This is a genomic window from Duganella aquatilis (assembly GCF_009674565.1).
Taxonomy (GTDB): domain Bacteria; phylum Pseudomonadota; class Gammaproteobacteria; order Burkholderiales; family Burkholderiaceae_D; genus Rugamonas; species Rugamonas aquatilis.
In genome coordinates this window covers 109,247-201,201 of sequence record NZ_WKJL01000010.1, presented here as the reverse complement: position 1 = coordinate 201,201, position 91,955 = coordinate 109,247, and the positions used below count along the sequence as shown (strand labels likewise).

Here is a 91,955-nt window from a genome sequence, read left to right as displayed (position 1 = left end):
CGGGGTCAGTTCTGCCAATCGCACACGGCCTCTACCGTAGCAGCCGCTACGGTAGAGGCCGTGTGCGATTGGCAGAACTGACCCCGGATTTATTTGGCGGTGCGCTTGCCGGCGCGTTCGCCCAGCCAGTTCACCACCTTGGTGTCAAAGCTGGCGGGACTCTTGCGGTTGACCTTCTGTGCCAGGTCTTGCAGGGTTTCCTGCGCCAGCGCTTCTTCCATGCGCCGCTGCGCGCCTTGCATCACGGCGTGAACGGCGCAGGTGCCGGAGGTCGCCCAGTTGGGCGGCGTGTCGTCGAACAAGGCGCAGCGGGCGCGGATTTCGCGGCAGTCGAACAAGGCCTTGTCGCCGTCGATCGCCGTCACCACATCCAGCACGCTGATGTCGCCGGCCGCGCGGGCCAGCGTAAATCCGCCCTTCACGCCTTCAGTGGCCGCCACCAGGCCCGCTTTCGATAGCTTGGTGAAAATCTTGGCAAGAAAATCCAACGGAACGCCCTGCAGCTCCGCCAGGTCGCGCACGCTGGCGTCACGACTGCCACCGTCTTCGCCGACCAGGAACAGCAGGCAATGTATCCCGTATTCGACTCCGGAACTGATGTGCGACATATAAACTCCGACTAAATGAGTCGCTCATTTTAGCACGCGATGCAAAAACTCCTTGCGTTTACAAACTGCGACAACTATAGTCGTAGTTATTGAACTTTACCAAGGAACCAAAATGACCAAGCAAATCCTGATCGTCGGCACCGGCTTCTCCGGTATGTGGAGTGCACTGGCGGCCGCGCGCCTGCGCCATCTGCAAAACCAGCAAGAGGCGGTGGAGATTTCCATCATCTCGCCGCAGCCCAACCTGCACATCCGCCCGCGCCTGTACGAGGCCGACCTGGCCGGCATGGCGCCGTCGCTGGTGGACCTGTTTGCTGCGGCCGGCGTGCGCCACATCGTCGGCACCGTGGAGCAGATCCACCCGCAAGACCATGCGGTGAGCTATCTGGACGTCGACGGCAAGCCGCAATCCTTCAGCTACGACAAGCTGGTGCTGGCCAGCGGCAGCACGCTGTTCCGCCCTGCCATTCCGGGCCTGAAGGAGCATGCGTTCAGCGTCGATCAGCTGAACGAGGCCGAGGAACTGCAGCGCCATCTGCAGGCACTGCCGCAACGCGTGGCCAGCAAGGCGCGCAATACGGTGGTGGTGTGCGGCGGCGGTTTTACCGGCATTGAAACGGCGGCGGAAATGCCGGCGCGGCTGCGCGCAATCTTCGGCAGCGATGCGGAATTCGACGTGATCGTGGTGGAGAAGGCGCAGGACATCGGCCCGGACCTCGGCGCCGGCCCGCGTCCCGTCATCGAGCAGTCGCTGCGCAACAAGGGCGTGAGCCTGCGCCTGGGCCACGCGGTCGAAGCCATCGACGCTGGCGGCGTCACCATCGCCGGCGGCGAGCGCATTGAGGCCGCCACCGTCATCTGGACGGCGGGCGCCCGCGCCAGCGCCCTGGCGGCGCAGGTTCCCGGCGAGCGCGATGCTTTCGGCCGCCTGCAAGTGACGCCGGCGCTGCGCGTCGGCAGCTCCGATATCTACGCCACCGGCGACGTGGCGCGCGCTGCTTCCGACGACCAGGGAAACCACGCCTTGATGTCGTGCCAGCACGCGATGAACCTGGGCCGCTCGGCCGGCCACAACGCCATGGCCGACGTACTGGGACTACCGGCCATTCCGTATGACCAGCAGAACTACGTGACCTGCCTGGCGCTGGGCGCGGACGATGCGGTGTACACCGAAGGGTGGGATCGCCAGGTGAAGATGTCCGGCGCACCGGCGGCGGAATTGAAGGGCATGATCAACACGCAGTGGATCTATCCGCCCAAGGCGGACATGGCGCAGATCATCGCCCTCGCCGATCCGGACAGCCGCCCAGTGCAGTACCTGCCTTAACGGCGCGCCAAGCGGATGCCGGTGAACTGCCAGCGTGCGCCGGCCGGGAAGAAGTTGCGGTAGCTGGCGCGCGCGTGGCCTTCCGGCGTCGCCGACGACGAGCCGCGCAGCACGTACTGGTTCAGCATGAACTTGCCGTTGTATTCGCCCAACGCGCCCTCCGCCGCCGCGAAGCCGGGATACGGCGCGTAGCTGCTGCTGGTCCATTGCCAGCAGTGGCCGTACATCTGGCGCAAGCCGTCGCCGGTCGCGCCGGCCGGATGCAGCAGGCCGGTTTCAAACGCCGCCTGCGCGGCCGCATATTCCCATTCGAATTCGGTCGGCAGACGCGCGCCGGCCCAATGGGCGTAGGCGTCCGCTTCAAACAGCGAGATGTGCGTCACCGGCCGGTTCAGGTCCAGCGGCTGCGGGCCGTGCAGCGTGAATTCCTGCCATGCCCCCTTCTCGTCCTGGAACCAGTAGATCGGCGCCTTCAGGTTTTGCGTGCGCGCCCAGTCCCAGCCTTCGGCCAGCCACAGCGCGGCGTTGAAGTAGCCGCCGGCGTTGATGAAGTCCAGGTACTCGCCGTTGGTCACCAGCCGCGAGGCCAGCGCGAACGGCGCCACATACTGCTTGTGGCGCGGCAGTTCGTTGTCGAAGCTGAAGCCGTCGTCGTTGTGGCCGATGTCGGTCAAGCCGCCGTCGAAGTCCAGCCACGTCAAGGGCGCGACGGCGGCGGCGGCAGGCAATGGGATGTCCATGTAGGCGGGACGCAGCAGGCTTTGCGCCAGCAGGTGCTTGACGTCGGTGAGCATCAATTCCTGGTGCTGCTGCTCGTGCTGCGTGCCGAGCATGATCAGCATCGTCAGGTCGGCGCGCTGCGCGTCGCTCAAGTCGCTGGCCAGCAGCCGGGCGATGCGCGCATCGACGTCGGCGCGGTAGGCGCGCACCTGCGACATGGCGGGCCGCGTCAGCAGGCCGCGCTGCGCGCGCGGATGCTTCTCGCCGATGCCGTTGTAATAGGAGTTGAACAGGATGCGGAACGCCGGATGGAACGGCGCGAAGTCGCGCTCCATGCGTTCCAGGATAAACGTCTCGAAGAACCAGGTAGTGTGCGCCAGGTGCCATTTGATCGGGCTGGCGTCCGGCATCGACTGCGCACCGCAGTCCTCGTCGGTCAGCGGCTCGGCCAGCGCCAGCGTGTGCTTGCGTACCGCCGCATAGCGGGCTTGTAGTTGTTCCATAAGCTTAGTCGGGAATGGCCCGGGCGTGAATGACGGCGAACCAGTTGTTCTTGTCGGTCCACATGCGCGAGGTGGCAAAGCCGGCCTTCTCCAGCAGCGTGACGAAGGACTGACGCGTATACTTGTAGCTGTCTTCCGTGTGGATACGCTCGCCGCGCGAGAAATCGCGTTCGCCGCCGCGCCAGGTGACGGTCAGCGGACAGCGCGCTTCCAGATGCATCTCGATGCGGCTCTTTTCCGGATTGAAGAAGGCCACGTGCTGCCACTGGTCGACGTCGAAATCGGCGCCGATCAGGTGGTTCAGGTGACGCAGCATGTTCAGGTTGAAGGCGCCGGTGACGCCCAGCGCATCGTCGTAGGCCGCATCCAGCACCGCGCGGTCCTTGATCAGGTCCACGCCGATCAGCAGGCCGCCGTCGGCGCCGGCGTTGGCGCGCAGGCCGCGCAGGAAGGTCACCGCCTGCTCCGGCGAGAAATTGCCGATCGAGGAACCGGGATAGAAGAACACGCGGCGCTCGCCGCGCACACTGTCCGGCAGTTCAAAGCCGCTGGAAAAATCCAGTCCCAGCGCGGTCATCTCGATCTGCGGGAAGCGCTGCTGCAGCTGGGCGACGGCGCCCAGCAAAAAATCGCGCGAGATATCGACCGGCACATACTGCGCCGGCTTCAGTAGCGGGAACAGCGACGCCGCCTTGGCGCAATTGCCGGCGCCAAGATCGATCAACGACGCGCCCTCGCCGATCGCATGCGCCATGTCGGCGCCATACGCGGCAAAGATGCTGGCCTCGGTGCGGGTTGGATAATATTCGGGAAGTTCGCAGATGGCCTCAAACAATTTGGAACCCAGGCTGTCGTACAAGAACTTGGGCGAGGTGTAGGCGTCGGACGCCAGCAGGCCTGCACTGATCTCGTTGATGACGGCCTCACTGCCGTGGGCTGGCCGCTGCTGGGCGATGGTGTTGCTGGCGAGGGGCGACACAACACGGATCGCCGGGGCGCGGGACACTTGCATGGAATGCTCTGCCTTTATTCTGGGTGGTCATCCCGGGGGATGATTTTTGTTATGATAGCCGAATATCCATTTTGTAGCGTTGGATCAAAAGTTCAGTGCGACTTCTCACATAAAAGGGCAACCACAATGAAAATCTCCCTCAAATCCGTCCTCGCCGCCGGCATGATGCTGGCCGCGTCCTGGTCGCACGCCCAATCCGCCGATCACGTGTTCCGCGTGTCGGCCATCCCGGACGAAGCGCCAACCGAGCTGCAACGCAAGTTCAAGCCGCTGGGCGAGTACCTGGAGAAGAAGATCGGCATGAAAGTGGAGTTCACCCCGGTGACCGACTACGCCGCTTCGGTCGAGGCCCTGATCAACAAGAAAATCGACATGGTCTGGTTCGGCGGCTTCACCTTCGTGCAGGCCAATGACCGCAGCAAGGGCGCCATCACGCCGCTGGTGCAGCGCGCCGAAGATGAAAAGTTCCGTTCGGTGTTCGTCACCACCAACAAAAGCATCAACAGCCTGAACGACCTGAAAGGCAAGACCCTGAGCTTCGGTTCCGAGTCCTCGACCTCGGGCCACCTGATGCCGCGCTTCTACCTGCTGCAGGCCAAGATCAATCCGGACACCGATCTGAAACGCATCGCCTTCTCCGGCGCGCATGACGCCACCGTGGCGGCGGTTGCCGGCGGCAAGGTCGATGCCGGCGCGCTGAATATCTCGGTCTGGGAAAAACTGATCGAAGCCAAGAAGGTCGATCCGGCCGTGGTACGCGTGTTCTACACCACGCCAGGCTACTACGATTACAACTGGTCGGTGCGCACCGACATGAACGCCGATCTGAAGAAAAAGCTGACCGACGCCTTCCTGGCGCTGGACATCAACAAGCCTGAAGACAAAGCGATCATGGACCTGCAGCGCACCGTCAAGTTCATTCCGACCAAGGCCGAAAACTACAAAAACATCGAAGCCGCCGCCAAAAACGCCGGTCTGCTGAAGTAAAAAGTACCCTGCAATGCCGACTTACCAACTGCAAAACCTGACGGTGCGCCATCTGCGCGCGCCGTCGGCTCCCGCGCTGCAAGCGATTAACCTGACCATCGAACAGGGCGAGCAACTGGCCCTGATCGGCCCTTCCGGCGCCGGCAAGACCACCCTGCTGGCGACGCTGTCCCTGTCCCACAAGCCGGCCGAAGGCAGCTTCCACGCCTTTGGCGCCGACCCGTGGGCGCTGGGCGAAGCGGCGCGTCATCGCTTGCGCGCGCAGTTGTTCCTGGCGCCGCAAACGCCGCCGCTGCCGCCGCGCCAGCGCGTGGTGACGGCGGTGCTGGCCGCGCGCCTGCCGCAATGGAGCGTGTGGCGCGCGCTGGCCTCGCTGTTCAAGCCCGCCGACCCGCAAGCCGCGTGGCAGGCGCTGTCGCGCTTCAACCTGGGCGACAAACTGTATTCCCGCGTCGACCGCCTGTCCGGCGGCGAACGCCAGCGCTGCGGCCTGGCGCGCCTGCTGCTGTCGCCGGCCAAGGCGCTGCTGGTGGACGAACCGCTGTCCGCGCTCGATCCCGCACTATCCGAACTCACGCTGACCACGCTGCGCGAAGAAGCCGCCGCGCGCGACGCCACGCTGATCTGCAGCCTGCACCAGGTGGAACTGGCGCTGGCCCACTTCCCGCGCATCGTCGCGCTGCGCAACGGCAGCGTCGAATTCGACCTGCCGCGCGAGCAGGTCACGCCGCAGATGATCGCCGCGCTGTATCAAGGCGAATCTCAGGGCGAACCGCCCGCCGCAGGCAGCGGCACGCCGCACGAAGACGATGCGCTGGCGGTCAAGCTCGGCGTAGGCGCCTGCCTGTAATGGCCGCGCTGCTCCACGCCCGCGAGGGCCACCGCGATCCCGCGCTGCGCGGCCGCATCATCGCCTGCGTGGTCGGGCTGCTGGTGCTGTGGCCCACGCTGGTGATCTCCGAATTCAAGCCATGGATACTGTTCGACGAACAAAGCCTGAGCGCCACCGGCCGCTTCCTGGCCGACTTCCTGGTGCCAGCGCATGACGCCGAATTCCTGCAGATGCTGGCGCGCGAAACCTGGAACACCATCGCCATCGCCAGCGCCGGCCTGGCGCTGGCCTTGCTCGGCGCGATTCCGGCCACGCTGGTGATCAACGAACAGCTGTCGATTTCCGCGCTGGGCACGGGACGCATACGCCCCGTCGCCGTGGCCGTGCGCCAGGCCGTGCGCTGGCTGATGGTGATCCTGCGCTCGGTGCCGGAACTGGTGTGGGCGCTGCTGTTCGTGCGCATCATCGGCCTGGGACCGACCGCCGGCGTGCTGGCCATCGCCCTCACCTACTGCGGCATGCTGGCCAAGGTCTATGCCGAGATACTCGAATCGGCCGACGCCCACGCCAGCGACACGCTGCTGGCCAACGGCGCCGGGCGCCTGAACGCGCTGCTGTACGGCGCGCTGCCGGAAGCCGCGTCGGAACTGATGTCCTACACCGTCTACCGCTGGGAATGCGCGATACGCGGCTCGGTGGTGATGGGCTTTGTCGGCGCCGGCGGCCTGGGCCAGCGCATGGACGAATCGCTGAAGGCGCTGAACGGCGCGGAAGTGTCGTCGATGCTGCTGATCTTCGTGGCGCTGGTGGCGCTGGCCGACCAGTTCTCCAAAGTGTTGAGGAGGCGCCTGGGATGAATCCGCATATGCCCAAACCGCCGCCGCGCGACTGGACCGTGCGCATCCTGATGCTGCTGGTCGTGGCGCTGGTGATCGCCAGCTTTGTCACGCTGCCGCTGAAGTGGCGCGAATTCTTCACCGTGGAAGCGGTCAACAGCACCATGGAGCTGCTGGCCGGCTTCACGCCGCCGGAAACGTCGAGCGGCTTCCTCACCAAGACTTTCTGGGCCACGCTGGAAACGCTGGCCATGTCCGGCCTCGGCACGCTGCTGGCGGCGATCCTCGGCCTGGCGTTTTCGCTGCCGGCGTCAGGCCGCTTCGGCGCCGTGCCGCGCGCCGCCATGCGCGCGGTGCTCAACGTGCTGCGCTCGATACCGGAACTGGTGTGGGCCTCCATCATGCTGATCGCCGCCGGCCTCGGGCCGCTGGGCGGCACGCTGGCGCTGGCCGCGCACACCGCCGGCGTGCTGGGTCGCCTGTTCGGCGACTCGCTGGAAAACGCCGCGCCGCTGCCGGAGCAAAGCCTGCGCACCAACGGCGCCGGCGCCACCAGCGCCTTCTTCTACGCCACGCTGCCGCAAACGCTGCCGCAGATGATGTCGTACACGCTGTACCGCTGGGAGAACAACATCCGCGCCGCCGCCATCCTCGGCGTAGTGGGCGCCGGCGGCCTGGGGCAGATGCTCAAGTACCACCTGTCGCTGTTCCAGATGCCGCTGGCCGCCACCGTCATCCTCGCCATGCTGCTGCTGGTGGCGCTGGTCGATGGCGTCAGCTTCGCCATGCGGCGCGCACTCACAAGGTAACCATGCTCGAACTTCGCCAGCTGTCCAAGTCCTACAACGGCCGCCCGGTGCTGGCCAACCTGTCGTGGCATTTCAAGGCCGGCGAATTCGTCTCCATCATGGGCGATTCCGGCGTCGGCAAATCGACGCTGCTCAATCTGATCGCCGGCCTCGATACGCCGGACGCCAACGGCGAAGCGCCTATCGTCATCGACGGCATTCCGATGTCCGGCCTCGATGACGATGCCGCCACCCGCTTGCGGCGCGCGCGCATGGGTTTCATCTTTCAAGCCTTCCACGTGCTGCCGCATCTGACCTTGCTGCAGAACGTCGCCTTGCCGCTGCTGCTGAACGGCCTGCCGACCGCGCGCGCGGCGGAGATGCTGGACGCGGTGGGCCTGGCCGGCCGCGAACACGATTTCCCGCATCAAATCTCCGGCGGCCAGATGCAGCGCGTGGCGATCGCCCGCGCGCTGGTGCACCGCCCTGCCCTGGTGCTGGCCGACGAGCCGACCGGCAATCTCGATCCCGACACCGCTGACGCCATCCTTACGCTGTTGCAGCGCGAAATTAAAGCCACGGGCGCTTGTGCGATCATGGTGACACATTCGCAACTTGCTGCCAAAAAGACAGACAAAATCCTACTTTTATCTCAAACCGGGCTTCAAGAAACAACAATCGTCAACCCGTTTGCGCAATAACCAACATAATTTAATTGTTAAAGCCTGCACTTTTTTTTCAGCCGTAGTATTATTCGAAATAACTTGCATGGTTATCAAGAATGTTGAGTCGCGTACCACATTCCGACCAGAAAGAGTGTGGGCGCTAGCCTTGCCAGGAAACGTACTTCTTTAACGTTTTGAGCAAAGGAGGAGCAAACCATGAACGTACGTCAAAAGAAGTTGGAATTGATCGAGGCCATGAATCGCGCTCGGGCACTGGAACCTTCCAGTTTTGTTCCGAACAAGCTTCTGGATACTTTGATCGAAAAGATGAACTTGAAAAACGATGCTGAGTTGTGCAGGGTGCTGGAAGTTCAGCCTCCCATCATCAGCAAGATCCGGCACCGGAAGTTAGCGGTTGGCGCCACGATCCTGCTGCGTATGCACGAAAAATCGGATATCAGCATTCGCGAGCTGAAAGATCTGTCTACCGCGTCAATGCATTGAACACTAGTTCTTGCCATGCCTGGCGCCGGCATGCGGTAACCGGCGCCCCAAGCGCTTTTGCGATCAGCCCAAACCCCGCTGAACGCCGCTTTACCTGATTAGCATTTCTCGTATTTCCAATTCCTCGCCTTACCCTCTGCAATCCATTCGACTGCCTGTTCACGCCTGCGCGCGCGCGTTGTGTCGGTTTTCGCTTCGGTCAGCCATTCTGCGTAGTCGCGCTGCTTGCTGGGACTGAAGCTGTCGAAGTGCGCCCGCGCCGCCGGCGCCGCGTCCAGCGCGGCCTGCAAGTCGTCCGGAATCTCCAGCGCACGCGGCGTCGCCGGCTTGGCGCGCGCCGGTGCGGACACGCCGTCGTCGTTGAGCTTCATGGCCTGCCTGATATACGACGCCAGTACCTTTTTGGACGGCAGATCCTTGACCGAAGTGATGCGGCCGAAGTGGCCCATGGCCTCGCGCTTGACGTCATCGGCCATCAGCAGCTCGGCTTTCCACAGATTGAAGGCGCAATGCGCCTTGAACGAAGCCATGCTGCACATCATGCCCTTGTACATGAAGTGCGGGAAGCTCCACTTGATGGTCTCTTCGACTTCCGGACAGGTGTCATGCACCACCGCGCGCAGATGTTCCAGGATGGGCTGCGCAAAGTCGGCGGACTTGGCGATGTAGGCGTCTACGCGCGGATCGGTGGTGGGCATGATGGTCTCGTCAGAAAAATTCCGGATGCTGCGCCAGCAGCGATGCCTCGAACTTGTTGACCGGCTCAAAGTTCGGCAGCGTCGGTGCAAGGCGGCGTCCCGCGTCCCAGCTGCGCCAGGCGCGTGCGCTATCGTACTGCATCAGCAGCATATCGCCCAGATCCTTGTAGGCTCCAGCCAACACCGGATTGGCCTGCAACACTTCCACCAGCAGCGCGGCGCTTTCCTTGCCCTGCTTCCGATCCATGCGCACACGGTTGTTGGCTTCGAACAGCTTGAGCATGTAAGCCTTGCGCGGCGCCTTAGGACGCAATGCAGCCAGTGTTTTCACCGAGCCTTCCATCTCATTGGCCTTGGCGGGATTGATGGCGGCGAACATCAGCGCCAGCGTCGGCGATGCCGCCATCGCCTGCTTTTGCTCGTCCGTCAGCGACAGCGGCGCGCCGGTGGACAGCGTGCATTCCATCTTGCCCAGCATGGTGTCGAGGATGGCCGGTTCGCTGAAATCGGCGGAGGCGTCGCAGGGATGCTCGGCGCGCAAATCCGCCAGCTGCTGCGGCGTCAGCGCGGCGATGCGGTCGAACAGGGCGTCGATGCCGCCCTTGCTGATTTCTCGATGATAGGGTTTCAGGTCATAGGCCGGCGGCTGTGCACTGCGCACCTGGGTCATGGTCAGGTTCATATCGCGTCCGCCGCTGACGAAGAAGGTCAGGTGGTCGGGAATCATGCCGGCCTTGGCCAGCTTGTCCAGCACCTGCGGGTGGCCGGCTTGCGCGTAGCGCAGGAAGCGCGCGAACTGCGCGGCGTCCGCTGCCGCCACCTTGGCGCCGCTGGCGCTCCACGCGGCCAGCTTGACGCCGTCGATATACAACACGCGCTGGCCGCCTTCTTCTTTTTCCTCCATCGCCCCCGGTGCGCCGCTCAGTACCGACAGCTGGTTTTCATCGTCGGCCTTGCCCAACACCGGCGTATTGAGCTTGGCCGCGTCCAGCACGCTGCGCAACTGGTCGCGGTTGGACATTTCCACCACGCGGAAGCCCACCGTGTCGAACAGCGAATACTCCACATACTCTTTGGCCGGCGTGTTGACCGCGTAGCGGCGGCGCGCCTGGAAGTCGTACAGCATGCGGCCCTGCTCCGTATCGATCGCCAGGTAGCTGTCCGCCAGCGTGACATCCATCTGTAGGGCGCGATCCTGCACCGCCGAACTGACATGCAAAGTGGCCGCAGCCTGTGCCAGCGGCGAGACGGCCAGCGCCAGCAGCGCGGAAAGAATAAGACGCATATGCCTGCCCATAGAGAGTGAAACAGGCATGATAAATTAAAAACAAGTCCGCATCTTGTAACATTTCGTTGCAGCTTACACATACGTCACGTGGCACAAGCGGAAAAATGGCATATGCTTCAGCCTATGCATATTCCGACCATCACGAGACCGCTCGCCGTCCTGCTGCTGTTGGCAGGCTGCACGACCACCGCCACCGCCCCGCAGGCGCCCGTCGATCCTGTGGCCCTGAGCCGCGCGCTCAACCGCGTCACCTGGGGTGTCAACGACAGCACCTACCAGCACGCGGCCAAGGTAGGCTACAGCGCCTGGCTCGATCAGCAGCTGCATCCGGGACCGGCCGTGCTGCCGCCCGCCGTGCAGGCGCAGATCGACGCCATGACGATTTCGCGAAAGCCGCTGCCGCAGCTGGTGCAGGAACTGGAACAGCAGCGCCGCGACTATGACAAGGCCATGGTCGATGACGAGGCCAAGAAAGCCGCGCAACTGGCCTACCAGCAGGAACTGAGCCGGCTGGCCAAGGAAGCCGCCGCGGGCTCGCTGCTGCGCGACCTGTACTCGCCCAACCAGCTGCAGGAGCAGATGACGTGGTTCTGGATGAACCACTTCAACGTCCACCAGGGCAAGGCCAACCTGCGCGTGCTGGTCAGCGATTACGAGGAACAGGCGATACGCCCGCACGCGCTGGGCAAGTTCCGCGACCTGCTGTCGGCCACGCTGCACCATCCAGCCATGATCCGCTACCTCGACAACGAACAGAACGCCGCCAACCGCATCAACGAAAACTACGCACGCGAAATCATGGAGCTGCACACGCTGGGCGTGGACGGCGGCTACAGCCAGGCCGACGTGCAGCAGCTGGCGCGCATCCTCACCGGCGTCGGCGTCAACATGACCGAGAAAACGCCCGACGTGCGCCGCGACAAGCAAAGCCAGTACGTGCGCAAAGGCCTGTTTGAATTCAATCCCAACCGCCACGACTACGGCGACAAGACCTTCCTCGGGCAGACCGTCAAGGGCCGCGGCCTGGCGGAAGTGGATGAAGCGCTGGACCGCTTGAGCCGCAGCCCGGCCACCGCGCGCTACGTCAGCCGCAAGCTGGCGGTCTACTTCGTCGCCGACGAACCGCCGCCGCAACTGGTGGAGCGCATGGCCGCGCGCTTCCAGGCCAGTGACGGCGACATCGCCGCCGTGCTGCGGGTGATGTTCGATTCGCCGGAATTCACGCAGTCGCTGGGGACCAAGTTCAAGGACCCGGTGCATTACGTGGTGGCCGCCGTGCGCCTGACCTACGACGACAAGGTGATCCTGAACACCGGCCCGATGATGAACTGGCTGTACCGCATGGCCGAACCGCTGTACGGCCGCGTGACGCCGGACGGCTACCCGCTGACGCAGTCCGGCTGGGCCAGTCCGGGCCAGATGACCACCCGCTTTGAAATCGCCAAGGCCATCGGCAGCGGCAACGCCGGCCTGTTCAAGAGTGAAGGCGCGCAGCCGCTGGAGAAGCCGGCCTTCCCGCAGCTGGCCAACGCGCTGTATTACCAATCGCTGCAAAAATCGCTGGCGCCCGCCACGCAGCAGGCGCTGGAGCAAGCCGCCTCGCCGCAGGAGTGGAACACGCTCCTGCTCTCATCGCCGGAACTGATGCACCGCTAGGAGAAGCCCGATGAAACGCCGCACCCTGCTCAAAACACTGGCCGCCCTGCCGGCGACCTCGATGGCCGGCCAGCTGTGGGCCGCGCCGGCCAGCAAGACCCGCCTGCTGTTCGTCTTCATGCGCGGCGGCTACGACGCCACCAGCCTGCTGGTGCCGATCTCCAGCCAGTACTACTACCAGGTGCGGCCCAACATCGCCATCCCCAAGGCCGCCGCGCTGCCGGTCAATGCCGACTGGGGCCTGCACCCGATCCTCGGCGAGACCATCCACCCGCTGTTCACCGCCGGCCAGGTGGCCTTCGTGCCGTTCGCCGGCACCGAAGACCTGTCGCGCAGCCACTTTGAAACGCAGGACAGCATCGAGCTGGGACAGGCGCTGGACCGCTCGCGCGACTACCGCTCCGGCTTCCTGAATCGCCTGGCGTCGACGCTGAACGGCGACCGCGCCAGCGCCATTTCCTTCACCGACCAGCTGCCGCTGATCATGCAGGGCGGGCTGCAGGTGCCCAACACCGCGCTGCGCAACGTCTCCAAACCGGCGGTCGATCCGCGCCAGGCCAAGATGATCGCCGCCATGTACGACCACACCGCGCTGTCGCAGCAGGTGCGCGACGGCTTCGTGGTGCGCGAGGACGTGATGAAGGAAGTCACCGGCGAGATGGTGGCGGCCAACCGCAACGCCGTCAGCGCCAAGGGCTTCGAGCTGGAGGCGCGCCGCATCGCCAAGCTGATGAAGGACAAGTACAACATCGGCTTTGTCGACATCGGCGGCTGGGACACCCACGTCGGCCAGGGCGGCGCCACCGGCTACCTGGCCAACCGGCTGGAGGAGCTGGGCCGCGGCCTGTCCGGCTTCGCCCAGGAGATGGGGCCGGAGTGGAAGGACACGGTGGTGATCGTGGTCAGTGAATTCGGCCGCACCTTCCGCGAGAACGGCAACCGCGGCACCGACCATGGCCACGGCAGCGTGTACTGGGTGATGGGCGGCTCGATTCAGGGCGGCAAGGTGCACGGCGAGCAGGTACGGCTGGAGCAGCCGACGCTGTTCCAGAACCGCGACTATCCGGTGCTCAACGAGTACCGCGCCATGTTCGGCGGCCTGCTGTCGCGCATGTACGGCCTGAATACGGGACAGGTGGAAAAAATCTTCGGCACGCCGGGGCGCGACATCGGCCTGGTGTAAGTCTACGGCGCCAGGTGCTCCCGCAGCCAGCAGGTGGCGTCATCGGCCGACAACGGCTTCGAGTACAAAAACCCTTGGAAGGCGGCGCAGCCGGCGTTGTTGAGGAAGGCCGCCTGGTCCTGGCTCTCGACGCCTTCGGCGATGACGTTCAGGCGCAAGTCCTGGGCCAGTTGCACCACCGTGCGCACCACGGCGTTGGCGTCGGCGTTGCCGGGCACGCCGTGCAGAAAACTCTTGTCCAGCTTGATGGTGGTGACGCGCAGCGTGCGCAGGTAACTCAAGGAGGAATAGCCGGTGCCGAAATCGTCCAGCGCCACCCGGTAGCCGAGCTGGCGCAACTGGTCGATGACATTGCTGCCGCTGCGCTCCAGCTCGATCGCATCGCGTTCGGTCAGTTCGATCTCCATCATGTCCGGCGTCAGGTCGTGGTCGGCCAGCGCCGCCTGCAATTGCGCCAGGAAGCCGGGATCCTGCAGCTCGTGCGCGCCGGCGTTGACGCACACCCGCACCCCGCCCAGGCCGACGTCCAGCCAGCGCCGCATCTGCGCGCACACCTGGCGCACAATCCATTTGCCCAGTTCCGGCAGTTGCCCGGCCTCGCGCGCCAGGCCGATGGTGTACTCGATCGGCTGCCGTCCCAGTTCGCCGGGCAGGCGCAGCAAGGCCTCCATCGCCACCGCGTTGCCGTCGAGATTGACGATGGGCTGATAGGCCAGCATGAAACTGCTTTGCCGCATCAGCCGCTTCAACTCGGCGTGGTGGGCGTTCTTGCGGTGGGCGATCATGTCCAGCGCTTCGGTGTAAAAGTGGTAGCAGTTGCGGCCTGCGTTCTTGGCGTGGTACAGCGCCAGGTCGGCCTTGTTGAGCAGGCTGTCGGGCGAATCGGCGTCCACCGGGCACACCGCGATGCCGATGCTGGCGCTGATGCGAACCTCGCGCTCGTCCAGCAGGAAAGGCCGCGCCAGCTCGGCCAGCAGTTTTTCGGCCAGCATGCCGCCGTCGGCCGGCGATGGCGCGTCCAGCTGCAACAGCGCGAACTCGTCGCCGCCCAGGCGCGCGATGAAGTCGCTCTCGCGGCTGGCGGCGCGGATGCGCTGCGCGGTCAGCCGCAGCAGCAGGTCGCCGGCCTGGTGGCCCAGCATGTCGTTGACTTCCTTGAACTGGTCGAGGTCGATCATCAGCAACAGCAACAGCTGGCCGGTGCGCTCGGCCAGCGACACCATCTCCGAGCGGCGCGTGTCGAAGGCGGCGCGGTTGGCCAGGCCGGTCAGCACGTCGATGGTGGCCAGGCGACGGATCTCGTCCTGCGCCAGCTTGCGCTCGGTGATGTCGCGCAGGATTTTCAGGTAGCCGATCGACTGCCCGCGGTCGTCGCGGATCGGGGTCAGCACGCCGTCCGCCCAGAACAGCGAACCATCCTTGCGGATATGCCAGCGGTAGTCGCCGGCGCGGTCCCAGCGGTCGGCGGTCTGCATTTCCAGCAGGTGCTCGGCGTCGACCTGATCGTCGCCGGTGAACAGGCGCTCCATGCTCTGGCCGATGATCTCCTCCGGCGGATAACCGAAGATCAGCTCGGCCCCGAGGTTCCAGCTGGTGACCAGGCTATGCGTGTCGATCGTAAAAATGGCGAAATCCCGTACGTTCAGATAAATCTGCCGCAGCAGGATCTCGGGGGCTAAAGCAGGGGCAATCACGGTTCTCAGTGGCGGAGTCATGGCGCGCAGTCGAAATTACTTGGACTGCGCGCGCGCCGGCAAGTTCAGTGCCGCGTCTCCTTGAGGCGCTGCTGCATGCGCGCCAGCGCGCGCATGAACAGCTCCGGCTCGTTGGCCGCGCGCGCCAGCACCAGCGCGCCCTGGATGCCGCCCACCACGTCTTCGGACAGGGCCAGCGCGCTGGCGCTGTCGCGGCCGCCGCGTTCCAGTGCGGCAGCCAGCGCCTGCACCCATTCGGCAAAATAGGCCTGCACCTTGACGGCAAAACGATCGCGTTCGTGGCCGAGCGCGAACACCCCCACCAGGCACACCTTGCGGCCGGACAGGAAGTAGCGGCCGACCGCGGTGAACATGCGCTCGACGCCCTGCTCCGCCTCGTCGGCGCCCAGCGCGCGCAGCGGCTGGAACACCTGGTCGCGGAACCAGCCGTCAATCTCGCCGAGTACCGCTTCCGCCATCTCCTCCTTGCCGCCGGGGAAGAAGTTATAGATGCTGCCCTTGCCCAGCCGGGTGCCCTCGCTAATGCGCGCCAGGCTGGCGCCCTCGAAGCCGTAGGTGCGGAACACCTCGGCCAGCAGCGGCACCACCTCGCTGCGCTCTCCCATCACTCTTGCCATGTCTGCCTTTTAAAAACCGAAATCGCTCAGGCCCGGATGATCGGCCGGGCGCGGCGCGTTGATATCCCAGTGGAACTTGCGGTCGGCGGCGGCAATCGGATGCTCGTTGATGCTGGCCAGGCGGCGCTTCATCAGGCCGTCTTCCGCGAATTCCCAGTTCTCGTTGCCATAGGCGCGATACCACTGGCCGGAATCGTCATGGTATTCGTAGGCGAAGCGGACTGCAATGCGGTTGCCGTCATGCGCCCACAATTCCTTGATCAGGCGGTACTCCAGCTCGCGCGTCCATTTGCGCTTGAGCAGGCCGATGATCTCGGCGCGGCCGGTGACGAATTCGCCACGGTTGCGCCAGAAGCAGTCTTCGGTATAGGCCAGCGCGACCTTTTCGGCGTTGCGCGTGTTCCAGCCGTCTTCGGCGGCGCGGACTTTCTGGGCGGCGGTTTCCAGGGTGAACGGAGGGAGTGGCGGACGAGTCATGTTGAGCACCTTCAAGTTAAGTTGTACCAAACGGTACAATCACTTTAAACCCGTGTCCGGCAAGATGCAAGGAAAATTTTTAACCGAAGATTTCCGCCGCCATCTGGCGCCCGCCGGCGGTGAACTGCACGGTGCCGGTGACGCCGCCCTCGTCCAGCGCCAGCGCCACCTGGCCGGCCTCCTCCAGCATGGTCAGCTGGCGGCGCAGGGCGCTCATCGGCCGCTGCGACTGCTTGCTCAGCTTGGCAAGCGTGCACGGCTTGTCCGGCCACTCGGTATTGATGCGCCACAGCGCTTCCAGCACGCCGGCCAGAACAGTCATCATTTCGTCATCCATCGTGTTACGCTCTTTGGCTAAAATACAATATACTCGTATCAAATATTACCGGACTGCAACATGAATAAAAAGCCCGAAGGCCACATTGCACCTTACACCCATCCCGCCGCCGGCTGGGGGGCGTTGAAGCAGGTGGCGATCAACCTGGTGCGCGAACGCGTCGCCGGCAGCAACTACAAGACCCTGCTCAAGCAGAACCAGCCGGACGGGTTCGACTGCCCCGGCTGCGCCTGGCCGGACCGAGAACACGCGTCCACCTTCGAGTTCTGCGAGAACGGCGTCAAGGCGGTGGCGGCCGAGGCCACCAGCAAGCGCGTGCGGCCGGAATTCTTCGCCGCCCACAGCGTCACCGAACTGCTCAAGCAATCCGATTATGAACTGGAACAGCACGGCCGCCTGACCGACCCGATGGTCTACGACCCGGCCAGCGACAAGTACCAGATCATCGCATGGGACGACGCCTTCGCGCTGATGGCGCGCCACCTGAATGCCCTGCCCGATCCCAACCAGGCCACCTTCTACACCTCCGGCCGCACCGGCAACGAAGCGGCCTTCCTGTTCCAGCTGTTCGTGCGCATGTATGGCACCAACAACTTCCCCGACTGCTCCAATATGTGCCACGAGCCGACCAGCCGCGGCCTGCCGGGCACCGTCGGCGTCGGCAAGGGCACGGTGACGCTGGAGGATTTCGAGCACGCCGACACGCTGCTGATCTTCGGCCAGAATCCGGCCACCAACCACCCGCGCATGATGAACGAACTGCGCGACTGCGCGCGGCGCGGCGCCGCCATCGTCTCCATCAATCCGCTGCGCGAACGCGGGCTGGAACGCTTCACCAGCCCGGCGCATCCGCTGGAACTGCTGACCGGCTCGACCACTACCATCAGCACCATGTTCGTGCAGCCCAGGCTGTCCGGCGACTTCGCGCTGATCAAGGCGGTCGCCAAGCGCCTGGTGGAGCGCGACGACGAGGCGCGGGCCACCGGCGCGCCGGGTGTGCTGGACCGCGAATTCATCGCCCGCCACACCACCGGCTTCGAAGCCTTCGAACAGGATCTGCGCGCCGAAAGCTGGGAGCTGCTGCTGGCCGAATCGGGCGTGCCGCGCATCCAGATCGACCAGCTGACCGGCATCTACATCCGCGGCAAGAACGTCATCAGCACCTGGGGCATGGGCCTGACGCAGCACAAGAACGCGTTGAAGACCATCCAGATGCTGTCCAACCTGATGATGATGCGCGGGCAGATCGGCCGCCTCGGCGCCGGCCTGTGCCCGGTGCGCGGCCACTCCAACGTGCAGGGCGACCGCACCATGGGCATCGAGGAAAAGCCGACCAAGGCCTTCCTCGACCGCATGCAGAAGGTGTTCAACTTCGCGCCGCCGCGCGAACATGGCCTCGACACCGTCGACAGCATCCAGGCCATGCTGGACGGCCGTGTCAAGGTGTTCTTCGGCATGGGCGGCAATTTTGCCATGGCCACGCCGGACACGCCCCTCACCTTCGAGGCGTTGCGCAAGTGCGACCTCACCGTGCACGTGGCCACCAAGCTGAATCGCAGCCACCTGGTGACGGGCAAGCAGGCGCTGATCCTGCCGACGCTGGGCCGCACCGAGGTCGACCTGCAGAACGGCGTGGCGCAGGGCGTGACGGTGGAGGATTCGATGAGCATGGTGCACATCTCCTACGGCATCAACAAGCCGGCCTCGGACAACCTGCTGTCGGAAACCGCGATCGTCGCGCGGCTGGCGCACGCCACGCTGGGCAGCGCCAAGGTCGACTGGCTGGGCCTGTGCGCCGACTACGCCGCCATCCGCGAGCTGATAGAAAAAGTGTTCGACGACTTCCACGACTTCAACGCGCGCGTGGCGCACCAGGGCGGCTTCCACTTGCGCGTGGCCTCGCGCGAGCGCGAATGGCGCACGGCTAGCGGCCGCGCGCAGTTCGTGCCGCACGCGGTCGATACCGACACGCCAATCCACCGCGCCCGCGCCAGGCACGGCGAGCGGCTGATGGTGCTGATGACGGCGCGCTCGCACGACCAGTACAACACCACCATCTACGGCCTGGATGACCGCTATCGCGGCGTGTTCGGCCTGCGCCGCGTGGTGTTCATCAACAAGGAAGACCTGGCCATGCTGGGCCTGAAGAACGGCGAGCACGTGGACATGGTCAGCGTGTGGGACGACAATGTCACGCGCCGCGCCGAGCGCTTCCTGCTGGTGGAATACGACATCCCGCGCGGCTGCCTGGGCGCCTACTTCCCCGAGACCAATGGTCTGGTGCCGCTGCACAGCACCGCCGACGGCGCCGGCACGCCGACCTCCAAATCGATTCCCGTGCTGCTGGAACGCTCGGCAGCGCTCTGAACATCGGACGCGCGACCGATTGGCCGCACGGCATGCACGGGTCGGCGCATAGGGCTGGACCGCCGCCCGGCCATCCCCTAAGATCAACGCTTCCTTACATTTTTGGAAAGCCTGCGTGAAAGTCGAAACGCCCTTGCTGGTTCCCGTGCTGGCCGCACTGCCGGTTTGCGTCTGCATGGCCATCCTCGGCCTGCCCGCCTACAGCAATAGCTATATTGTGGCCTTTCGTACGCTGTTCTTCGTCGCCTGCCTGGTGTGGCTGGTTCCGCTGACGCTGATGCAACGGGCCATGTGGCGCCGCGAATGGTCCTGGCTGCGCATGGGACCGATATTGCTGGTGACGACCTATGGCATGGCGATTACGAACGCCTTGCTGGGACAGAGCTTCGGCATCGCGATCGGACGGGAGACGGGCTATCACTGGGCATCGCTGGCGCGGGGCCTGGATAGCTGCTGGCTGGCGTTGGTCGCGTTCTGCGCGGTGCATGCGGTGGCGGCCTATTACCTGTCGCTGCAGCAGGTCCGCCTGCATCTGGCCCAGGCGCAAAGCGCGGCGCGCGACGCCGAGCTGCGCGCGCTGCGGCTGCAGGTCAATCCGCACTTCCTGTTCAATTCCCTGAACGCGATTTCCGCGCTGGTGTCGGCCCAGTCCAACCGCGAAGCCAACCGCATGCTCGCGTCCCTGTCCGACTTCCTGCGTTCCACCCTCGCACACGACGGCCGCCATGAGCATGCGCTGGCCGATGAACTGGCCCTGCTCGACGCCTACCTCGCCATCGAAAAGGCGCGGCTCGGCGAGCGCCTGCGCCTGACCATGAAGGCCGGCCCCGACCTGCTGGACAGCGTCGTGCCCTACCTCATGCTGCAGCCGCTGGTCGAGAATGCGATCCGCCACGGCATCGCGCCTCTGGCCGCGCCGGGACGGCTCGACATCCTGGTCGAACGTGACGGCCAGCGCCTGCTGATCGACGTGCAGAACGACGGCCAGCAGCGGCCGCACGCGGGCAGCGGCATCGGCCTGGCCAACGTCCGCGAACGCCTGCGCCACCTGTACGGCGAGGATCAGGAGGTGGACGCCGGCTGGAGCACCGATAGCCGCTTCCGCGTGCGCATCGCCATGCCGCTGCGCGGCCTGCAGGCGGCGGCATGACTATCCGGGTCGTGATCATCGACGACGAGCCGCTGGCCAGGCTGGCAGTCAAGGTCAGGCTGGCGCGGCGCGCCGGTTTCGAGCTGGTGGGCGAGTTCGGCGACGGCGCCAGCGCCCATGAAGGGATTGTGGCGCTGCAGCCCGACCTGGCGTTCGTCGACGTCGAGATGCCGGGCAAGTCCGGCCTCGACGTGCTGGCCGCGCTGCCGCCGGCGCAGCGGCCGATGGCGATCCTGCTTACCGCCTACGACGGCTTTGCCGTGCAGGCCTTCGAACTGGCCGCCCTCGATTACCTGCTCAAGCCGGTCGATGACGAACGCTTCGACGAAGCCCTGGACCGCGCGCAGCAGGCGTTTCCCTACCACGGCCAAAGCCGTGCTACGGCGGTACCGCCTTCGACACCGACGGCGCCACCGAAAGCGCGCACTTTCAGCGTGCGGGTCGGATCGCGCACGGTGCTGGTGCCGGTGGCGGATGTCGAGCGCATCGAGGCCGACGGCGACTACGCCACCCTGCATGCCCAGGGCAAGACCTGGCTGGTGCGCGAGCGCCTGCACAACCTGGCCATGCAGCTCGATCCGGCGCAGTTCCACCGCGTGCACCGCTCGTCCATCGTGCGGCTGGACATGATCGCCGAGCTGCGTTCGCTGACCAACCGCGACGCGCTGCTGCGCCTGCGCGACGGCAGCGTGCTGCGCGCCAGTCGCACCTATATGCCCGCCCTGGCGGAAGCGCTGCAACACCGATCAATCGATGAGTAGTTCAACTGGAGGCAAGTATGTCAGGTAAGAAAAAGTTGGTCGCAAGCGTGGTGTTCAGCATGCTGTTGTCGGTTTCCGCCCTGGCGGTGGAAGACCTCCCCTTGAACGCGTCCGACCGTGCAGCGATCGTGCAGACGCTGGCGGAGAAAATCAACGCGAACTATATCGATCCGGCATTGGGAGAAAAGGTAGGCCGCGCGATCGCAGACAAGAATGCCAAGGGCGGCTATGCATCCGCCGCCAGTGCGAAAGCGTTCAGCGAGGCCTTGAACGCGGACTTGCGCAAATTCAGCAGCGACGGGCATTTTTCCGCCGGATTTTACGAAGGTTTTCGTGAGCGCAACGGTGCCGCCGAGGTGCCCAGCCGCGCCAAGATGGAAGAATGGCGCGAGCAAGCCGCGCGGCGCGGCTACGACATCGACAAGATCGAACGCCTGCCCGGCAACGTCGGTTACATCGAGCTGCGCGGCTTCGGCGGTCCGGAATTTTCCGGCCCGGCATACGGGGCGGCGATGTCGCTGATGGCGGGCACGGACGCGCTGATTCTCGACCTGCGTCGCAACGGTGGCGGCAGCCCGGCCGGCGTGGCTTACCTGATGAGCCACTTCTTCCCGCTCGGCGACCACCGGCACCTGATCGACATCTACAACCGCCCGGACGATACGACGCGGCAGTTCTGGACCGTGCCGTCGGTGGCCCAGCGTTACGACAAGCCCGTGTACGTGCTGACCTCGGCCCGCACGTTTTCCGCCGGGGAGGACTGCGCCTATGACTTCCAGGTGCAGAAGCGCGGGACGCTGGTCGGAGAAACCACCGGCGGCGCTTCCAATCCGGTCGGCTGGTTCAGCGTGGGACACGAGATTGTGGTCTCGATCCCGACTTCGCGCACCACCAATTTCGTCACCAAGACCAACTGGGAGCACGTCGGCGTGAAACCGGACATCGCCGTGCCGGCGGCGCAGGCGCTGCAGGCGGCGCACACGGCCATCCTGCGCAACCTGGTGGCGTCGGCCAAGGATGACAGCGAGCGCAAGGAACTGCAGCGCCAGCTCGCGATGGTGGAGAAAGGCGAAACCGACAAGCCGGTCTATACGCCCCGTTGAGAGCGTTGATCACGTCCGATGCGCACATACAATCTGATCTATGCCAAACTGGGGCCGGCCTCTCGGGTAGCTGCCCGGCCCTACCGCTTTGCGTTGCTGGTCGGCGCTTGTACGGGTATTGCGAGCACGGTCCTGGCATTGTGCGCCATCGGCTTGATGCTGGCCTTCCTGCCGCACGAATCACTGGGAGAGTCGGCAGCGGCCGGGCTGTCCCATCTCGGGCCCGTCATGACCTTGCTAACGGGTGTGGTGCTGGTGCCGCTATGGGAGACCTTGATCGCGCAACTGCTCCCGCTGGAGCTGGCACGGAGGCTGGGCTTCAATGACTGCGTCTGCATCGCATTGGGTGCGGTGGTTTTCGCGTCGGGGCACTATCTGAATGGCGGTTTGGGGCATGGCATAGGCTCGCTGGTCGCTGGTGCGCTATTTTCCACAGGCTACATGGCGATGCGTCCGTGGGGCTACTTCCCGGCATTCTGGGCGTCCTATATCGCGCATGCCTTGAACAACTGTCTTTTCCTGTACCTGGTTCCACTGGCTTTTCCCGACTAACGGATATGGCGCGCCGGCGAAGCGGAAACGCGCCCGAAACGAGGTATAAGTCAATGATTCCTGACGAAGTACAAGCTGATATCCGCCAGCGTATCCGCGATGCTGAAGCGGAGCATGGCGTGCGTGTTTTGCTGGCCGTCGAATCCGGCAGCCGCGCGTGGGGCTTCGCGTCGCCCAACAGCGACTATGATGCGCGCTTCATCTATGTCCATCCCAAGGACTGGTTCGCCGACGAGGCGCGCAAGCTGCTGCCCACGGTGTATTCATGCGAACGCGGTATTTATCACTATCGCAGCATGGCCAAGACCAACTATCGCGGCTGGTTGGAGATGATCACACCGGAACATGCCCTGCAGAGTGAAGTTTTGCCAAAGCTGAACGACCTTTTTCACCGCACGCTCGCACAAGCGTGGGCGTAACAACGCTTAGGTGTACTCGACGCAGCTGTCGTGGCGGCAGAAGCTTACCAGCTTGATGCCCGCTTCGGCGGCGATGTCGATCGCCAGCGTGCTGGGAGCGGAGATGGTGGCCAGCATCGGGATGTTCATGCGCGCCGCCTTGCGCACCAGTTCATAACTGGCGCGGCTGGACATGAAGACGAAGCCCAGCCGCATGTCCACGCCTTCCAGCGCCAGATGGCCGATCAGCTTATCCAGCGCGTTATGGCGCCCCACGTCTTCGCACACGCGCAGCACATTGCCCTGCGCGTCGCACCACGCCGCCGCATGCACGCCGCCGGTGGCGCGCATCAGCGCCTGGTGCTCGCCCAGCTGCGACGCCGCGTTGGCGATCGCCGGTTGCAGCGCGCCCTCCGCATGCAGCGACGCCGCGTCGATGCGCTCCGGCTGCAGGTCCAGCAGCTCCAGGCTTTCGATGCCGCACACGCCGCAGCCGCTGCGGCCCGCCATCGAGCGGCGCTGCTGCTTGAGCTGGACGAATTCCTGGCTGGCTATGGTGATGTCGATTTCGAAGCTGCGCGCGTGCTCGTGCACTTCGATGTCAAAAATATCAGAGGCTTGGGCAACCAGGCCTTCGGTCAGGGCAAAGCCCATGGCGAACGGTTGCAGGTCACGCGGGGTGACCATCATGACGGCATGCGAGATGCCATTGAATACCAGCGCCACCGGCACTTCCTCGATGACGCGGTCGGTGGTGCGCGCATCGCTCGCGCCCTTGTGGCGCGTGACAGGGCGCTCCTGATAACCCGTCTTGTCCGACTCCAGATCCAACTTCATGACTGCCCCGCAAAATAAGCACAACGGCTTATTTTACACGGGGCTGCGCAGGCGCGTCAGGCGGCCAGCTGTTCGCCGTTGACGCCATAGTGGCGGGCGTAGCGGGCGTCCAGGTTCGCCAGCGGCATCAGCAGGAACAGGTCGGCGCTTTCGAAATCAGGATCCCAGGCCGGTTCGCCGCAGATCCAGGCGCCGGAGCGCATATAGCCTTTCAGCAGTGCCGGCACTTGCGGCTTTTGCGCGGCTTCCAGCTTGGAGAACGGGAACGGCAGATGCGGCGTGACGCGGTATTCGACCGGGGCGATGTGCTTGGCCGCCAGTTGCTGGTAGACGGCGACGGCATTGTGGCCGCCATCGGCCAGCGAGATGCTGGCGCAGCCGACCAGGAATTCGGCGTTTTCGCGGCGCATGTACTCGGCCAGGCCGGACCACAACAGCATGATGACGCTGCCGCCACGGTAATCAGGGTGAATGCAGGCGCGGCCTGCTTCGACCACGCGGCCGCGGATGTTGTTCAGGCGGCCCAGGTCAAACTCGCCTTCGGAATACAGGCGGCCCAGCTTGCGGGCGCGCGAGGCGCTCAGCAGGCGGTAGGTACCGACCACCATCAGGCTGTCGGCGTCGCGCACGATCAGGTGATCGCAATGTTCGTCGAATTCGTCGCTATCCAGGCCATCGGCGCTTTGCAGGGCGCTCAGGCCCATGCTCTCAATGAACACCTTGTAGCGCAGGCGCTGGACTTCACGCAGTTCTTCCGGCGTGCTTGCCATACTGAGTACCAGCTTGCCGGACGTTGCTCGGACATCCGCTTGTATGATCGAGGTTTGCATGCTTCATCCCTTTTGTGTGGAAGACAAAGCAAGCGTAACCAGCGAATACTTCAGGAAAATGACAAGGAAATGTCATTTTCGTGACGTGTTGTTTTTTAATCAGGCCTTCTTCGGACGGCCGGTTTTCAGCTGCGGCAGGCCGGCCAGCACGTTTTTCAGCGTCGCCAGGTCAATCTGCGAGATCAGCGCCACGCCAATGCGCAGCAGTTCGCTCTTTTTCACTTCGAAACCGGCTTTCAGGGCGGCTTTCTTCACCTGGCCCAGCACCGCGTATTCGGCTTCCGGCATGGTGAAGCTGTCGCGCACCAGTTTTTCCTTGTGGACCTTGACCTTGGCCTCAGGCGCGGCGGCCGGCTTGGCGGCCTTCGGTGCGGCTGCTTTAGGTGCGGCTGCTTTAGGTGCGGCTGCTTTAGGCGCTGCCTTTGGAGCGGCTTTCGGTGCGGCGGCCTTCGGCGCAGCTGCTTTCGGCGCGGCTTTAGGCGCTGCCTTCTTCGCTACGGCCTTGGCAGGTGCGGCGGCTTTCGCTGGCGCCGGCTTGGCGACGGCTTTGCGCGCGACCGGTTTGACGGCGGCCTTCGGTGCTGCTTTCGGTGCTGGTTTTGCCACGGCCGGTTTGGCGGCAGCGGTTTTGGTTACGGTGGTTTTGGTGGCAGGTTTGGTCGCCATATTCACTCCAGGTTATTCAACAATATAAACAGTATATATCATTTCAGATGCGCCGCCACACGCGCGAATAGCAAATCGGGATTCACCGGCTTGCGCAGGAAGTCTACCGCACCGGCGCTGCGCCCTATCGTTTCGTCTTCCTGCAGACTCTTGGCGGTCAGGAACAATACTGGAATCGATGCACTCGCAGCGTCGGCCTTGAGCCGCTTGCATGTTTCAATGCCGTCCATGTCGGGCATCATGATGTCCAGCAGGATCAGGTCCACCCTGGAGGAAGCCACAATCTGCAAGGCGGTCGCCCCGCTGGTGGCGACCTTGGTGTGGTACTTGTCCTTCAACAGGTTGGACAGCAAGGTGAGGTTGTCCGGCGTATCGTCGACAATCAGCACCGTCGCCCGATGAATGGAATTCATAGTCCCTCCTGATGTCCAAGCGCCTCCGCCAGCAGCTTGCCGGCGGCCTTGAATTCATACTGCTCCATGTGGTGATCCAGCCGCGCCATCAGCTGCGGCGTCAACAATGTCGCCAAAGCGCCACGCGCACGCTCGAAATAGTCCGTGCTTTCGCCGCTGAAGTCCGCCAGCAGCGCCGCCAGTTCGGCCAATGCCTTGCGCGCGTCGGCCGCGCCTTCCACCGCGTCCGGCAGCGGCGCCACCGGCGGAATCACCTTCATCGATATGCCGAGCCAGCGCGACAGCGCGCTGTACAGGCGTTGCGGATCGATTGGCTTGGTGATGTAGTCCTGCATGCCCTCCTCCAGGCAGCGCGCCTGCACGCCGGCCACCGCGTGCGAGGTGACGGCGATGATGGGCAGTTCGTTGAAGCGGGCGTCGGCGCGCAGCAGCAGCGTGGCCTCGTGGCCGTCCATCAGCGGCATGCCGAGGTCCATCAGCACCAGGTCGTAGGCGTGCGGGCCGGCCGCCATCAGGCGCTCCACCGCTTCGCGGCCGTTGGCCACCACTTCCACGTCCAGCCCCTGCAGCTCCAGCAGCGCGCGCGTCACTTCCTGGTTATCGGCGCTGTCCTCGGCCAGCAGCACGCGCGCCGTGCGGCGCGACGCCGCGTCCGGCGCCGCATCGGCCGCCGGCCCATGCTGCACGGCCGACTGCAGCGACAGCGCCGCCGCGTCGGACAAGGCCAACGCCAGCTCGAAATGGAAGGACGAGCCGTGATCGACCTCGCTCTGCACGTCGATATTCCCGCCCATCAGGCGCACCAGCTGCTGCGAAATCGACAGCCCCAGGCCGGTGCCGCCGTACTGCCGCGTGGTCGAGCCGTTGGCCTGGCTGAAGGCGCGGAACAGCCGCGATTTCTGCTGCGGCGACATGCCGATGCCGGTGTCGCGCACGGTGAAGCGCAGCACCACCTTGCCGTCGGCGGCGGTGCCTTGCAGCTCGCAGCGCAGTTCCAGGCTGCCCTCCAGCGTGAACTTGACGGCGTTGTTCACCAGGTTGATCAGCACCTGCCCCAGGCGCAGCGGGTCGCCCACCAGATAGCGCGGCACGCCCGGCCCCATCTCCACCACGTAGTTCAGCTGCTTGTCGGCGGCGCGCTGCGCCGTCACGCTGCTGACGTTGGCCAGGACGTCCTCCAGCGCGAACGGAATCGCCTCCACCTCCAGCCGCCCGGCCTCGATCTTGGAAAAGTCGAGGATGTCGTTGATGATGCCCAGCAGCGTCAGCGCCGCGCGGTGGATCTTGCTGATGTAGTCGTGCTGCCTGGGCGTCAGTTCGGTGCGCAGCGCCAGGTAGGCCATGCCGATGACGGCGCTCATCGGCGTGCGGATCTCGTGGCTCATATTGGCCAGGAATTCGGACTTGGCGATGTTGGCCGCTTCGGCCATCACGTTGGCCGTCACCAGCTTTTGCTCGCGCTCGCGCCGTTCGCTGATGTCGCGGATGAAGGCGCAGAATTCGTAGCTGTTGCGCTCCTCCGTCCTCACCTGCGTGATCGCCAGTTCGATCGGAAATTCCTCGCCGTTGCGGCGCAGGGCGTAGACTTCGATGCGGGTATCGAGCACGCCGCTGCTGACGCCCGTCAGGTAGCGCTGCATGCCGCGCTTGTGCTCATAGCGGAAGCGCGGCGGGATGATGGTCTGGTCCAGCGGCAGGCCCAGCGCCTCCTCGCCCTTCCAGCCGAAAATCACCTCGGCCTGGCGGTTCCAGCCGACGATGCGCCCTTCCAGGTCCATGCGCACCACCGCGTCCAGCGCCGTGTCGACGATGGTTTGCAGCTTGGCCTGGCTGTCGCGCGCCTGCTGGATGCTGCGCGTCAGTTCCACCGTGCGGTCGGCGATGCGCTGTTCCAGCTGGCCATTCAGGTCGCGCAGTTCGCGTTCGGCGTCGCGCAGCCGCGTCAGCGTGTCGCGGAAGCGCAGCACGGCGTCGGACAGCCGCCCCACCTGATCCTCGCGGCCGATGCCGGACAGCTTGATGTCGGTCTCGCCGCGCGTCAGCTTTTCCAGCCCGGTGCGGATATCGGCGAACGGCCGCGCCGCGCGCCGCCCCACCAGGAAGATGGAAAACACGATGCCCAGCGCCAGCAGCAGGTTGGCCGCCACCGTGTTGACGATCTGCCGTTTCAGGTCGGTGTCCATCTGCTGGCGCGAGTACGCCAGGTCGATGGCGCCGACCGGGTAGCTGCGGCGGGCGTCGCTGAAGGCGATCTCGCGCCGCACGCGGATCGACGCCGCCGGCTCCTTCATCGGCGACACGTAGCTGGCCAGCTCCGCGCCGTTGGGGCCCAGTACGCGCAGCACCAGCACTTCCGGCGTGGCGGCCGAGGCGTCGACCACGCTGTTGACGGCGGCGCTGTTGATGTCGAACAGCGGCCGCGCCAGCGCCTGCGACAGCACCGCCGCCAGCCGCTCGGCGCGTTCGTGCAAATTCTGTTCGGCCTCGCTGCGCAGGGCCTGCATCACGTAGGTGGTGTAGATGGCGGTGGAGATGTCCACCGCGAGGAAGATGCCGAAGCCGAGGCGCAGCAGGATGTTGCGGCGCCAGGCCAGCCGCAGTTGGGTCAGCGGTCCGCCGCCGTCGCTTAGCACGTGGTCAATGATGGACTCCTTGCGCCTCCGCCAGCTTGCGGTAGGCCGGGCTGTTGCGGGCCTGTTCCATCTCGCTCCAGATGCGCGCCGCCAGCTGCGGCCTGGACGCCACCAGCGCGTGTGACAGGATCAGGAAATACGGTTTCTCGATGATGGGAATCGGCAGCTGATCGAGCTGCGCGCCGAGCGGGCCGCGCATCAGGCCGGCGGCGTCGCTGCCGCCCACCGCCGCGGCGGCCAGCCGGCCGGCGATCAGCTTGCGCGCCAGCTCGTCGGCGCGCTGGCTGCCCTCGTCCACCTCCAGGTTCTGCGCGCGCAGCACGTCGCCCACCGAGTAGCCCAGCTGGAAGCCGATGGCGCCGTCCAGGTGGCTGAACTGCTTGCCGTCCCACGTCACTTGGCTGCCCTTGCGGCGCAGCACTACGTAGCTGTCGGTGTGCATGCGCTTGGAGGCGTCGACTTCCTGGCCGCCGGGATATTCACCGAGCTCGCGGCGGTCGGCCTTGTAGCTGACCGCGAAGGCGCCGTCGACCGCGTTGGCCTTCAGCTGCGCCAGGCAGCGCTTCCACGGGATGCTCTGGAAATCGAAATGGATGTCGAGCCGCTGTTCGACCATCTTGAGCAGCGCGAAATTCAGGCCGCCGCCCTTCTCGGTGCGCCACGGCTTGACGTCCTGCGCCTCGTAGCACAGGGTGACGCTGTCCCTGGCCGCAGCCGCCACCGGCGACAGGACTAGCAACATGCAAGCGCAATAGCGAGTAATCCTGTCGTGCATGGCGTCTCCTGGTTAGCCGCTGGTCCGGATCAGGAAGTCTACACCCACTTCGTCCCACTGCTCCTGTTCCTTCTCCAGCCAATAGGACAGCGTGGGGTGCTGGGCCACCCAGTCGCGCTGGATTTCCAGCTCGATGCGGCTCTTGAAGCGCAGCTTGATCTGGGTGAAATCGAGGTCGATGCGCGAGTGCATGAACAGCACCGCCAGCCGGAACGCCACGATGGCCTTGGCGAAGTCGGTTTCGGCCAGCACCTCGGCCACCTTGCGCAGATTGCCCTTGTGGGCGACGATCATGCCGCTCATGGTGCGCTGCTCGCGCGCGGTAAAGCCGGGCAAATCGGCGTTGGCGATGATGTAGGCGGCGTGCTTGTGGTAGCCGGTGTGCGACACCACCATGCCCATTTCGTGCAGCAGCGCGCTCCAGTACAGCAGGCGGTTGTACTGGTCGCCGGCCGGCTTGGTCTGGGCGTACAGCGCCAGCGCGTCGACCGCCACGCGGTTGGCGCGCCGCTGGTCGACGTGGAAGCGCTGCACGCAGGCCTGCACCGACTGTTCGCGCCGATCGCGCTTGGTCGAGCGCAGGTGCAAATCCCACATCACGCCCATGCGCAGGCCGGCCTCGATCGGCACCACCAGCGGGATGTCCAGTTCGCGCACCAGGCCGATCAGAATCGCCAGGCCGCCGATGATGGTCGAGGCGCGGTCGGGCTTCAGGCCGGGCATGTCGATCTTGCTGACATGGCCGCACTCGATGAAGCGCTGTTTCAGCGCCTCCAGCGACTGGGCGTTGACTTCGCGCCCCAGGCCGTTCTTGATGATGATGTCGGCGATGGTGCGCGCGGTGCCGGAGGAGCCGTAGCACTGCTTCCAGAATTGCGGGTGGTACGGCGGCGCCGCATCCTCGAAGTGGCTGCGCGCCGACAGGATGGCCGCTTCGAACGACGGCCCGTCGACCCGGCCGCCGATGAAGAACGACAGGCTTTGCTTGACGGTGCCGACGCTGAACGATTCGACCTTCTCGATTTCCGGCCCGCGCCCGAGTATCAGTTCGGTCGAGCCGCCGCCGATGTCGATCACCAGCCGGCGTTCGCCGGGCAGCGCGACGGCGGCCGCCACGCCCATATAGATCAGGCGCCCCTCTTCCTCGCCGGAGATGATCTCGATCGGGTAGCCGATCGCCAGTTCGGCCTCCGGCAGGAAGGCGGCGCCGTTGCGCGCCACGCGCATGGCCGATGTGGCCACCACCCGCACCGCATCGAGCTTGTAGGCCGCCAGCACGGTGCGGAAGTTCTTCAGGCAGTTGAGGGCCGTCTGCATGGCGGCCGGCGTCAGGTTGCCGTCCTTGTCCAGCCCTGCGGCCAGGCGGATCGGCTCGCGCACGCTTTTCAGTACGCGGATGGCCTCTCCATCGTGCTTGCCGATGTGGAGGCGAAAACTATTGGAACCCAGGTCTACGGCTGCGTACATATATTTGGAATCTGACTAAACGATTTACACCATTATAAGCACGATATGCCTACTTTGTTACGTCTTGATGACTTCAGCTTCCGCGACGCGATTGCGGCCGGCCTGTTTGGCCGCCTGCAGCGCCTCGTCGGCGCGCTTGAACAGGCTGACGGTGCTGTCTTCGGCGCGGATGGTGGTCACGCCCAGGCTGGCCGTCATGTTGATGATGGCCTTTTCCGCCTTGACCGGCAGCGCGGCGACGGCGTGGCGGATGCGCTCCGCCACCATGCTGGCATCCTCCAGCGAGGTGCGCGGCAGCAGGATGGCGAATTCGGCGCCGCCCAGGCGGCCCATCTGGTCGGAATCGCGCAGCTGCTTCTTGCAGACGTCGACCATGGCTTTCAGCACCACGTCGCCGGCGGTGTGGCCGTAGCTGTCGTTGACGCGCTTGAACTGGTCCAGGTTGAGGATGATCAGCGCGGTCGGCATGCCGGGCCGGCGCGCCAGCGCGATCCACGGCGTCAGCGCGGTGTAGAAGCCGCGCCGGTTCGGCACGTCGGTCAGGGGATCGACCACTTCCAGCCGCGCCAGCTCGCCGCGCTCCTGCTCGCGCGCCAGCAGCAGATAGCCGAAGGCGTTGCCGAGCATCATTAAATACAGGGCGATGACGCCGACCGCCTGCACCGCGACCGGATTCAGCCAGCGGCCGCCGTCCGGCAGCAGCGACAGCACGCCGCGCGCCAGCACCGCCGCCGTCAGCACCAGCATCCACAGCACCAGGCTGCGGTGCAGCAGGCTGCCGCTGCGCCAGCCGCGGCCCAGCGCGGCGGCGCCGGCAAGGAAGAAGAAGGCGCTGGCCGCCGCGCCGATGGCGATGCGGCCGCCGGCCGGCAGCTGCAGCAGCCAGGCCGCGACGTAGACGCCGATGGCGGCGCCCAGCGCCGGCACCAGGTAGGGCCGCCAGATGCGGCGCCCGGCCTGCTCCCAAAGCGCGGCGGCGTCCAGCGCGAAGCCGGCGAACAGCACGGCGTTGGCGATCGGGATGGTCAGCAGGTCCGGCAGGTCGCCGCGCAAATACAACAGACACCAGGCCAGCGCCTGGCATTGCTTGGCGCGGGCCCAGGTGGCGTGGCCGTGCGCGCCCTGGCCGGCGCGGCGGGCGCCGGCCGCAAAAAAGAACAGCGCTGCGCACAGGCTCAGATTGCCCAGTGCCAGCGCCAGCAGCAAGGTTTTGATGTCCATGCGCGCCGCCCGTCAGTCGCCGGGCTCAGACCTCGTGTTCGACGTTGCTGCTGCCGTCGCCCATCTTGCTGGACCAGGCCTGGGTGAAGAAGGCTTTTTCGTCTTCGTTGGGGGCGTCGTGCCAGAACACGATCAGCGTGCCCTTGTGGTCGTGCAGCTGGCTGACTTTCTCGATAAAGCTCTGCTTGCCGGCCAGGTCGGCCAGCGCCGCCACGTAGCCGTAGACGCGGCTCAGGCGTTCCAGGCGGTCCGGCTCGGTGAAGCTGTTGGTGGCGGTAAGCGTAGGGTGGTCTAAAAACATCGTATCTCTCTCCAAGTTGGCCGCCGAGGGGCTGGCCCGTGCTGACGCCATGCTACTATGATTCCCTATGTAAATCCACATCCCGACAAAACTTGACGCCACCCGCCAACCGCCCGCCGCCGCAAGTCCGCACCGTGGGCGACAAGCGCCTGCTGGAATTCCAGCCCGGCATGGTGCAGAGCGAGATGCGCCTGTCGCGCCCGGACCACCTGGTGCTCAGCTATGTGCGGGCCATGATGTGCTTCGTGCTGTTCCAGCCGCGGCCGGAACACATCGTCATGGTCGGCCTGGGCGGCGGCTCGCTGGCGAAGTTCTGCTACCGCTATCTGCCGCACAGCCGCATCACGGTGCTGGAGCTCGATCCGGCGGTGATCGCGCTGCGCGAGCAGTTCGCCATCCCGCGCGACAACGCCCGCTTCCGCGTGGTGCAGGCCGACGCGGTCGACTACATGCCGCACCTGGCCGGCAGCGCCGACGTGCTGCTGGTCGACGGCTTCGACGCCGAGGGCCTGCCGCCGGCGCTCGGCAGCGCCAGATTTTACGCCGACTGCCGGCGCGCGCTGCGGCCCGGCGGCGTGCTGGTGGCCAATCTGTTCAGCTACGATCCCCACTATCCGGCCATGGTGAAGCGGCTGCGCGCCGCCTTCCAGGGCCGCATCTGCGGGTTTACCGGCATCGCCGGCAATAACCGCATCGTGTTTGCGGTCCAGGGCGGCGGCCCCTCGCCGGCGCTGGCCATGCAGCGCCGGGTGGCGCGCACCGGGGGCCTGGCGCTGCCGCTGCTGAACCGGCTGCTGGCGCACTGGATCGTGTTGCGGCTGCGCTGGGGCTGAGCCGCGCCATGTGGTTATTTGACAAATAATCTGTCGCCACGGCATTTTTTGTGACACACTAGCTAGCATCACTGCGGTCCCCAGCCCCGCCCGCGCCGAGTCACCCCTTCCGGAAAGCGCGCCATGCCGTCTTCCCGCAAAACCTCCCGGATCTCGCTGGCCGCCATCCTGACCTTGCTGACCGGACTGGCCGTCACCGGCCTGCTGTTCATCGCCGTCAGCGCGCTGGAGTACAGCAAGATGGAGCTCAGTTTCCAGCAGCGCGGCCATATGCGCGCCGCCGCCATCCGCCGCGGCATGGACGACACGCTGGAGCTGGTGACCATCCTCAACGGCGTGTTCAAGACGATGGGCGTGGTCAGCCGCGAGCAGTTCGCCAGCTTCACGCAGCCGCTGCTGGAGCGCTATCCCTTTGTCCAGGCCTTCAATTTCCACCGCGTGCTGGACGACGCCGCGGCGCGCCGCTACGAGGCCGAGATGCGGCTGCGCTATCCCGGCTACCAGCTGCACGACGCCGGCAACCTGCCGCTGGCGCCGCGCGCGCAGCACGTCATCGTCGACTACCTGGAGCCGCTGGAGGGCAACGAGGCCGCCTTCGGCCTCGACGTCGCCTCGCTGGCGCCGATGGCGCGCGCCATCGCCGAGGCGGTCGACAGCGGCCAGCCGCGCACCACGCCGCTGATGCGGCTGGCGCAGGAACGGGCCCAGCAGCAGGGCTTTGTCCTGATGCTGCCGGTGTACCGCGCCGGCGCCGACCTCGGCACGGTGGAACGGCGCCGCGCGGCGTGGCTGGGCAACACCAGCGCGGTCATCCGCTCCACCGACCTGATCCAGAAGATCCTGCTGGCGGCCGACCTGCTCGACGACCCGGAGCTGCTGGTGCAGGTCTACATCGGCGACGACCTGCGGCCGGCCAACCTGGTCTACACGCGCGGCCGCGCCAGCGGCGAGGTGCCGGCGCCGCACTGGCTGCAGCGCTGGCTGGCCTTCGATTACCGCGAGCCCTATGTGCGCACCTTCAACGCCGCCGGCAAGTCCTGGCATGTGCAGGTGACGCCGCTGGAGCGGCCGTTCCTGCCGCACCACCTGGGCTCGCTGTCGACGCTGCTGGGCGGCCTGCTGTTCTCGCTGCTGACGGCGGCCTTCGTCAATTCGCTGGCGCGGCGTTCGGTGCGGGTCCAGCGGCTGGTGGACGAGCGCACCCACGCGCTCAAGCTCAGCAACGACAAGCTGGCCGACGACGTCGCCGCCCGCAAGCGCACCGAGGAGGCGCTGCAGGAGAGCGAGCACCGCTTCCGCCGCCTGCTGGCGCTGTCGTCGGACTGGTACTGGGAGCAGGACGAGCAGTTCCGCTTCACCAACATCACCGGCGGCTTCTTCGACAAGGGCAAGCAGGATCCGCAGGCCTTCCTCGGCAAGACGCGCTGGGAGGCGCAGCCGGACAAGTGGGACAACCGCAACGGCCGCGACCACAAGGCCACGCTGGAGGCGCACCTGCCGTTCTCCAACCTGGAGTATTCGCTGCTGGGCGTGGACGGCCAGACCCACTGGTTCCTCACCAGCGGCGAGCCGGTGTACGACCGCCGCGGCCAGTTCCGCGGCTACCGCGGCACCGGCACCGAGATCACCGAGCGCAAGCTGGCCGAGCAGCGCATCCAGCACATCGCCCACCACGACGTGCTGACCGGCCTGCCCAACCGGGTGCTGCTGCAGGACCGGCTGGCGCAGGCGGTGGCGTTTGCCAACCGCAGCGGCAAGCCGCTGTGGGTCATGCTGATCGACCTGGACCGCTTCAAGTTCGTCAACGACAGCATGGGCCACAAGGCCGGCGACCAGCTGCTGCAGACGGTGGCGCAGCGGCTGCAGGACAGCGTGCGCGACAGCGACACCGTGGCGCGCCTGTCGGGCGACGAGTTTGTCGCCATCCTGACCGAGTACCCGGAGCAGGCGCTGTCGCACGACGTGGCGCAGCGCATCATGCGCGCCGTGACCCAGCCGGTGATGCTGGAGGGCAAGGAGTTCTTTGTCACCTGCTCGATCGGCGTGGCGGTGTACGGCGCCGACGGCACCTCGGCCCAGCGTTTGATCGAGCACGCCGACATCGCCATGTACCGCGCCAAGAAGCTGGGCCGCAACAATGTCCAGTTCTACGAGCCGACCATGAACGAGGAGGCGCGCGAGCGGCTGCGCATCGAGAGCGCCCTGCGCAGCGCGCTGGAGCGACAGGAATTCGTGCTGCACTACCAGCCGCAGGTGGATGTGCAGAGCGGCCGGGTGGTCGGCATGGAGGCGCTGCTGCGCTGGCAGCATCCGGAGCTGGGCATGGTGGCGCCGCACCGCTTCATCGGGCTGGCCGAGGAGACCGGCTTAATCGTCGAGATCGGCGCGTGGGTGTTGCGCGAGGCCTGCAGCCAGGCGCGCGCCTGGATCGACGCCGGCTTCGGCGCGCTGCGCATCGCTGTCAACCTGTCGCCGCGCCAGTTCGGCGAGCCACAGCTGGTCAGTTCCATCGCCGAGGTGCTGCGCCAGACCGGGCTGCCGCCGGCCTGCCTCGACATCGAGCTGACCGAGGGCCTGTTCATGCACGATGTGACGCAGGCGGTGGAGCTGCTGCACAAGCTCAAGTCGCTGGGACTGGCGCTGTCGATCGACGATTTCGGCACCGGCTATTCGAGTTTTTCCTATCTGCGCCACTTCCCCATCGACGTGCTGAAGATCGACCGTTCGTTTGTCAGCGATATCGGCGACGGCGACGAGGCGGCCATCGTGGTGTCGATCATCGCGCTGGCCCACAACCTGAAGTTGCGGGTGATCGCCGAGGGCGTGGAGACCGCCAGCCAGCTGGACTGCCTGCGCCGCAACGGCTGCGACGAGATCCAGGGCTATTATTTCAGCCCGGCGCTGCCGGCTGCGGACTTTGAGCAGCTGCTAATCCAGGGCCGTACGCTGCAGGAACCGCTGGCGCATCCGGCGTGAGCGGCTTCGGCTTGCGCTTGCGCGGCTTGGGCGCCAGCATGGTGCCGCTGCAGCGGGCGGCGCCGCAGCGGCAGGCGAAGGCGCGCTTGATGGCCGGCGTGTGGCGGCCTTCGTAGATCAGCGGGTAGGAATAGCTGAGCTCTTCGTCCTGGCGGATGTCGTGCAGCGCGTAGATGAAGATGCGGCCATCCTCTTCCTCGATGGCTTCGCAGTTCGGCTCGCATGAGTGGTTGATGTAGCGCGCTTCGTTGCCGTGGTCGCCGCCGTCGATGACGTTGCCGTTGGCCAGGCTGAAGAAGAAGGTGTGGTTGTGCGGGCCGCCCTGCACTTCGGCGCGCAGCTGCGCTTCTTCCCAGGTGATTTCGCGGCCGCCGTATTCGACGATGCGTTCGCCGGGGGCGATGTCGCGCTGGGCGAATACGCCGTTGCCGTGGACCGCGGAGCGTTCGACACGGAAGGCGGGGGCAACTGGCTGGTTTTCTGGTTGGCTGGCGCTGGACATGGCGATCAATAAGGTCGACGATTTTTTGATTAAACCACAGCCATCCAGCGGAAACAATCGGATTCCGGTATTTTGCTCAGCCGTCCGTCATCAGGCGCTGCATGGCGGGACAGCGGCCTTCGGCGGCCAGGCCGTGCAGCACGCCCTGGCGGTCCGGTTCCTGGCGGTTCTGGCTGATCTTCCACTTGCCTTCGAGGCGGGCGATGGGGATTTCGACGCCGACGATGGCGCGCAGTTGCGCGGCGATGAAGTCGGGCGGCGCGTCGTCCACGCTCCACGGCTGGACGCGGGCGCTTTCCTGGCGCGCGGTCATCTCGGCGATCTGCTGCCGTACCCAGGCCGCGTCGTCCAGCACCTGCGGCGTGCCGCGCGCCTGCACCATGACGAAGTTCCAGGTCGGCACCACTTTCTCGTGCTCGGCTTTCGACGGATACCAGGACGGCGTGACATAGCATTCCGGGCCCTGGAACAGCACCAGCGCTTCGGCGCCGGCGCGCAGGTCGTCCAGCTGGCGGTTGTTGCGCGCCAGGTGGGCGCGCAGCACGTCGCCGTGCAGGGTGAACGGGATCAGGTTGGCGCACAGGCCGGCGGCGCCGCTGGTGATCAGCGTCGCCAGCGGGTGGCTGTGGATCAGCGCGTGCAGGACTTCCAGGCGCTGCTCGCGGAACAGGGCGGGACAGTGCATGGCGCTCCTTAGCCGTCGCTGGGCGGCTTGAACAGGTCTTCGAGGTCGGCGCGGGTGGTCGGCTTGCGCACCACGCCGCGCCGGCCCGTGTATTCCTCCTCGATGTTGTCGCGGTAGTAGCTCCAGGCGGCGCCGGAGGTCGACAGCTTGCGCCACACCTCGTTGCCGACGCCGGAATAGTCGATGGCGCTGCCGTCGTCGAACTCGACGCGCAGCAGCTTGTCGCGCGTGTCGTAGCCGATGGCCCGCAGTTTTCCCGCATTGATGCGTTTCATTTCCATGCCGGCCTCCGTGGTCGATATTATGTGCTGCCGCGCTGGATGAACTGGAAGCCGGTGTCGTTCAGGCTGGGAACCGCCTTGCCCTCCACCCGGTCCAGGATCGCTTGCGCCGCCATATGTCCGATATTAGCGCCATCCACGCGCACAGTCGATAGCGGCGGATGGGTGCGCGCGGCAAAATTGAGGTCGCCGAAGCCGACCACCGCCAGCTGCCGCGGCACCTCGATGCCGCGCGCGATGGCTTCGGTCAGCACGCCGTGCGCCAGCGTGTCGGAGCTGCACACCACGGCGTCGATGTCGGGATGCTGCGCCAGCAGCAGGGCCGTGCCGTCGCGGCCCAGGCCGAAGGTCGACGGCAGCGGCATGATCTGCAGCGCCGCCACTTCGACGCCGTGCTTGGCCAGGCCGGCCTGCAGGCCCTGGTTGCGGCGCGCCGCGCGCGGGTCCTGCACCGCCAGGATGGCGATGCGGCGGTAGCCGCGCGCCAGCAGATGCTGGGCGATGGCGTGGCCCACCTCCTCGTGCGAGAAGCCGACCATCATGTCGACCGGCGACGGCGTCAGGTCCCAGGTTTCCACCACCGGCACCTGCGACGCCTGCAGCCGGCGGCGGGTGCTGTCGGTGTGCAGCGAGCCGGTCAGGATGACGCCGTCGGGGCGGCGGCTGAGGATGGTCTCGACCAGCAACTCCTCGCGCCACGCCTCGTAGCTCGACAGGCCCAGCATCACCTGGTAGCCGGCCGCCGTCAGGTGGTCGCTGGCGGCCTGCGCCATGTCGGCGAAGATCGGCGTCGAGATGGTCGGCAGCACCAGCGACACCAGCCGGCTGCGCGACGAGGCCAGCGCGCCGGCCATCATGTTTTTCACGTAGCCGGTCTGCGCCACCGCCGCCTGCACCCTGGCCACGGTGTTCGGCCGCACCAGTTGCGGCTGGTTCAGCGCGCGCGACACGGTGATCGGCGACACGCCGGCCACCTTGGCGACGTCGGCCAGCGTGGCGCCGCTGACCGGCACCTCGCCACTGGCGGTGCGCAAGGTGCGCAGGTCTGTCTTGTCCATGGTATTGATGATAAACGGTGATGTGAAATTATAACATCGCACATCATTTTTAATCATTTTATTTTGCGTATCCAAGCAGGTTTTTCTTGAAATTAACGGGCCAGTCGACTACCATCCACGATGACAGCGCAATCATTTATGGAGACATCATGACCCAAACAACCACCGACACGCCCCGTATTGTTGCCATGCGCGTCATTCCCGTGGCCGGCCACGACAGCATGCTGCTGAACCTGAGCGGCGCCCACGGCCCCTATTTCACCCGCAACATCGTGATCCTCACCGACAGCCTGGGCAACACCGGCGCCGGCGAGGTGCCGGGCGGCGAGAAGATCCGCCAGACGCTGGAGGACGCCAGCGCGCTGGTGCTGGACCAGCCGATCGGCAACTACCACGCCATCCTCAACGCGGCGCGCGCCGCCTTCGCCGACCGCGACGCCGGCGGCCGCGGCCTGCAGACCTTCGACCTGCGCATCGCCGTGCACGCGGTGACGGCGCTGGAAGCGGCGCTGCTCGACCTGCTGGGCCAGTTCCTCGGCGTACCGGTGGCGGCCCTGCTGGGCGAAGGCCAGCAGCGCAGCGCGGTGGAAATGCTGGGCTATCTGTTCTACGTCGGCGACCGCACCGCCACCACCCTGCCCTACGCGGCCACGCCGGCCGACGCACCGGACGCCTGGACCCGCTTGCGCTACGAGGCGGCGCTGACGCCGGACGCCATCGTCCGGCTGGCCGAGGCGGCCTACGAGCGCTACGGCTTCAACGACTTCAAGCTGAAAGGCGGCGTGTTCCGCGGCGAGGAGGAGATCGAGGCGGTCACCGCCCTCCACGAACGCTTCCCGCAGGCGCGCGTGACGCTTGATCCGAACGGCGGCTGGCTGCTGAAGGATGCGATCCGCCTGTGCCGCGACCAGGGCGAGGTGCTGGCCTATGCCGAGGACCCGTGCGGCGCCGAGAACGGCTATTCGGGGCGCGAGGTGATGGCCGAGTTCCGCCGCGCCACCGGCCTGCTGACCGCCACCAATATGGTGGCCACCGACTGGCGCGAGATGCGTCACGCGATCCAGCTGCAGTCGGTCGACATTCCGCTGGCCGATCCGCATTTCTGGACCATGCAGGGCTCGGTGCGGGTGGCGCAGATGTGCCATGAATGGGGCCTGACCTGGGGCTCGCATTCGAACAACCACTTCGACATTTCGCTGGCCATGTTCACCCACGTGGCGGCGGCGGCGCCGGGCAACATCACCGCCATCGACACCCACTGGATCTGGCAGGACGGCCAGCACCTGACCAGGAATCCGCTGAAGATTGAAGGCGGCATGGTGCAGGTGCCGACCCGCGGCGGCCTCGGTGTGGAGCTCGACCTGGACGCCATCGAGCGGGCCCACCATCTGTACAACAACATGGGGCTGGGCGCGCGCGACGATGCGGTGGCGATGCAGTTCCTGATTCCGGGCTGGAAGTTCAACAACAAGATGCCTTGCATGGTTCGCTAACAACAGCAATAACAACCACAAGAACCACAAGGAGACTCATGACTACCATCGCCAGCACCACCGGCGGCGTCGCTGCCGCCCCTTCCGTTCTCGACCGGGCCGTCAGCAAGGTCAAGTGGCGCATCTTGCCGCTGTTCGTGGTGATGTTCATCGCCAACTACATCGACCGCGTCAACATCGGCTTCGTGCGCTCGCACCTGGAGAAGGACCTCGGCATCGGCGCCGCCGCCTTCGGCTTCGGCGCCGGCATCTTCTTCCTCGCGTATGCGGTGTTCGAGGTGCCGTCCAACATCCTGCAGCAGCGCTTCGGCGCCAAGGCCTGGCTGACCCGCATCATGGCCACCTGGGGCATCGTCGCCACCGGCATGGCCTTTGTGCAGGGCGAGACCTCGTTCTACATCGTGCGTTTCCTGCTGGGCGTGGCCGAGGCCGGCTTCTTCCCGGGGGTCGTGTATTACTTCACGCAGTGGCTGCCGAACAGCGAGCGCGGCAAGGCGATGGCGATCTTCCTCAGCGGCTCGGCGCTGGCCTCGGTGATTTCCGGGCCGCTGTCCGGCGCGCTGCTGTCGATCCAGGGCGGCGGCTTCCACGGCTGGCAATGGATGTTCGTCATCGAAGGCCTGGCCTCGGTGGCGCTGTGCTTCGTGGTGTGGTTCTTCCTCGATTCGCGGCCGGAAGACGCCAAGTGGCTGAGCAACGAGGAACGGCGCGAGCTGGCGGCCGTCATCGAAGCCGAACGCAAGGAGCGCGACGCCAACCGGCCGCCGCACGCCAGCATGTTCTCGCTGCTGAAGGACAGCCGCATCGCGCTGTTCTGCCTGATCTTCTTCGCGATCCAGCTGACCATCTACGGCGCCACGTTCTGGCTGCCGAGCATCATCAAGAAGATGGGACAGTTCTCGGAATTCGAGATCGGCCTGTTCAACTCGATTCCGTGGATTATCTCGATCGCGGCCATGTATATGTTTGCCACGCTGGCGCAGAAGCACCGCAACCAGCAGGCGTGGGTGGCGGTGGCGCTGATCGTGGCGGCGTGCGGCATGTTTGCCTCCACCACGGGCGGCCCGGTGTTTGCGTTCGTGGCGATCTGCTTCGCGGCGATCGGCTTCAAGGCGGCGTCCTCGCTGTTCTGGCCGATTCCGCAGGGTTATCTCGACAGCCGCATCGCGGCGGCGGTGATCGCGCTGATCAACTCGCTGGGCAACCTGGGCGGCTTTGTCGCGCCCGCCACCTTCGGCTATCTGGAGCAGAAGACCGGTTCGATCCAGGGCGGCCTGTATGCGCTGTCTGCGGCGTCGGTGATCGCGGCCGGCCTGATCTTCCTGACGCGCGGCAGAAAGTCGGCCTAGTCCTGGCGCCGGCAGTCGGCGGCGCGCTGCCAGCGCGCGCTGCCGGGCAGGCGCAGCCAGATGGCTCGCCAGGCATTGCGCGTGCCGCAGCCTTGTGTGTTGGCCAGCCGCGATGGCGTGGTCGGGCCGTTGACGCTGATGATTTGTTCGTCTTCCACTTTGGCGTAGATCGAACGGCCGCCGTAGATGGTGCGCAGTTCGGTGCCGTTCGGCAGGAAGAGCTGCTTCCATTGGTAGCCACGGCTTGTTTCAGGGCCGCTGCCGGCAGCGCCGGACGCGGGGCCCGGCGCGGCAGTTGGCGCTGGCACGGTCTGTGGCGGTGCGGCGGACGCTTGGCTCGCAGTGCTGTCGTTTGACTCGTCGTTTTCGTCTTGCTCTTCGCGCCATGGGCAGCGTGCGGCGGGTGTCGTGGCGATCCATTGCTGGATGAGCGCGGAGACTGCGGCTGCGGTTTTGTCGCCGTAGAAGCCTTCGCCGGTATGTTCCGTCAGGGCGCAGAATACTTTGCTGGGCAGGTACATGCCGCCGATAGGATGGTCAGGGTGGTCCATATTTTTCTCCCCTCTAAAATCTCTATTTTCTCTATTTCGCTCTAATTCAATAGAAAACGCTAGAAAACACTAGAGAAATAAAGTGTTGCTCACTCTATTTCGCTCTAATTTCTCTATTTTCTCTAAATGGCCTCTCTGTTTTAGAGCGAAATCTAGCGAAATAGTTCAATCTCTAGCGTTTTAGAGGTTTTAGAGCTTTTAGAGCCCGAAATATATAGAGGGGGTGTACTCAGTCCCTGGCCAACGGGCGGACGTATTCGCGCAGGCTGACCAAGGTCTTGCCCGGCTCCTCGAACTGCACCAGGTGCGCCGAGTTTTCAAACCAGACGCCTCGCTTGTACGGCGCGCGCACCTTGGCCAGCCAGGCCGCCGTCGGCCCGGACGGCGTGGTGTAATCATGACGCCCCATGAACATCACGACCGGCACCGGAAACCTGCCGACCGGTTTGAAGTCCACCGTCAGCCATTCATTCAGCACGCGCTCCAGCGTCAGCAGGCTGCCCTTGTCGATGGCCTGCACCGCCCTGTCGTCATACTCCGGCGACAGCAGGGGCGCATTGAAGTAGTAAGCGAAATCGCCGCGATACGCGGCCAGCCCACCGTAATGCTGGGCCCAGGTGCGCTCCACGATGATGCGCTCGCGCGTGATCGGCGTATCGCCCGGATACGGCGCAATCGCCTCCAGCTCCTTGATGGCCTGCTGATTGCCCTCCCTGCGCGCCTGCGCCAGCGCAAAATCGAAACTGACCTTCTCGTTATCCAGCATGCTGATCACCTGGCCGATGCCGACATAGGCATGGAACAGCTCCGGATGCTCCAGCACCGCGCGCATGCCGACCACCGTGCCCCAGCTATGCCCGACCAGGATCACCTTGCGCTTGCCGTAGCGCCGGGCGACGGCCTGCGCGATCTCGACGGCATCATCCACGAACTGGCCGATGCGCAGCGTCGGCCGCACGGCGTCGGCATCATTGTCCAGATACGTGCGGCCGGCGCCGCGCTGGTCGTAATTCACCACGGTGAAATACTCTTCCAGCGGACGCTGGTACAGCCACATGGTCGGCGCACTGGGCGAAGCCGGGCCGCCGTGCACAAACAGCAGCACCGGATTGGCGCGGTCCTGCCCGCGCGTGTAGATCCACTGCTCGATGCCGCCGATGCGCAGCGTGAAGTTCTCCTGCACGCCGTTGGGCGCGACAATGCGGCTGACATCGCCGATGATGTCGCGCGCGGTCGGCTCGGCCGCCAGCCCGGGCACGGCGGCCAGCGCGGCCGCCGCCAGCAGCAGCGCGCGCCGTTTCATTTTTTGCGGTTGCCGTGCACCATCTGGCGCGCCTGCTTGCGCAGCAGCGCCTGTTCCCAGCGCTGCTTCTGCTCTTCCGTCTCGGGCACCAGCTCCGGCACCTTGACCGGTTTGCGGTCCTTGTCCACCGCCACCATCGTGAAGTAGCAGCTGTTGGCGTGGCGCACCAGGCGCTGCTGGATATTCTCGGTCACCACGCGGATGCCGACCTCCATCGAGGTGTTGCCGGTGTAGTTGATCGACGCCAGGAACGTCACCAGCTCGCCGACGTGGATAGGCTGCAGGAACATCACCTGGTCCACCGACAAGGTCACCACATAGCTGCCCGAATAGCGGCTGGCGCAGGCATAGGCCACGCTGTCGAGGTATTTGAGGATGGTGCCGCCGTGGACATTGCCTGAGAAGTTAGCCATATCGGGCGTCATCAGCACGGTCATGCTCAGTTCATGCTCCACCCAGTTCATCGGTTTTTCCATTGCATCGCTCCTAGTTGTGGTTGGCTCCATGCTAGCCGCTAAGCTTGCCATTCGCAAATACTACTGCGGGCGGCTTTCGGTCAGCAGCTGCTCGATGTCCCCGGCCACGCCGGGACAGGCGGCCAGCACCTGTTCCAGCGGCGCCCAGGCGGCGGCATCCTGCTTCAGGGCCTGTTCCGCCTGCTGCGCCAGCAGCGCCAGCCGGTCGGCGCCGACGGTGCCGGCCAGCCCTTTCAGCGTGTGCAGCGCCGGCAAGGCGGCGCCGCAGTTGCGCTCCTCGCGCGCGCGCTGCAGCTGCGCCGTCAGCTTCTCGGCTTCGGTGATGAAGCTGCCCAGCGCGATCTTGTAGATCGACTCCAGCCCGCCCAGCCGCTTCAGCGCCGCCGCGCTGTTCAGGCCCGCCGCCGGCAGCGGCGCCGATGTGACGGCCGCCGTCGTCGTTGCGGCCGCCGTCGCCGGCGCGGCCGTTGTTGGCGCCGCCAGCGCCACGCCATCGCGCCGCGCGTGTTTCAGAATCACCTCGATCAACTGCTCCAGATCGAAGGGCTTGCCGATATGATCGACCATGCCCGCCTCCAGCGCGGCGATGCGGTCGGCCGCCATGGCGTTGGCGGTCATCGCCACGATCGGCGGCGTGCGCACGCCAAGCCGGCTCTGGATCGCCTGCGTGGTCTGGTAGCCGTCCATCTCCGGCATCTGGATATCCATCAGGATCAGGTCCGGCAGCGGACCGCTGCGCGCCAGCACGCCGAGCGCCATCTGGCCCGAACTGGCCACCTCCACCTGCGCGCCGTCATGGCCGAGCAACTCGCTGGCCACCTGCTGGTTGGCCGGATTATCGTCGACCAGCAGCAGGCGCAGGCCGGCCAGGCGGCGCTGCGGCGGCGCCAGCGCCGCCGCCAGCGGCTTGCGGTGCTCCAGCCGCGCGTCGGCCACCGCGTCGAACAGCATCGACGCCGTCACCGGCTTGACCACGAAACCATCCAGCACCGGCGCAATATCCATCTGCCGCTGCGCCAGCAGCTCGCGGTCGTGCGCGGTCACCATCACGATCAGCGGCGTCTTGCCGGCCGGCGCCAGCTGGCGGATGCGGCGGCTGGTTTCCCAGCCATCCATGGCCGGCATGCGCCAGTCGATGAACACCACGTCATACGCCTTCTGGCGCGCCAGCTGCACACCGATGGCGTCGAGCGCCTCATAGCCGTCGGCCGCCACATCGACGCGCCAGCCGAACGACGCCGCCATCTCGCGCAGCACCGTGCGCGCCACCGGATTATCGTCCACCACCAGGCAGGACAGGCCGCGCATCAGGGCATCGTGCAGCGGCAGGGCGCCCAGCGGCGCCGCCTCCGGCTGCTCCAGCGAAATGCCGAAATCCACCGCGAAATCAAACACGCTGCCCTGCCCCACCTCGCTGACCACGCGCAGCGTGCCGCCCATCATGCGCACCAGGCGCTGGCTGATGGCCAGGCCCAGGCCGGTGCCGCCGAAGCGGCGCGCGGTCGACGCCTCGGCCTGCGAAAAGCCGTCGAAGATGCGCTCGCACTGCTCGGGCGCGATGCCGATGCCGGTGTCGCGGATGGCAAACGCCACCGACAGCGTCTGCTCGGTGTGCGCCACCAGCTGCGCCGACACCACCACCTCGCCGCGTTCAGTGAACTTGATGGCGTTGCCGGCCAGGTTCAGCAGAATCTGCTGCAGGCGCAGCGCGTCGCCCACCACCATGGCCGGCAGCGCCGGATCGATGCGGAACAGCACCTCGATATTCTTGTCGCCGACATTGGCCGACAGGATTACCGCCAGATCGCGCCACAGCTTGTCGAGGCGGAACGGATGCGGATCGAGCGCCAGCTTGCCGGCCTCCACCTTGGAAAAGTCCAGCACATCGTTGAGCAGGCCCAGCAAGGCGCTGGCCGCCGCGTGCGCCTTGTCGACATAATCCTGCTGGCGGCCGCTCATCTCGGTCTGGCGCAGCAGCTGCAGCATGCCCAGCACCGCGTTCATCGGCGAGCGGATCTCGTGGCTCATATTGGCGACAAAGTCGGACTTGGCGCGGCCGGCCTTGTCGGCCGCCTCCTTGGCCTGCAGCAGGCCGTCGTGCGCGGCGCGCAGCTCGGTGCTGTCGGTGCTGCTGCCCACCCAGCTCAGAATCGCGCCATCGGCGTCGCGCTGCGGCAGCGCGTGGTTGTCGAACACGCGCCAGACGCCGTCGTGGCGGCGCAGCCGGCAGTCGCAGCGGAACTGGTCGCCGTCGGCCAGCGCGCGCTGCCAGGCCGCCGTCAGGGTCGGCAAATCGTCCGGATGGATCACCCGCGACCAGTCGCCGCCGGCCATCAGCTGCGCCGCCGGCAGGCCGCTGAAGCTTTCCCAGTGATGGCTCATGAAATCGATGCGCAGGGTCGGCGTGGCGGTCCACACCATCTGCGGCAAGCCCTCGGTCAGCGAGCGCCAGCGCGACTCCGAGGCCCGCAGCTGGGTCAGCGACTGCTGCAGGGCCTGGTCGGCCTCGCCCAGCGCCGCCAGCGACTTGTACTGCTCGCGCAGGCCGAAGCGCACGCCGCGCAGCAGCACCAGCGCCAGCCCGATCAGCACCACCAGGAACAGCGAGGCGTTGCGGATCTCCTTGTACCATGGCGCCAGGAAATCGTCGCTGGCCATGCCGACGATCACATACACCGGATAGGCGCCCACCTTCTCGACGCTGAGCGTGCGTTCCAGCCCGTCGCGCGGACTGACCACCGTGTAGCTGGCGCGCTGCTGCTTGCCGTCGAGGATGGCCTGGGTGGCCGGCGTCACCTTGATGGTGCTGCCGAACGCCATGTCGGCCGCCTCCGGATAGCGGTGCAGCACGCGCCGCCGGTCGTCCAGCAGCAGGATGGAGCCATGCTCGCCGATATTCAGGCCGGCAAACGCCTCGCTCATGCGCGAACTGTTCATCAGCACATAGGCGGTGCCGCCGAAGCCGCCGTCCGGCAGGGTCAGCGGATAGACCAGCGGCAGCACCCACTCGCCGGTGATGCGCGACTGCACCGGCACGCCGAACACCAGCTCATGCGCGGTCGGCATGCGGGCAAAGAACTCGCGCACGCTCAGGTCCTGCGGATGCTGCAGATCGATCTGCTCGCCGTAGATGACCATGCCGGCCGCGTTGGAGCCGCGCACCGCCTGCGCGTGCGGCAGCCGCTCCTTCAGGCTGCGCAGGTAGGCGCTGTAGCGTTCGTCGCTGAAGCGGCCGTCCTGGTGCTGGCTGCGGAATTCGAGGTCGGCGCGGCGCATGGCCAGGTCGACCTCCTGGAAATGCGAGTGCAGGAAATTTTCCAGCGAAATGGCGAGGTTGTGCGAGGTTTCCTCGGCCGCCGCGTAATAGCGCTTGCGGCTCTGGTTCAGCACATGGACCACGAACAGCGCCACAATCAGCAGCACCACCACCACCGCCGTGGCCAGCACGCGGAACAGTTTGCGGAACTTTCTCAGCGTGTTGGTTGTCATGACAAAGGGGCACTCACTCTTGCTGTGTTAACCATACATTACAGCAAAAAAAACGCTCCCGGAGGAGCGTTTTCATCAAAAGCCTTGATTGGTGATGTCCTGCAGCGATTCCCGGCCCTTGTCGCTGAGTTCGAAACCGCCCTCGGCGCGTTCCAGAATGTGCGATTTCTTGCCCAGGAACATGGCCACATCGGCGTCCAGCGTGGCGCCGGGCTGGGCCGACACGGCGCGCAGGCCCAGCACGCAACGGTGCAGGAAGATGGTTTGCTCGCCCTTGTCGGTCAGCGAAATACGGCCGTTATGGGCGATGCTGATCAGTTTGAGGCCGGACAGGCGCTTGGTGTTGCGGCCGATGCAGGCGCTGACGCGGTCGCCCTTGATGCCGCGTTGGATTTCGTACAGGGCGTCATATTCGTCCTGCGTGAATTTTTCATTCTTCATTGCCATTTTTTCCATAAGAGACTGCTGCGGCCCTCATGGTACGCGCACGGCGGCACGGCGGCAAGGCGCATGCCGCCTTCTCTGCGCAATCAGCTGGCAACCAGGGCGGGATTACTGCAGCGCGCGGATCACCAGCCAGGCCAGGCCGATGCTGGCGAAGGCGGCGAGGCAGATCATGGCTTGTACACGCTTCGCGCTCAGGGCGACGCTGCGGCGGCCGAGGTAGATTTTGTTGTGTAAGGAATTGCCCATGATTGCTCTCCGTGAAAGGAACGTGACGACATGACTAAATTATAGAAACTCTTTCATGACCTCCGTGTGACGCCGGACACAAAGCAGCAAATATGTATCCACAAAGCAACAATCATCACACTTTCTCACGGCCTTACAGAGCGTGGAACCAGCATACCGTCCGTTCCACGCAACGGACGGTGCGCCAACGCACATAAGCCCGCTAATGCTCAGGTTTTGATGGGCGGTCTGGGCGGCGTCGGTTCTTCGATCGGCGCCTGTTCCGGCAGCGGCGTGTTGTCCGGCGGCGGGTCTTTTTCCGGCGGCGGCGGTGGCACTTCCGGATCGGGGGTGGTGTGAGCGTACAGCATGCGTCCTCCTGAACATAGCGGCCAAGCCTGCAGTGTCGCGCACGCGCGCCCGGGCGGCAAGGCGCCGATCGGCGCCGGCGTGCGCCAGCACACGCAGCGCCGCCCCTTACTTGATGCGGAAAATCACATCCACCGTCTGCGACCAGCTCAACAGGTCGGTGGACAGGAAATCCTTGTCGGCCGCCTGCGCCGGCGCCGAGCGCTGGTCGCGGCGGAAATACAGGTCGCCCGGCATCAGGCCGATCGAATGGGTCAGGTTGCGCAGCTGGCCCGACGAAATCGCCGCCACCGCCCCCACCTTGCGGCCGAAGCCGGCCGCCAGCGCCTCGGCGCGGCGCTGCGCATCCTTGACCGCGATGGCGGTCAGCTCCTGCTCGGCCTGCAGGCGATCGCTGCGGCCGAAGGTGGTGGCCAGGTGGTCGAGATTCGGCAGCGCCAGCAGGCCCTGCATGACGACGCGCCACTTGCCCAGATCGCGCACGGCGATGTGCACCGAGCTGCGGATGTCGTAGGCCGGCGCACCGCTGGCGTCGGCCGGGTCGGCCTTGCGCATCTCCTTGCGCATATTGTGGATCTCGGTGACCGCGTCCACCTCGGCCAGCAAGGCGCGCACCTGTTCGGCGCGCGCGCCGACGATGGCCGTTGCCGCCGCCGGGTCCGGATCGTAGGCGCTGATGTCGAAATCGATCTCGCCGAGGTCGGGCGCGAAGCGCATCATGCCCTCGCCGGACACATGGATGAAGGGATAGTCCGGCAGATTCGAGGCCTGCACGGCCAGCGGCAACAAGGCAACAGCAACAACGAGCTTCTTCAACATGATGAGGTTCCGTGAGTGGCGACAGCACAGTATCGGCCAAGTAGACACATTTGTATACTTGCAAAAACAGAAATCATCCCTATGTGCGTTTCAACAACAACTTTATCAGGAGAAAACATGCTCGCTCCCAAGGCGCCGCGTTCGGTGCACGACCACCGACCGGTGGCGGTGCAGGTCGTCAAGCAGGAAAAAACCGGCGCGGTCGACAAGCACGTGCTGATCGTCGACCCACCCGGCAAGAAACCGGCGCCGCCCAAGGCCAAGTAGGTACAATGGCGGCTTTCCGATACCACCGACAGCCGCCATGAGCCTCCCCCTGAACGACGACGAATACGCACAACTGGACGAACTGCTGGCCGCCATCGGCCCGCAGGCGATGGACGTGGCGCGCCTGGAAGGCTTGCTGACCGCGCTGGCGGTGGGTCCGGCCGAGGTGTCGCAGGAGGCCTGGCTGCCGCTGGTGTGGGGCGACGCCGCGGGCAATGCCGACGCGGCAGCGCTGGTGCTGCGCCACCACGCCTACATGCAGACCTGGATGCGGCAGGAGCCGGCCAGCTTCGAGCCGATCTACGAATGCGGCGGCAACTGGACCGCCGAGGCCTGGAGCGCCGGCTTCCTGGCCGGCGTGGCGCTGAACCACGACGCCTGGGCGCCGCTGCGCGCCCACCAGCCGGCGCTGCTGGCGCCGTTCCAGCCGCCGGTCAACGCCGCCAAGGTGACACCGGCCGTGGTGCAGATCAACGCCTTCTTCCACGCGCCGCAGGCCAAGCCGGCCAAGGTCGGGCGCAACGATCCCTGCCCGTGCGGCAGCGGCCAGAAGCACAAGAAGTGCTGCGGCGCCTGACGCCGCGACCGCCCGCGCGGCGGCTTATTTGCCGTTGATGATGTCCTTCAGCAGCACGAAGGTTTCGTGGTGGATGGCCTGCTCGTTGGCCTTGAACTCCTGGTCGGCCTTGAGATAGGCCGGCTTTTTCAGTTCAGCCTGTTCGGCCGGCGTCGGCTTCGGCACGGTGGCGTACATCTGCGCGCTGCTGTTATAGGTGTCGTGCAGCACGCGCTGGCCGTAGCTGGACTTGTAGAACTTCGTCATTTCCAGCGCGGTCTCGGTGCTCAGCAACTTGGCGACCGGCGTGGCCAGGCGGGTGTAGACGAATTCCGGCTGCAGGTTGATGACCTTGTCCATCACCTGCTTGCGCTGTTCCGGCGAGGCGTACTTGCTCATGCCGGCGGTCATGCGCATCATTTTCTCGGCCTGCATCGAGGCCATCAGGTCGTGCGCGGCCTTGATCTGGGCGGCGTCGGGATTGGGCGTGGCGGCATGGACGGCGCCGGCCAGCAGCGTGGACATCAGCAATGCGGAAAAAGATTTCAAGTCGACTCCTTGGTAATTTTTCCGCATTCTAGCCCAGAAATAAAAAAGCTCCCTTCCGGGAGCTTTTTATCGAATATTGGCGGAGAGGGTGGGATTCGCCTACACCTTGCAGGCCGCCCTCGCGCGAGTACGCGCGAGTCTTCGAATCCCACGCGCGCGCTGCGCGCGCTCCTCTCCTGGGCTGGAAATAAAAAAGCTCCCTTGCGGGAGCTTTTTTATCGAATATTGGCGGAGAGGGTGGGATTCGAACCCACGGTAGGGTCGCCCCTACGCTTGATTTCGAGTCAAGTACATTCGACCACTCTGCCACCTCTCCTGGTGACGCATTTACTACTTTTTTCTCACATCCAAACAGTTGGCGGAGAGGGTGGGATTCGAACCCACGGTAGGGTCGCCCCTACGCTTGATTTCGAGTCAAGTACATTCGACCACTCTGCCACCTCTCCGTTTTCCCACCTGCTGCTGCGAGAAGGCAAGATTATAGCAGGTGCTTGAGAAAATGGAAGGACTAAATTTACGCTTTCAGATGCGTCAGCCCGCCCATGTACGGACGCAGCACGGCCGGGATCTCCACCGAGCCGTCGGCCTGCTGATAATTCTCCAGCACGGCGACCAGCGTGCGGCCCACGGCCAGGCCGGAACCGTTCAGCGTGTGCACCAGTTCCGGCTTGCCCTGGGCGTTGCGGAAGCGCGCCTGCATGCGGCGCGCCTGGAACGCCTCGCAGTTCGACAGCGACGAAATCTCGCGGTAGGTGTTCTGCGCCGGCAGCCACACTTCCAGGTCATAGGTCTTGGTGGCGCCGAAGCCCATGTCGCCGGTGCACAGCGACATCACGCGGTACGGCAGGCCCAGGCGTTGCAGAATGGTCTCGGCGTGGCCGACCATGTCCTCCAGCGCCGCATACGACTGCTCCGGATGCACCACCTGCACCATCTCGACCTTGTCGAACTGGTGTTGGCGGATCATGCCGCGCGTGTCGCGGCCATAGCTGCCCGCTTCCGAGCGGAAGCACGGCGTGTGGGCGGTCATCTTCAGCGGCAGCGCCTCGGCCGCCAGGATGTCGTCGCGCACGATATTGGTCAGCGAGACTTCCGAGGTCGGGATCAGGTAGAAGGTCTCGCCCTCGCCCTCGGCGCCGCCCTTCTTCACCGAGAACAGGTCGGCCTCGAACTTCGGCAGCTGGCCGGTGCCGCGCAGCGAATCGGCGTTGACCATGTAGGGCGTGTAGCACTCGGTGTAGCCGTGCTCGTCGGTGTGGGTGTTCAGCATGAACTGCGCCAGCGCGCGGTGCAGACGGGCGATGCCGCCTTTCATGACCGAGAAGCGCGAGCCGGTCAGCTTGGTCGCGGTGTCGAAGTCCAGGCCCAGCGGCGAGCCGACGTCGACGTGGTCCTTGATCTCGAAATCGAAGCTGCGCGGCGCGCCGACCTTGCGTACTTCCACGTTGCCGCTTTCGTCCGTGCCGGCCGGCACCGATTCGTGCGGCAGGTTCGGGATCGCCTGCAGGAAGTCGCCCAGCTTGGCCTGCAACTCGGCCAGTTTGACTTCATTGGCCTTGAGCTCGTCGCCCAGGCCGGCCACTTCCGCCATCAGAGCGGTGGTGTCCTCGCCCTTGCCCTTCATCATGCCGATCTGCTTGGACTGCGAGTTGCGCTTGCCCTGCAGCTCTTCGGTGCGCAGCTGGATCGCCTTGCGTTCCGACTCGAGAGCGTTGAACGCTTCCACATCGAGCTGGAACTTGCGGGTGGCCAGGCGCGCGGCGACGGTGGCGATGTCTTTACGGAGAAGTTGGATGTCAATCATGGGAACGATGCCGTTTGTATCGAAAACGTCAATTGTACCAAGACGACGCCACTTCCTAGCGAGTTTTGCGCAGCCCGCCGGCTGCCGCCATTACAGCGCGGCTTTTTCAGCGGCGGTCAGGCGTTTGGCGCTCACGGTCACGGTGGGCATGGCGACCGCGGCCTTGGCCACCAGCACCGGGCTGTCGGCCGCCAGGACGACGTCGACGCGGTCGTCGGCGGCGGTGGCGAAGGTGGTGGCGCCGGCGATCACGGCAGCGGCGACAAAGATGACTTCCATGTGTTTGGCGATGTTCATGATGTGCTCCTTCAGGTGGTGGTGCGGTTAAGTGCTGCGGTATGGTTGTACTGTACCCGCGGCCACGCCGGCCCACCACCGGGTTGCGACGAAGCGCCAAAAAGGACGCCTGAAATGCAGCGGGCGGGAACAGGCGGCGCCAGCCCGTTGCCGCACTGTAGGATTTCTCCTACGCAACTAATCGTGCGCCATACACGCGCCGGAATTTGTACTATGTGCCCAACAGTACACAAATCGAGGAGAAGATAATGACAACCACTATGATGAAAATTGCAGCGGCCAGCGCCGTGATGATGATCGCCGCCGGCTGCTCGACCATGGGTGGCGCGGGCAAGGACGAGCCGGCGCCGCCGGCCAATCCGAACTTCGCCGCCGAGATGAACAAGTTCAACGCGCAGTTCCCGAACGACAAGGCCACCAAGTACGAAGAGATCTCGCTCAACTACAACAACGCGCAGAAGCTCGATGAGCGCGGCAACTGCCACGACCTGTCGAAACACCCGGTGGTCATCATCCTGACGCTGGACGCGGCCGGCAAGGTCACGCGCAGCACCACCGACGTCGAAGGCAAGAAAGCCGACTGCTTCCGCCAGGCCTACGCCTCGGCGCAGCTGCCGCCGCCGCCGTTCGCCCCGTACCAGAAGCCGATCCGCCTGCGTTGATCAGGCCGCGTCTTCCTCGGGCGCTTCCTCGGCGCTGGCGGGTCGCTCCAGCCAGCTGATCACCACCTCGTTGAAGCGTTCCGGCTGGCGCAGCATCGGCCAGTGATCGGTTTCCATCGCCACCACCTTGCAGCCCTCCCTGGCCGCCAGCGTCTCGGTCCACTGCGGCGAATGGAACATGAAGGGCTTGCGGATGCCGTAGATATACAGCATCGGCACCTTGGGCACGAAGGGCACCAGCGAACTGTAGGAACCGGCCGCGCCGGCCGTCAGGATGTAGTACGGGAAATTCATGCCCGAGCTGATGAATTCGCGCGGCGACGGCGCGCCCAGCACGCGCGCCATGGTGCGGGTCATCACGGTGCCGACCGGGCCGCCGATGGCCCAGGCCAGCGCCAGCGTGCTCTGGTAGCCGCTCACCATCATCTTCTGCCCCACCGAGCGCGAGCGCGCCGTGGCCTTGGACTGCGCATCGCCGATATCGACGCCGATAATGGCCGACACCATCGCCTTGTTACGCATGTAAAACTCGTAGCCGAACACGCAACCCCAGTCGTGCAGCATCAGGATGACTTTTTCCTTCTTGCTGACGCTGTTCACAATATGCAGCAGCACGCGCATCATCGCATCCAGCGAATACGAGCGGCGCGGCTTGCCGACATCGAAGCCCGGCAGCGTAAAGCGCACGCAGCGGTAGCGCTGCTTCAGCTCGGCCACCTGCGCATCCCACACGCGGTAGGTATCCGGCCAGCCGTGCAGCATCACGATGGTTTCGGCACCCTCGCCTTCTATATAGATATCGATCCCGTCGACCACCAAGCGCTGACTCATTCCCACTCCTGAATGCATTGTTTAGGCATGTCAGCATCATGCCATTATTGCGATACGCAAGCTAGCTCTTGCCCGCATCCTGGTCCAGTTGGCGCAGGAAGGCCAGCTTGTCGGCGATCTTGCTTTCCAGGCCGCGCGGCACCGGCTGATACCAGCCCGGTTCGCGCATGTCGTCGGGGAAGTAGGTTTCGCCGGCGGCGTAGGCATGCGGCTCGTCGTGGGCGTAGCGGTAGTCGTGGCCGTAGCCCAGTTCCCTCATCAGCTTGGTCGGCGCGTTGCGCAGATGGACCGGCACCTCGCGCGACTTGTCCTTGCGCACGAAGGCCATCGCCTCGTTGAAGGCGTTGTAGCCGGCGTTGCTCTTGGCGGCGATGGCCAGGTAGATCACCGCCTGGCCCAGCGCCAGCTCGCCCTCCGGCGAACCGAGCCGCTCGTAGGTGGTGGCGGCGTCGTTGGCCACCTGCATGGCGCGCGGATCGGCCAGGCCGATATCTTCCCACGCCATGCGCACGATGCGGCGCGACAGGTAGCGCGCATCGGCGCCGCCGTCCAGCATGCGGCACAGCCAGTACAGCGCCGCGTCCGGATTCGAGCCGCGCACGGATTTATGCAAGGCCGAGATCTGGTCGTAGAAATTGTCGCCGCCCTTGTCGAAGCGGCGCGCGTTCAGGGTCAGCGCATTCTGGATGAACTCGGCGGTGATCTTGTTGGTCTTGGCCGCGTTGGCGGCGGTGCCGGTCACTTCCAGCAGATTCAGCAGGCGGCGGCCGTCGCCGTCGGCATAGCCGATCAGCGTATCGATGGCGGCGTCCTCGAATTCCAGCTGGGTCAGCACCTTGTCGCGCGCGCGGTCGACCATCTGCCGCAGCTCGGCCTCGTCGAACGACTTCAGCACGTAGACCTGGGCGCGCGACAGCAGCGCCGAGTTGACCTCGAACGACGGATTCTCGGTGGTGGCGCCGATCAGCGTCACCAGCCCGGACTCGGCATACGGCAGCAAGGCGTCCTGCTGCGATTTGTTGAAGCGGTGGATCTCGTCGACAAACAGGATGGTGTGCTTGCCCAGGTCCAGGTTGTGCTGCGCCTGCTCCATCGCGGCGCGGATATCCTTGACACCCGAGAACACCGCCGACAGCGCGATGAACTCGCAGTCGTAGGCCTTGGCGGTCAGCCGCGCCAGCGTGGTCTTGCCGGTGCCCGGCGGGCCCCACAAGATCATCGAATGCGGCTGGCCCGACTCGAACGCCAGGCGCAGCGGCTTGCCCGGCCCCAGCAGGTGGCGCTGGCCGATGACTTCATCCAGCGTCTTGGGCCGCAGGGCTTCGGCCAGCGGCTGGCGCGGTTCGGTGGAAAATAAATCTGCCATGGTCGGAAATGGAAAAACGCCGCAGCGTCGCAGCTGCGGCGTTGAATACTCAGCTTATACGCTTAATTGTTGAATACGTCCGCGCCCTTGGGCACGACGAATTTAAAACTGGTGGCGCTCAGCGCCGGATTTTTCTCGATCTTGCTGAACTTCAGCACCGAGGTCTGGCCGAAGGAATCCTTCAGCTCCATCGCCGCCGGCAGGCCGTCCTTCAGGCCGATGGCGATCTGCTCGAAGCTGGTGTCCTTGGCCTTCGGCACCGCCTTCAGCCATTCCAGGCCGTCGCGCGTGCCGCCTTCGGACAGCGTGAAGTTCTTTTCCAGGTCATTGCTGCCGAACAGGATGGCGGCCGGCGACGAACCCAGCGCGTCGCCCAGCTTCTTGGTGGTGACCTGGTTCAGATCCTTGTCGAAGATGAACAGCTGGTCGCCGTCGGCCTGCAGCACCTGCTCATACGGCTTGGTATAGGTCCAGATGAACTTGCCCGGACGGGCGAACACAAAAGTGCCGCTGGAATTATTGGCCGCCTTCGGCGTGTCGCCGTTGGTGGCCTTCACCTGGCGCTGGGTGAATTCGCCCTTGGCCGCCTTGGTCGACGCCACGAAGGACTTGAACTGCTCCAGCGCGCTGGCCTGGGCGCCGCCCACCAGCAGCAGACCGGCGGTCAGCGCCGCCATCACTTTATAACGAGTCATACCATTCCTTTTCTTATTCTGCACTGGCAGCCGGCACGAGAATGTCGCGGTTGCCGTTCGATTGCATGGCGGAGACCACGCCGCTATTTTCCATTTGTTCCAGCAGGCGCGCCGCGCGGTTGTAGCCGATGCGCAGATGGCGCTGCACCAGCGAGATCGAGGCGCGGCGGTTCTTCAGCACCACCTGCACCGCCTGATCGTACATCGGATCGGCCTCGCCGCCGCCTTCGCCCGGCGCCGCCCCTTCGGCGCCGCCGCCCTCGCCTTCCAGGGTGCCGCCTTCGAGGATGCCGTCGATGTAGTCCGGCTCGCCGGTGGTCTTCAGGTGCTTGACCACCCGGTGCACCTCGTCATCGGACACAAAGGCGCCGTGCACGCGCACCGGCAGGCCGGTGCCCGGCGGCATGTACAGCATGTCGCCCATGCCCAGCAGCGTTTCCGCGCCCATCTGGTCCAGAATGGTGCGCGAGTCGATTTTCGACGACACCTGGAACGCGATCCGGGTCGGAATATTCGCCTTGATCAGGCCGGTGATCACATCCACAGATGGGCGCTGCGTCGCCAGGATCAAGTGCAGGCCGGCCGCGCGGGCCTTCTGCGCGATGCGGGCGATCAGCTCCTCGACCTTCTTGCCGACCACCATCATCAGGTCGGCCAGCTCGTCGATGATGATGACGATGGTCGGCAGTTTTTCCAGCGGCTCCGGCGAATCCGGCGTCAGGCTGAACGGATTCGGAATGTGCTCTTCCTTCTTCTTGGCCTCGGCGATCTTGGCGTTGTAGCCGGCCAGGTTACGCACGCCCAGCTTGGACATCAGCTTGTAGCGGCGCTCCATCTCGTTGACCGCCCAGTTCAGCGCGTGGCCGGCCTGGCGCATGTCGGTCACCACCGGCGCCAGCAGGTGCGGAATGCCCTCGTAGACCGACATCTCCAGCATCTTCGGATCGATCAGGATCATGCGCACGTCGCGCGGATCGGACTTGTACAGCAGCGACAGAATGGTGGCGTTGATACCCACCGATTTACCCGAACCGGTGGTGCCGGCCACCAGCAGGTGCGGCATCTTGGCCAGGTCGGCCACCACCGGCTTGCCGGCGATATCCTTGCCCAGCGCCACCGTCAGCGGCGACGGATTGTCGTGATAGACCTTGGAGCCGACGATCTCGCTCAGGCGCACGATCTGGCGCTTCGGATTCGGCAGCTCCAGCGCCATGTAATTCTTGCCCGGAATGGTCTCGACCACGCGGATCGAGGTCAGCGACAGCGAACGGGCCAGGTCGCGCGCCAGGTTGACGATCTGGCTGCCCTTGACGCCGGTGGCCGGCTCGATCTCGTAGCGCGTCACCACCGGCCCCGGATAGGCCGCCACCACCTTGGCGTCGACGCCGAAGTCCGACAGCTTCTTCTCGATCAGGCGGCTGGTGAATTCCAGCGTCTCGATGGAAATGGTTTCCTGCGTCTCGGCCGCCTCGTCCAGCAGGGACAGGGCCGGCAAGGCGCCGTCGCCGGCCGCCTGCGGCAGGTCCTTGAACAGGCTGGCCTGGCGCTCCTTCTCGACGCGCTCGGACTTGACCACGGTGACCACCTGCGGCTCGACCTTGATGGTCGGCGCCGCCACCGGATGCTTCTCGACGTGCTTGGCGCGCTCGTGCACCACCACTTCCTCGCGCTTGACGGCCGCCACTTCGCCCTGGCGGCGGTCTTCGCGGTACTGGTAGCGCTGGATGAACCAGTCGATGGCGTTCTCGACCGCGCCGCCGAGGCGCTCGGCCACGGCCAGCCACGACACATGGAAGAACAGGCTGAAGCCCAGGCCGAACAGCAGCAACAGCAGCAGGGTGGCGCCGGTGAAGCCGAACGCCACGTGGGCCGAATGGCCGATCAGTTCGCCCAGCACGCCGCCCGAGGTGCGCGGCAGCTGGGCGTGGCTGGTCAGGGTGCGCAGGCGCAGGAATTCCAGCCCGACGCTGCCGATGAACAGCAGCGCGAAGCCGATCCAGCGGATCAGGCCTTCCTGCGCGTGTTCCGGCTCCGGCTCAGTCGACAGCACGTATTTATGGGTCAGCCGGCGGTAACCCTTCCACACCAGGCGCAGCATGCAGAACGCCCACCACCAGGCGGATATGCCGAAGATGTACAGCAGCAGGTCGGACAGCCAGGCGCCAGCGCGGCCGCCCACATTGGCCACCTTCGGCACCAGCGTCTCGTGCGACCAGCCCGGATCGGTCTTGGTGTAGGTGGCCAGGATCAGCACAAAATACACGCCCAGCACGGCCAGCGCCAGCCACCGCGCTTCCGACAGCAGCCGCACCAGCCGGTTCGGCAGGGGCTGGCGTTCGGTCGGAGTACGGGTGTAGCCGGACGACGAGGAAGCACTGCCGGCAGCGGCGCGCGGCGTGCGTTCCTGAACTTTTTTACTACTCATAGGTATTAAGGTGGTGCAATGTTAGCGGTCAGGAAATATTCCTATAGCGGTATTCTAAGGCATAAGGGCAACAACCGGCCCCACGATTCATCCTGATTCCCTGCTTGCACTATAATCTTGTATTGCTTGCGTTATTGCAATAGCAGCATACCCTTGCCGCCCTTGCATGCGCCCCCACATTCGGATTAATCCAACACTATTGAAGAAGCTTGCCATGACCACTCCTAAACACGCGCGCGTATTGATTCTCGGCTCCGGCCCTGCCGGCTACAGCGCAGCCATCTACGCAGCCCGCGCCAACCTGAATCCGATGCTGGTGACCGGCGTTGAACAAGGCGGCCAGCTGATGACCACCACCGACGTGGAAAACTGGCCAGCCGACCCGATGGGCGTGACCGGTCCGGACCTGATGCAACGCTTCCTGCAGCACGCCGAGCGCTTCAACACCGAAATCGTGTTTGACCACATCCACACCGTCAAGTTGCAGGAAAAACCGATCCGCCTGATCGGCGACAGCCACGAGTACACCTGCGATGCGCTGATCATCGCCACCGGCGCCTCGGCGCAGTACCTGGGCCTGCCGTCGGAGCAGGAATTCATGGGCAAGGGCGTGTCGGCCTGCGCCACCTGCGACGGTTTCTTCTACCGCAACCAGGACGTGGCGGTCATCGGCGGCGGCAACACCGCGGTCGAGGAAGCGCTGTACCTGTCCAACATCGCCAAGAAAGTCACGCTGGTGCACCGCCGCGACAAGTTCCGCGCCGAAGCCATCCTGATCGACCGCCTGAACGCCAAGGTCGCCGAAGGCAAGGTGGAAATCAAGTACAACCACACGCTGCAGGAAGTCACCGGCAATGAAGGCGGCGTCACCGGCGTCAAGATCCAGTCGACCGACACCGGCGCCGTCACCGACGTCGACGTGCACGGCCTGTTCGTGGCGATCGGCCACAAGCCGAACACCGGCATCTTCGAAGGCCAGCTGGACATGCACAACGGCTACATCAAGACCAAGACCGGCTCCGAAGGCATGGCCACCGCCACCAGCGTGCCGGGCGTGTTTGCCGCCGGCGACGTGCAGGACCACATCTACCGCCAGGCCATCACCAGCGCCGGCACCGGTTGCATGGCGGCCCTGGACGCGCAGCGCTACCTGGAAGGCCAGGAGTAATCGCGTGGGCCTGAAAGACTTCGCCGACCTCAAATCCCTGGGCAAGCAGCTCAAGGAACAGGCCGAGACGCGCGCCGCCGCCGAGGCGGAGCGCGTCAAACAGGAAAAGCAGCAGAAGGTGGAAGCCAATCTGTTCCAGACCGCGCTGGGCGGCGTCAAGCAGATGCCGGCATCGGACCGCTACGTGCCGCCCAGCGTGCCGAAAGGCCTGGCCACGGCAGCCGCGCCGGCCCGCAAGCTGACCCAGGCCGAGGACGACGCGGCGGTGCTGCGCGAGTCGCTGTCCGACCTGTTTGAAGTCGATCACTACCTGGAAGACGATCCGGCGCTGAACTACTCGGCGCCGGGCGTCGGTCCCGACGTCATGAAGAAACTGCGCAAGGGCCACTGGCCGGTGCAGGACGAGCTGGACCTGCACGGCATGAACCGCGACCAGGCGCGCGACGCGCTGGGCGCCTTCCTGACCCAGGCCGGCCAGCGCAATCATCGCTGCGTGTGCGTGATCCACGGCCGCGGCTTCGGCTCGCGCGGCCAGGAACCGGTGCTGAAATCGATGGTGCACAGCTGGCTGGTGCAAAAAGGCGTAGTCGCCTTCTGCCAGGCCCGCAACCACGAAGGGGGCGAAGGCGCGTTGATCGTGCTCCTGCGAGCCGCCCTTCAGCCTTCGCGCTAAACCCGCACGACGCTCAGTCGCGGGGTGGGTTGTTAATTTACTGCAACAGACCTACCCCTCCCAGGGTTGCCATGTTAACCTACGGGCATTGCAACCTTGTCCATACACCTACATGAAGCACGTCCCGGTTCCGCACGTCTCGCTGATCACCGTCATTGAAATCGTCGCGATACTGGTGGGTGCGCTATCGGGCTTTGTGGAAGCGCGCCGCAAGCGCATGGACATCGTCGGCGTGTTCACGGTGGCCTTCATCGCCGCGTTCGGCGGCGGCACGCTGCGCGACATCCTGCTCGACAAGCGGCCGCTGTTCTGGGTCATGCACCAGGAATACGCCATCCTGATCTTCGTGCTGGCCCTGGTCGCCACGCCGCTGATGAAAACCGTGCGCCAGATCATCTCCGAACGCGTGATCGTAGTGGCCGACGCCATCGGCCTCGGCCTGTTTGCCGTGGCCGGCGTGTCGCAGGCGCAGGCCGCCCACATGCCGGTCTTCATCGCCTCGATGATGGGCGTGATCACCGGCATCTTCGGCGGCGTGCTGCGCGACATCGTCTGCAACGAAGTGCCGATGGTGTTCCGCGACGGCAAACCCTACGCCATCTGCGCCTTCTTCGGCGCCTGGCTGTACATCGGCCTGCAATACACCGACGTCTCCGACGACTTCGCGCTGTGGACCAGCGCCGCCTTCATCACCGTGCTGCGGCTGGTGACGTGGAAGTTCGACCTGCACATACACTACCACAAGCAATAAAGCGCAACCGCCAGGTTGCGCTTTACCGGTCCTGGCCGGCGACATAAGCGCCGTGATCCGGCATCCGCGCCACCGCCTGCGCGATCATGTCGCGCAAGCCGGCAAAGTGGCCGTGCACCGCGCGGATGTCGATGCGGTCGGCCAACGGATCGTAGCGCTTCGGCGCCGCGCCGAGGCCCATCATCATCGCCACGAACGACGGCTCGGCGAAGCCGCCGCGGTCGACGACCGCTACCCGCCCGGTCTCGCGGAACAGCGCGATCTGGTGGCGCAGCGAATCCGGAATCGCCATGTCGGCGCAATAGCGCCAGAAGTCCGAATCGTCGCGCCTGGTCAGCTTGTAGTGCAGCACGATGAAGTCGCGCACCGATTCGTAGCGGCCGCCCATGACGCGGTTGAATTCGTCGGCCAGCTCGGGCTGGCAGGCGCGGTCCGGGAACAGTTCCAGCAGCTTGCCCACCGCTGTCTCGATCAGGTTGATGCTGGTCGATTCCAGCGGCTCGATAAAGCCGGCCGACAGGCCGATCGCCACCACGTTCTTGACCCACGACTTGCGCCGCCGCCCGGTGACGAAGCGCAGCTGGCGCGGCTCGTCCAGCGCGGCGCCGTCGAGGCCGTCGAGCAGCACCTGGCGCGCCTGCTCGTCGCTGGTGAAACCGTTGCTGTACACGTGGCCATTGCCGGTGCGGTGCTGCAGCGGGATGCGCCACAGCCAGCCGGCCGCCTTCGCGGTCGAACGGGTGAAAGGCGTCAGCTGCGGGACCGAGGCGCACGGCACGGCCAGTGCGCTGTTGCACGGCAGGTATGCGCTCCAGTCCTCGTAGCCCGCCTTCAGCGCGCCCTCGATCAGCAGGCCGCGGAAGCCCGAACAGTCGATGAACAGGTCGCCTTCGACTCGGCGGCCGTCGCGCAGCTTGACGGCGGTAACGAAGCCGCTCTCCGCATGCTGCTCGACGTCGACGATCATGCCTTCGACGCGCTCGACGCCGCGCGCCACCGCGTAGTCGCGCAGGTACCGGGCGTACAGGCTGGCGTCGAAATGGAAGCCGTAGGAATAAGCGTCGGTCAGGCCGGGCGTTTCCTGGTTCGGCGGAATGAACTTGCCGTGGCGCGCCATCACCGACGGCATCGACCAGTTTTCCATGTCCGGCATGTTGTTGAAGGCCTGCGCCAGGCGCAGCCAGTGCTGATGCGCGCTCAAGCCGGCCAGCGGCGGACCGAAATCGCCGAAGGCGTGGAAGAAGCGGTTGCCGACGTGGCCCCAGTCCTTGAATTCGATGCCGAGCTTGAAGCTGGCCTGGGTCTTGGCGATAAAGTCGGCGGTATCCAGGCCCAGCGCGTCGTTGTAGACGCGGATGGTCGGCAGCGTCGCCTCGCCGACGCCGATGGTGCCGATCTCGGGCGACTCCACCAGGATCACCTCGCAAGGCTGGGTGGGATGGCGCGCCAGGCGCTGGGCCAGCGGCGCGGCCGTCATCCAGCCGGCCGTGCCGCCACCGACGATGACGATCCTGCGGATGGCACCGCCATGCGTGTCATTGCTGCTCATCTCGTCTCCTTTAGAGTGGGCTGGCTATGACAACGTTTTCATTTTTGGTCGAGCCTGGGGCGAATGGGGTCGCGGCCACGCAGGTGGCCGTTTTTTGGAACGTGATCAATTGTATCTCCCTCGTTTTTATATCCGGCCTCAAGTGCCGGTATCTGCAAGCCAACATTAATGCGACCAACGAACAAATAGTAACAGAACAAATGCCCCTCGATGGTGCGAGGGGCACGTCGATTAGTCGACCAACAGGCTGGCCGGCGAAACACCATAGCGGTCAGGCTGCACATTGCCCGTCACTCCGTGGGTGCGCACATCGGCGGTAATCGGCAACATTTTCTGGTTCCACGCCTCCCATTCCGCCTTCAGCTGCGCGAACACTTGCGGATTGCGTTTTGCCAGGTTGGCGCGTTCGCGCTGATCCTTGACCACATCGAACAGAAACTCGTTCTTGCCGATCTTCAGATACTTCCAGTTGCCGGAGCGGATCGCCCGCTGGGCGTTGGCCTTGTAGCGCCACAGCAGCGTGCGCTCGTTGTTCTGCGCCTGGCCGGTGAGGATGGGCAGCAGGTTCTGGCCATCGGTCGGATAGGCCGGATCGGGCGCGCCGCCGGCGGCCGCCAGCAGAGTCGGCAGCCAGTCCATCGAAATCGCCACCTGCTCGCTCACCTGACCCGCCTTGATCCTGCCCGGCCAGCGGACGATGGCCGGCACGCGGATGCCGCCCTCCAGCAACTCGGTCTTCTGCCCGGTCAGCGGCCAGGTTTTCGAGAAGCGCTCGCCGCCGTTGTCGCTGGTGAAGATGACGATGGTGTTGTCCGCCAGGCCCTTCTCGTCCAGCGCCTTCAGCACGCGGCCGATCGATGCATCCAGCGATTCGACCATGCGGCCGTAGGTGGCTAGGTCGCCACCGTCGTAGTGGAAGATGTTGTCGATGTCGCGCGACACCGCCTCGTCGCCCGGACCTTCCCACGGCCAGTGCGGCGCGGTGTAGTGCAGCGACAGCAGGAACGGTTTGCCGGCCTGCTGCTTCCTGACGAAGTCCACCGCGCGCGCGCCCAGCAGGTCGGTGTAGTAGCCGACCTGCTGCACCGGCACTTCGCCCTCGTACAAATCCTCCTTCATCTGCGGGCCGACGCCCGGCTTGTGGGTGAAGTAGTCGATGGCGCCGCCATAGTTGCCGAAGAAGCTGTCGTAGCCGCTTTTCAGCGGGCCGAAGGTCGGCAGGTAGCCCAGATGCCATTTGCCGATCAGCGCCGTGCCGTAGCCCTGCTGCTTCAGCAGCGACGGCAGCGTGGGATGCGTCGGCGGCAGGCCGATGGTGTCGGAAGCGCCGGCGATCGGCTCTTCCAGCCCGCCGCGCAGGCGGTACTGGTAGCGGCCGGTGATCAGCGCGAAGCGCGTGGCCGAGCACACCGCCGAATTGGCGTAGGCCTGGGTGAAGCGGATGCCCTGCGCCGCCAGGCGGTCCAGGTGCGGCGTCCGGTAATCGGTCTGGCCGTAGACGCCGAGATCGGCGTGGCCCATGTCGTCGGCCAGGATGAAGATGATGTTCGGCTGCTCCTTGCTGGCCGCGTGCGCGGTCGGCAGGTAGTTGGCCAGCGCCAGCGCAGGCAGCGATTGCAGGACGCGGCGGCGGGTGATATTGCTCATGTTCCATGTCTCCTTGTTAGAAATCAGCGCGGGCGGTCAGGCCCAGGGTGCGCGGCGTACCGATGATGGCGTTGTAGGCGCCAAAGCTGCTGTTCCACATGCTGGTGTAGTACTGCTTGTCGAAGGCGTTCTTGGCCCACAGCGACACGTCCCACCTGGCGCCGCCTGCCTTGAAGCGCGCGCCGGCCGACAGGTTGGTCAGGCTGTACGCCGGAATCTTCGAATACTGCGACGCGTCCAGCGTGCCGAACACTTCGCTGCGGTAGGCGTAGTTGGCGTTGAAATAGCCTTCCACCTGCTCGGCGACCGCGTGCACATATTGCGCGTTCAGGCTGCCGGTCCAGCGCGGCGCGTTGACCAGCGCGGCGCGGCCGGACAGGTTGCACGAGGTAGCCGCGATCTCCGGCGGGCACGGCGCGTTGGTGTACTTCAGGTATTTGACGTCGTTGAAGGCGCCGTTCGCGCCCAGCGTCAAGCCGCGCGCCACCACGAACGAGGTTTCCAGTTCCGCGCCGCGGCTGCGCACGTCGCCCGCGTTGGTCAGATAGGAACTGGCGCTGACCGGATCATAGGCGTTGTTCTGGTAGCCGCGCACCACGTTGGCGAACACGCTGGCGTTGATCTGCGCGCGGCGCTCCCACAGATTGCTCTTGATGCCCAGCTCGACGTTGTTGGCCTTCTCATTGCCGACCTTCAGCGACGACACGCCCGCCGCGCCCGGCACGGTCAGGTTGATGCCGCCGGATTTTTCGCCGTGCGACAGGCTGGCGAAGCCCAGCACGTCGGTGTCGATCTTGGAGGCCAGCGTCAGCAGCGCCGACGGGCTGAGATTATTCAGCCGCACGTCGCCGGAATCGAAGGCGCCGTAGCGGGCGTTGCGCGACGCCAGCGCCGCGCCGGTGACGACCGCGCCGCCGGTCGGCGCGTAGCGGACTTCATACGCGCGCTTGTCCTCGTAGGTGGCGCGCAGGCCGCCGGTCAAGTCCCACTGCGGATCGATGTGCCAGATCGACTGGCCGAACAGCGCGTAGCTGTTGACGCGCAAATGGCCGTCCGCCAGGCTGGTGAGGTTGGACCAGGCGCCGGCCGGCGTGGCGTTGAACTTGTCGGCCAGCGGACCGTTGTAGGTGAAGTTGGTGTTGTCCAGATTCTGGTAGTAGTAATACGCGCCCAGCACCGACTCCACCGCGCCGCCCTGCGGCGTCGCCAGCCGCAGCTCCTGCGTGAACTGGCGGTGGCGGGCCAGCGCGCCGACGTTCAGCGTCACCGGCACATCGAGGCCGTCATCGTTGCGCGGCGTGAAATTCCAGAAGCGGAAGGCGCTGATCGCGGTGAGCTTGTAGTCGTTGTCCAGCTTGTAATTGGCTTCCGCCGACAGGCCGCCCTGATGCACGCTGACGTGCGAACCGCTGTCGAGGTTGACCGAATAACGGCTTGGATCCGTGATCGGATGCCCGCCGACGGCCGCCGCCTGCGCCAGCCACTTGCCGCTCGGGCCGGCGCTGTAGAACACCATGGTGCCGTTGTTGGAATCTTCTTCGTTGTAGTCGGCGATGACGCGCACGTTGAGCTTGGCGTCCGGCTCGAACAGCAGCTGGGCGCGCACGCCGTCGCGATCGCCGCCCTGCACCTTGCTGTTGTTGTAGACGTTGCTGATGTAGCCGCCTTCATGCGTCTTGTAGACCGACAGGCGGCCGGCCAGCGTGTCCGAGAAAGCGCCGGAGATGCTGGCCTTGCCCTGCACGTAATTGTCCTGGCCGACCGACAGCGAGGCCGAGTTCTCGCTGCGGAAAGTCGGCTGTTTGGTGGTGATGTTCAGCACGCCGGCGGTGGTGTTCTTGCCGAACAGCGTGCCTTGCGGGCCGCGCAGCAGTTCCAGCTGCTGCACGTCCAGCGCATCGAACGCCGCCATGCCGGGACGGGCCAGATACACGTTGTCCAGGTACAGGCCGACGCTGCCTTCGAGGCCGTCGCTGGCGGTGTTGTTGCCCAGGCCGCGCACGGCAAAGCTCAGCTGGCGGGCATGGACGAAGTTGACGGTGGTGCTCGGCAGTAGCTGCTGCAGATCCTGCACGCGGTAGACGCGGTTGTTTTCCAGCGATTTGTCGTCCAGCACGCTCATGGTGGTCGGCACGCTTTGCGAGGTTTCGTTGCGGCGGCGGGTGGAGACGGTGACGCTGGCGATGACTTGCGACACATCGGCGCTTGCGGCAGCCTCCGCGCTATCGGCGGGCATATCGGCAGCGGTGACGGCGAGCGCGGCGGCGTTCTGTGCCTGCGCTGCGGGGGCGAAGGCCAAGGCGATGCCATAAGCCGCAGCGATGGCGACGGCGAGTTTTTTCTGTTGCATGATCAAGCTTTCATTCTGAAAAATGGGCGTGCGCGGCCCCGCGCGCCAGCTTGGCCGCCGGCGCGAACGATGGATAGGAGTGGTTGTCGGCGTCTAGTTCGTGGCGACGCGGTACTTGCCGGGCTCGGGCGGGGTCACCGCTTTCTCGGAGCGTGGCGTGCCTTCCGGCACCCAGTTGTACGGCACCGGTTGGGCGCGGTACAACCAGTTGCTCAGCACCGGCTTGCCCGCGCCAGCCACTGGCGTCGGTGCGAAGTACGGGCTGATGTATTCCCAGGCGATGTCGCCCTTGTTCGTAATCTGGAAGATGCGGCCGTTCATGCCTTCATCGATCAGGGTATTGCCGTTCGGCAGACGGCGGGCGCTGCTGATGAACGAACTGTAGAAACTCCACTCCGGGCCGTTGGAATCGCCGCCCGTGTATTCCCACACGATCTGTTTGCTGACCGGATCGATCTCCAACACGCGCGAGCGCGGCTGCACGCCGACGCTGACGCGCGGATAGCCCGCCTCGCCCTGGTTGTCGAACACCAGGATATTGCCGGCGCCCGGCAGGCCCGGCGCGATCAGGTGCGCGTCATGCTGGCCGACGATCTGGTCGACCGGGCGCGGCAGCACGCGCGGACCGCGCACCTGCGCCGGATAATCCGGCCCCAGGTTCCACACCACCTTGCCGGTCTGCCTGTCGATGATGACGATGAAGTTGGCTTCGCGCGAATCGATCAGGATGTTGTCCGGGTTGAAGCGCTGGTCGCCGCCATCGAACCATTTGTTCGGGCCCAGCACCGACATATTATTGATGTGCAGGTAGTCGAACGGCGCCGCCTTGCCGCGCGGCGAAACGCCCTCCTTCACCAGCTTCAGCGAGGCCGCCGAAAAACCGAATTCGGTCAGATGCTCGGACGCCACCCATTTCCACACGATGTCGCCCTGTTTGTTGACTTCGTAGATCACGTCGTCCAGCACCTGCGGCGCGCTGAAGCCTTGCAGCGGATGCACCAGGTTGGCCAGCACCAGCGTGTTGCCGTTCGCCAGGCGGCGCCAGTCGTGGTGCTGCTTGGCGCTACCGCCCGGCACCTGTGGATTGGTCTTGCCTTCCACCGGCGCCGCATACGCATCCTGCGCGCTGGAAGCGGACGACGCGCCCCACTGCCACACCACCTGGCTATTCCAGTCCAGTTCGCCGATCGCCTGGTTGCGCAGGCCGTTGCCCTCGTTCGACGTGCCGGTCACGCTGGCCAGCTGCACCAGCACATTGCCGCGTTGGCCGCCGGTCAGCGCCGGATCAAGCAGCACCGGCGGGAAGCCTTCGGCGTCCCACACATGCACCTCGTTGCCGTTCATGTCGATCAGATGGGTTTTCTTGTCCTGGCCGCTGAAGATCACGTAGCTGTTGTAGGCGGTGGCGGTGTCGTAACGGGTGACGCCGGTGGGATAGACGCTCGGCGCGGCGCCCACGTGGGCGGCAGCGGACAACAGCGACAGTGCGACGATTTTCTTCATGGCAGGGCTTTCCGGGTAATGTAGACAGTGTATCCATATTACTAATCCATGTAGAAAACTCGAACTAATATAACCAATAATGAATATGCAAAATCCGCCTTAATCGGCGCGGCGCAAAAAAAATGCCGGCTGAGCCGGCATTTCGAATAAAGCGGGACCTGCTTACACGGCGTCCGGGCCGGTCTCGCCGGTGCGGATGCGGATCACCTGTTCGACGTTTTGCACGAAGATCTTGCCGTCGCCGATCTTGCCGGTGCGTGCGGCCTTGATGATGGCGTCCACCACCTGCTCGGCCACGCCGTCGTCGACCACCACTTCCACTTTGACCTTCGGCAGGAAATCGACCACATATTCAGCACCACGATACAGCTCGGTATGGCCCTTCTGGCGGCCAAAGCCTTTCACCTCGGTGACGGTCAAGCCGGTAACGTTGACCTCAGCCAGTGCCTCGCGCACCTCGTCCAGTTTGAACGGCTTGATCACAGCGGTAATCTGTTTCATGACTTCTCCTTATGTGTAAATCGAAAATCCATGCGAGCGGACTGCAAGCTTAAGTCTATTGTAATCGACAGGCGCGCACTGTCCATGCACATAAGCTTATTCCCGTAAAAACTTTACGCTTGCACCGGAATGGAGCGCAATTCCTCCAACCATACAACGCTTTGCGCATCGCTCGGCGCACGCCAGTCGCCGCGCGGCGACAGCGAACCGCCGCTGCCCACCTTGGGTGCGTTCGGCACGCAGCTGCGCTTGAACTGGCTGGTGCGGAAGAAGCGGTCGAGGAAGATGCCCAGGTTTTTCTTGATCGCCGCCAGGTCGTACTGGTTGCGCGTGACGTGGTCGCCGTCCGGCCAGCGGCCCTGCTCCCTGTCCTTCCACGCGGTGTGCGACAGGAACGCCACCTTGGACGGGTTGAAGCCGAAGCGCAGCACGTAATACAGGTTGAAGTCCTGCAGCTCGTACGGGCCGATGGTGCTTTCGGTGCGCTGCTCCGGCTGGCCGTCGGCGGTGCCCGGCACCAGCTCGGGGCTGATCTCGGTGCCGAGGATGTCCAGCAGCACCTGCGCATCGTTGCGGCCGATCACGCCGGACTCGGCGACCCAGCGCACCAGGTGCGAGATCAGCGTCTTCGGCACGCTGGCGTTGACGTTGTAATGCGACATGTGGTCGCCCACGCCGTAGGTGCACCAGCCCAGCGCCAGCTCGCTCAGGTCGCCGGTGCCGATCACCAGCCCGCCGTGGTGGTTCGCCAGGCGGAACAGGTGGTTGGTGCGCTCGCCGGCCTGCACGTTTTCAAACGTGATGTCGTACTGCGCCTGGCCTTCCGCATACGGATGGTTCAGATCCTTCAGCATCTGAATGCAGCTTGGGCGGATATCGATTTCCTGCGCCGAACAGCCGACCAGCTTCATCAAAGCATGCGCTTGCTTGAGCGTGCGCTCGCTGGTGGCGAAGCCCGGCATGGTGTAGGCCAGGATATTGGTGCGCGGCAGTTTCAGCTTGTCCATCACGCGCGCGCAAACCAGCAGCGCATGCGTCGAATCGAGGCCGCCGGAGACGCCGATCACCACCTTCTTCAAGCCGCTGGTGGTCAGGCGCTGCGCCAGCGCCTGCACCTGGATGTTGTAAACCTCGTTGCAGCGGTCGTCGCGGCGGCGCGCATCGGCCGGCACGTAAGGGAAGCGTTCGACGCAGCGCTTCAGCGCCATCGGCTGCTCGCGCCCGATTTCCAGCGGGAAGAACACGGTGCGGAACTTGCCCACTTCGCCGGCATGGCGCTGCACCGATTGGGCGAAGGTGTTCATGCGCATGCGCTCGCGCGACAGGCGCTCCAGGTCGATGTCGGCAAAGGTCAGGTTCGATTCGTCGGTGAAGCGTTTGGCTTCGGCCAACAGCTCGCCGTTCTCGCAGATCACGCCCTGCCCGTCCCACGCCAGGTCGGTGCTCGACTCGCCGCCGCCGGCCGAGGTGTACAGGTAGGCGGCGATGCAGCGTGCCGACTGCTGCGACACCAGCTGGTTGCGGTAGCCGGCCTTGCCCACCAGCGCGTTCGACGCCGACAGGTTGACCAGCACCGTGGCGCCGGCCAGCGCCGCGAACGACGACGGCGGAATCGGCACCCACACGTCCTCGCAGATCTCGACGTGGAATTTGAACAGCGGCATATCGGCCACCTCGAACAGCAGGCCGGAGCCGAACTGCACGCGCTCGCCGAGCAGGTCGATCTCGGTGGCGACCGCGTAGTCGCCGCTGCTGAACTGGCGCGCGTCGTAGAACTCGCCGTAGTTGGGCAGGTAGCTCTTCGGCACCACGCCCTGGATCTGGCCGTTGGCAATCACCACCGCGCAGTTGTACAGCTGGTGCTCGACCCGCAGCGGCGCTCCCACCACCACCGCCATCTTCCAGTCGGTGGAAGCGTCGAGGATGGCCGCCAGGCCGTCCAGCACGCCATCGAGCAAGGCGCGCTGGTGGAACAGGTCGTCGCAGGTGTAAGCCGACAGGCCCAGCTCCGGGAAGGCCACCAGCGCCGCGCCCTGCGCCGCCGCCTGCTCGGCCAGCAGGATGGTCTGTTCGGCGTTGTAGGCCGGATCGGCAATGCGGCACACCGGCGCGGCAACGGCCACGCGGGCGAAATCGTGGGTGTACAGATTGAAGAAGTTGGAGGCCATGTCAGGTCTTTCGCGTGCGCAAAATTCGATTATCGCACGGGCAAAGCGCGTCCGCATGTTGTTAAGCTAGCGTCCGGCCGCTGCGGGTTTTGCCGGAACCTGCCACAATGCCGGGTATCGAAACATCGTCGTAACTGGAGAATGACTTGGGTGAGCCAGAGTTTAGCTTAGTGGATTCCATTGCAGAGATCGCGCCGGATGACTGGCAGCGGCTCGCGGGGGATAACCCGACCCTGAGTTACACCTTTCTTAACGCTTTGCATACGACCGGCTGCGCGGCGCCGGATACCGGCTGGTCGCCGCGCTTCTTGCTGATGCACCGCGACGGCGCACTGGCCGGCGCCATGCCGCTTTACCTGAAAGCCCATAGCCGGGGCGAATATGTGTTCGACCAGGGCTGGGCGGACGCCTTCCACCGCAATGGCGTGCCATACTATCCCAAACTGCTGTCCGCCATTCCGTTTACGCCGGTGACCGGCAACCGCCTGCTGGCCGCCACGCCGGAAGACCGCCTGCTGTTGGCCCGCGTGGCGCTGCAGGTGGCGCAGCAAATGGGCACCTCCTCGTTGCACGTGCTGTTCCCCGACGATGCGGACCGCCAGGCATTCGCCAAGGCCGGCTACATGCTGCGCGAAGGCGTCCAGTTCCATTGGGAAAACCAGAACTACGACGACTTCGACGCTTTCCTGGCCACCATGAAAATGGAAAAGCGCAAGAAGCTGCGCCAGGACCGCCGCCGCGTGCTCGATGCCGGCGTTCATTTCGAACACCTGACCGGCACGGCGATCAGCGACGACGTGCTGCGCTTCTTCTATCGCTGCTACGTCTCGACCTACCAGGCGCACTATTCCAAGCCCTACCTGTCGCTGGAATTCTTCCAGCGCATCCTGGCCGCCATGCCCGACAACCTGATGCTGGTGCTGGCCAGGCGCGGCGACCAGCCGGTCGCTGTCGCGCTGAACCTGATTGGCGGCAACGTCATGTACGGCCGCTATTGGGGCACGCAGGAATTCATTTCCGGCCTGCACTTCGAGGCCTGCTACGTGCAGTCGATCGACTACTGCATCAGGCACGGCATTGCCCGCTTCGAAGGCGGCGCCCAGGGCGTGCACAAGATGTCGCGCGGCCTGGTGCCGACGCCGACCTGGTCCGCACACTGGGTCGCGGACCAGCGCTTCGCCGACGCCATCAACGATTTCCTGCAAGAGGAAACGGCGGCGATGAACGACTACATCGACGAGTTAAGCGAACACATTCCCTTCAAAACCGGAACCGATTGACACTGCCACCCTCATCGAGCGCCGCGTGTCAGCGTAGGAATGGGGGGGAAGACGCTCAACCAATTGGCCTATATGGTGGCAGCCCCTGCAAATGCTAGGCTCCTACATGGTGGCGGCGCCCCCGCGCCCGCCGTGACAACCCTCACCATAAGACCATCATGGATGCCCAAGATACGCAAGATCTGGATGGCGCCCGCTATGCCGGGCCAACCACCATCACCACCGTGAACAGGGAGGGACACAAGGTCTATCGCCTGGCCGACGACGTCGCCTTCTGCGCGCGCATCAAGGAACGGGAAATCATCCAGCGCGACCCGATGGTCGCCGCCCTCTTCGGCCAGGCGCCAATCCGCGCCAAATCCAAGGTGCCAAAAAATAGTTGATGGCGATGTGTAACACTCGGGCGTTTGCTGCGACTAAACAGCATCGAACACATTTTGGAGAACATCATGAGCTCTTCCCGCACCCACCCCGGGGCCGGCAATCCCATCATCCAGGCCTTCCTGGCGGTATCCCTGGCCTTCTTCGGCCTACAGCTGCCCGCCAGCGCCCAGGTCGATCCCGGCAATCCCGCCGCCCAGATAGACGCTCTGAACGGCACTTTCGGCAAACACCCCGGCAAACGCGCCTCGCACGCGAAGGGCTTCTGCGGCAAGGGCGATTTCACGCCTGCCACAAGGCTCGACTCGTTCGTCAGCGGCCCGTTCTTCGCGCAGAAGACCATGGGCGCCACGCTGCGCTTCTCGGTCGGCGGCGGCAATCCGGCCGCGTCCGACAAAAGCCGTTCCGTGCGTGGGCTGGGCGCCCGCATTAGCGGCGCCGGCGAAACCTATGACCTGGTTCTGATCTCCGAGCCGGTCTTCTTCGCCGCGACACCGGCATCATTCGTCAGCTTCCTGGACGCCCGCGTGCCAGATCCGGTCACCAAGAAGCCCGATCCGGCGAAAATCGCGGCGCACAACGCCAGATATCCGGAAGCCAAAAACCAGCCGGCCTTGCTGGCAGCACATGCGGCGCCGTATTCCTACGCCACCACGCCGTATTACTCGACCAATGCCTTCGTCTTCCAGGCCGCCGACAACACGCGGCGGCACGCGCGCATCGTGGTGGAGCCGGCCGCCGGCACCCGCTACCTGACCGACGACGAGGAAAAATCGCTGCCTGACCTGTTTCTTGAAAACGAGCTGAATGCGCGCCTGAGCGCCCGTCCCGCCGAATTCACCATCTACGCCCAACTGCCGGCGCCGAACGATCCGCTGACCGATGCGTCCCAGCCGTGGTCCGGCAAAGAGCGCGTCACGCTCGGCAAGCTACGCGTGCTGAGCGTGGCCGGCCAGGAAACCTGCGATGGCCTGGTGTTCATGCCGGTAACCTTGCCCACCGGCGTCGCGCCGTCGGACGACAGCATTCTGACAGCCCGCGCGCCGGCTTATGCGGTCTCGTTGGGACGCCGCGCCAACTAACCAGGAGTACAACATGGAACACATCATTCATCCCGCAAGCGCGCCAAGTCCAGCCGACCTGGTGGACGCGCTGAACCACACCTTCGGCAAACATCCGGGCCAGCGCGCCTCCCATGCCAAGGGCTTCTGCGCCAGCGGCCAGTTCACGCCGACGATGGAAGCCGCCGGCTTTGCCAACGGTCCCATCTTCCGGGATGGCCATCTGCAAGCGACGCTGCGCTTTTCCGTCGGCGGCGGCAATCCGGGCGTCTCGGACAAGAGCCGCTCGGTGCGCGGGCTGGCGGTACGCATCGGCCAGGGCGCCGAGCACTGGGATCTGGTGCTGCTGTCGGAGCCGGTGTTCTTTGCCGCCACGCCCGAATCGTTTGTCAGCTTCCTGGCGGCGCGCGTGGCGGACCCGGAGACCAAAAAGCCCAATCCCGACAACATCGCGGCACACAACCTGAAGTTTCCGGATGGCGCGCGCCAGCCGGCGCTGCTGGCGGCACATGCGGCGCCGGCCTCGTACGCGGACACGCGCTACTACTCCAACAACGCCTTCGTCTTCCACTCGGTTACCGGCGAATCGACCACGGCACGCATCATCGCCATCCCCGCCGCCGGCACCCGATACCTGACGGCGGAGCAGGAGCAGTCGTTCCCGGACAACTTCCTGGAAGACGAGCTTGCAACGCGCCTGGCCCAGGGGCCGGTGGACTTCGAAATCGTGGCCCAGCTGCCGGCCGCTGGCGACTCCCTGGTCGATTCCAGCCTGCCGTGGCAAGGCGCCGGCCATGTGTCGCTGGGGCGCTTGCGCGTCACCTCGCTGGCGGGCGCGGGCGCCTGCGACGACATGGTCTTCGTGCCGGTCAACCTGCCGGCCGGCCTGTCGCCGTCGGACGATCGTGGCGCCGGGTCCGATCGACACCGACATGAACCCGGCCAATGGCGATTTCGCCGCCGCCTTGCATGGCCTGATGGCGATCCCACGCCACGGCCACGCCGATGAAATCGCCGCCATGGTGGCTTACCTGGCCAGCGCCGAGGCGGCCTTCGTCACCGGCGCCGACCTGCTGATCGACGGCGGCTTCGCCGCGTAATCCACCGTCCCACTGCCAGCCTCCCGCGTTGCGGGGACTGGCGCACAAGGAGTCCACCATGACCGCACAGCATCGCCTGACCTTCATCGTCCACCTGCCGGCCAAGCCGGAACGCTACGCCGAGCTGGAAGCCGGCGTGCGCCAGGTGCTGACCGCCATGTCGCATGAACCCGATTTCCTGGAATGCACGCTGCACCGCTCGCAGAACGATCCCAACACGCTGGTCGTCTACGAAAGCTGGCGCTGCGACCGCGAGTATTTCCTGCAGCACCACCTGCCACGCCACTACCGCGCCGACTTCGAACGCGAACTGCCGGGCCGCCTGGCCGCCGAGCGCCGCATCGAATTCCTCGACGACGTCAGCCCTTTCCTGCAACTGCGCGCCCAAGGTCAATCATGAAAATCCCGACCATGCTGAACCTGGCCGCCGCACTGGCACTGGCCACCACTTCCCTGACGGCAGCGGCGCAAGCCGCGCCTGCCACTGCGGCCGCCGTCAGCGCGCCACAGATCATTGAAGGCAAAACCACCGTCAACGGCGTGCGCTACCACTACCTGCTGCACAAGGACCACGGCCCGGTGGTCGTGTTGCTACACGGCTGGGGCTCGACCTCCTATATGTGGCGCTTCGTGATGCCGAAGCTGAGCGCCGCCGGCTACACCGTGCTGGCGCCCGACCTGCGCGGCTTCGGCGACACCGACAAGCCGCAGGCCGGCTACGACAAGGCCAACGTCGCCCGGGACATCCAGGCGCTGGTGGCGGCACTGCAGCTGGGCGCCAAGGTCAATGTGGTCGGCCACGACATGGGCGGCATGGTGGCCTATGCCTACGCCGCGCAGTTCCGCGACCAGGTACAAACGCTGGCCATCCTCGACGTGCCGCTGCCGGGCATCGCACCGTGGCAGGACATCCTCGGCTCGGACCGCGTGTGGCACTTCAAGTTCTTTGGCAACCGCGACGTCGCCGAGCGCCTGATTGTCGACCGTGAAAAAGCCTTCTTCTCGTGGTTCCACAACTCGGAAGCGGTCAACGCCGGCGCCTTTACCGACGAAGTGGAAAACGTCTATGCCCGCAAATACTCGGCGCCGGGCGCGCTGCGCGGCGGCTTCGAGTACTACCGCGCGTTCCCGCAGGACGCCATCGCCAACCAGGAGTTCGCCAAGGTCAAGCTGACCATTCCGGTGCTGGGCATCGGCGGCGCCGGCAGCTTCGGCCCGATCATCGGCGACCACCTGAAGCACGTGGCCGACAGGGTCCGCGCCGTGCAGATCGAAGGCGCGGGCCACTGGGTCGCCGAAGAGCAGCCGGACGCCACCGCCGACGCCTTGCTGAAGTTTCTCCCGGCCGCGCGCTAAAGCGCAACCCGTCTTCCGGCAGAGGAAGACTCCCCCGTATCTAGCGTAACCAACTCCGCGCCAGCATCCTATGCTGGCGCATCACCAACCACATCTGGAGCAGAAAATGAGCAAAGCAATCGTCGCAGTCGTGTACCACTCGGGTTATGGCCACACCGCGCGCCAGGCCGAGGCCGTCGCCAATGGCGCCTCCCGCATCGAGGGCGTCAGCGCGCGCCTGTATCCCGTCAGCGGCGCCGACGCACCGTGGGCCGAACTGGAGCAGGCTGACGCCATCATCTTCGGTGCGCCAACCTATATGGGCGGCCCGTCGGCGCAATTCAAAGCCTTCCAGGATGCGACGTCGAGCACCGTGTTTGCGGCCGGCGGCACCTGGCGCAACAAGCTGGCGGCCGGCTTCACCAACTCGGCCTCCCGCTCCGGCGACAAGCTGGCCAGCCTGCAGCAGATCGCCATCTTCGCCGCCCAGCACGGCATGCACTGGGTAAGCCTGGGTCTGCCACCTGGCAACAACTCCAGCCAGGGTTCCGAGGAAGACCTGAACCGCCTCGGCTTCTTCCTGGGCGCGGCGGCGCAGTCGAACGCCGACCAGGGCCCGGACGTGGCGCCGCCGCTGGCCGACCTGCGCACGGCGGAACACCTCGGCGCGCGCGTCGCGGAAACCGCCCTGCAATTCGTGCGCGGCCGCGGCTGATTAATCCGGCGGGGCGACCCGTGGGCCAGGCATTCGACAACGTCATCCAGCATGCCACCGATGTCGAGGCCAGCTTCGCGCTCGACTCCGCCACCGGCGCCGGCACCGCCGGCGGGTGCCAATTCGGCGTAATTTCGAGGTGCCAAAATTTATTCCGATAATTAATCAGTAACATGCTTTTGTCCAACTCTTTCCGCTAGCCCATCATGAACACTGTCGCCATTTTGCTGTCGTCCTTCGTGTTATCGATTACCGGGCTGTTCGTGTTCATCTGGTCGCTGCGCAAGCGCTTGTTCGAGCCGACCTCGGCCGCCGCCAACGTGATCTTCTCCAGCGGCGAAATCGGCCAGGGCGAAGATCCCTCGGCCACGCCGGCGCAGCGCGCCGCCCTGGTCCATCCGCGGCGCGCGCCGTTGAGCGCGGCCGAGGACGCGCAATTGCAGGAAGAGCTGGCCGCCCGCGTCGAGGCCGACCGCTCCACCTCGTTGGTCTCCTTTGTGTTCCTGTCGGCCGCGGTGGTGTGGCTGGTCGCCGGCTCGCTGGCCGGCCTGACCAGCTCCATCAAGCTGCACGAGCCGGACTGGGCGGTGCAACAGGCCTGGCTGACCTTCGGCCGCATCCGCACCATCCACCTGAACATCATCGCCTACGGCTGGGCGCCGATGGCGGCGTTCGGCATCGCCAACTGGATGCTGCCGCGCCTGCTGAAGACGCCGCTGATCGGCGCCCGCTATGCCATTCTCGGCTGCATGCTGTGGAACGCCGGCCTGATCGCCGGCGTCGGCTGCATCGCCGCCGGCATCAGCGACGGCATGGAGTGGCTGGAAATTCCGTGGCAGGTGGACATCCTGATTGTGCTGGGCGGCGCGCTGATGGGGCTGCCGCTGGTCTACACGCTGCAGGCGCGCAAGGTCGCGCACCTGTATGTATCGGTCTGGTACATGGGGGCGGCGCTGTTCTGGTTCCCGATCCTGTTCCTGATCGCCAATCTGCCGGCGATGCACTTCGGCGTCGAACAGGCGACCATGAACTGGTGGTTCGGCCACAATGTGCTCGGCCTGTTCTACACGCCGATGGCGCTGGCTTCGGTCTACTACTTCCTGCCGAAGATTATCGGCCGCCCGGTGCAGTCGTACAACCTGTCGCTGCTGGGCTTCTGGACGCTGGCCTTCTTCTACGGCCAGGTCGGCGGCCACCACCTGATCGGCGGCCCGGTGCCGGGCTGGCTGGTGACACTGTCCATCGTCCAAAGCGTGATGATGATCGTGCCGGTGATCTCGTTCTCGGTCAACCAGCACCTGACCTTGCGCGGCTACTTCCAGCGCCTGGTCTACTCGCCGACGCTGCGCTTCATCGTGCTGGGCGGCATGATGTACACCCTGAGCTCGCTGCAAGGCTCGATCGAGGCGATCCGCGCGGTCAACACGGTGGCCCACTTCACCCACTTCACGGTGGCGCACGCCCACCTCGGCCTGTACGGCTTCTTCACCATGGTGATGTTTGGCGCCGTCTACTTCGTCATGCCGCGCGTGATGTCGTGGGAATGGCCGTATCCATGGCTGATCGCCGCGCACTTCTGGCTGGTCGTCATCGGCTTCTCGATCTATTTCATCGGCCTGAGCATCGGCGGCTGGCTGCAGGGCCTGGCGATGCTTGACGCCGCCAGGCCGTTCATGGACTCGGTCAACGTCACGATACCCTATCTGAAGAGCCGCTCGGTTGGCGGCGCCATCATGACGCTGGGCCACCTGGTCTTTGCCGGCCACTTTGTGGCGATGGTCTTGCGCTACGGCCCGGCGCGCACCGGCGCGGCGCTGCTGCACACCACGACGGCAGCGGCCGCCCCAACCACGCTGGCAGGAGCCTGACATGCATGACGAACTCAAACTGCTGGGCGGCGCGATGGTGACCCTCGCGCTGGCCACCTCGGCGCTGGTGGTGGTGCCCTTCATGCAACTGAAGGCGGTCGAGCCGCCCGCCGGCCTGAAGCCCTACACCTCGGCCCAGCTGCGCGGACGCGAGGTCTACATCAAGAACGGCTGCATCTACTGCCACTCGCAACAGCCGCGCGACCGCGCACAGGCGCCGGACGACAAGCGCGGCTGGGGCCGGGCCTCGGTCGCCGGCGACTACCACTACGACAAGCCGCACCTGCTGGGCACCATGCGCACCGGGCCGGACCTGTTCAACATCGGCGCCCGCCAGCCGAGCCAGGACTGGCACCTGGGCCACCTGTACCAGCCGCGCGCCTATTCGCCGGGCTCGGTCATGCCGTCCTATCCCTTCCTGTTCGAGATCAAGGACAAGGCCGATCCGGGCGACCGCGTGGTCTCGGTGCCGCCGGCCTACAGCCCATACGGCAAAGTGGTGGTGGCCTCCCAGGAAGCCATCGACCTGGTCACCTATCTGCAAGGACTGGACCATACCTATCCGGTCATCGAAGGGAAAGCAAAATGATCGCACCAGAAAGCGACAGCACGCGCCAGCGTGAACATCCGGACCCGCACGAACGCAACCGTCCGGTGCCGACGCTGGTCATCCTGGCGGTGACGGCGGTGGTGGTCTGGGCCATCTGCTACATCTTCTTCACGCAGCGGGACGATGCGCCGGAATTCGGCGACCGCCGCACCATGGCCACGCTGGAAGGCAAGGCGGCCGCCAGCGGCGGCAGCGCCGCCATCGACGGCGCGCAGCTGTACACCGCCAACTGCGTGGCCTGCCATCAGGCGAGCGGCCTCGGACTGCCTGGCGCCTTCCCGCCGCTGGCCGGCTCGGAATGGGTGCTGGCGGCCGACAAGGTGCCGGTGAATATTCTGCTGCACGGCATCAGCGGCAAGCTGACCGTCAAGGACAGCGCCTACAACGGCCAGATGCCGCCGTTCAAGGACAAGCTGAGCGATGCTGAAATCGCGGCGGTGCTCAGCCATGTCCGCAGCAGTTTCGGCAACAGCGCCGGCAAGATTTCCGCCGACACCGTCAAGGCCGAGCGCGATGCGGGCAAGGATCGCAAGGATGCCTGGAACGGCGATGACGATCTCAAGCAGCTCAAACCATAGCCCGCTGGCGCCGACGCTGGCCGCCCTGCTGCTGGTCTGCGCGGCCGGCGGCGCGGCGCTGTATCTGGGCACGATGGGGTTCGCGGTGGTGTCGACCGAAGACGCGCGCCGGCTGGCGGTATTGCGCCAGCCGCTGGCAACGGCAAACGTCGCGATTCACGCGCCGCAGGCCGAGCGGCTGGCGGCCATGCTGCGTGACGACGGCCGTGTGACCATCGTCAGCTTCGTCTACAGCAGTTGCAATACGGTGTGCTCGGTCCTCGGCAGCGAGTACCAGCAGCTTCAGGAGCAGATCCGCCGGCGCGGACTGGCCCATCAGATCCGCCTGCTCAGCATCAGCTTCGACCCGCGCGACACGCCGGACCTGCTGACCGCCTATGCCCGGCGGCAGCAGGCCGATCCCGCCGTGTGGCGCATGGCCGGCATCGATCAGGATGCCGAGCGCCAGGCCTTGCTGGACGCCTTCGGCGTGGTGGTCCTGAAGTCGCCGGACGGCGAATTTGAGCACAATGCGGCGTTCCACCTGATCGACCGCCAGGGCCAGCTGGTGCGCATCATGGACTTCGACGACCCGGCCGCGGCGCTGAATCAGGCCATCCTGCTGGCGGGCGGCAAGCCATGAAGGACTGGCGCACACTCTGCATCGTCAGCTTTTCCGCCGCGCTGCTGGGCCACCACTGGCTGGAGGGCAGCATGCTGCGGCACATGCTGGTCCAGCTGCCGCTGCTGGTCCTGTCCGGCGTGCTGTACGCGGTGGGCGTCGGCGGCCAGTTCAGGGCGGTCGGCCGCTGGTATGCAAACATCGACCAATACGGCGTCACCGGCCTCACCGCCGGCCTGCTGGTCAGCGCGTACTGGATGATTCCCCGCATGCTGGAAAAGAGCCTGACCGATCCGCTGACCGAAGCGGCGAAGTTTGTCTCACTGGTGATGCTGGGCATGGCGCTGCCGGCGTCGCTGCGGCGCGCCAGCTGGATTACGCAACTGTTCTATCTTGGCAATTTCAGCTGGATGACGGCCATCGTCGGCATCCAATATCAAACCCTGCCCCAGCGCCTGTGCAACGCCTATGTGCTGGACGACCAGGTCGACACCGGCATGGCCATCGTCGGCGCCGCCGTGCTGGTGGCCGTGCTCTGGTGCTGGCGGCTGGCGCCGGCCATCCTGCGCCGCGAATGAGGGACCGGTCCATGCACCGCAATGACACACCGGCGTCGCTGGCCCAGGACCAGCAACGGCTTGCCGTCATGCTCGACTCCGTGTCGGACGCCATCATCACCATCGATGACCAGGGCATCATCGAATACGCCAACCGGGGCGCGCAGGAACTGTTCGGCTACCCGTCGCAGGAATTGCTGGGCGTCAACGTGGCGATGCTGATGCCGGCGCCCGACAGCGCACGCCACGACCACTACATCCGCGCCTACCTGAAGACCGGCCAGTCGCGCGTCATGCACCACCGCCGCAGCGTGAACGGCCTGCGCAAGGACGGCACGGTGATTCCGCTCGACCTGACGCTGGGCCAGGTCATGGAAAACGGCCAGCAGAAATTCACCGGCGTGATGCGCGACGTCACCGAACAGCGCCGCCTGCAAGCGCTGGCGGCGGACGCCGAACGCCGGCTGCAGGAAGCAAAGGACCGCGCCGACGAGGCCAACCAGGCGAAAAGCACCTTCCTGGCCACCATGAGCCATGAAATCCGCACGCCGATGAACGGCGTGCTGGGCGCGCTCGACCTGCTGGCGCTGGACCATCTGAGCGGCGCACAGCGCGACACGGTCGGCATGGCAACGCAATCGGCGCGGGAACTGCTGCGCATTCTCGATGACATCCTGGATTTCTCGAAGATCGAGGCGGGCCGCATGGAGCTGCGGCAGGAGCGCACCTCGGTGCGCAGCGACGTCATCGACAAGGTCATCGCCACCCACGCCTCGACCTCGGCCGCCAAGGGCCTGCAGCTGGCGACGCGCATCGACGCCGCGCTGGCGCCCACGCTGTGCGTCGATCCGCTGCGCCTGCGCCAGATCCTGCACAACTTCGTCAGCAATGCGGTCAAGTTCACCCACCAGGGCGGCGTCGAACTGTCCCTGCAGGTGCTGGCGACGACCACCAGCGCCCAGACCCTGCGCTTTGCGGTGCGCGACACCGGCATCGGCATCTCGGCGGCGGACCAGGCGCGCCTGTTTCATCCCTTTGTCCAAGCCGAAGGCGACACCACCCGGCGCTACGGCGGCAGCGGCCTGGGCCTGGCGATCTGCATGGGGCTGGCCGCCAGCATGGGCGGCGCCATCACCATGCACAGCGCGCCCGGCGTGGGCACCACGATGCTGCTGGAGCTGACGCTGCCGATCAGCGCCCGGCCCGGCGACAGCCGGCTGGCCGGCGCGGCGATGCCGCCGCCGCGCGTCCGCCCGGCGCCCGGCGTCGACCAGGCGGTGCGGGAACACAGCCTGGTGCTGGTGGTCGACGACCACGCCACCAACCGCACAATCTTGCTGCGTCAGCTCGATGCGCTGGGCTACGCCGCCGAAAGCGCCAGCAACGGCCTGGAGGCGCTGGCACTGCTGGCGAGCGGACGTCACGCCCTGCTGATCAGCGACTGCCAGATGCCGGAAATGGACGGCTACACGCTGGCCCGCACCATCCGCCGCCAGGAAGCCGAGCACCAGCGCCCCGCCCTGCCCATCATCGCCTTTACCGCCAACGCGTTTGCCGGCGACGCCGAGCGCGCGCTGCAGGCCGGCATGAACGACTACCTGGCCAAGCCCACCACCATGGCCGCCCTGCACGCGGTGCTGAAGCGCTACCTGCCGATCGGCAACAGCGCCGCGTCGCTGGATGAGGCCCACCTGGCGCAGCTTAGCGGCGGCGACACGGCGCTGCGCGCGGCGATACTCGACGAGTTCCGCGCCGCCTGTGAAGTCGATGCGCTGGCCCTGGCCGCCGCCGGCAAGCACGCGGACCTGGACGGCATGGTGCACGTGGCACACCGCATCCGGGGCGCCGCCCGCGCGGTCGGCGCGGTGTCGCTGGCCGAGGCCGGCGCGCAGCTGGAACAGCAGGCGCGCGCGCAACGCGACGGGCAGCCGGTCAGCGCCAATGGTCTGTCGGCGACCGCCGCCGCGCTGCTGCGCCTGCATACCGAACTGGCGGCCTGGCGCCGCGTTCCGCCGCCGTGAAAATTGGCGCCAAAAGCTGACATTCTTTCTTTCCAGATTGTCACCATGTGCTATCATGACCAGCGTTTCACCCGCGCTTGAGAGCCATAGTCATGAGCCTAAACCCCGCCCCGATTCGCATCCTCATCGCCGACGATCACGCCTTGTTTCGCAATGGAATAGCTGCCCTGCTGGCGCAGCAAGCCAATATGAAACTGGTGGCGGAGGCATCGGACGGCAGGAGTGCAATCCAGCTGTACCGCGAATACCAGCCCAACATCACGCTGATGGACCTGCAGATGAACGGCATGGACGGTATCGCCAGCATCGAAGCCATCCGCGATTTCGATCCCGGCGCGCGCATCATCGCGCTCACCACCTACCGCAGCGAAGTACTGGTCCAGCGCGCCATCCGTGCCGGCGTGTGCAGCTATCTGCTGAAAAGCATGCTGATCAGCGACCTCATCACGACCATCGATTGCGTGCACCGCGGCCAGCGCTACATGCCGTCGGAAGTGGCGCAGATGCTGTCGTTCAGCATTGCCAACGAGCAGCTGACGCGGCGCGAAATCGACGTGCTGTCGCTGGCGGCCAAGGGCAACTCCAACAAGATGATTGCCAAGCAATTGGGCATCGGCGAGGACACCGTCAAAAGCTATATGAGCACGCTGTTCGGCAAGCTGGGCGCCAACGACCGCACCCATGCCGTGGCGCTGGCGCTCAGGGATGGCCTGATTTCGAACTAGGATCGACCTGCTGCAGGACGTCGCGCACGATCGTCAGCGCCGGTGCGATATCCAGCGTGTCGATCGAGCCGAAGCCAAAGAACAAGCCCGCCCGCGGCTTGACCTCGGCATAGAAACCATCGAGCGTATACAGGCCGACGCCGGCCCTGCGCGCCAGGCGCAGCAGCACCGGCAGGTCGGTCTGGCGGCGCGCGAACGCCGCCATGTGGAATCCCGCGCTGGACGGCACCGGCTCCAGCCACGGCGCCAGCATGGTGGACAAGCCCAGCAGCAGCTCGTCGCGCCGGCTGGTGTAGATCGCATGGCCGCGCCGGATATGGCGGGCCAGGCAGCCTTCATCGATGAATTTGGCCAGCGCCAGCTGGGTCATGCTGGCGGTGTGCCAGTCGGTCAGGTGCTTGGCGATCATGAACGGCTGCAGCAGCGCCTCCGGCAGCACCACGTAGCCGATCCGCAGTTCCGGCAGCATCACCTTGGACAAGGAGCCCATGAACACCACGATGCCGTGGCGGTCCAGGCTTTGCAGCGATTCCGCCGGCCGGCCTTCGTAGCGGAACTCGCTATCGTAATCGTCTTCAATGATGATGGCGCCGATTTCCAGCGCCCGTGCCAGCAGCGCGGCCTTGCGCGCCGGGCTCATCTGCATGCCCAGCGGGAACTGGTGGGCCGGCGTCACGTAGATCAGGCGCGCGTTGTCGGGAATCTGCTCCGGCACCATGCCCTCGCGGTCCACCGGCACCGATGCGATGCGGGCGCCGTGGCTCTTGAACAGGGCGCGCGCGATCGGATAGCCGGGGTCTTCCACGGCGGCCACATCGCCCGGCTCCAGCAGTATCCGCCCCAGCAGGTCGAGCGACTGCTGGGCGCCGTTGGTGACGACGACATGGCCCGGCTCGCAAACCAGGCCGCGCGCATAGGCCGCGTGGCGCGCGATGGCTTCGCGCAGCGCCGGTTCGCCGCCGGTGCTGGCATAGCGGCCGCGCCGCAGGCCGTCCTGGCGCAGGCCGTACAGGATGCAGCGGCGCCATTCATCCTGGGGAAAGTGCGCCGGCGCCGGCGTGCCGCCCGAGAACTCGTACTGGGAGCGGGCCAGCGCCAGCTTCTGCCGGAACGGCGTATCGAAGTCCAGCCATTTTTTCAGGGTCGCACCGGAGGCCAGATCGGCGCTTTGCAGCGGGCGGCTGGCCGAGGTGCCGGGCGCGCCGACAAAGGTGCCGCGGCCGGTATGGGCCTGCAGCAGGCCGTCGCTGGTCAGGCGGCTGTAGGCCATTGCCACGGGTTTGCGGGAAATTCCCAGTTGCTGGGCGAGCAGCCGGGACGGAGGCAGCTGCTGGCCCTGCGCCAGCCGGCCCGAACTGACAGCGGCATGCAGCTGGCTGTAGAGCTGTTCGGCCAGATCCTTGTCGCCCTCTATATGCAAATGCAATTCCATCGTCGCTCCCCCTCCCCCTGTTCGGACACCGGCACGGCCCGCGCTTTTTAATCTAATTGGCTACCCGCGCCTGGGCCTGACACTCCTACAATATAACGGCTCCTCTATTGTAAGGAAAGCTATTATGAAACCACGCATCGACTATCAGCAGGCCTCGCCGGAAGCGATGCAGGCGCTGATCGCATTTGAACTGGCGGTGCTGCGCCGCGACCTCGATCCCCGCCTGCTGCAGCTGGTCAAGCTGCGCGCCTCGCAGATCAACGGCTGCGCCTACTGCATCGACATCGAGCTGGCCGAGGCCAGGCGCGCGGGCGAGAGCCAGGCCCGCATCGACCTGCTCAGCGTATGGCGCGACTGCCCGCTGTTCGAACCGCGGGAGTGCGCCGTGCTGGCCTGGACCGAGGCGCTGACGCGGATGGACGACCGCGCCGCCATCGCCGGCGCCGAGGCCGACATGCGCGTCTTTTTCGACGAGCCCGCGATTGCCGACTGGCGGCTGGCGATCGCCTCGATCAATTGCTGGAACCGGATGGGCGTGGGCTTCCGCAAGCCGCTTTCGCAGTAAGCGGCGGCGGCTCATTTCAGCACCCGCTGCAAGGTCATCACACCGATGCCGAGCAGCGAAAAAACGACCAGAAATCCGAAGTAATCCAGGCTGGCCAGCAGGATCGCCTGTTGATTGAGCTGCTGGGCAAGCTGTCCCACGGCGACCTGGGCCGGCTGGGTCTGCGCCAGGCGGGCTACGGCCTCGTTGAAGGCGGCGTCGCCATTGCCGAAGCGCGCCACCAGCGCCGTGTAGTGCTCGCCGTTGCGCCACTGCAGGCTGAGCGCGGCCACCGCCACGCCGGCCGCCACGCCGAACTGCGACATCATGTTCTTCAGCTGCTGGCCATGGTTGAAGCCCTGCGCGTCCTGCTGCAGGCCCGCGAACGCCTGCAGGGCGGTGGTCGCCATCACCAGGATGATGAAGGCGCCATAGCCGGCCACCGCCGGAAACACATCGCGCCATAGATCGGCATCGCCGTTCAGGCGGAACAGCAGCACGCCGCACGCCGCCAGGAACACAAAGCCCGCCGTATAAAACTTCTTGGGCGCCGGATAGGCCGGCAGGATGGCCGCCATGACCCAGAACGCCGCCAGCGCCGACAACAGTCCGCCGGCCTGCACCGTGCCGGCCACCTGCCAGGAGTTGCCCAGCGCCCGCTGCGTCAGCACTGGCAGCATATAGTTGTTCGCTCCCAGCACCATATAGCACACCGTGAACAGGGCCAGTCCGGCCAGATAGCGCGGCTGCCACAAACGGGACAGCGCCAGCAGCGGCAGCCGCTGCGCAGCGAGCTGCCGCACCACCAGCCACAGCAGGGCGACGCCGGCGCCGGCGCACACCGCCAGCGGCGCCGGATCGTCAAAGAAGTCGTAGGTGGCGCGCTGGAACGCGTACAGCACCAGGAAGCATCCGGCCACCAGGGCCGCCATCGCCGGCAGATGCTGCGCAGAACGCTGCGCGGCCGGCGCCGGCTGGTTCGGCAGGCACCAGATGGCCAGTATCGCCGCGCAGCCGGCCAGCAGTCCCGGCACGATGAAGATCACGCTCCAGCGGTCTGCCGTGACCGCCTCCCCGGCCAGCCACGGCGCCAGCGCGTTGCCGATCGCCAACGCGCTGGCAAACACCTTGATGCCCAGGAAGCGGCGTGGCGTCGGCGGCATGTGCGTGATCATCAGGCGCGCCGAGGTCATGAACGGCGCGCCGCCCAACGCCATCACCAGCCGTCCCAGCAGGAACTGGCCCAGGCTGCTGCTGCCTGCGCAGATCGCCGTGCCCACCACGAACACCGCCACCGACGCCTGGACGTAGCGGCGCCAGCCCAGGCGTTCGATCAGCCAACCCATTTGCGCAATCGCGGCGATCGCCACCACCGCGTACAGGATGGTGACGACGGTGAACTCCTCCGGCGAGGCGCCGATCTGCCCCATGATGGGCGCGGCGCCGAATGCCATCATGCCGGCCTGCAGGAACTCCACGCCATTCAGCAGGAAGACCGTCGCCAGCAGGGTTTTCTCGCGCGGGTGCCGTGGGCTGTCCATGTCAGTTGGCCCGGGTTGTGCCGCCGAGGCTGGCGGAGATCACGCGCGCGACCAGTTGATCGGCCTGCGCCAGTTCGGCGGCAAACACCGCGGTCTGTTCGGGCTGGCGTGTGCTGGCGGTATCCATCACCCGCTTGCCGTCGCGCGCGCTGGTGTCGACCTGGACATGCATGGACAGACCGACCTTGAGCGGATTGGCCGCCAGCTCGGCCGCGTCCAGCGCGATCCTGACCGGGACGCGCTGCACCACCTTGATCCAGTTGCCGGTGGCGTTCTGCGCCGGCAATAGCGCAAACGCGCTGCCGGTGCCGGCATCGGTGCCGATGACATGGCCGTGGTAATGCACCGCCTTGCCGTACACATCCGCGCTCAAGCTCACCGGCTGGCCGATGCGGATTGCTCCCAGCTGCGACTCCTTGAAGTTGGCGTTGACCCAGACCTGCTCCAGCGGCACGATGGACATCAGCGCAGTGCCGGCGTTGACCCGCTGCCCCAGCTGCACGTTGCGTTTCGTGACAATGCCGCTGACCGGCGCCCGCAGGACGGTGCGGGCCGACGCCACATAGGCATCGCGCAGCTGCGACACCGCCGCCAGCACGTCCGGGTGGCTTGCCACGCTGGTGTGATCGGTCAGGGCACTGGCGCTCAAGGCCTGTTGCTCGGCCACTTGCAGCGCGGCGCGCGCGCTGCGCACGGCGTCCTCGGCATGGCTGATGTCCTCGCCCGACACCGCCCCGCTGGACGCCAGCTGGCTGCGCCGTCGCAGGTCGGCCTGCGCGCGCGCCAGGTCGGCGCTGCGCAGCACGATGTTGGCGCGTCCCTGGCTGGCGTTGGCGAACTGCGCACGGACCGCGCGGACCGCCCTGGACAACTGGGCTTCCGCGCGCGCCAGCGCCAGCTCGGCGTCGACCGGATTGAGTTGCACCAGCACCTGGCCGGCGCTCACGTATTCCGTGTTGTCGGCGCCGATCGCGGTGACGCTGCCGTTCTGCTGCGGCGTCACCTGGACCACGTTGCCATCGACATAGGCGTCCTCGGTCACCTGGCCGGCGCCTGGCGCCAGCAGCCACCAGGCGGCGCCCGCCAGGACCAGCAGCAGCACGCCGCCGACGATATTTTTAGACGCCCACATAGCCGCCTCCCAGCGCCCGCACCAGCTGCATGTCCAGGTCGTAGGCGCGGATATCCAGCTCGATCTGCGCGCGGCGTTGCGCCTGCACCTGCAACTCGGCCGCCAGCACCTGCAGATAATTGCCAAGGCCGGAGCGGTAGCGTTGGATGCTGAGATTGCAGGCGTCCTGGGCGGTAGCCGTGGCCTGCGCCTGCAGCGCGCTGCGCTGTTGCAGCCAGCGGATCGAAATCAGCTGGCTGGCGACATCGCGCAATGCCTCCACCAGCGACTGGTTATAGCCCTCGACCGCCAGGTCGTAGTCGGCGTCGCGCAGCTTGAGGTTGCTGCGCAACCGGTCGCCGTCAAAGATCGGCAGGCTGAATGCGCCGCCGGCGCCGGCGATCCGGCTGCCGCCTTCCAGGAAGTGCTCGAAGCCCAGGCTCTGCAGGCCCACCAACGCGTTCAGGTTGAGGCTGGGATAGAACTGCGCCTCGGCAACCGCGATGTCGCGCCGCAGCGCCTCCACCCGCCAGCGCTGGGCGACAAGATCGGGACGCCGCGCGATCAGCTCGCTGGGCAGGCCGGACGGCACGGCGGCCGGGCTGATCTTTGCCAGCTGCGGCCTGGCGATGGCGGCGCCACGATCGGGTCCGGCTCCCAGCAGCGCCGCCAGTTGCGACTGCACCAGCTGTATCGCCTCGTTGGCCGCCACGATCTCGCCCTGCGCCTGCGGCACGCCGATTTCAGCCTGCTTCAGTTCCGCAGCGGAGTCCAGCCTGGCCGCCACCCGTTGCCTGGTCAGCGCCAGCACCTGCTGGCGCTGTTGCAGAATATCCGTGGCCAGGTCGCGTTGCGCATGCAGTTGCGCCAGGCGGAGATAGGACTGCGTCACGCCCACCATCAGCACCAGCCGCGCCGCCTCCGCCTCCACCTCGGCGGCCCGCTGGCGCCCCAGCGCGGCCGCGACGGCGGCCTGGTTCTTGCCCCAGAAATCCAGCTCGTACGAGAAATTCAGCGTGGCTTCGTTGTACCACGTCCAGCTGCCGGCCAGGGGCGGCGGCACCGTGCTTTTGTCGCTGAATTTTTGCCGGTTGCTGCGCGCGCCGCCGTTGACCTGCGGCGCCAGCGCCGACGCGGCCAGTCCGCTGACGGCTTGCGCCTGGCGGACGCGCGCCGCCGCGATGCGCATGGAGGGATGGCCCGCCAGCGCCTCGGCTGCCAGCTGATCGAGCTGGACGTCGCCATAGCGGCGCCACCAGTCGCGCGCCGGCCACGCCGCCGGCGCCGCAGCAGCGGCCACGGTGGCCCCGGCCGCAAGCGCATCCGGGTTCTGCAAGCTTGCCAGGGGCCGCAACGCATCGTGGCTGGCGCAGCCAGCCATCAGCGACAGCCAGGTCGCCAGTAGCGCGGGGGTCGATTTATGCAAAACCATCTCCAGGTGAAGGCTGAAATTGACGGCCATCATGACAGATTCAGGCCCTTAAATATTTGCCACCAAAGACTGAGATCGCATCCCCCGGTTTCGGTCTACCCGGGACCGGGCAGGCGCGCCATACTGCCTTCCGCGTTCGAACTTGGCCCGCGCAAAAAGCCGGGGATTGTCACCCATAAATGCGGTGCCAAAGCGCAAAATACCGACATCACCAACCACTTTGGAGTTCGAAAATGAGCACTCGCATCGATTTCTACGGCGCCTCCCCAGAAGCCCTCGCCGCCATGATCGCCCTGGAAAAAGCCGGCGGCAAACTGGGCATCGACGCCCGTCTGCTGGACCTGATCAAGCTGCGCGCTTCGCAAATCAACGGTTGCGCGTTCTGCATCGACCTGCACACCACCGATGCCCGCAAGGCCGGCGAAAGCGAACGCCGTCTCGCCACCCTGTCGGCATGGCGCGAAACGCCGTTCTTCACCGAGCGCGAGCGCGCTGCGCTGGCCTGGACCGAAAGCCTGACCAACATCGCCGCCACCCATGCGCCCGACGCCGACTACGAACTGCTGGCCGCCCACTACAGTCCGAAGGAAATGTCGGACCTGACGCTGGCGATTGTCACCATCAACGCGTGGAACCGTTACGCCATCGGCTTCCGCAAAATGCCACCAGCCTAAGGAGCGGACATGAAAGCCTGGTTCGCAGCGACGCTGCTGGCGGCCGCCGCCGCCCCGGCCCAAGCCCACGGGCCGGCCGGTCATGAGGAAGTGATCAAGGTGCTGCAGGCGCAGCCGATTCCGGCCGCCGATGGTCAACATGCGGCATTGCTGACGGTGCATTACGGACCGGGGCAGAAGTCCGCCGCCCATACCCATCCGGGCCTGGTCTACGCCTACGTGCTGGAAGGCGAAGTCGAATCCCAGCTGGCTGGCGAGGCGCCGGTGATTTACCGCAAGGGCCAGTCCTGGTACGAAGCGCCGGGCGCGCGCCACCTGGTGTCGCACAATGCCAGCAAGACCAGGCCGGCAACGCTGCTGGTGGTCATGGTCAAGCAGGCCAACGCCGAACCCGTGCTGCCGCTGCCGGAAGACAAGCCGCAGTAGCGCTCATGCCCATGAGCTCGCTGCCATTTCAGCTGCCCATGCGCCTGCTTGGGGATGCGCTGGATGGCGCCGTCATCATCGACCAGCACTCGTGCATCCGCTACGTCAACCGCTCGATGGAAGAATTGACCGGTTATACGGGCGATGAGCTGCGTGCGCGCTCGCTGGACATCCTGGTGCCGCCGGACGGCGGCCCTGCGCATTCATCCAAGGTGACGCAGTTCATTGTCAGCGGGCGCGAATCGACCGTGCTGGGCCACGTCCGCCAGCTGGACATCCTGCACCGCACGGGCGGGCGCGTGGCGGTGGAAATGAAGGCGGTGGACCTGGGCACCTTCAATGGCGAACCATATTTCGGCGCCTTCTTCGCCGACATCCGCCAGCGCAAGCAGATTGAAGCGCGCAACGCCGAACTGATGGCCATGCTGGCGGAGCAGGCGCTGTCCGACGAGCTGACCAAACTGCCCAACCGGCGCGCGTTCGAAAAAGAAGCAGCCGCCGCCGCGCAACGCGCGGCCCGCAGCGCGGCGCCCATCACGGTGGGCATCGCCGACGTCGACCACTTCAAATCAATCAACGACAACTACGGCCACGCCGTCGGCGACGACGTGCTGCGCGCCGTCGCCCGCGCCATCACCGCCGTCGCGCGCGACACCGACATCATTGCGCGGCTTGGCGGCGAGGAATTCGGCATGCTCTTTCCGCACACTCCGGTCAGCCAGGCCAGCCATATCGCCGAACGCATCCGCAGCGCGGTCGCCGCGCTGCGCTGCGACGTCGCCGGCGTCGGCCAGATCCAGGTCACCATCAGCATCGGCCTGGCCCGGCTGCCGGAGCACGCCGACCTCGACGCCGCCTTGCACGCGGCCGATGTGGCCCTGTATGCCGCCAAAGGGAACGGTCGCAACCGGGTTGAAACCAGCCGCGACGCCAGCTGACAAACCGCTGCGGAACTATTCCGCGTAGATGCGCCGGGCCGGGATCGCGATGCGGATTTTTGTGCCCTTGGGTGACGCCTGTTCAAAAGCGATCTCCGCCTGGATGGCCGCTGCGCGCTCCCTGACGCCCTGCAAGCCCCAGTGTCCGGCGGGGCTGCCAATCGCCAGGGTGGCGCTGCT

The 91,955-nt window shown here is 65.6% G+C and carries 90 protein-coding genes, 2 tRNA genes and 2 pseudogenes (1 of these 94 cut by a window edge); 44 read left to right on the top strand and 50 right to left on the bottom strand.

From position 1 onward, the window contains the following. Positions 1-89: 89 nt before the first annotated feature. Positions 90-608 (bottom strand): RrF2 family transcriptional regulator, encoded by a 519-nt coding sequence (locus GJ698_RS15620; RefSeq protein WP_154358597.1) that lies wholly within the window; start codon positions 606-608, stop codon positions 90-92. Positions 609-720: 112 nt separating this feature from the next. Here GJ698_RS15620 and GJ698_RS15615 point away from each other — a divergent pair, with 112 nt between their 5' ends. Further along, the gene (locus GJ698_RS15615) at positions 721-1,935 is read left to right on the top strand and encodes an NAD(P)/FAD-dependent oxidoreductase (RefSeq protein WP_154358595.1); all 1,215 of its coding nucleotides are present in this window, start codon (positions 721-723) and stop codon (positions 1,933-1,935) included. On the opposite strand, the gene egtB is transcribed toward GJ698_RS15615, so the two are convergent. Next, positions 1,932-3,158, bottom strand: coding sequence for an ergothioneine biosynthesis protein EgtB (gene egtB / locus GJ698_RS15610; protein WP_154358593.1), 1,227 nt, complete (start codon positions 3,156-3,158; stop codon positions 1,932-1,934). The genes GJ698_RS15615 and egtB overlap by 4 nt on opposite strands. A gap of 4 nt (positions 3,159-3,162) precedes the next feature. Then, the gene (gene egtD / locus GJ698_RS15605) at positions 3,163-4,170 is read right to left on the bottom strand and encodes an L-histidine N(alpha)-methyltransferase (RefSeq protein WP_154358592.1); all 1,008 of its coding nucleotides are present in this window, start codon (positions 4,168-4,170) and stop codon (positions 3,163-3,165) included. A 126-nt stretch (positions 4,171-4,296) separates the two neighbouring features. Between egtD and GJ698_RS15600 the strand changes: the two genes are divergently transcribed. From GJ698_RS15600 to GJ698_RS15575, 6 genes are all read left to right on the top strand, one after another. Beyond that, complete coding sequence (locus GJ698_RS15600) at positions 4,297-5,157, top strand: putative selenate ABC transporter substrate-binding protein (protein WP_154358590.1); 861 nt, start codon at positions 4,297-4,299, stop codon at positions 5,155-5,157. A gap of 13 nt (positions 5,158-5,170) precedes the next feature. Then, entirely contained in the window at positions 5,171-6,007 is an 837-nt protein-coding gene (locus GJ698_RS15595) for a phosphonate ABC transporter ATP-binding protein (protein ID WP_154358588.1), read from the top strand. Continuing rightward, the gene (locus tag GJ698_RS15590; RefSeq protein WP_154358586.1) at positions 6,007-6,846 is read left to right on the top strand and encodes a PhnE/PtxC family ABC transporter permease; all 840 of its coding nucleotides are present in this window, start codon (positions 6,007-6,009) and stop codon (positions 6,844-6,846) included. The genes GJ698_RS15595 and GJ698_RS15590 overlap by 1 nt, the downstream gene beginning before the upstream one ends. Then, entirely contained in the window at positions 6,843-7,634 is a 792-nt protein-coding gene (phnE, locus tag GJ698_RS15585) for a phosphonate ABC transporter, permease protein PhnE (RefSeq protein WP_154358584.1), read from the top strand. The genes GJ698_RS15590 and phnE overlap by 4 nt, the downstream gene beginning before the upstream one ends. Positions 7,635-7,636: 2 nt before the next feature. After that, positions 7,637-8,314 (top strand): ABC transporter ATP-binding protein, encoded by a 678-nt coding sequence (locus GJ698_RS15580; protein ID WP_154358582.1) that lies wholly within the window; start codon positions 7,637-7,639, stop codon positions 8,312-8,314. Between the two features lie 180 nt (positions 8,315-8,494). Then, positions 8,495-8,782, top strand: a complete 288-nt coding sequence (locus GJ698_RS15575; RefSeq protein WP_008447145.1) for a hypothetical protein — start codon at positions 8,495-8,497, stop codon at positions 8,780-8,782. A 98-nt stretch (positions 8,783-8,880) separates the two neighbouring features. Here the strand turns inward: GJ698_RS15575 and GJ698_RS15570 are convergent, their stop codons facing one another. Then, on the bottom strand, positions 8,881-9,480 hold the full coding sequence (locus GJ698_RS15570; RefSeq protein ID WP_154358580.1) for a YdeI/OmpD-associated family protein: 600 nt from the start codon (positions 9,478-9,480) through the stop codon (positions 8,881-8,883). A 10-nt stretch (positions 9,481-9,490) separates the two neighbouring features. Next, positions 9,491-10,765 carry a hypothetical protein gene (locus GJ698_RS15565; protein ID WP_154358578.1) on the bottom strand — a complete coding sequence of 425 codons (1,275 nt, stop codon included), beginning with the start codon at positions 10,763-10,765 and terminating at the stop codon, positions 9,491-9,493. Positions 10,766-10,879: 114 nt separating this feature from the next. Here GJ698_RS15565 and GJ698_RS15560 point away from each other — a divergent pair, with 114 nt between their 5' ends. After that, a complete protein-coding gene (locus tag GJ698_RS15560) occupies positions 10,880-12,424 on the top strand; it encodes a DUF1800 domain-containing protein (RefSeq protein WP_154358576.1) in 1,545 nt (514 codons plus the stop codon). A gap of 10 nt (positions 12,425-12,434) precedes the next feature. Further along, on the top strand, positions 12,435-13,607 hold the full coding sequence (locus GJ698_RS15555; RefSeq protein WP_154358574.1) for a DUF1501 domain-containing protein: 1,173 nt from the start codon (positions 12,435-12,437) through the stop codon (positions 13,605-13,607). 2 nt (positions 13,608-13,609) lie between these two features. On the opposite strand, the gene GJ698_RS15550 is transcribed toward GJ698_RS15555, so the two are convergent. The 4 genes from GJ698_RS15550 to GJ698_RS15535 all read right to left on the bottom strand — a co-directional run bounded on the left by GJ698_RS15550 (position 13,610) and on the right by GJ698_RS15535 (position 16,741). Next, complete coding sequence (locus GJ698_RS15550) at positions 13,610-15,301, bottom strand: putative bifunctional diguanylate cyclase/phosphodiesterase (protein WP_166454882.1); 1,692 nt, start codon at positions 15,299-15,301, stop codon at positions 13,610-13,612. Positions 15,302-15,366: 65 nt separating this feature from the next. After that, positions 15,367-15,939, bottom strand: a complete 573-nt coding sequence (locus GJ698_RS15545; RefSeq protein WP_154358570.1) for a TetR/AcrR family transcriptional regulator — start codon at positions 15,937-15,939, stop codon at positions 15,367-15,369. A 9-nt stretch (positions 15,940-15,948) separates the two neighbouring features. Beyond that, entirely contained in the window at positions 15,949-16,416 is a 468-nt protein-coding gene (locus GJ698_RS15540) for a nuclear transport factor 2 family protein (RefSeq protein WP_154358569.1), read from the bottom strand. A gap of 79 nt (positions 16,417-16,495) precedes the next feature. Further along, positions 16,496-16,741, bottom strand: coding sequence for an ArsR family transcriptional regulator (locus GJ698_RS15535; protein ID WP_229260005.1), 246 nt, complete (start codon positions 16,739-16,741; stop codon positions 16,496-16,498). 72 nt (positions 16,742-16,813) lie between these two features. Here GJ698_RS15535 and GJ698_RS15530 point away from each other — a divergent pair, with 72 nt between their 5' ends. The 6 genes from GJ698_RS15530 (at position 16,814) to GJ698_RS15505 (ending at position 23,105) form a co-directional block, all read left to right on the top strand. Beyond that, positions 16,814-19,120, top strand: coding sequence for an FdhF/YdeP family oxidoreductase (locus tag GJ698_RS15530; RefSeq protein WP_154358566.1), 2,307 nt, complete (start codon positions 16,814-16,816; stop codon positions 19,118-19,120). A 115-nt stretch (positions 19,121-19,235) separates the two neighbouring features. Continuing rightward, positions 19,236-20,270, top strand: a complete 1,035-nt coding sequence (locus GJ698_RS15525; protein ID WP_371865328.1) for a sensor histidine kinase — start codon at positions 19,236-19,238, stop codon at positions 20,268-20,270. Beyond that, on the top strand, positions 20,267-21,031 hold the full coding sequence (locus tag GJ698_RS15520) for a LytR/AlgR family response regulator transcription factor (RefSeq protein ID WP_154358564.1): 765 nt from the start codon (positions 20,267-20,269) through the stop codon (positions 21,029-21,031). The genes GJ698_RS15525 and GJ698_RS15520 overlap by 4 nt, the downstream gene beginning before the upstream one ends. Positions 21,032-21,048: 17 nt before the next feature. After that, positions 21,049-22,134, top strand: a complete 1,086-nt coding sequence (locus tag GJ698_RS15515) for a S41 family peptidase (protein WP_154358563.1) — start codon at positions 21,049-21,051, stop codon at positions 22,132-22,134. Positions 22,135-22,152: 18 nt separating this feature from the next. Further along, a complete protein-coding gene (locus GJ698_RS15510; protein ID WP_154358562.1) occupies positions 22,153-22,686 on the top strand; it encodes a CPBP family glutamic-type intramembrane protease in 534 nt (177 codons plus the stop codon). A 53-nt stretch (positions 22,687-22,739) separates the two neighbouring features. Further along, complete coding sequence (locus GJ698_RS15505) at positions 22,740-23,105, top strand: DNA polymerase beta superfamily protein (protein ID WP_371865327.1); 366 nt, start codon at positions 22,740-22,742, stop codon at positions 23,103-23,105. Between the two features lie 6 nt (positions 23,106-23,111). On the opposite strand, the gene fdhD is transcribed toward GJ698_RS15505, so the two are convergent. From fdhD to GJ698_RS15460, 9 genes are all read right to left on the bottom strand, one after another. Beyond that, a complete protein-coding gene (fdhD, locus tag GJ698_RS15500; protein WP_154358561.1) occupies positions 23,112-23,921 on the bottom strand; it encodes a formate dehydrogenase accessory sulfurtransferase FdhD in 810 nt (269 codons plus the stop codon). 56 nt (positions 23,922-23,977) lie between these two features. Beyond that, complete coding sequence (locus tag GJ698_RS15495; protein ID WP_154358559.1) at positions 23,978-24,751, bottom strand: GNAT family N-acetyltransferase; 774 nt, start codon at positions 24,749-24,751, stop codon at positions 23,978-23,980. Between the two features lie 99 nt (positions 24,752-24,850). After that, on the bottom strand, positions 24,851-25,417 hold the full coding sequence (locus GJ698_RS15490; protein WP_154358558.1) for a hypothetical protein: 567 nt from the start codon (positions 25,415-25,417) through the stop codon (positions 24,851-24,853). A 38-nt stretch (positions 25,418-25,455) separates the two neighbouring features. Beyond that, on the bottom strand, positions 25,456-25,830 hold the full coding sequence (locus tag GJ698_RS15485) for a response regulator (RefSeq protein WP_154358557.1): 375 nt from the start codon (positions 25,828-25,830) through the stop codon (positions 25,456-25,458). Then, positions 25,827-28,463: an ATP-binding protein gene (locus GJ698_RS15480; RefSeq protein WP_371865326.1), complete on the bottom strand. Its 2,637-nt coding sequence runs from the start codon at positions 28,461-28,463 to the stop codon at positions 25,827-25,829. The genes GJ698_RS15485 and GJ698_RS15480 overlap by 4 nt, the downstream gene beginning before the upstream one ends. Before the next feature lie 4 nt (positions 28,464-28,467). Next, a complete protein-coding gene (locus tag GJ698_RS15475; RefSeq protein WP_229260004.1) occupies positions 28,468-29,205 on the bottom strand; it encodes a substrate-binding periplasmic protein in 738 nt (245 codons plus the stop codon). 45 nt (positions 29,206-29,250) lie between these two features. Further along, positions 29,251-30,705 carry a Ppx/GppA phosphatase family protein gene (locus tag GJ698_RS15470; protein ID WP_154358555.1) on the bottom strand — a complete coding sequence of 485 codons (1,455 nt, stop codon included), beginning with the start codon at positions 30,703-30,705 and terminating at the stop codon, positions 29,251-29,253. 57 nt (positions 30,706-30,762) lie between these two features. Then, positions 30,763-31,926: a GGDEF domain-containing protein gene (locus GJ698_RS15465; protein ID WP_154358554.1), complete on the bottom strand. Its 1,164-nt coding sequence runs from the start codon at positions 31,924-31,926 to the stop codon at positions 30,763-30,765. Between the two features lie 25 nt (positions 31,927-31,951). Next, entirely contained in the window at positions 31,952-32,227 is a 276-nt protein-coding gene (locus tag GJ698_RS15460) for a hypothetical protein (RefSeq protein WP_154358552.1), read from the bottom strand. 92 nt (positions 32,228-32,319) lie between these two features. On the opposite strand from GJ698_RS15460, the gene GJ698_RS15455 reads away from it, so the two are divergent. Together GJ698_RS15455 and GJ698_RS15450 are read left to right on the top strand one after the other, a co-directional pair. Continuing rightward, complete coding sequence (locus GJ698_RS15455) at positions 32,320-33,060, top strand: spermine/spermidine synthase domain-containing protein (protein WP_503826445.1); 741 nt, start codon at positions 32,320-32,322, stop codon at positions 33,058-33,060. Positions 33,061-33,183: 123 nt separating this feature from the next. Then, positions 33,184-36,036, top strand: coding sequence for a bifunctional diguanylate cyclase/phosphodiesterase (locus GJ698_RS15450; protein ID WP_154358551.1), 2,853 nt, complete (start codon positions 33,184-33,186; stop codon positions 36,034-36,036). Here the strand turns inward: GJ698_RS15450 and GJ698_RS15445 are convergent. The 4 genes from GJ698_RS15445 to GJ698_RS15430 form a co-directional block, all read right to left on the bottom strand. Further along, positions 35,951-36,538: an SET domain-containing protein gene (locus GJ698_RS15445; RefSeq protein WP_154358550.1), complete on the bottom strand. Its 588-nt coding sequence runs from the start codon at positions 36,536-36,538 to the stop codon at positions 35,951-35,953. The two genes, GJ698_RS15450 and GJ698_RS15445, sit on opposite strands and share 86 nt — an antisense overlap. 76 nt (positions 36,539-36,614) lie before the next feature. After that, positions 36,615-37,223, bottom strand: coding sequence for an FMN-binding negative transcriptional regulator (locus GJ698_RS15440; RefSeq protein WP_154358549.1), 609 nt, complete (start codon positions 37,221-37,223; stop codon positions 36,615-36,617). Positions 37,224-37,231: 8 nt separating this feature from the next. After that, entirely contained in the window at positions 37,232-37,504 is a 273-nt protein-coding gene (locus GJ698_RS15435; RefSeq protein WP_154358548.1) for a KTSC domain-containing protein, read from the bottom strand. 20 nt (positions 37,505-37,524) lie between these two features. Beyond that, positions 37,525-38,562, bottom strand: coding sequence for a LacI family DNA-binding transcriptional regulator (locus GJ698_RS15430; protein ID WP_154358546.1), 1,038 nt, complete (start codon positions 38,560-38,562; stop codon positions 37,525-37,527). 149 nt (positions 38,563-38,711) lie between these two features. Between GJ698_RS15430 and gudD the strand changes: the two genes are divergently transcribed. Both gudD and GJ698_RS15420 read left to right on the top strand, forming a co-directional pair. Continuing rightward, positions 38,712-40,055, top strand: a complete 1,344-nt coding sequence (gene gudD / locus GJ698_RS15425) for a glucarate dehydratase (RefSeq protein ID WP_154358545.1) — start codon at positions 38,712-38,714, stop codon at positions 40,053-40,055. Between the two features lie 38 nt (positions 40,056-40,093). After that, positions 40,094-41,404 (top strand): MFS transporter, encoded by a 1,311-nt coding sequence (locus tag GJ698_RS15420; RefSeq protein ID WP_154358544.1) that lies wholly within the window; start codon positions 40,094-40,096, stop codon positions 41,402-41,404. Here the strand turns inward: GJ698_RS15420 and GJ698_RS15415 are convergent. The 8 genes from GJ698_RS15415 to GJ698_RS15390 form a co-directional block, all read right to left on the bottom strand. Continuing rightward, positions 41,401-41,955: a hypothetical protein gene (locus GJ698_RS15415; RefSeq protein WP_229260002.1), complete on the bottom strand. Its 555-nt coding sequence runs from the start codon at positions 41,953-41,955 to the stop codon at positions 41,401-41,403. The genes GJ698_RS15420 and GJ698_RS15415 overlap by 4 nt on opposite strands. Positions 41,956-42,184: 229 nt before the next feature. Then, positions 42,185-43,258, bottom strand: coding sequence for an alpha/beta hydrolase (locus GJ698_RS15410; RefSeq protein WP_154358543.1), 1,074 nt, complete (start codon positions 43,256-43,258; stop codon positions 42,185-42,187). Continuing rightward, positions 43,255-43,734 carry an acyl-CoA thioesterase gene (locus tag GJ698_RS15405; RefSeq protein ID WP_503826184.1) on the bottom strand — a complete coding sequence of 160 codons (480 nt, stop codon included), beginning with the start codon at positions 43,732-43,734 and terminating at the stop codon, positions 43,255-43,257. Before GJ698_RS15405 ends, GJ698_RS15410 begins: the two co-directional genes overlap by 4 nt. Positions 43,735-43,794: 60 nt before the next feature. Continuing rightward, positions 43,795-47,223 (bottom strand): response regulator, encoded by a 3,429-nt coding sequence (locus GJ698_RS15400; RefSeq protein WP_154358542.1) that lies wholly within the window; start codon positions 47,221-47,223, stop codon positions 43,795-43,797. Positions 47,224-47,298: 75 nt separating this feature from the next. Further along, positions 47,299-47,664: a hypothetical protein gene (locus tag GJ698_RS15395; protein WP_154358540.1), complete on the bottom strand. Its 366-nt coding sequence runs from the start codon at positions 47,662-47,664 to the stop codon at positions 47,299-47,301. A gap of 111 nt (positions 47,665-47,775) precedes the next feature. Further along, positions 47,776-47,916 carry a hypothetical protein gene (locus GJ698_RS30495; RefSeq protein WP_166454881.1) on the bottom strand — a complete coding sequence of 47 codons (141 nt, stop codon included), beginning with the start codon at positions 47,914-47,916 and terminating at the stop codon, positions 47,776-47,778. 209 nt (positions 47,917-48,125) lie between these two features. After that, positions 48,126-48,266: a hypothetical protein gene (locus GJ698_RS30490; protein WP_166454880.1), complete on the bottom strand. Its 141-nt coding sequence runs from the start codon at positions 48,264-48,266 to the stop codon at positions 48,126-48,128. A 106-nt stretch (positions 48,267-48,372) separates the two neighbouring features. After that, positions 48,373-49,083 (bottom strand): SIMPL domain-containing protein, encoded by a 711-nt coding sequence (locus tag GJ698_RS15390; protein ID WP_154358539.1) that lies wholly within the window; start codon positions 49,081-49,083, stop codon positions 48,373-48,375. A gap of 117 nt (positions 49,084-49,200) precedes the next feature. On the opposite strand from GJ698_RS15390, the gene GJ698_RS30485 reads away from it, so the two are divergent. Both GJ698_RS30485 and GJ698_RS15385 read left to right on the top strand, forming a co-directional pair. Next, complete coding sequence (locus tag GJ698_RS30485; RefSeq protein ID WP_166454879.1) at positions 49,201-49,350, top strand: hypothetical protein; 150 nt, start codon at positions 49,201-49,203, stop codon at positions 49,348-49,350. Between the two features lie 37 nt (positions 49,351-49,387). Then, positions 49,388-49,927 carry a UPF0149 family protein gene (locus GJ698_RS15385; protein ID WP_154358538.1) on the top strand — a complete coding sequence of 180 codons (540 nt, stop codon included), beginning with the start codon at positions 49,388-49,390 and terminating at the stop codon, positions 49,925-49,927. Positions 49,928-49,951: 24 nt separating this feature from the next. Here the strand turns inward: GJ698_RS15385 and GJ698_RS15380 are convergent, their stop codons facing one another. From GJ698_RS15380 to GJ698_RS15360, 5 genes are all read right to left on the bottom strand, one after another. Continuing rightward, positions 49,952-50,455: a DUF2059 domain-containing protein gene (locus tag GJ698_RS15380; RefSeq protein ID WP_154358537.1), complete on the bottom strand. Its 504-nt coding sequence runs from the start codon at positions 50,453-50,455 to the stop codon at positions 49,952-49,954. A 226-nt stretch (positions 50,456-50,681) separates the two neighbouring features. After that, a tRNA-Ser gene (locus tag GJ698_RS15375) sits at positions 50,682-50,771 on the bottom strand. A 40-nt stretch (positions 50,772-50,811) separates the two neighbouring features. Further along, positions 50,812-50,901: transfer RNA gene (locus GJ698_RS15370), tRNA-Ser, on the bottom strand. A 68-nt stretch (positions 50,902-50,969) separates the two neighbouring features. Continuing rightward, a complete protein-coding gene (gene serS, locus GJ698_RS15365) occupies positions 50,970-52,259 on the bottom strand; it encodes a serine--tRNA ligase (RefSeq protein WP_154358536.1) in 1,290 nt (429 codons plus the stop codon). Positions 52,260-52,349: 90 nt separating this feature from the next. After that, on the bottom strand, positions 52,350-52,556 hold the full coding sequence (locus GJ698_RS15360) for a hypothetical protein (protein ID WP_154358535.1): 207 nt from the start codon (positions 52,554-52,556) through the stop codon (positions 52,350-52,352). A 248-nt stretch (positions 52,557-52,804) separates the two neighbouring features. Here GJ698_RS15360 and GJ698_RS15355 point away from each other — a divergent pair, with 248 nt between their 5' ends. Next, positions 52,805-53,218, top strand: coding sequence for a hypothetical protein (locus GJ698_RS15355; protein WP_154358534.1), 414 nt, complete (start codon positions 52,805-52,807; stop codon positions 53,216-53,218). Here the strand turns inward: GJ698_RS15355 and GJ698_RS15350 are convergent, their stop codons facing one another. The 4 genes from GJ698_RS15350 to GJ698_RS15335 form a co-directional block, all read right to left on the bottom strand. Then, positions 53,219-54,049 carry an alpha/beta fold hydrolase gene (locus GJ698_RS15350; protein ID WP_154358533.1) on the bottom strand — a complete coding sequence of 277 codons (831 nt, stop codon included), beginning with the start codon at positions 54,047-54,049 and terminating at the stop codon, positions 53,219-53,221. 61 nt (positions 54,050-54,110) lie between these two features. After that, positions 54,111-55,415 (bottom strand): replication-associated recombination protein A, encoded by a 1,305-nt coding sequence (locus tag GJ698_RS15345; protein ID WP_154358532.1) that lies wholly within the window; start codon positions 55,413-55,415, stop codon positions 54,111-54,113. A 62-nt stretch (positions 55,416-55,477) separates the two neighbouring features. Beyond that, positions 55,478-56,110, bottom strand: coding sequence for an outer membrane lipoprotein chaperone LolA (lolA, locus tag GJ698_RS15340; RefSeq protein WP_154358531.1), 633 nt, complete (start codon positions 56,108-56,110; stop codon positions 55,478-55,480). 13 nt (positions 56,111-56,123) lie between these two features. After that, positions 56,124-58,535: a DNA translocase FtsK gene (locus GJ698_RS15335; RefSeq protein ID WP_154358530.1), complete on the bottom strand. Its 2,412-nt coding sequence runs from the start codon at positions 58,533-58,535 to the stop codon at positions 56,124-56,126. 214 nt (positions 58,536-58,749) lie between these two features. Here GJ698_RS15335 and trxB point away from each other — a divergent pair, with 214 nt between their 5' ends. The 3 genes from trxB (at position 58,750) to GJ698_RS15320 (ending at position 61,127) form a co-directional block, all read left to right on the top strand. Then, the gene (trxB, locus tag GJ698_RS15330) at positions 58,750-59,703 is read left to right on the top strand and encodes a thioredoxin-disulfide reductase (protein WP_154358529.1); all 954 of its coding nucleotides are present in this window, start codon (positions 58,750-58,752) and stop codon (positions 59,701-59,703) included. Positions 59,704-59,707: 4 nt separating this feature from the next. Continuing rightward, positions 59,708-60,376, top strand: a complete 669-nt coding sequence (locus GJ698_RS15325) for a Smr/MutS family protein (protein ID WP_371865325.1) — start codon at positions 59,708-59,710, stop codon at positions 60,374-60,376. 112 nt (positions 60,377-60,488) lie between these two features. Beyond that, the gene (locus GJ698_RS15320) at positions 60,489-61,127 is read left to right on the top strand and encodes a trimeric intracellular cation channel family protein (RefSeq protein WP_154358528.1); all 639 of its coding nucleotides are present in this window, start codon (positions 60,489-60,491) and stop codon (positions 61,125-61,127) included. 22 nt (positions 61,128-61,149) lie between these two features. Here GJ698_RS15320 and GJ698_RS15315 read toward each other — a convergent pair whose 3' ends face one another. From GJ698_RS15315 to GJ698_RS15290, 6 genes are all read right to left on the bottom strand, one after another. Further along, positions 61,150-62,676 carry a tryptophan halogenase family protein gene (locus tag GJ698_RS15315; RefSeq protein ID WP_154358527.1) on the bottom strand — a complete coding sequence of 509 codons (1,527 nt, stop codon included), beginning with the start codon at positions 62,674-62,676 and terminating at the stop codon, positions 61,150-61,152. 231 nt (positions 62,677-62,907) lie between these two features. After that, positions 62,908-64,323: a sulfatase family protein gene (locus tag GJ698_RS15310; protein ID WP_154358526.1), complete on the bottom strand. Its 1,416-nt coding sequence runs from the start codon at positions 64,321-64,323 to the stop codon at positions 62,908-62,910. A gap of 16 nt (positions 64,324-64,339) precedes the next feature. Continuing rightward, positions 64,340-66,673, bottom strand: coding sequence for a TonB-dependent receptor (locus tag GJ698_RS15305; RefSeq protein ID WP_154358525.1), 2,334 nt, complete (start codon positions 66,671-66,673; stop codon positions 64,340-64,342). Positions 66,674-66,766: 93 nt separating this feature from the next. Then, positions 66,767-68,176, bottom strand: coding sequence for an aryl-sulfate sulfotransferase (locus GJ698_RS15300; protein ID WP_154358524.1), 1,410 nt, complete (start codon positions 68,174-68,176; stop codon positions 66,767-66,769). A 162-nt stretch (positions 68,177-68,338) separates the two neighbouring features. Continuing rightward, positions 68,339-68,677 carry a P-II family nitrogen regulator gene (locus tag GJ698_RS15295; protein WP_019922031.1) on the bottom strand — a complete coding sequence of 113 codons (339 nt, stop codon included), beginning with the start codon at positions 68,675-68,677 and terminating at the stop codon, positions 68,339-68,341. A 113-nt stretch (positions 68,678-68,790) separates the two neighbouring features. Further along, positions 68,791-70,845, bottom strand: coding sequence for an NAD(+) synthase (locus GJ698_RS15290; protein WP_154358523.1), 2,055 nt, complete (start codon positions 70,843-70,845; stop codon positions 68,791-68,793). A 170-nt stretch (positions 70,846-71,015) separates the two neighbouring features. Here GJ698_RS15290 and GJ698_RS15285 point away from each other — a divergent pair, with 170 nt between their 5' ends. From GJ698_RS15285 to GJ698_RS15215, 15 genes and pseudogenes are all read left to right on the top strand, one after another. Further along, positions 71,016-72,125, top strand: a complete 1,110-nt coding sequence (locus GJ698_RS15285; RefSeq protein WP_371865324.1) for a GNAT family N-acetyltransferase — start codon at positions 71,016-71,018, stop codon at positions 72,123-72,125. A 158-nt stretch (positions 72,126-72,283) separates the two neighbouring features. Beyond that, positions 72,284-72,508, top strand: coding sequence for a hypothetical protein (locus tag GJ698_RS15280; protein WP_154358521.1), 225 nt, complete (start codon positions 72,284-72,286; stop codon positions 72,506-72,508). Between the two features lie 66 nt (positions 72,509-72,574). Continuing rightward, complete coding sequence (locus tag GJ698_RS15275) at positions 72,575-73,588, top strand: catalase (RefSeq protein ID WP_154358520.1); 1,014 nt, start codon at positions 72,575-72,577, stop codon at positions 73,586-73,588. Next, positions 73,557-74,216 (top strand): annotated as a pseudogene (locus GJ698_RS30970) (catalase); the annotation flags it as partial. The gene GJ698_RS15275 and the pseudogene GJ698_RS30970, both read left to right, overlap by 32 nt. 256 nt (positions 74,217-74,472) lie before the next feature. Then, positions 74,473-74,667 (top strand): annotated as a pseudogene (locus tag GJ698_RS15265) (SDR family oxidoreductase); the annotation flags it as partial. 58 nt (positions 74,668-74,725) lie between these two features. Next, positions 74,726-75,067 carry a putative quinol monooxygenase gene (locus GJ698_RS15260; protein WP_154358518.1) on the top strand — a complete coding sequence of 114 codons (342 nt, stop codon included), beginning with the start codon at positions 74,726-74,728 and terminating at the stop codon, positions 75,065-75,067. After that, a complete protein-coding gene (locus GJ698_RS15255; RefSeq protein WP_229260001.1) occupies positions 75,064-76,023 on the top strand; it encodes an alpha/beta fold hydrolase in 960 nt (319 codons plus the stop codon). The genes GJ698_RS15260 and GJ698_RS15255 overlap by 4 nt, the downstream gene beginning before the upstream one ends. 106 nt (positions 76,024-76,129) lie before the next feature. Then, positions 76,130-76,717: a flavodoxin family protein gene (locus GJ698_RS15250; protein ID WP_154358517.1), complete on the top strand. Its 588-nt coding sequence runs from the start codon at positions 76,130-76,132 to the stop codon at positions 76,715-76,717. A 206-nt stretch (positions 76,718-76,923) separates the two neighbouring features. Then, positions 76,924-78,585, top strand: coding sequence for a cbb3-type cytochrome c oxidase subunit I (locus GJ698_RS15245; RefSeq protein ID WP_154358516.1), 1,662 nt, complete (start codon positions 76,924-76,926; stop codon positions 78,583-78,585). A gap of 1 nt (position 78,586) precedes the next feature. Next, complete coding sequence (locus GJ698_RS15240; protein ID WP_154358515.1) at positions 78,587-79,174, top strand: cbb3-type cytochrome c oxidase subunit II; 588 nt, start codon at positions 78,587-78,589, stop codon at positions 79,172-79,174. Next, the gene (locus GJ698_RS15235; protein WP_154358514.1) at positions 79,171-79,773 is read left to right on the top strand and encodes a c-type cytochrome; all 603 of its coding nucleotides are present in this window, start codon (positions 79,171-79,173) and stop codon (positions 79,771-79,773) included. Before GJ698_RS15240 ends, GJ698_RS15235 begins: the two co-directional genes overlap by 4 nt. Beyond that, positions 79,745-80,395, top strand: coding sequence for an SCO family protein (locus GJ698_RS15230; protein ID WP_166454878.1), 651 nt, complete (start codon positions 79,745-79,747; stop codon positions 80,393-80,395). Before GJ698_RS15235 ends, GJ698_RS15230 begins: the two co-directional genes overlap by 29 nt. After that, positions 80,392-80,952: a hypothetical protein gene (locus GJ698_RS15225; protein WP_154358512.1), complete on the top strand. Its 561-nt coding sequence runs from the start codon at positions 80,392-80,394 to the stop codon at positions 80,950-80,952. The genes GJ698_RS15230 and GJ698_RS15225 overlap by 4 nt, the downstream gene beginning before the upstream one ends. An 11-nt stretch (positions 80,953-80,963) precedes the next feature. Then, positions 80,964-82,952: an ATP-binding protein gene (locus tag GJ698_RS15220; RefSeq protein WP_166454877.1), complete on the top strand. Its 1,989-nt coding sequence runs from the start codon at positions 80,964-80,966 to the stop codon at positions 82,950-82,952. 92 nt (positions 82,953-83,044) lie between these two features. Further along, entirely contained in the window at positions 83,045-83,677 is a 633-nt protein-coding gene (locus tag GJ698_RS15215; RefSeq protein ID WP_154358510.1) for a response regulator, read from the top strand. On the opposite strand, the gene pdxR is transcribed toward GJ698_RS15215, so the two are convergent. Then, positions 83,652-85,109, bottom strand: a complete 1,458-nt coding sequence (gene pdxR, locus GJ698_RS15210) for a MocR-like pyridoxine biosynthesis transcription factor PdxR (RefSeq protein ID WP_154358509.1) — start codon at positions 85,107-85,109, stop codon at positions 83,652-83,654. The genes GJ698_RS15215 and pdxR overlap by 26 nt on opposite strands. A 124-nt stretch (positions 85,110-85,233) precedes the next feature. On the opposite strand from pdxR, the gene GJ698_RS15205 reads away from it, so the two are divergent. After that, the gene (locus GJ698_RS15205; RefSeq protein WP_154358508.1) at positions 85,234-85,674 is read left to right on the top strand and encodes a carboxymuconolactone decarboxylase family protein; all 441 of its coding nucleotides are present in this window, start codon (positions 85,234-85,236) and stop codon (positions 85,672-85,674) included. An 11-nt stretch (positions 85,675-85,685) separates the two neighbouring features. On the opposite strand, the gene GJ698_RS15200 is transcribed toward GJ698_RS15205, so the two are convergent. The 3 genes from GJ698_RS15200 to GJ698_RS15190 are packed head-to-tail and all read right to left on the bottom strand — an operon-like array spanning position 85,686 to position 89,731. Beyond that, positions 85,686-87,194: an MFS transporter gene (locus tag GJ698_RS15200; protein WP_154358507.1), complete on the bottom strand. Its 1,509-nt coding sequence runs from the start codon at positions 87,192-87,194 to the stop codon at positions 85,686-85,688. A gap of 1 nt (position 87,195) precedes the next feature. Further along, positions 87,196-88,326 carry an HlyD family secretion protein gene (locus GJ698_RS15195; protein ID WP_154358506.1) on the bottom strand — a complete coding sequence of 377 codons (1,131 nt, stop codon included), beginning with the start codon at positions 88,324-88,326 and terminating at the stop codon, positions 87,196-87,198. Then, positions 88,313-89,731 (bottom strand): efflux transporter outer membrane subunit, encoded by a 1,419-nt coding sequence (locus GJ698_RS15190; protein WP_229260000.1) that lies wholly within the window; start codon positions 89,729-89,731, stop codon positions 88,313-88,315. Before GJ698_RS15190 ends, GJ698_RS15195 begins: the two co-directional genes overlap by 14 nt. A gap of 239 nt (positions 89,732-89,970) precedes the next feature. On the opposite strand from GJ698_RS15190, the gene GJ698_RS15185 reads away from it, so the two are divergent. From GJ698_RS15185 to GJ698_RS15175, 3 genes are read left to right on the top strand one after another with little or no spacing between them, the layout of a single operon-like run. Further along, positions 89,971-90,411, top strand: a complete 441-nt coding sequence (locus GJ698_RS15185) for a carboxymuconolactone decarboxylase family protein (protein WP_154358504.1) — start codon at positions 89,971-89,973, stop codon at positions 90,409-90,411. Positions 90,412-90,420: 9 nt separating this feature from the next. Continuing rightward, entirely contained in the window at positions 90,421-90,837 is a 417-nt protein-coding gene (locus GJ698_RS15180) for a cupin domain-containing protein (RefSeq protein WP_154358502.1), read from the top strand. Positions 90,838-90,848: 11 nt separating this feature from the next. Further along, positions 90,849-91,775 (top strand): sensor domain-containing diguanylate cyclase, encoded by a 927-nt coding sequence (locus GJ698_RS15175; RefSeq protein WP_166454876.1) that lies wholly within the window; start codon positions 90,849-90,851, stop codon positions 91,773-91,775. Between the two features lie 15 nt (positions 91,776-91,790). Here GJ698_RS15175 and GJ698_RS15170 read toward each other — a convergent pair whose 3' ends face one another. Continuing rightward, positions 91,791-91,955 carry the end of a sensor histidine kinase gene (locus tag GJ698_RS15170; RefSeq protein ID WP_229260009.1) on the bottom strand. Its footprint extends 2,769 nt past the window's final position, so 165 of the gene's 2,934 nt are visible here — the last part of the coding sequence; the start codon falls outside the window, past its right edge; its stop codon occupies positions 91,791-91,793.

Excerpts from the sequence above, each read along its gene's own strand:
- pdxR (WP_154358509.1), bottom strand. The coding sequence starts at position 85,109 with ATGGAATTGCATTTGCATATAGAGGGCGACAAGGATCTGGCCGAACAG.
- fdhD (WP_154358561.1), bottom strand. The coding sequence starts at position 23,921 with ATGAAGTTGGATCTGGAGTCGGACAAGACGGGTTATCAGGAGCGCCCT.
- GJ698_RS15600 (WP_154358590.1), top strand. The coding sequence starts at position 4,297 with ATGAAAATCTCCCTCAAATCCGTCCTCGCCGCCGGCATGATGCTGGCC.
- GJ698_RS15240 (WP_154358515.1), top strand. The coding sequence starts at position 78,587 with ATGCATGACGAACTCAAACTGCTGGGCGGCGCGATGGTGACCCTCGCG.
- GJ698_RS15490 (WP_154358558.1), bottom strand. The coding sequence starts at position 25,417 with ATGGCGACCAAACCTGCCACCAAAACCACCGTAACCAAAACCGCTGCC.
- GJ698_RS15415 (WP_229260002.1), bottom strand. The coding sequence starts at position 41,955 with ATGGACCACCCTGACCATCCTATCGGCGGCATGTACCTGCCCAGCAAA.
- GJ698_RS15360 (WP_154358535.1), bottom strand. The coding sequence starts at position 52,556 with ATGAACATCGCCAAACACATGGAAGTCATCTTTGTCGCCGCTGCCGTG.
- GJ698_RS15250 (WP_154358517.1), top strand. The coding sequence starts at position 76,130 with ATGAGCAAAGCAATCGTCGCAGTCGTGTACCACTCGGGTTATGGCCAC.
- GJ698_RS15520 (WP_154358564.1), top strand. The coding sequence starts at position 20,267 with ATGACTATCCGGGTCGTGATCATCGACGACGAGCCGCTGGCCAGGCTG.
- GJ698_RS15200 (WP_154358507.1), bottom strand. The coding sequence starts at position 87,194 with ATGGACAGCCCACGGCACCCGCGCGAGAAAACCCTGCTGGCGACGGTC.
- GJ698_RS15515 (WP_154358563.1), top strand. The coding sequence starts at position 21,049 with ATGTCAGGTAAGAAAAAGTTGGTCGCAAGCGTGGTGTTCAGCATGCTG.
- GJ698_RS15355 (WP_154358534.1), top strand. The coding sequence starts at position 52,805 with ATGACAACCACTATGATGAAAATTGCAGCGGCCAGCGCCGTGATGATG.
- GJ698_RS15565 (WP_154358578.1), bottom strand. The coding sequence starts at position 10,765 with ATGCGTCTTATTCTTTCCGCGCTGCTGGCGCTGGCCGTCTCGCCGCTG.
- GJ698_RS15345 (WP_154358532.1), bottom strand. The coding sequence starts at position 55,415 with ATGGCAGATTTATTTTCCACCGAACCGCGCCAGCCGCTGGCCGAAGCC.
- GJ698_RS15570 (WP_154358580.1), bottom strand. The coding sequence starts at position 9,480 with ATGCCCACCACCGATCCGCGCGTAGACGCCTACATCGCCAAGTCCGCC.
- GJ698_RS15450 (WP_154358551.1), top strand. The coding sequence starts at position 33,184 with ATGCCGTCTTCCCGCAAAACCTCCCGGATCTCGCTGGCCGCCATCCTG.
- GJ698_RS15310 (WP_154358526.1), bottom strand. The coding sequence starts at position 64,323 with ATGAGCAATATCACCCGCCGCCGCGTCCTGCAATCGCTGCCTGCGCTG.
- GJ698_RS15300 (WP_154358524.1), bottom strand. The coding sequence starts at position 68,176 with ATGAAGAAAATCGTCGCACTGTCGCTGTTGTCCGCTGCCGCCCACGTG.
- GJ698_RS15465 (WP_154358554.1), bottom strand. The coding sequence starts at position 31,926 with ATGGACATCAAAACCTTGCTGCTGGCGCTGGCACTGGGCAATCTGAGC.
- GJ698_RS15445 (WP_154358550.1), bottom strand. The coding sequence starts at position 36,538 with ATGTCCAGCGCCAGCCAACCAGAAAACCAGCCAGTTGCCCCCGCCTTC.
- lolA (WP_154358531.1), bottom strand. The coding sequence starts at position 56,110 with ATGACTCGTTATAAAGTGATGGCGGCGCTGACCGCCGGTCTGCTGCTG.
- GJ698_RS15175 (WP_166454876.1), top strand. The coding sequence starts at position 90,849 with ATGAGCTCGCTGCCATTTCAGCTGCCCATGCGCCTGCTTGGGGATGCG.
- GJ698_RS15180 (WP_154358502.1), top strand. The coding sequence starts at position 90,421 with ATGAAAGCCTGGTTCGCAGCGACGCTGCTGGCGGCCGCCGCCGCCCCG.
- GJ698_RS15475 (WP_229260004.1), bottom strand. The coding sequence starts at position 29,205 with ATGTTGCTAGTCCTGTCGCCGGTGGCGGCTGCGGCCAGGGACAGCGTC.
- GJ698_RS15290 (WP_154358523.1), bottom strand. The coding sequence starts at position 70,845 with ATGGCCTCCAACTTCTTCAATCTGTACACCCACGATTTCGCCCGCGTG.
- GJ698_RS15385 (WP_154358538.1), top strand. The coding sequence starts at position 49,388 with ATGAGCCTCCCCCTGAACGACGACGAATACGCACAACTGGACGAACTG.
- GJ698_RS15510 (WP_154358562.1), top strand. The coding sequence starts at position 22,153 with ATGCGCACATACAATCTGATCTATGCCAAACTGGGGCCGGCCTCTCGG.
- GJ698_RS15540 (WP_154358569.1), bottom strand. The coding sequence starts at position 16,416 with ATGACTCGTCCGCCACTCCCTCCGTTCACCCTGGAAACCGCCGCCCAG.
- GJ698_RS15260 (WP_154358518.1), top strand. The coding sequence starts at position 74,726 with ATGACCGCACAGCATCGCCTGACCTTCATCGTCCACCTGCCGGCCAAG.
- GJ698_RS15560 (WP_154358576.1), top strand. The coding sequence starts at position 10,880 with ATGCTTCAGCCTATGCATATTCCGACCATCACGAGACCGCTCGCCGTC.
- serS (WP_154358536.1), bottom strand. The coding sequence starts at position 52,259 with ATGATTGACATCCAACTTCTCCGTAAAGACATCGCCACCGTCGCCGCG.
- GJ698_RS15435 (WP_154358548.1), bottom strand. The coding sequence starts at position 37,504 with ATGGAAATGAAACGCATCAATGCGGGAAAACTGCGGGCCATCGGCTAC.
- GJ698_RS15420 (WP_154358544.1), top strand. The coding sequence starts at position 40,094 with ATGACTACCATCGCCAGCACCACCGGCGGCGTCGCTGCCGCCCCTTCC.
- egtB (WP_154358593.1), bottom strand. The coding sequence starts at position 3,158 with ATGGAACAACTACAAGCCCGCTATGCGGCGGTACGCAAGCACACGCTG.
- GJ698_RS15535 (WP_229260005.1), bottom strand. The coding sequence starts at position 16,741 with ATGATGACTGTTCTGGCCGGCGTGCTGGAAGCGCTGTGGCGCATCAAT.
- GJ698_RS15405 (WP_503826184.1), bottom strand. The coding sequence starts at position 43,734 with ATGGAAAAACCGATGAACTGGGTGGAGCATGAACTGAGCATGACCGTG.
- GJ698_RS15460 (WP_154358552.1), bottom strand. The coding sequence starts at position 32,227 with ATGTTTTTAGACCACCCTACGCTTACCGCCACCAACAGCTTCACCGAG.
- GJ698_RS15245 (WP_154358516.1), top strand. The coding sequence starts at position 76,924 with ATGAACACTGTCGCCATTTTGCTGTCGTCCTTCGTGTTATCGATTACC.
- GJ698_RS15390 (WP_154358539.1), bottom strand. The coding sequence starts at position 49,083 with ATGTTGAAGAAGCTCGTTGTTGCTGTTGCCTTGTTGCCGCTGGCCGTG.
- GJ698_RS15530 (WP_154358566.1), top strand. The coding sequence starts at position 16,814 with ATGAATAAAAAGCCCGAAGGCCACATTGCACCTTACACCCATCCCGCC.
- GJ698_RS15350 (WP_154358533.1), bottom strand. The coding sequence starts at position 54,049 with ATGAGTCAGCGCTTGGTGGTCGACGGGATCGATATCTATATAGAAGGC.
- GJ698_RS15545 (WP_154358570.1), bottom strand. The coding sequence starts at position 15,939 with ATGGCAAGAGTGATGGGAGAGCGCAGCGAGGTGGTGCCGCTGCTGGCC.
- GJ698_RS15205 (WP_154358508.1), top strand. The coding sequence starts at position 85,234 with ATGAAACCACGCATCGACTATCAGCAGGCCTCGCCGGAAGCGATGCAG.
- GJ698_RS30485 (WP_166454879.1), top strand. The coding sequence starts at position 49,201 with ATGCTCGCTCCCAAGGCGCCGCGTTCGGTGCACGACCACCGACCGGTG.
- GJ698_RS15320 (WP_154358528.1), top strand. The coding sequence starts at position 60,489 with ATGAAGCACGTCCCGGTTCCGCACGTCTCGCTGATCACCGTCATTGAA.
- GJ698_RS15195 (WP_154358506.1), bottom strand. The coding sequence starts at position 88,326 with ATGTGGGCGTCTAAAAATATCGTCGGCGGCGTGCTGCTGCTGGTCCTG.
- GJ698_RS15215 (WP_154358510.1), top strand. The coding sequence starts at position 83,045 with ATGAGCCTAAACCCCGCCCCGATTCGCATCCTCATCGCCGACGATCAC.
- GJ698_RS15305 (WP_154358525.1), bottom strand. The coding sequence starts at position 66,673 with ATGCAACAGAAAAAACTCGCCGTCGCCATCGCTGCGGCTTATGGCATC.
- GJ698_RS15410 (WP_154358543.1), bottom strand. The coding sequence starts at position 43,258 with ATGAAACGGCGCGCGCTGCTGCTGGCGGCGGCCGCGCTGGCCGCCGTG.
- GJ698_RS15295 (WP_019922031.1), bottom strand. The coding sequence starts at position 68,677 with ATGAAACAGATTACCGCTGTGATCAAGCCGTTCAAACTGGACGAGGTG.
- GJ698_RS15255 (WP_229260001.1), top strand. The coding sequence starts at position 75,064 with ATGAAAATCCCGACCATGCTGAACCTGGCCGCCGCACTGGCACTGGCC.
- GJ698_RS15220 (WP_166454877.1), top strand. The coding sequence starts at position 80,964 with ATGCACCGCAATGACACACCGGCGTCGCTGGCCCAGGACCAGCAACGG.
- trxB (WP_154358529.1), top strand. The coding sequence starts at position 58,750 with ATGACCACTCCTAAACACGCGCGCGTATTGATTCTCGGCTCCGGCCCT.
- egtD (WP_154358592.1), bottom strand. The coding sequence starts at position 4,170 with ATGCAAGTGTCCCGCGCCCCGGCGATCCGTGTTGTGTCGCCCCTCGCC.
- GJ698_RS15315 (WP_154358527.1), bottom strand. The coding sequence starts at position 62,676 with ATGAGCAGCAATGACACGCATGGCGGTGCCATCCGCAGGATCGTCATC.
- GJ698_RS15275 (WP_154358520.1), top strand. The coding sequence starts at position 72,575 with ATGAGCTCTTCCCGCACCCACCCCGGGGCCGGCAATCCCATCATCCAG.
- GJ698_RS15395 (WP_154358540.1), bottom strand. The coding sequence starts at position 47,664 with ATGAAGAATGAAAAATTCACGCAGGACGAATATGACGCCCTGTACGAA.
- GJ698_RS15335 (WP_154358530.1), bottom strand. The coding sequence starts at position 58,535 with ATGAGTAGTAAAAAAGTTCAGGAACGCACGCCGCGCGCCGCTGCCGGC.
- GJ698_RS15590 (WP_154358586.1), top strand. The coding sequence starts at position 6,007 with ATGGCCGCGCTGCTCCACGCCCGCGAGGGCCACCGCGATCCCGCGCTG.
- GJ698_RS15505 (WP_371865327.1), top strand. The coding sequence starts at position 22,740 with ATGATTCCTGACGAAGTACAAGCTGATATCCGCCAGCGTATCCGCGAT.
- GJ698_RS15485 (WP_154358557.1), bottom strand. The coding sequence starts at position 25,830 with ATGAATTCCATTCATCGGGCGACGGTGCTGATTGTCGACGATACGCCG.
- GJ698_RS15440 (WP_154358549.1), bottom strand. The coding sequence starts at position 37,223 with ATGCACTGTCCCGCCCTGTTCCGCGAGCAGCGCCTGGAAGTCCTGCAC.
- GJ698_RS15495 (WP_154358559.1), bottom strand. The coding sequence starts at position 24,751 with ATGCAAACCTCGATCATACAAGCGGATGTCCGAGCAACGTCCGGCAAG.
- GJ698_RS15580 (WP_154358582.1), top strand. The coding sequence starts at position 7,637 with ATGCTCGAACTTCGCCAGCTGTCCAAGTCCTACAACGGCCGCCCGGTG.
- GJ698_RS30495 (WP_166454881.1), bottom strand. The coding sequence starts at position 47,916 with ATGGGCAATTCCTTACACAACAAAATCTACCTCGGCCGCCGCAGCGTC.
- GJ698_RS15185 (WP_154358504.1), top strand. The coding sequence starts at position 89,971 with ATGAGCACTCGCATCGATTTCTACGGCGCCTCCCCAGAAGCCCTCGCC.
- GJ698_RS30490 (WP_166454880.1), bottom strand. The coding sequence starts at position 48,266 with ATGCTGTACGCTCACACCACCCCCGATCCGGAAGTGCCACCGCCGCCG.
- GJ698_RS15400 (WP_154358542.1), bottom strand. The coding sequence starts at position 47,223 with ATGACAACCAACACGCTGAGAAAGTTCCGCAAACTGTTCCGCGTGCTG.
- gudD (WP_154358545.1), top strand. The coding sequence starts at position 38,712 with ATGACCCAAACAACCACCGACACGCCCCGTATTGTTGCCATGCGCGTC.
- GJ698_RS15280 (WP_154358521.1), top strand. The coding sequence starts at position 72,284 with ATGGATGCCCAAGATACGCAAGATCTGGATGGCGCCCGCTATGCCGGG.
- GJ698_RS15230 (WP_166454878.1), top strand. The coding sequence starts at position 79,745 with ATGACGATCTCAAGCAGCTCAAACCATAGCCCGCTGGCGCCGACGCTG.
- GJ698_RS15225 (WP_154358512.1), top strand. The coding sequence starts at position 80,392 with ATGAAGGACTGGCGCACACTCTGCATCGTCAGCTTTTCCGCCGCGCTG.
- GJ698_RS15595 (WP_154358588.1), top strand. The coding sequence starts at position 5,171 with ATGCCGACTTACCAACTGCAAAACCTGACGGTGCGCCATCTGCGCGCG.
- GJ698_RS15620 (WP_154358597.1), bottom strand. The coding sequence starts at position 608 with ATGTCGCACATCAGTTCCGGAGTCGAATACGGGATACATTGCCTGCTG.
- GJ698_RS15575 (WP_008447145.1), top strand. The coding sequence starts at position 8,495 with ATGAACGTACGTCAAAAGAAGTTGGAATTGATCGAGGCCATGAATCGC.
- GJ698_RS15615 (WP_154358595.1), top strand. The coding sequence starts at position 721 with ATGACCAAGCAAATCCTGATCGTCGGCACCGGCTTCTCCGGTATGTGG.
- GJ698_RS15430 (WP_154358546.1), bottom strand. The coding sequence starts at position 38,562 with ATGGACAAGACAGACCTGCGCACCTTGCGCACCGCCAGTGGCGAGGTG.
- GJ698_RS15470 (WP_154358555.1), bottom strand. The coding sequence starts at position 30,705 with ATGTACGCAGCCGTAGACCTGGGTTCCAATAGTTTTCGCCTCCACATC.
- GJ698_RS15555 (WP_154358574.1), top strand. The coding sequence starts at position 12,435 with ATGAAACGCCGCACCCTGCTCAAAACACTGGCCGCCCTGCCGGCGACC.
- GJ698_RS15235 (WP_154358514.1), top strand. The coding sequence starts at position 79,171 with ATGATCGCACCAGAAAGCGACAGCACGCGCCAGCGTGAACATCCGGAC.
- phnE (WP_154358584.1), top strand. The coding sequence starts at position 6,843 with ATGAATCCGCATATGCCCAAACCGCCGCCGCGCGACTGGACCGTGCGC.